Source organism: Niveibacterium sp. COAC-50, assembly GCF_013184235.1.
GTDB lineage: Bacteria > Pseudomonadota > Gammaproteobacteria > Burkholderiales > Rhodocyclaceae > Niveibacterium > Niveibacterium microcysteis.
The window spans coordinates 228,043-340,253 of sequence record NZ_JABCJM010000003.1 but is presented as its reverse complement, the minus strand read 5'-3'; the positions used below and the strand labels follow the sequence as shown (position 1 = coordinate 340,253).

Annotated in this window: 112 protein-coding genes, 2 tRNA genes and 1 pseudogene (2 of these 115 only partly in view); 44 read left to right on the top strand and 71 right to left on the bottom strand. The window is 61.8% G+C overall.

Features of this window, described 5'->3' with window-relative positions:
• Both fliG and fliF read right to left on the bottom strand, forming a co-directional pair.
• On the bottom strand, positions 1–28 hold the 5' portion of the coding sequence (fliG, locus tag HH302_RS14710; RefSeq protein WP_172202987.1) for a flagellar motor switch protein FliG. 971 nt of this gene lie to the left of the window's left edge; the window shows 28 of its 999 coding nt (coding positions 1–28); the start codon lies at positions 26–28; its stop codon lies off the left edge, out of view.
• Positions 15–1,739 carry a flagellar basal-body MS-ring/collar protein FliF gene (gene fliF / locus HH302_RS14705; RefSeq protein WP_172202986.1) on the bottom strand — a complete coding sequence of 575 codons (1,725 nt, stop codon included), beginning with the start codon at positions 1,737–1,739 and terminating at the stop codon, positions 15–17. Before fliF ends, fliG begins: the two co-directional genes overlap by 14 nt.
• Positions 1,740–1,919: 180 nt before the next feature.
• On the opposite strand from fliF, the gene HH302_RS14700 reads away from it, so the two are divergent.
• Genes HH302_RS14700 through fliE form a run of 3 tightly spaced genes read left to right on the top strand, consistent with a single transcriptional unit; the run spans position 1,920 to position 4,744 of the window.
• Positions 1,920–3,035 carry a PAS domain-containing sensor histidine kinase gene (locus tag HH302_RS14700; RefSeq protein WP_172202985.1) on the top strand — a complete coding sequence of 372 codons (1,116 nt, stop codon included), beginning with the start codon at positions 1,920–1,922 and terminating at the stop codon, positions 3,033–3,035.
• Positions 3,032–4,381, top strand: a complete 1,350-nt coding sequence (locus HH302_RS14695; protein ID WP_172202984.1) for a sigma-54 dependent transcriptional regulator — start codon at positions 3,032–3,034, stop codon at positions 4,379–4,381. The genes HH302_RS14700 and HH302_RS14695 overlap by 4 nt, the downstream gene beginning before the upstream one ends.
• A gap of 45 nt (positions 4,382–4,426) precedes the next feature.
• Positions 4,427–4,744: a flagellar hook-basal body complex protein FliE gene (fliE, locus tag HH302_RS14690; RefSeq protein ID WP_172202983.1), complete on the top strand. Its 318-nt coding sequence runs from the start codon at positions 4,427–4,429 to the stop codon at positions 4,742–4,744.
• 90 nt (positions 4,745–4,834) lie between these two features.
• On the opposite strand, the gene HH302_RS14685 is transcribed toward fliE, so the two are convergent.
• From HH302_RS14685 to zwf, 5 genes are all read right to left on the bottom strand, one after another.
• Positions 4,835–5,689, bottom strand: coding sequence for an SHOCT domain-containing protein (locus HH302_RS14685; RefSeq protein WP_172202982.1), 855 nt, complete (start codon positions 5,687–5,689; stop codon positions 4,835–4,837).
• 66 nt (positions 5,690–5,755) lie between these two features.
• Positions 5,756–7,405, bottom strand: a complete 1,650-nt coding sequence (gene pgi / locus HH302_RS14680; protein WP_172202981.1) for a glucose-6-phosphate isomerase — start codon at positions 7,403–7,405, stop codon at positions 5,756–5,758.
• A gap of 112 nt (positions 7,406–7,517) precedes the next feature.
• Positions 7,518–8,501 carry a glucokinase gene (locus tag HH302_RS14675; protein ID WP_172202980.1) on the bottom strand — a complete coding sequence of 328 codons (984 nt, stop codon included), beginning with the start codon at positions 8,499–8,501 and terminating at the stop codon, positions 7,518–7,520.
• Positions 8,482–9,183, bottom strand: coding sequence for a 6-phosphogluconolactonase (pgl, locus tag HH302_RS14670; RefSeq protein ID WP_172202979.1), 702 nt, complete (start codon positions 9,181–9,183; stop codon positions 8,482–8,484). The genes HH302_RS14675 and pgl overlap by 20 nt, the downstream gene beginning before the upstream one ends.
• The gene (zwf, locus tag HH302_RS14665) at positions 9,183–10,640 is read right to left on the bottom strand and encodes a glucose-6-phosphate dehydrogenase (RefSeq protein WP_172202978.1); all 1,458 of its coding nucleotides are present in this window, start codon (positions 10,638–10,640) and stop codon (positions 9,183–9,185) included. The genes pgl and zwf overlap by 1 nt, the downstream gene beginning before the upstream one ends.
• A 357-nt stretch (positions 10,641–10,997) precedes the next feature.
• Here zwf and edd point away from each other — a divergent pair, with 357 nt between their 5' ends.
• The 11 genes from edd (at position 10,998) to HH302_RS14610 (ending at position 25,283) form a co-directional block, all read left to right on the top strand.
• The gene (edd, locus tag HH302_RS14660) at positions 10,998–12,821 is read left to right on the top strand and encodes a phosphogluconate dehydratase (RefSeq protein ID WP_172202977.1); all 1,824 of its coding nucleotides are present in this window, start codon (positions 10,998–11,000) and stop codon (positions 12,819–12,821) included.
• Between the two features lie 7 nt (positions 12,822–12,828).
• Entirely contained in the window at positions 12,829–13,452 is a 624-nt protein-coding gene (gene eda / locus HH302_RS14655) for a bifunctional 4-hydroxy-2-oxoglutarate aldolase/2-dehydro-3-deoxy-phosphogluconate aldolase (RefSeq protein ID WP_172202976.1), read from the top strand.
• 142 nt (positions 13,453–13,594) lie between these two features.
• On the top strand, positions 13,595–14,902 hold the full coding sequence (locus HH302_RS14650; protein WP_172202975.1) for a carbohydrate porin: 1,308 nt from the start codon (positions 13,595–13,597) through the stop codon (positions 14,900–14,902).
• Positions 14,903–15,066: 164 nt separating this feature from the next.
• A complete protein-coding gene (locus tag HH302_RS14645) occupies positions 15,067–16,164 on the top strand; it encodes an ABC transporter ATP-binding protein (RefSeq protein WP_172202974.1) in 1,098 nt (365 codons plus the stop codon).
• Positions 16,165–16,296: 132 nt separating this feature from the next.
• A complete protein-coding gene (malE, locus tag HH302_RS14640; RefSeq protein ID WP_172202973.1) occupies positions 16,297–17,496 on the top strand; it encodes a maltose/maltodextrin ABC transporter substrate-binding protein MalE in 1,200 nt (399 codons plus the stop codon).
• 169 nt (positions 17,497–17,665) lie between these two features.
• The gene (malF, locus tag HH302_RS14635; RefSeq protein WP_206256164.1) at positions 17,666–19,195 is read left to right on the top strand and encodes a maltose ABC transporter permease MalF; all 1,530 of its coding nucleotides are present in this window, start codon (positions 17,666–17,668) and stop codon (positions 19,193–19,195) included.
• 76 nt (positions 19,196–19,271) lie between these two features.
• Positions 19,272–20,162, top strand: a complete 891-nt coding sequence (gene malG, locus HH302_RS14630) for a maltose ABC transporter permease MalG (RefSeq protein ID WP_172202972.1) — start codon at positions 19,272–19,274, stop codon at positions 20,160–20,162.
• Positions 20,163–20,296: 134 nt separating this feature from the next.
• Positions 20,297–20,752 carry a pullulanase-associated domain-containing protein gene (locus HH302_RS14625; protein ID WP_172202971.1) on the top strand — a complete coding sequence of 152 codons (456 nt, stop codon included), beginning with the start codon at positions 20,297–20,299 and terminating at the stop codon, positions 20,750–20,752.
• Positions 20,753–20,818: 66 nt separating this feature from the next.
• Positions 20,819–22,459 carry an alpha-amylase family glycosyl hydrolase gene (locus tag HH302_RS14620; protein WP_172202970.1) on the top strand — a complete coding sequence of 547 codons (1,641 nt, stop codon included), beginning with the start codon at positions 20,819–20,821 and terminating at the stop codon, positions 22,457–22,459.
• Positions 22,456–23,349, top strand: coding sequence for an aldo/keto reductase family oxidoreductase (locus HH302_RS14615; protein WP_172202969.1), 894 nt, complete (start codon positions 22,456–22,458; stop codon positions 23,347–23,349). Before HH302_RS14620 ends, HH302_RS14615 begins: the two co-directional genes overlap by 4 nt.
• Before the next feature lie 56 nt (positions 23,350–23,405).
• Positions 23,406–25,283, top strand: a complete 1,878-nt coding sequence (locus HH302_RS14610; protein WP_172202968.1) for a glucokinase — start codon at positions 23,406–23,408, stop codon at positions 25,281–25,283.
• Between the two features lie 43 nt (positions 25,284–25,326).
• Here HH302_RS14610 and panC read toward each other — a convergent pair whose 3' ends face one another.
• Genes panC through HH302_RS14595 form a run of 3 tightly spaced genes read right to left on the bottom strand, consistent with a single transcriptional unit; the run spans position 25,327 to position 28,005 of the window.
• Positions 25,327–26,151, bottom strand: a complete 825-nt coding sequence (gene panC, locus HH302_RS14605; RefSeq protein ID WP_172202967.1) for a pantoate--beta-alanine ligase — start codon at positions 26,149–26,151, stop codon at positions 25,327–25,329.
• A 58-nt stretch (positions 26,152–26,209) separates the two neighbouring features.
• Entirely contained in the window at positions 26,210–26,839 is a 630-nt protein-coding gene (locus HH302_RS14600; RefSeq protein WP_172202966.1) for a LysE family translocator, read from the bottom strand.
• Positions 26,836–28,005 (bottom strand): M20 aminoacylase family protein, encoded by a 1,170-nt coding sequence (locus HH302_RS14595; RefSeq protein WP_172202965.1) that lies wholly within the window; start codon positions 28,003–28,005, stop codon positions 26,836–26,838. Before HH302_RS14595 ends, HH302_RS14600 begins: the two co-directional genes overlap by 4 nt.
• A 308-nt stretch (positions 28,006–28,313) precedes the next feature.
• On the opposite strand from HH302_RS14595, the gene HH302_RS14590 reads away from it, so the two are divergent.
• The 6 genes from HH302_RS14590 (at position 28,314) to HH302_RS14565 (ending at position 35,969) form a co-directional block, all read left to right on the top strand.
• Complete coding sequence (locus HH302_RS14590) at positions 28,314–29,504, top strand: hypothetical protein (protein WP_172202964.1); 1,191 nt, start codon at positions 28,314–28,316, stop codon at positions 29,502–29,504.
• Between the two features lie 164 nt (positions 29,505–29,668).
• Positions 29,669–30,874, top strand: a complete 1,206-nt coding sequence (locus HH302_RS14585; RefSeq protein ID WP_172202963.1) for an acetyl-CoA C-acetyltransferase — start codon at positions 29,669–29,671, stop codon at positions 30,872–30,874.
• A 2-nt stretch (positions 30,875–30,876) separates the two neighbouring features.
• Positions 30,877–33,027, top strand: coding sequence for a 3-hydroxyacyl-CoA dehydrogenase NAD-binding domain-containing protein (locus HH302_RS14580; protein ID WP_172202962.1), 2,151 nt, complete (start codon positions 30,877–30,879; stop codon positions 33,025–33,027).
• Positions 33,008–33,640: a TetR/AcrR family transcriptional regulator gene (locus HH302_RS14575; RefSeq protein WP_172202961.1), complete on the top strand. Its 633-nt coding sequence runs from the start codon at positions 33,008–33,010 to the stop codon at positions 33,638–33,640. The genes HH302_RS14580 and HH302_RS14575 overlap by 20 nt, the downstream gene beginning before the upstream one ends.
• The gene (locus tag HH302_RS14570; protein WP_172202960.1) at positions 33,637–34,821 is read left to right on the top strand and encodes a CaiB/BaiF CoA-transferase family protein; all 1,185 of its coding nucleotides are present in this window, start codon (positions 33,637–33,639) and stop codon (positions 34,819–34,821) included. The genes HH302_RS14575 and HH302_RS14570 overlap by 4 nt, the downstream gene beginning before the upstream one ends.
• A complete protein-coding gene (locus HH302_RS14565) occupies positions 34,818–35,969 on the top strand; it encodes an acyl-CoA dehydrogenase family protein (RefSeq protein WP_172202959.1) in 1,152 nt (383 codons plus the stop codon). The genes HH302_RS14570 and HH302_RS14565 overlap by 4 nt, the downstream gene beginning before the upstream one ends.
• A gap of 28 nt (positions 35,970–35,997) precedes the next feature.
• On the opposite strand, the gene HH302_RS22625 is transcribed toward HH302_RS14565, so the two are convergent.
• Positions 35,998–36,123, bottom strand: a complete 126-nt coding sequence (locus tag HH302_RS22625) for a hypothetical protein (RefSeq protein ID WP_256378349.1) — start codon at positions 36,121–36,123, stop codon at positions 35,998–36,000.
• Between the two features lie 7 nt (positions 36,124–36,130).
• Entirely contained in the window at positions 36,131–36,421 is a 291-nt protein-coding gene (locus tag HH302_RS14560) for a DUF2917 domain-containing protein (protein WP_172202958.1), read from the bottom strand.
• Positions 36,422–36,531: 110 nt separating this feature from the next.
• Here HH302_RS14560 and gcvA point away from each other — a divergent pair, with 110 nt between their 5' ends.
• The 6 genes from gcvA to ftsB all read left to right on the top strand — a co-directional run bounded on the left by gcvA (position 36,532) and on the right by ftsB (position 42,211).
• Positions 36,532–37,413 (top strand): transcriptional regulator GcvA, encoded by an 882-nt coding sequence (gcvA, locus tag HH302_RS14555; protein ID WP_305847227.1) that lies wholly within the window; start codon positions 36,532–36,534, stop codon positions 37,411–37,413.
• A gap of 87 nt (positions 37,414–37,500) precedes the next feature.
• Positions 37,501–39,129, top strand: a complete 1,629-nt coding sequence (locus HH302_RS14550; protein ID WP_172202956.1) for a CTP synthase — start codon at positions 37,501–37,503, stop codon at positions 39,127–39,129.
• Positions 39,130–39,219: 90 nt separating this feature from the next.
• The gene (gene kdsA / locus HH302_RS14545) at positions 39,220–40,059 is read left to right on the top strand and encodes a 3-deoxy-8-phosphooctulonate synthase (protein ID WP_172202955.1); all 840 of its coding nucleotides are present in this window, start codon (positions 39,220–39,222) and stop codon (positions 40,057–40,059) included.
• Positions 40,056–40,349, top strand: coding sequence for a Dabb family protein (locus HH302_RS14540; protein WP_172202954.1), 294 nt, complete (start codon positions 40,056–40,058; stop codon positions 40,347–40,349). Before kdsA ends, HH302_RS14540 begins: the two co-directional genes overlap by 4 nt.
• Positions 40,350–40,527: 178 nt before the next feature.
• Positions 40,528–41,817 (top strand): phosphopyruvate hydratase, encoded by a 1,290-nt coding sequence (eno, locus tag HH302_RS14535; protein WP_172202953.1) that lies wholly within the window; start codon positions 40,528–40,530, stop codon positions 41,815–41,817.
• 118 nt (positions 41,818–41,935) lie between these two features.
• Positions 41,936–42,211: a cell division protein FtsB gene (gene ftsB, locus HH302_RS14530; protein ID WP_172202952.1), complete on the top strand. Its 276-nt coding sequence runs from the start codon at positions 41,936–41,938 to the stop codon at positions 42,209–42,211.
• Between the two features lie 30 nt (positions 42,212–42,241).
• Here the strand turns inward: ftsB and HH302_RS14525 are convergent, their stop codons facing one another.
• The 11 genes from HH302_RS14525 to HH302_RS14475 all read right to left on the bottom strand — a co-directional run bounded on the left by HH302_RS14525 (position 42,242) and on the right by HH302_RS14475 (position 51,230).
• Positions 42,242–42,799: a cob(I)yrinic acid a,c-diamide adenosyltransferase gene (locus HH302_RS14525; protein WP_172202951.1), complete on the bottom strand. Its 558-nt coding sequence runs from the start codon at positions 42,797–42,799 to the stop codon at positions 42,242–42,244.
• 110 nt (positions 42,800–42,909) lie between these two features.
• Positions 42,910–43,281: a glycine radical domain-containing protein gene (locus HH302_RS22620; RefSeq protein WP_256378348.1), complete on the bottom strand. Its 372-nt coding sequence runs from the start codon at positions 43,279–43,281 to the stop codon at positions 42,910–42,912.
• A 480-nt stretch (positions 43,282–43,761) separates the two neighbouring features.
• Positions 43,762–44,193 (bottom strand): DUF1841 family protein, encoded by a 432-nt coding sequence (locus tag HH302_RS14515; protein ID WP_172202950.1) that lies wholly within the window; start codon positions 44,191–44,193, stop codon positions 43,762–43,764.
• A gap of 45 nt (positions 44,194–44,238) precedes the next feature.
• On the bottom strand, positions 44,239–44,871 hold the full coding sequence (gene nth, locus HH302_RS14510; RefSeq protein WP_172203148.1) for an endonuclease III: 633 nt from the start codon (positions 44,869–44,871) through the stop codon (positions 44,239–44,241).
• Positions 44,872–44,886: 15 nt separating this feature from the next.
• Positions 44,887–45,567: an electron transport complex subunit RsxE gene (gene rsxE / locus HH302_RS14505; protein WP_172202949.1), complete on the bottom strand. Its 681-nt coding sequence runs from the start codon at positions 45,565–45,567 to the stop codon at positions 44,887–44,889.
• Positions 45,568–45,577: 10 nt separating this feature from the next.
• Positions 45,578–46,213, bottom strand: coding sequence for an RnfABCDGE type electron transport complex subunit G (locus HH302_RS14500; RefSeq protein WP_172202948.1), 636 nt, complete (start codon positions 46,211–46,213; stop codon positions 45,578–45,580).
• Between the two features lie 9 nt (positions 46,214–46,222).
• Positions 46,223–47,227 carry an RnfABCDGE type electron transport complex subunit D gene (locus tag HH302_RS14495; RefSeq protein WP_172202947.1) on the bottom strand — a complete coding sequence of 335 codons (1,005 nt, stop codon included), beginning with the start codon at positions 47,225–47,227 and terminating at the stop codon, positions 46,223–46,225.
• A gap of 15 nt (positions 47,228–47,242) precedes the next feature.
• Positions 47,243–48,943, bottom strand: coding sequence for an electron transport complex subunit RsxC (gene rsxC / locus HH302_RS14490; RefSeq protein WP_172202946.1), 1,701 nt, complete (start codon positions 48,941–48,943; stop codon positions 47,243–47,245).
• Complete coding sequence (rsxB, locus tag HH302_RS14485) at positions 48,943–49,494, bottom strand: electron transport complex subunit RsxB (protein ID WP_172202945.1); 552 nt, start codon at positions 49,492–49,494, stop codon at positions 48,943–48,945. The genes rsxC and rsxB overlap by 1 nt, the downstream gene beginning before the upstream one ends.
• Before the next feature lie 13 nt (positions 49,495–49,507).
• Complete coding sequence (rsxA, locus tag HH302_RS14480; RefSeq protein ID WP_172202944.1) at positions 49,508–50,092, bottom strand: electron transport complex subunit RsxA; 585 nt, start codon at positions 50,090–50,092, stop codon at positions 49,508–49,510.
• Between the two features lie 124 nt (positions 50,093–50,216).
• On the bottom strand, positions 50,217–51,230 hold the full coding sequence (locus tag HH302_RS14475; RefSeq protein WP_172202943.1) for a quinone-dependent dihydroorotate dehydrogenase: 1,014 nt from the start codon (positions 51,228–51,230) through the stop codon (positions 50,217–50,219).
• 173 nt (positions 51,231–51,403) lie between these two features.
• Here HH302_RS14475 and HH302_RS14470 point away from each other — a divergent pair, with 173 nt between their 5' ends.
• Positions 51,404–52,849, top strand: coding sequence for an N-acylglucosamine 2-epimerase (locus HH302_RS14470; protein WP_172202942.1), 1,446 nt, complete (start codon positions 51,404–51,406; stop codon positions 52,847–52,849).
• 40 nt (positions 52,850–52,889) lie between these two features.
• Here the strand turns inward: HH302_RS14470 and HH302_RS14465 are convergent, their stop codons facing one another.
• From HH302_RS14465 to HH302_RS14425, 9 genes are all read right to left on the bottom strand, one after another.
• Positions 52,890–53,789: a cation diffusion facilitator family transporter gene (locus HH302_RS14465; protein ID WP_172202941.1), complete on the bottom strand. Its 900-nt coding sequence runs from the start codon at positions 53,787–53,789 to the stop codon at positions 52,890–52,892.
• A gap of 5 nt (positions 53,790–53,794) precedes the next feature.
• Positions 53,795–54,565, bottom strand: coding sequence for a flagellar brake protein (locus HH302_RS14460; protein ID WP_172202940.1), 771 nt, complete (start codon positions 54,563–54,565; stop codon positions 53,795–53,797).
• Between the two features lie 67 nt (positions 54,566–54,632).
• Positions 54,633–54,929 (bottom strand): EscU/YscU/HrcU family type III secretion system export apparatus switch protein, encoded by a 297-nt coding sequence (locus HH302_RS14455; protein ID WP_172202939.1) that lies wholly within the window; start codon positions 54,927–54,929, stop codon positions 54,633–54,635.
• Positions 54,913–56,052, bottom strand: coding sequence for a flagellar hook-length control protein FliK (locus HH302_RS14450; RefSeq protein ID WP_172202938.1), 1,140 nt, complete (start codon positions 56,050–56,052; stop codon positions 54,913–54,915). The genes HH302_RS14455 and HH302_RS14450 overlap by 17 nt, the downstream gene beginning before the upstream one ends.
• A gap of 32 nt (positions 56,053–56,084) precedes the next feature.
• A complete protein-coding gene (locus HH302_RS14445; RefSeq protein WP_172202937.1) occupies positions 56,085–56,420 on the bottom strand; it encodes a flagellar protein FliT in 336 nt (111 codons plus the stop codon).
• Positions 56,421–56,431: 11 nt separating this feature from the next.
• Positions 56,432–56,824 carry a flagellar export chaperone FliS gene (fliS, locus tag HH302_RS14440; RefSeq protein ID WP_246479612.1) on the bottom strand — a complete coding sequence of 131 codons (393 nt, stop codon included), beginning with the start codon at positions 56,822–56,824 and terminating at the stop codon, positions 56,432–56,434.
• A gap of 44 nt (positions 56,825–56,868) precedes the next feature.
• Positions 56,869–58,272: a flagellar filament capping protein FliD gene (fliD, locus tag HH302_RS14435; protein WP_172202935.1), complete on the bottom strand. Its 1,404-nt coding sequence runs from the start codon at positions 58,270–58,272 to the stop codon at positions 56,869–56,871.
• Between the two features lie 42 nt (positions 58,273–58,314).
• Positions 58,315–58,770, bottom strand: a complete 456-nt coding sequence (locus HH302_RS14430; protein WP_172202934.1) for a flagellar protein FlaG — start codon at positions 58,768–58,770, stop codon at positions 58,315–58,317.
• A gap of 76 nt (positions 58,771–58,846) precedes the next feature.
• Positions 58,847–59,701 (bottom strand): flagellin, encoded by an 855-nt coding sequence (locus HH302_RS14425; RefSeq protein WP_172202933.1) that lies wholly within the window; start codon positions 59,699–59,701, stop codon positions 58,847–58,849.
• Between HH302_RS14425 and HH302_RS14420 the strand changes: the two genes are divergently transcribed.
• Genes HH302_RS14420 through pseG form a run of 6 tightly spaced genes read left to right on the top strand, consistent with a single transcriptional unit; the run spans position 59,700 to position 66,012 of the window.
• On the top strand, positions 59,700–59,993 hold the full coding sequence (locus HH302_RS14420) for a hypothetical protein (protein WP_172202932.1): 294 nt from the start codon (positions 59,700–59,702) through the stop codon (positions 59,991–59,993). The two genes, HH302_RS14425 and HH302_RS14420, sit on opposite strands and share 2 nt — an antisense overlap.
• Before the next feature lie 58 nt (positions 59,994–60,051).
• Positions 60,052–62,142: a 6-hydroxymethylpterin diphosphokinase MptE-like protein gene (locus HH302_RS14415; protein WP_172202931.1), complete on the top strand. Its 2,091-nt coding sequence runs from the start codon at positions 60,052–60,054 to the stop codon at positions 62,140–62,142.
• Between the two features lie 3 nt (positions 62,143–62,145).
• A complete protein-coding gene (pseB, locus tag HH302_RS14410; RefSeq protein WP_172202930.1) occupies positions 62,146–63,141 on the top strand; it encodes a UDP-N-acetylglucosamine 4,6-dehydratase (inverting) in 996 nt (331 codons plus the stop codon).
• Positions 63,138–64,286, top strand: coding sequence for a UDP-4-amino-4,6-dideoxy-N-acetyl-beta-L-altrosamine transaminase (pseC, locus tag HH302_RS14405; RefSeq protein WP_172202929.1), 1,149 nt, complete (start codon positions 63,138–63,140; stop codon positions 64,284–64,286). Before pseB ends, pseC begins: the two co-directional genes overlap by 4 nt.
• On the top strand, positions 64,283–64,978 hold the full coding sequence (gene pseF, locus HH302_RS14400) for a pseudaminic acid cytidylyltransferase (RefSeq protein ID WP_172202928.1): 696 nt from the start codon (positions 64,283–64,285) through the stop codon (positions 64,976–64,978). The genes pseC and pseF overlap by 4 nt, the downstream gene beginning before the upstream one ends.
• A complete protein-coding gene (gene pseG, locus HH302_RS14395) occupies positions 64,975–66,012 on the top strand; it encodes a UDP-2,4-diacetamido-2,4,6-trideoxy-beta-L-altropyranose hydrolase (RefSeq protein ID WP_172202927.1) in 1,038 nt (345 codons plus the stop codon). Before pseF ends, pseG begins: the two co-directional genes overlap by 4 nt.
• Here the strand turns inward: pseG and HH302_RS14390 are convergent.
• The 20 genes from HH302_RS14390 to HH302_RS14295 form a co-directional block, all read right to left on the bottom strand.
• A complete protein-coding gene (locus HH302_RS14390; protein WP_172202926.1) occupies positions 65,991–66,497 on the bottom strand; it encodes a GNAT family N-acetyltransferase in 507 nt (168 codons plus the stop codon). The two genes, pseG and HH302_RS14390, sit on opposite strands and share 22 nt — an antisense overlap.
• The gene (locus HH302_RS14385) at positions 66,494–67,705 is read right to left on the bottom strand and encodes an acyl-CoA reductase (RefSeq protein ID WP_172202925.1); all 1,212 of its coding nucleotides are present in this window, start codon (positions 67,703–67,705) and stop codon (positions 66,494–66,496) included. The genes HH302_RS14390 and HH302_RS14385 overlap by 4 nt, the downstream gene beginning before the upstream one ends.
• Positions 67,706–67,712: 7 nt before the next feature.
• Positions 67,713–68,786, bottom strand: a complete 1,074-nt coding sequence (locus HH302_RS14380) for an acyl-protein synthetase (RefSeq protein ID WP_172202924.1) — start codon at positions 68,784–68,786, stop codon at positions 67,713–67,715.
• The gene (locus HH302_RS14375) at positions 68,779–70,170 is read right to left on the bottom strand and encodes an AMP-binding protein (RefSeq protein ID WP_172202923.1); all 1,392 of its coding nucleotides are present in this window, start codon (positions 70,168–70,170) and stop codon (positions 68,779–68,781) included. Before HH302_RS14375 ends, HH302_RS14380 begins: the two co-directional genes overlap by 8 nt.
• Positions 70,167–70,928 carry an SDR family NAD(P)-dependent oxidoreductase gene (locus tag HH302_RS14370; protein ID WP_172202922.1) on the bottom strand — a complete coding sequence of 254 codons (762 nt, stop codon included), beginning with the start codon at positions 70,926–70,928 and terminating at the stop codon, positions 70,167–70,169. Before HH302_RS14370 ends, HH302_RS14375 begins: the two co-directional genes overlap by 4 nt.
• Positions 70,897–71,475 carry a D-glycero-beta-D-manno-heptose 1,7-bisphosphate 7-phosphatase gene (locus tag HH302_RS14365; protein WP_172202921.1) on the bottom strand — a complete coding sequence of 193 codons (579 nt, stop codon included), beginning with the start codon at positions 71,473–71,475 and terminating at the stop codon, positions 70,897–70,899. The genes HH302_RS14370 and HH302_RS14365 overlap by 32 nt, the downstream gene beginning before the upstream one ends.
• Positions 71,472–72,203 carry a nucleotidyltransferase family protein gene (locus HH302_RS14360; RefSeq protein WP_172202920.1) on the bottom strand — a complete coding sequence of 244 codons (732 nt, stop codon included), beginning with the start codon at positions 72,201–72,203 and terminating at the stop codon, positions 71,472–71,474. The genes HH302_RS14365 and HH302_RS14360 overlap by 4 nt, the downstream gene beginning before the upstream one ends.
• Positions 72,187–73,191, bottom strand: a complete 1,005-nt coding sequence (locus HH302_RS14355) for a kinase (RefSeq protein WP_172202919.1) — start codon at positions 73,189–73,191, stop codon at positions 72,187–72,189. Before HH302_RS14355 ends, HH302_RS14360 begins: the two co-directional genes overlap by 17 nt.
• Before the next feature lie 10 nt (positions 73,192–73,201).
• Positions 73,202–74,140 (bottom strand): transketolase family protein, encoded by a 939-nt coding sequence (locus tag HH302_RS14350; RefSeq protein WP_172202918.1) that lies wholly within the window; start codon positions 74,138–74,140, stop codon positions 73,202–73,204.
• Positions 74,137–74,991 (bottom strand): transketolase, encoded by an 855-nt coding sequence (locus HH302_RS14345; RefSeq protein WP_172202917.1) that lies wholly within the window; start codon positions 74,989–74,991, stop codon positions 74,137–74,139. The genes HH302_RS14350 and HH302_RS14345 overlap by 4 nt, the downstream gene beginning before the upstream one ends.
• Before the next feature lie 10 nt (positions 74,992–75,001).
• Positions 75,002–76,495: a B12-binding domain-containing radical SAM protein gene (locus HH302_RS14340; RefSeq protein WP_172202916.1), complete on the bottom strand. Its 1,494-nt coding sequence runs from the start codon at positions 76,493–76,495 to the stop codon at positions 75,002–75,004.
• Positions 76,488–77,063 (bottom strand): NUDIX hydrolase, encoded by a 576-nt coding sequence (locus tag HH302_RS14335; protein ID WP_172202915.1) that lies wholly within the window; start codon positions 77,061–77,063, stop codon positions 76,488–76,490. Before HH302_RS14335 ends, HH302_RS14340 begins: the two co-directional genes overlap by 8 nt.
• Complete coding sequence (locus HH302_RS14330; protein WP_172202914.1) at positions 77,056–77,988, bottom strand: NAD(P)-dependent oxidoreductase; 933 nt, start codon at positions 77,986–77,988, stop codon at positions 77,056–77,058. Before HH302_RS14330 ends, HH302_RS14335 begins: the two co-directional genes overlap by 8 nt.
• A gap of 22 nt (positions 77,989–78,010) precedes the next feature.
• Complete coding sequence (locus HH302_RS14325) at positions 78,011–79,180, bottom strand: DegT/DnrJ/EryC1/StrS aminotransferase family protein (protein ID WP_172202913.1); 1,170 nt, start codon at positions 79,178–79,180, stop codon at positions 78,011–78,013.
• Positions 79,181–79,203: 23 nt separating this feature from the next.
• Positions 79,204–80,187, bottom strand: a complete 984-nt coding sequence (locus HH302_RS14320; RefSeq protein WP_172203147.1) for a GDP-L-fucose synthase — start codon at positions 80,185–80,187, stop codon at positions 79,204–79,206.
• Positions 80,188–80,203: 16 nt separating this feature from the next.
• Positions 80,204–81,238, bottom strand: coding sequence for a glycosyltransferase (locus tag HH302_RS14315; protein ID WP_172202912.1), 1,035 nt, complete (start codon positions 81,236–81,238; stop codon positions 80,204–80,206).
• Positions 81,239–81,378: 140 nt separating this feature from the next.
• Complete coding sequence (locus tag HH302_RS14310) at positions 81,379–82,473, bottom strand: glycosyltransferase (RefSeq protein ID WP_172202911.1); 1,095 nt, start codon at positions 82,471–82,473, stop codon at positions 81,379–81,381.
• A complete protein-coding gene (locus HH302_RS14305) occupies positions 82,474–84,021 on the bottom strand; it encodes a glycosyltransferase family 2 protein (protein ID WP_172202910.1) in 1,548 nt (515 codons plus the stop codon). It lies immediately after the preceding gene.
• Positions 84,022–84,023: 2 nt separating this feature from the next.
• Positions 84,024–85,364, bottom strand: coding sequence for a glycosyltransferase (locus HH302_RS14300; protein ID WP_172202909.1), 1,341 nt, complete (start codon positions 85,362–85,364; stop codon positions 84,024–84,026).
• A gap of 4 nt (positions 85,365–85,368) precedes the next feature.
• Positions 85,369–85,608, bottom strand: a complete 240-nt coding sequence (locus tag HH302_RS14295) for an acyl carrier protein (RefSeq protein WP_172202908.1) — start codon at positions 85,606–85,608, stop codon at positions 85,369–85,371.
• A gap of 190 nt (positions 85,609–85,798) precedes the next feature.
• Between HH302_RS14295 and pseI the strand changes: the two genes are divergently transcribed.
• Positions 85,799–86,845, top strand: coding sequence for a pseudaminic acid synthase (gene pseI, locus HH302_RS14290; RefSeq protein WP_172202907.1), 1,047 nt, complete (start codon positions 85,799–85,801; stop codon positions 86,843–86,845).
• Between the two features lie 12 nt (positions 86,846–86,857).
• Here pseI and HH302_RS14285 read toward each other — a convergent pair whose 3' ends face one another.
• The 3 genes from HH302_RS14285 to HH302_RS14275 form a co-directional block, all read right to left on the bottom strand.
• On the bottom strand, positions 86,858–88,672 hold the full coding sequence (locus HH302_RS14285) for a diguanylate cyclase (RefSeq protein WP_172202906.1): 1,815 nt from the start codon (positions 88,670–88,672) through the stop codon (positions 86,858–86,860).
• A 74-nt stretch (positions 88,673–88,746) separates the two neighbouring features.
• A complete protein-coding gene (locus HH302_RS14280) occupies positions 88,747–89,388 on the bottom strand; it encodes a response regulator transcription factor (RefSeq protein ID WP_172202905.1) in 642 nt (213 codons plus the stop codon).
• Between the two features lie 8 nt (positions 89,389–89,396).
• A complete protein-coding gene (locus tag HH302_RS14275) occupies positions 89,397–90,893 on the bottom strand; it encodes a response regulator (RefSeq protein WP_172202904.1) in 1,497 nt (498 codons plus the stop codon).
• 110 nt (positions 90,894–91,003) lie between these two features.
• Here HH302_RS14275 and HH302_RS14270 point away from each other — a divergent pair.
• The 6 genes and pseudogenes from HH302_RS14270 to HH302_RS22325 all read left to right on the top strand — a co-directional run bounded on the left by HH302_RS14270 (position 91,004) and on the right by HH302_RS22325 (position 93,369).
• Positions 91,004–91,079: transfer RNA gene (locus HH302_RS14270), tRNA-Thr, on the top strand.
• Positions 91,080–91,143: 64 nt separating this feature from the next.
• Positions 91,144–91,220, top strand: a tRNA-Met gene (locus tag HH302_RS14265).
• 651 nt (positions 91,221–91,871) lie between these two features.
• Positions 91,872–92,096: pseudogene (locus HH302_RS14260) on the top strand (oxidoreductase); the annotation flags it as partial.
• A gap of 186 nt (positions 92,097–92,282) precedes the next feature.
• Positions 92,283–92,489: a hypothetical protein gene (locus HH302_RS22335; protein ID WP_216661923.1), complete on the top strand. Its 207-nt coding sequence runs from the start codon at positions 92,283–92,285 to the stop codon at positions 92,487–92,489.
• A gap of 2 nt (positions 92,490–92,491) precedes the next feature.
• Positions 92,492–93,031, top strand: a complete 540-nt coding sequence (locus HH302_RS22330) for a phage portal protein (RefSeq protein ID WP_216661922.1) — start codon at positions 92,492–92,494, stop codon at positions 93,029–93,031.
• Between the two features lie 74 nt (positions 93,032–93,105).
• Positions 93,106–93,369 (top strand): hypothetical protein, encoded by a 264-nt coding sequence (locus tag HH302_RS22325; RefSeq protein WP_216661921.1) that lies wholly within the window; start codon positions 93,106–93,108, stop codon positions 93,367–93,369.
• Between the two features lie 148 nt (positions 93,370–93,517).
• On the opposite strand, the gene HH302_RS14250 is transcribed toward HH302_RS22325, so the two are convergent.
• The 11 genes from HH302_RS14250 to trmA form a co-directional block, all read right to left on the bottom strand.
• A complete protein-coding gene (locus HH302_RS14250; protein WP_172202902.1) occupies positions 93,518–93,871 on the bottom strand; it encodes an energy transducer TonB in 354 nt (117 codons plus the stop codon).
• Between the two features lie 358 nt (positions 93,872–94,229).
• On the bottom strand, positions 94,230–94,754 hold the full coding sequence (locus HH302_RS14245) for an energy transducer TonB (RefSeq protein WP_172202901.1): 525 nt from the start codon (positions 94,752–94,754) through the stop codon (positions 94,230–94,232).
• Positions 94,735–95,100: an energy transducer TonB gene (locus HH302_RS14240; RefSeq protein WP_172202900.1), complete on the bottom strand. Its 366-nt coding sequence runs from the start codon at positions 95,098–95,100 to the stop codon at positions 94,735–94,737. Before HH302_RS14240 ends, HH302_RS14245 begins: the two co-directional genes overlap by 20 nt.
• Positions 95,101–95,164: 64 nt before the next feature.
• A complete protein-coding gene (locus HH302_RS14235; protein WP_172202899.1) occupies positions 95,165–95,713 on the bottom strand; it encodes a hypothetical protein in 549 nt (182 codons plus the stop codon).
• A gap of 456 nt (positions 95,714–96,169) precedes the next feature.
• Complete coding sequence (locus HH302_RS14230) at positions 96,170–96,673, bottom strand: hypothetical protein (RefSeq protein ID WP_172202898.1); 504 nt, start codon at positions 96,671–96,673, stop codon at positions 96,170–96,172.
• A gap of 125 nt (positions 96,674–96,798) precedes the next feature.
• Complete coding sequence (locus tag HH302_RS14225) at positions 96,799–97,476, bottom strand: hypothetical protein (protein ID WP_172202897.1); 678 nt, start codon at positions 97,474–97,476, stop codon at positions 96,799–96,801.
• 112 nt (positions 97,477–97,588) lie between these two features.
• Positions 97,589–98,050 (bottom strand): hypothetical protein, encoded by a 462-nt coding sequence (locus HH302_RS14220; RefSeq protein WP_172202896.1) that lies wholly within the window; start codon positions 98,048–98,050, stop codon positions 97,589–97,591.
• Between the two features lie 1,718 nt (positions 98,051–99,768).
• On the bottom strand, positions 99,769–100,767 hold the full coding sequence (draG, locus tag HH302_RS14215) for an ADP-ribosyl-[dinitrogen reductase] hydrolase (RefSeq protein ID WP_253946156.1): 999 nt from the start codon (positions 100,765–100,767) through the stop codon (positions 99,769–99,771).
• Between the two features lie 9 nt (positions 100,768–100,776).
• Entirely contained in the window at positions 100,777–101,022 is a 246-nt protein-coding gene (locus tag HH302_RS14210; RefSeq protein ID WP_172202895.1) for a ferredoxin, read from the bottom strand.
• A gap of 15 nt (positions 101,023–101,037) precedes the next feature.
• Positions 101,038–102,534, bottom strand: coding sequence for a nitrogenase cofactor biosynthesis protein NifB (gene nifB, locus HH302_RS14205; RefSeq protein ID WP_172202894.1), 1,497 nt, complete (start codon positions 102,532–102,534; stop codon positions 101,038–101,040).
• 153 nt (positions 102,535–102,687) lie between these two features.
• The gene (gene trmA / locus HH302_RS14200; protein ID WP_172202893.1) at positions 102,688–103,779 is read right to left on the bottom strand and encodes a tRNA (uridine(54)-C5)-methyltransferase TrmA; all 1,092 of its coding nucleotides are present in this window, start codon (positions 103,777–103,779) and stop codon (positions 102,688–102,690) included.
• 351 nt (positions 103,780–104,130) lie between these two features.
• Here trmA and HH302_RS14195 point away from each other — a divergent pair, with 351 nt between their 5' ends.
• The gene (locus HH302_RS14195) at positions 104,131–104,499 is read left to right on the top strand and encodes a VOC family protein (RefSeq protein WP_172202892.1); all 369 of its coding nucleotides are present in this window, start codon (positions 104,131–104,133) and stop codon (positions 104,497–104,499) included.
• Between the two features lie 276 nt (positions 104,500–104,775).
• Complete coding sequence (locus tag HH302_RS14190) at positions 104,776–105,591, top strand: helix-turn-helix domain-containing protein (RefSeq protein ID WP_172202891.1); 816 nt, start codon at positions 104,776–104,778, stop codon at positions 105,589–105,591.
• Here HH302_RS14190 and HH302_RS14185 read toward each other — a convergent pair.
• Together HH302_RS14185 and HH302_RS14180 are read right to left on the bottom strand one after the other, a co-directional pair.
• Positions 105,549–106,151, bottom strand: a complete 603-nt coding sequence (locus HH302_RS14185; RefSeq protein ID WP_172202890.1) for a hypothetical protein — start codon at positions 106,149–106,151, stop codon at positions 105,549–105,551. The two genes, HH302_RS14190 and HH302_RS14185, sit on opposite strands and share 43 nt — an antisense overlap.
• Before the next feature lie 10 nt (positions 106,152–106,161).
• The gene (locus HH302_RS14180; protein ID WP_172202889.1) at positions 106,162–107,241 is read right to left on the bottom strand and encodes a hypothetical protein; all 1,080 of its coding nucleotides are present in this window, start codon (positions 107,239–107,241) and stop codon (positions 106,162–106,164) included.
• 167 nt (positions 107,242–107,408) lie between these two features.
• On the opposite strand from HH302_RS14180, the gene HH302_RS14175 reads away from it, so the two are divergent.
• Positions 107,409–107,876, top strand: a complete 468-nt coding sequence (locus HH302_RS14175; protein WP_172202888.1) for a CoA-binding protein — start codon at positions 107,409–107,411, stop codon at positions 107,874–107,876.
• Between the two features lie 15 nt (positions 107,877–107,891).
• Here the strand turns inward: HH302_RS14175 and HH302_RS14170 are convergent, their stop codons facing one another.
• Complete coding sequence (locus HH302_RS14170; protein ID WP_172202887.1) at positions 107,892–108,836, bottom strand: helix-turn-helix domain-containing protein; 945 nt, start codon at positions 108,834–108,836, stop codon at positions 107,892–107,894.
• Positions 108,837–108,892: 56 nt separating this feature from the next.
• On the opposite strand from HH302_RS14170, the gene HH302_RS14165 reads away from it, so the two are divergent.
• Positions 108,893–109,933, top strand: coding sequence for an alpha/beta hydrolase family protein (locus tag HH302_RS14165; protein WP_172202886.1), 1,041 nt, complete (start codon positions 108,893–108,895; stop codon positions 109,931–109,933).
• A 10-nt stretch (positions 109,934–109,943) separates the two neighbouring features.
• On the opposite strand, the gene nifA is transcribed toward HH302_RS14165, so the two are convergent.
• Both nifA and nifL read right to left on the bottom strand, forming a co-directional pair.
• Entirely contained in the window at positions 109,944–111,464 is a 1,521-nt protein-coding gene (gene nifA, locus HH302_RS14160; RefSeq protein ID WP_172202885.1) for a nif-specific transcriptional activator NifA, read from the bottom strand.
• A 4-nt stretch (positions 111,465–111,468) separates the two neighbouring features.
• Positions 111,469–112,211 carry the end of a nitrogen fixation negative regulator NifL gene (nifL, locus tag HH302_RS14155; protein WP_172202884.1) on the bottom strand. The gene runs 841 nt beyond the window's last position, so the window shows 743 of its 1,584 coding nt (coding positions 842–1,584); its start codon lies off the right edge, out of view; the stop codon is at positions 111,469–111,471.

Sequence of the window (112,211 nt, the reverse complement as noted above, 5' to 3'; positions counted from 1 at the left end):
TGTTGATTCCCTCTTCAGCGTCGCTCATTTGGCTGGCTCCCCATCCATTCCTTCATCAGCGTTGCGATCACCTTCGGATTCTTCACCGCGATCTCGCGCACCTTCGCGATCTTGCGATCGAAGCTCATGCGCGCGATCTCTTCCATCCGCACTTCCGGCGGCAGCAACTGGTCGTCCGGCACTTCGCCTTGCTCGTTGAGCGTGACCACGTAGCCTTCCTCCTCTTCTTCGCCGCCTTCTTCGCCTGCTTCGGCGCCTTCGGCCACCACCGGCGGCGGTGCGACGGTACGGACCAACGGCCGCAGCACGCGCAGCCACAGGAAGGCTGCAACCAGGCCCAACAGGAGCCAGCGTGCCAGATCCAGCGCCATCGCGCGCAGTTCCGGATCCTTCCACCACGGCACTTCGTCGCCCTTGCGCAGCGATTCGGTGAAGGGCGCATTGGCCACGTTGACCGTGTCGCCGCGTGTTTCGTTGTAACCGACCGCTTCGCGCACGAGGTCGTTGACCTGCTTCATCTCGGCTTCAGACAGCGGCACGGTGCGAACGTTGCCTTTGGCGTCGCGCTCGCTGCGGTGGTTCACGACCACCGCCACCGAGAGGCGGCGAACCTGGCCCAGCGCGCGCTTGGTGTGCTGCACTGTCTTGTCGAGCTCGTAGTTTGTCGTCGAGTTCTTGCTCGACGAAAGCGGCTGCGCCTGGTTGGCGGCACCTGGGGTGCCCGGGGCGGCGGGCGTCGTGATCGGCGCAGTCGCCGGCACAGGCGGTTGGTTGCTCAGCGCGCCAGGCACGCCGGCCGGCGCCGGCTGCATCGTGGTGTTATCCGAGAGCTGCTGGCTGCGGATCGCCTGGTTGGGGCTCGGATTCGGCTTGTAGCTCTCTGCCGTCTGTTCCTGCTGATCGAAATCCACGTCCGCGGTGACTTGGGCGCGCAGGTTGGCCTGACCAACGATCGGTTCCAGGATGCTCTCGATGCGGCGCACGAAGCGATCTTCGAGTTCGCGCACATACTTGATCTGCGTGGCATCGAGCCCGCTTGGGTCGGCCTTGGTCGTCAGCAGGTTGCCGTTCTGATCGATGACGCTGACGGCCGAGGCGGTCAGTTGCGGCACCGATGCCGAGATCAGATTGACGATGCCAGCGATCTGGCCATTGTCCAGCGCGCGACCAGCATGCAGCGTGAGCACGACTGAGGCCGAGGGCTTCTGCTCATCGCGCAGGAAGGCGGTCTGTTTCGGAATCGCCAGATGCACACGCGCGTTCTGCACTGCATTGATCGAGCCGATGGTCCGGCCCAGTTCGCCTTCGAGGGCGCGCTGGTAGTTAACCTGTTCGAGGAATTGCGAAATGCCGATGCGGTTGCCTTCCATCAGCTCAAAGCCAACCGAACCGCCTTTCGGCAGGCCCTGGCTGGCCATGCGCAGGCGCAATTCTGCGGCTTGCTGCGCCGGCACCAGGATCGCCGAACCGTTGTCGGTGACCTTGAACGGCACGTTCTGCGCCTGCAGCGCCGTAATGATGGCGCCGCCGTCCTTCTCGGCCAGCCCGGAGAACAGCACCGCGTAGTTCGGTTGCTTGCTCCACAGCCAGACGCCGGTGAGCAGTGCGATCGAAACGGCAATCGCCGCGGCACCGGCAATTTTCTGGCGCGCGGTGAGGCGGTTGAAGTTGTCGCGGATCAGCTCAAGCGGCGATGTGGGCGGCGCGGGCTGGTCGGCAGTCAGTTCGGCTTCGGCCATGATCTTGACCTCTTGGGCGCAAAGGCCCTTTTCTGGATGGGTGCATTGTCTTGCCGCTGCCGCAAGTGCAAAGTCCGTTTAAGCGGCAGTTTTTGCCGCCTATTCGCCGCTTGTTGCCGGTCGCCTGCCATTAATCTGCGAGCAGGGCCGGAAAAAGGGTCCGAGACGCTCAACCAGATCATGCAAGAGACGATCCAGCCGCCGCTCGATGCCGCACAGCTCGCCGAGGCCTTCCGCCAGTTCTCGGAGGCCTCCGCACAGCTCACACAGGCCTATTCCGGGCTGGAACGCCAGGTTGAACGCCTGAACGAGCGCCTGACCGGGCTGCTCGCGGCGCTGCCCGCCGGCGTCGTGCTACTTGATGCGCAGGGGCGCATCGAGCAGGTGAACGCAGCCGGCAGAGCGATGCTAGACGACGGCCTGGTCGGGCAGGACTGGCAGGCTGTGTGCGACACCTTGCTCACCCCCACCGAAGCGCCAGCCGAGTTCGAACGTGGCGCGGCAGATTCGCTGCGCCGGCTCTCGCTGTCTCAAACGGCGGAAGACTCCGCCGGTGGCCGCATCGTTTTGCTGCATGATGTGACCGAGGCGTGGCTGATGCGCCGTAACGTCGCGCGGAACGAACGGTTGGCGGCAATGGGCGAGATGGTCGCCGGTCTGGCTCACCAGTTGCGCACCCCGTTGGCGGCGGCTTTGTTGTATGCCGGCAATCTCGCCGAACCGAGCCTCGCGCCGGCCGATCGTGCGCGCTGCGCTGAACGTACCCTGGACCGTTTGCGTCACCTGGAACGCCTGATTCGCGACATGCTCAGCTTCGCCCGTGGCGAGGCGCTCGGCACCGAAGACTTCGATGTGTGTGAACTGGTGGCCGAACTCGAACACACGATCGAGCCCGTCGCCGCACGTCGCGCGGTGCGTTTCACGAGCCGCTGTGCGTGCCCCGGCGTACGTTTCGCTGGGCATCGCAAGGACATCGCCGGGGCACTGACCAACCTGCTTGAAAACGCCTTGCAGGCAGTGGGTGAGGGCGGCCAGATCAGCCTTCTCGCCTCGAACGCCGATGGTCGCGTACGTTTTGTCGTCGAGGACAATGGCCGCGGTATCGATGCCGCACTCCAGGCACGACTGTTTGAACCCTTCTTCACCACCCGCGCCGATGGCACCGGCCTGGGCTTGGCGATCGCCCGTGGCGTGGCGCGCGCGCACGGTGGCGACATCACACTACGATCGAACCCGGGAGAGGGCAGCACCTTTGTGCTCGATCTACCTCTGCCGGTTCGGGAGGACGCGGCATGATTGAAACCCTGCACATCCTGGTGGTCGAGGATGACCCGGATATCCGCGACGCCGTCGCATTTACGCTGGAGACAGCGGGCCACGCGGTCACTGCCGTGGGTGACGGCCCGGCGGCGCTGGCTGCGCTGGATCGCGACGCGTTCAACCTCGTCGTCAGCGACCTGCGAATGCAACCGATGGACGGCTTGCAACTGCTCGATGCCATCCGTGCCGGACATCCGCAGCTACCGGTCATGCTGATGACCGCCTACGGCGACGTGGGTACTGCGGTCGCGGCGATGCGCGCGGGCGCCTGCGACTTCCTTCTCAAGCCCTTCGAGCCTGCGGTGCTGCTCGATCAAGTGCGCCGCTACGCTACCGCCACGCCGGACGAGTCCGAAATGGTGGCCGAAGACCCGCGTACGCGCGATGTGCTGGCGTTGGCTGCACGGGTGGCCGAGACGGATGCAACGGTGTTGCTCACCGGCGAGTCCGGTACCGGCAAGGAAGTCTTTGCGCGCTACATCCACCGTCACTCCCGCCGGGCCAACGGCCCATTCGTCGCGATCAACTGCGCCGCAATCCCGGAAACGCTGCTCGAAGCCACATTATTCGGTTACGAGAAGGGCGCGTTTACTGGCGCGCAGACCTCGCAGGCAGGCAAGTTCGAGCAGGCGGATGGCGGCACGCTGCTGCTCGACGAAATCTCTGAAATGCCCTTGCCGCTGCAGGCCAAATTGCTGCGCGTACTGCAGGAGCGCGAGGTTGAGCGCGTTGGCGGCAAGAAGCCGGTGTCGCTGGACATCCGCGTGCTGGCGACCAGCAACCGCGACATGCTGCGCGAAGTCCAGAGCGGCCGCTTCCGCGAAGATCTCTACTACCGCCTCAACGTCTTTCCGATCGCAATCCCGAGCTTGCGTGAGCGCCCGCGCGACGTGGCAGCGCTCGCAAACCATTTCCTGCATCGCCATGGCGAGCGGATCGGCAAGCTCGCGCGCCTGTCGCCGGAGGCGGCGGCAATTCTTGCCGCATGGCATTGGCCCGGCAACGTTCGGGAGTTGGAAAACACATTGCAGCGCGCCGCGATTCTCGCGCGAGGCGAGCTCGTTGAAGCGGCGGACATGCGCTTGTGCCTGCCGCAGGCGAGTGCCGCACCGCTCTCTGACGCGGTGGTGGCGATGACCGATTCGCTCCCCGCACTGGACGAAAAGCCCAGCAACATGCGGGATCTGGAGAAGCAGCACATCCTGGATACCTTGAAATCAGTCGGCGGCTCGCGCAAACTGGCCGTGGAGAAGCTCGGCATCTCCGAGCGAACCCTGCGCTACAAGCTTCAGCAATATCGGGCGGAGGGGGCGGACATCTGAATCTGGCATGTAGCTTGCTGGATCAGGTGACGGAAAGGAACAGCCATGGATACGCGCGGCATTGAACAGATGATTGGCCAGATGCGCGCCACTGCAGAAGCAGCGGCGGGCAAACCTGCGTCCGTCGAGGGCGGCGAAGGTGTCGATTTCTCGCAAGTGCTGCAGGGCGCGCTTCAGCAGGTCAGCCAAGCCCAGAACGATGCCAAGGCGATGTCCGAGCAGTTCTCTGCCGGAGATCCAAACGTCAATCTGCAGGACGTGATGGTCAACCTGCAGAAGGCCAACCTCTCGTTCCAGCAAATGGTCCAGGTCCGCAACCGCCTGGTCACGGCTTACCAGGACATCATGAACATGCAGGTGTGATGCAACTGATCCGCACCGCACAAACAAAAACGACGCCGATTGGCGTCGTTTTTGTTTTACGAAGGGCACCGGTCGGTGCCGTCCTCAGCCTTACAGATCCTTGATGATCTGGGCGCGCTTCGCCTGGAACTCCGCTTCCGTGATCAGCCCCTGATCGCGTAGGCGCTGCAGTGCCTTGAGCCGGCTTTCCTGCTTCGTGTAGAAAGTGTCTGTACTGGGTGCCACGGCCGCCGGGGCTGCTGCCGCGGTCGCCCCGGTCGCGGCCGGTGCTGTGTCCGGCTGAAGCGTAAGTGCGATCCAGTCGTTACGGACCAAGGTGGCCTGACCTTCTGTTACGCCCGTCAAGTTCACATTCTTGGCAGGGGTGCTGCGTGAGCCGAAGTCGAACTTCGGGTCTTGGCGGGAGCCACTTTGTTTGTCGGCCACAAAATCGGCGTGGTGCATGCCTAGCAGGATGTTCAGCTTCCCATCGGCAAAGAAGATTCGGCCGCAGTTGCCGACGACAGGCGCGACGAGTCCGGTCCACAAGTGCTGACCCGTGCTGACAAACACGAGCTCTTGATCGGGCGTTGCATTCTTCAGGCCGGCCACGATCGCTTGCGACAGCCGCTCCACTTCGCTTTCCGAGAACAGTGGCTTCACGTCCTTGAACGGTATGCCCTGAACCGAAGCGAGCGCTGCGGCGACCTGTTTGACGTTTAGCTGTACCGGGTGGGCGTTAGGTTTTGAGCCGTCTCCGCGGGTCGCAAGGCGAATGAAATCCCATTCGCCCCAAGTCATTTTCTTCTCAGGGCTCTTGGCCCACTCGTTGAGCCGCTTTTCATCGCTCGGGCCGAACAAAGACTGGTCAAACCAGCCAGCCTGAACTGTCGGGGTTACAAGAGTGGCGGTCATCGCCAGTGCAAGTGTCGCCAAGAAGCGCGACTTCATGCGCTTGTGTTGCATCGTGTGAAACTCCTCCAGTTCAGGCTTCAGGCAGCCCTTCGCACCATGCGAAGGGCTGCGCTGGGGTCAGCGGTCGAGCGACAGGCGCGAACGCGCGGTGCCGATCAGGCGCTGGGTCGAAGCGTCGTAGTCTAGCTCACCGCCGCCGCCCTTGAGCGCGCGCTCGATGCCGCTGGCGAGCTGTTTGCCGAGTTCCACACCCCACTGGTCGTAGGAGTTGATACCCCAAACGGCACCCTGAACAAACACCTTGTGCTCGTACAGCGCAATCAACGCGCCAAGATGCGCCGGGTCCAGCTTGTCCAGCAGCATCATGTTGCTCGGGCGGTTACCGTCGAAGGTGCGGTGCTTGACCAGCATGTCAGCGCGTTCGCCGGTGACGCCGGCCTTATCGAGCTCTGCACGCACTTCGTCCGGGGTCTTGCCACGCATCAGCGCTGCGGCTTGCGCAAAGCAGCTCGCGATCAACACCGCGTGATGCTTCGGGTCCATGTCGCTCTGCTCCAGCGCAAGGATGAAATCGAGCGGGATCAGGTGCGTGCCCTGGTGCAGCAGCTGGAAGTAGGCGTGTTGGCCGTTGATGCCCGGCTCGCCCCAGATGATGGGGCCGGTTGCGTAGTCAACCTTGTCGCCTTCGCTGCGCACGCCCTTGCCGTTCGACTCCATATCGAGCTGCTGCAGGTAGGCGGGCAGGCGATGCAGGTTCTGGTTGTACGGCGCGATCACGACAGAGGGCGAGCCGAGGAAGTTCGCGTACCAGACGCCGATCAGGCCGAGCAGCATCGGCAGATTCTTCTCGGCAGGCGCAGTGCGGAAATGCTCATCCATCGCATGGGCGCCACCCAGCAATGCCTTGAAATTGTCAGGACCGATCGACAGCACGATAGGCAGGCCGATTGCGGACCACAGCGAGTAACGGCCGCCGACCCAGTCCCAGAAACCGAACATGTTGTCGGTCGAGATCCCAAATTTGCTCACCGCAGCACCGTTGGTCGACACTGCGACGAAGTGCTTGGCGATATCCGCTTCGGACGCGCCCGACGCGAGGAACCAGTCGCGTGCCGTGTGTGCGTTGGTCAGCGTCTCGATCGTGGTAAACGTCTTGGACGCGATGATGAACAGCGTCGTGGCCGGATTCAGCTTGCGCAGCGTCTGGGCGATCTGCGCGCCATCGACGTTCGACACGAAGTGCATCTTGATGCTGTCGTGCGCATAGGGCTTCAGCGCTTCGCAGACCATCAGCGGGCCGAGGTCGGAACCGCCGATGCCGATGTTGACGACGTCGGTAATCGATTCTCCGGTGCGACCTTTCCACGCGCCGCTGCGGACGGTGTCAGCGAACGCAAACATCCGCTCGAGCACTTCGTTCACGCCCGGCATCACGTTCTCGCCATCGACCGTGATCGGGGTGTTGCTGCGATTGCGCAGCGCGACGTGAAGCACCGCGCGGTTTTCGGTGCTGTTGATTTTCTCGCCACGGAACATGGCATCGCGGCGGGCTTGCACGCCGGTTTCGTCGGCAAGCTGACGCAGCAGCGCCAGCGTTTCGTCGCTGACACGATTCTTAGAGTAGTCGAGCTGAATCCCGCATGCGTCGGCAACATAACGCTGGGCGCGTGCCGGATCTTCCGAGAACACTTCACGCAGATGCAGTTTCTTCCACTGTTCAGCGTGTTGCGCGAGCGCTTTCCACGCGCCGGTCGAAGAGGGATTCATGGACAACTCCTTATTGATTAGGGGGAGATTGCTGCTGGGCCGGTACTACGACCGCCCACAAAAATGATACGGCGCGTCGACCAGGGCCGACGCGCCGTCCTGGCTGAGCAGATCAGTGCTGAGCCAGCGCGCGCTCAAGCGCTACCGCGGCGCCGGTAAAGGCAGGGTAGGCGGAGTGGATGACAAATACGGGCACGGTTTCCAGATAAGGCCGGAATCGTCCTTTGTCTTCGAACCGGCTGCGGAACGGCGAACGGTCGAAGAAGTCACCCAGTCGCGGAATGATACCGCCACCGATGAACACGCCTCCCTTGGCACCCAGCGTCAGCGCAAGATTGCCCGCAATTGTGCCCAACATGCCGCAGAACATGTTGACCGAATCCAAAGCGAGTGCATTGGAGCCGTCCAGGGCGCCGTTGGTGATCGCAGGTGCGTCCAGCCCTGGCGAGGGGAGGCCGCGAACGGTAGCGAGCGATTCGTGCAGCGTGACCAAGCCCGGGCCAGAGATCAGGCGCTCGGCGGAAACGTGCGGGAAGGTCTCGCGCGCCTTGGCGATCACAGCGGTTTCCTCCGCATTTGTGCCCACCATCGTTACATGCCCGCCTTCACCCTCGAGCGGCAGGTAGCCTTCGGCGGATGGCACCAAACCGGATACGCCCAGGCCGGTACCCGGGCCCAGCACGGCAATTGCGCGGTTCTCTTCGCGCTTGCCGCCGCCAACCTGATGCAACTCGTTGTCGGGCAAGAAGGGCAGGGACAGCGCGAGCGCTGTGAAATCGTTGATGAAGACAAGTCGGGTGAATCCGAGTTGCTGGCGCACGGCGTCGATCGAGAATGCCCAAGTGTGGTTGGTCATCTTGATCCGATCGCCGTCGATCGGGTTTGCAATACCGATCGCACCTGAGGTCGGGCGGTCTCCGCCGACCTCTGCGAGATAGGCCTCGATTGCCTCCGCCGGGCCAGCGTAGTTCGCGCCGGGCAGGGTGCGAATGTCCTCAATCGGCCCGCCCTCAGAGCGGATCAGCGCAAAGCGAGCGTTTGTGCCACCAATGTCGCCGAGGAGGCGAGGATAGGTGCTAGCGGCACCAGAAGACATGACAGGGGACCCTTTCCTGGTTAAGTGCGAATCGAATTGGCAGCCGTTCCACGTCGTGGCCGGCGAGCGCGTCGCCGAGCAGTGACCATTTGGCGGCACCGGTAATGTGGACTGCAATGTTGTGGGCGCGGAGGAGACGCGGCGCTGTAAGCGTGATACGCCACCGCGGCGCCTTGCTGGTGTTTTCGGTTGCAAGACAGGCGTCACCGGAGGCATCGAATAAGCCTGCGGTGATCTGCGGTGAGCCGGGGAACAGCGACGCGGTGTGGCCGTCTTCGCCCATTCCGAGAATGACAACGTCGAACGGGCAGTCCAGTGCGGCTAACGCCCTGCTGGCGAGTCGCGCACCGACAGATGGGGTGTCCGCCTCGAACTTGAGCGGGATGAAGCGTGCCACGCTGGCCTTGTCGGCAAGGAGGTGCTTACGCACGAAAAGTTCGTTGCTGTCGGCATGGTCCGTCGCAACCCAGCGCTCGTCTGCAAGCGTGACGGTGACCTTGTTCCAGTCGAGATCAAGAGTCCGGAGTTGCTCAAAGAATCCGAGCGGGGTCTTGCCGCCGGACACAACCATGCTCGCGTGGCCGCGTTGGGAGATCCCATCACACAGGCGTGCGCCAACCCAGTGTGCGAGCGTGGCGTCAAGCGCACTTGCCGATTGATAGGCGTGGACTTGTAGCGCCATCAGATCTCCTCGTGCCAGGCATGGCCGTTACGTCCAAGCAAGGCGCTTGAAGCCGCCGGGCCCCATGTTCCAGCAGTGTAGGACTTGGGTTTTTCGCCGCTCTCGGCCCATGCGTTGATGATCGGCTCCACCCAACGCCAAGCGGCCTCCTGTTCGTCGCGTCGTACAAACAGGGTTAGGTTGCCCAGCATTGCATCCATAAGCAGGCGCTCATAGGCCTCAAGTTGACGCGTCTTGAACGTTTCCGAGAAGTCCATGTCCAGCGCGACCTCACCCAGCCGCATGGTGTTGCCGGGTTGTTTGGCCAGCAGATGCAGATGCACTGTCTCGTCGGGCTGCATCTGGATAACCAGGCGATTTACCGGTCGGCCGACGTAGCAGGTGTCGAAAATGCAGTGAGGGATCGGCTTGAAATTGATGACGATCTCTGCAAGCTTCTCCTGCATTCGCTTGCCGGTCCTGAGGTAGAAGGGCACGCCCGCCCAACGCCAAGATCCGATTTCAGCCTTGATTGCGACGAAGGTCTCCGTGCTGCTGTCTGCAGCGATACCCGACTCTTCGAGATAACCCTTCACCGGTTGACCGCCCACCGCTCCCGCGCGGTATTGCCCTCGCACGGTGTTGTTGGCCACCGCCGCGCCGGTAATGGGCTTCAGCGCACGGAGCACCTTGAGCTTTTCGTCACGTACTGCGTCCGGCTCAAGTGAGGCCGGTGGCTCCATGGCGGTGATGCAGAGCAACTGCAGCAGATGGTTCTGCACCATGTCACGCATTGCGCCGGTCTTCTCGTAGAACTCGCCACGCGATTCCACGCCCAGCTGCTCGGCCACTGTGATCTGCACGTCGCGCACCCACTGGCCGCGCCATAGCGGCTCCAGCAATACGTTTCCGAAGCGCAGCGCAAGCAGGTTCTGAACCGGTTCCTTGCCCAAGTAATGGTCAATGCGAAAGATCTGCTTCTCACCGAAGTACTGGCCCACCTCGTCGTTGATGGCCTTGTTGGAGGCCAGATCCGTTCCGAGTGGCTTTTCGAGGATGACGCGGCTTTCAGGCGTGATCAGGCCTGCATCGGCAAGGTTGCGACAGGTGGGGGTGAAAAGCTGGGGTGCGGTGGATAGATAGTAGACGCACGGCCGAGCCGACTTCCCGATCAGCTCGGCCAGTCCCTTGAACGAATCCGGTTGGGTGGCGTCGGCCGAACGATAGTCGATGCGCTCCGCAAATGTCTGCCAGGTTGCCTCATCGTAAGCGCTGCCGAGAAATGCGCTGGCCTGCGAATGCATGCGCTCACGGAATCCGTCGCGTGTTAACGCACTGCGAGCAACACCGATGATGCGGACGTCCGGCGACAGCACACCATCTTGATGGAGGTGATAGAGCGCGGGGACGAGTTTCCGCATCACCAGATCCCCGGTCGCGCCGAAGAGCACTACGTCAAGCGCTGGAATCTGAGACATGTGTTCGGTCCTTTTGCCTGAGCTCGTTCGCGCTGCGCGACGAAGAAGGCGTTGCAATGTTTGCGAAAGTATAAGAAGTAAAACTACAAGCTTTCAAGGAACTGCCTTGGTGCGCTGATCACTCGGATGGTGCGGCAGCGCTTAGTGGTCAAGAGGTGTTGCTTTGTAGCAACAAAAAAATGCCGAGGCAGGATTTTGAAAAGTCTTTATTAATCAATGGCTAGTGCGTTTTGTGGGGGTGCGGGGCTTGGGTTAGATCAACATCTTGTATCGGCGCATCAGTGGTTTCTTGTTTTTGGTTTGTAGCATTACTACAATCCGCCGCAAACGTAGTTCGAAACACTTGAACACAAGTACATGACACTCCATCCGAAAATCGTCGAGATCACCGAGCGGGTTCGCCAGCGTAGCGCTGCCACCCGTGCGGCTTATCTTGCGCGCGTTTCCGCGGCACCCGCGGCGACGAATCGGTCCGAGTTGTCATGTACGAACCTTGCGCATGCATTTGCCGCTTCGCCGGCTCAAGACAAGCTGGCGATCCGCGAGCTTCGCAGTCCGAACCTCGCAATCGTCACCGCCTACAACGACATGCTGTCGGCGCATCAGCCGCTGCGTGACTATCCGGAGTGGTTGAAAGAAGCTGCGCGCTCGGTCGGCGCTACGGCGCAAGTGGCGGGCGGTGTGCCTGCGATGTGTGACGGTGTCACGCAGGGGCAGCCGGGCATGGAGCTGTCACTGTTTTCGCGGGACGTCATCGCCATGGCGACTGCTGTCTCGCTGTCGCACAACATGTTTGATGCAGCGCTCTATCTGGGCGTCTGCGACAAGATTGTGCCCGGCCTGTTGATCGGAGCTTTGTCGTTCGGACACCTGCCGGCCGTGTTTGTGCCGGCTGGTCCGATGCCAAGTGGTATCACGAACGATGAAAAGGCCAAGGTTCGCCAGCTGCACGCCGCGGGGCAGATTGGCTCGGATGCGTTGCTTGAGGCTGAATCCAAGGCTTATCACTCAGCCGGTACCTGCACGTTCTACGGAACCGCCAACAGCAATCAGATGTTGATGGAGGTTCTCGGTCTTCATCTCCCGGGTGCCGCATTTGTGCCGCCGGGCACCGCGCTGCGCTATGCCTTGACCCAAGAGGCCGCACGTCAAGCCGTTGCAATCTCGCGGCAGGGCGGCGCCTACACGCCGGTCGGCCAAATGATCGATGAGTGTTCGATCATCAATGCGATCGTTGGCCTGCTTGCGACCGGCGGCTCGACCAATCACACCTTGCACCTCGTTGCGATTGCGCGTGCCGCGGGTGTGATCATTGACTGGGACGATTTCGATGCGCTGTCCGCGGTCGTGCCACTGCTTGCTCGTGTGTATCCGAACGGCGCTGCCGATGTGAACCAATTCCATCGCGCCGGTGGAATGGCCTTCCTTATTCGCGAATTGCTCGCTGCGGGCTTGCTGCACGACGACGTTCAGACGGTCATGGGCGTTGGTTTGTCCCGTTACGCTCAGAGTCCGGCGCTGTCCTCGGATGGGCGCTTGGTCTGGGTGGATGCTCCATCCGAGAGTGGCGACGCTGGGATTCTTCGGCCGGCATCAGAGCCGTTCAGCCACGACGGCGGGCTCAAGGTTCTGCAAGGCAACCTTGGGCGCTCAGTCATCAAGGTTTCGGCCGTCAAACCCCAGCATCGCGTGGTGGAAGCGCCTGCGCGCGTGTTTGAAAGTCAGAACGCGATGCTCGACGCAGCCAAGCGGGGCGAACTGGATTGTGACGTTGTTGTCGTTGTGCGCTTCCAAGGACCTCGCGCAAACGGTATGCCTGAGCTTCACAAGCTCACGCCGACGCTGGCGAACATACAGGACAAGGGCTTCAAAGTTGCACTGGTGACTGACGGCCGCATGTCGGGGGCGTCCGGGAAGATTCCCGCGGCAATCCACCTGACGCCGGAAGCATTGGCGGGCGGCGAAATTGCGAAGCTTCGTGATGGTGACGTGATTCGCCTGGATGCCGAAACTGGCCGGCTGGAAGCTGTTCTTGCTGAAGCCGACCTCCGTGCTCGCACGGCAGTGTCGCCAGATATTCGCGCGAACGAGTGGGGCATGGGGCGTGAGCTCTTCGGTGTCTTCCGCAACGCGGTAGGCGGAGCCGAGCTCGGCGGCAGCGTCTTCGAAACTTTTCACTGAGATACAGATGAACCTACAAGACGTTCTTCGCATTGGGCCCGTTATGCCGGTTATCGTGATCCGGAACCTGGATCACGCGGCACCGTTGGCTCGCGCGTTGGCACGCGGTGGCATTCGCGTATTTGAAGTAACACTTCGGACGGACGTTGCGCTGGATGCCGTGAAGGCGATGCGCGATGCAGTGCCTGACGCGATCGTAGGTGTGGGCACAGTGACGCGTCCCGCTGATCTCGAGTCGGCTGTGTCGGCAGGTGCGATGTTCGCTGTGAGCCCCGGTTTGACCCGTGAATTGGCGGAGGCCGCGGTTGGTCCCGCCTTGCCGCTCCTGCCGGGAGTGATGACGCCCGCCGAGTTGATGATCGCTCGCGACATGGGTTTTGACGCACTCAAATTCTTCCCCGCCCGTGAGGCCGGTGGAATCGGAATGTTGCGCGCTTTGGGCGGCCCTTTCCCCGATGTCGTTTTTTGCCCGACAGGCGGGATCACTTATGAGACGGCGTCTAGCTACTTAGAACTGCCGAACGTTGCTTGCGTTGGTGGGAGCTGGCTCGCGCCGATCGACATGATGGAGCGGGGCGACTGGGATGGAATTACGCGGTTGGCCGAACAGGCAGCCGCACTGCGCTCGTAGTCCTGAGGCTGCTGGCGCGGTATCGAGACGCCCGAAGAACACATTCGTGCGCTCAAATGGAGTGGTCTAGGTTTTTGCAGTGCAGTTTTTTCGTAACGGCAGATCTTTAGGTTTGCCATTTACAAACCACAGGAGAGGTGACATGAACTTCAAACTCAGCGCAATCGCTGCCGCCGTCGCGGCCGCTACGCTGTCTGCCGGCGCTGGCGCCGCTGCAGTTGACTTCCACGGCTATGCCCGCAGCGGCGTTGGCTCGTCGATCGACGGCGGTTCGATGGTGTGCTACTGGGGTCCGAGCGGCCTGGGCCACTTCCGTCTCGGTAACGAGTGCGACACGTACTTTGAACTCGCCTTCGACGCCAACCTGGCTGAAAAGGGTGAGACCAAGTTCAACCTGCACACCATGATCGCTGGCGGTACCCAACAGCTGCAAGACTGGGAACAGTCGGCCCCGTCGTGGCGCCAAATGTGGGCAGAAGCGACGAACGTCGGCTCCGGCCCGCTCGCGACCGCCAATATCTGGGCTGGTAAGCGCTACTACAAGCGTCAAGACATCCACATGACCGACTTCTTCTACAACCAAGTCACCGGTCCGGGTGCTGGTCTGGAAAACGTCGATGTGGGCTTCGGTAAGCTGTCGTACGCCTACTTCCGCTTTGGCCCGGGCTACGGCTCGCCGGCTCTGGATGGTCAAACCGTCAACTACACGAACGGCGGTGCAACCTCCACGACGACGCATGACCTGCGCCTTGAGGCTGTCCAGCTGGGTGGTTTCGGCTCGATGGACTTCATGCTCGAGTACGTTGCTCCGAACTCGCGTGAAGACAACACCGGCGCGACCGTCGAAACCCCGAGCGGCTACGCTCTGACTGCACAACACACCATTGGTGTTCTGGGCGGTTTCAACCGTGCTGTGATCCAGTACGCTAAGGACGGTGCGAACCTTGACGGTACCGCCAAGTGGTGGGCTCCGTCTGACCTGACCGCTACCGGCTACCGTTTCCTTGACCACCTGGTCTTCGATGCAGGCCAAGTCAACGGTTCCGCCACGTTCGGCTACCAGAAGTCCAAGCAGGAGTACCTGCCGTGGGGTATGGACGGCAAGAACACGACGGCTTGGAACCTTGGCGCTCGCGTCTGGTATCACTTCAATGACCTCTACTCGATCGGCGGCGAACTCGGCCACGATTCGAGCAAGCATGAAGGTCAAGAAGAGCAGTCGATGAACAAGCTGACGGTTGCTGGTCAGATCAGCGCTGGCAAGAGCTTCTGGGCACGTCCGGCCATCCGCGCTTACTACACGTACGCGAACTGGAACGACGCCATGAAGAACTCTGGCTATCGTGGTTGCACCGGCCGTGACTGTGGTGTTGGCGTCCAGAACGGCAAGACCACCGATCTGGTTAGCAACGGCGGCACGTACGGCGTGCAGTTCGAAGCTTGGTGGTAAGAATCGGACGGCAGCTCAGTTGAGCTGACTGTTTGAATCACTCCCCGGGCTTCGGTCCGGGGAGTCTTGAGATTTCATTTGGGATGCGCGTTGCGTCCATCGTTGTCGGCAGCATGTGTTGCCGTATGGGTCCGATTTGACCCACTGTAACCGGAGAGATTTAGATGGCTGGACTGGTACTCAAGGGCATCAAGAAGTCGTACGGAGATGTGCAGACGCTCCACGGCATCGATCTGGAGATCCAGGACGGCGAGTTCATTGTCTTTGTCGGTCCGTCCGGCTGTGGCAAGTCGACGCTTTTGCGGTCGATTGCTGGTCTTGAGGACATCAGCGCTGGCGAGCTTTATATCGGCTCAAAGCGCGTCAACGACGAGCCGCCCTCGAAGCGCGGCGTCGCGATGGTGTTCCAGAGCTATGCGCTCTATCCCCACATGTCTGTGGAAGAGAACATGGCGTTCGCACTGAAACTCGCGGGCGCCTCGAAGGATGACACCAAGGCGGCTGTCGATCGTGCTGCCAAGATTCTCCAGATTGAACATCTGCTCGAGCGCAAACCGAAGGCGCTCTCCGGTGGTCAGCGTCAGCGCGTGGCGATTGGCCGCGCGATCGTGCGCAAGCCGGATGTCTTCCTCTTTGACGAGCCGTTGTCGAACCTGGATGCCGCGTTGCGCGTGCAGATGCGTGTTGAGCTTTCGAAGCTCCACTCTGAGCTTAAGGCAACGATGATCTACGTCACCCACGATCAGGTTGAGGCGATGACGCTTGCGAACCGCATCGTGGTGCTGTCGGCAGGGCGCATTGAGCAGGTTGGCGCGCCGCTTGAGCTCTATCACCGCCCAGCAAATCTCTTCGTGGCAGGCTTTATCGGCTCCCCGAAGATGAACTTCGTTCATGGTCAGCTTGTGTCGGCTGACGAGAAAGTTGCTCAGATCAAGCTCAAGAGCGGCGCTGTGGTCAAGGCAGCCGTCGACGCTCGCCGCTTGAAGCCGGGTGCACCGGTGACTTTCGGTGTTCGTCCGGAACATGCCTCGATCGATGTCGAGCCCGGCGATAGCACGATGGCTGGAAAGATCCAGGTTGTCGAGCGACTTGGCGATACCACGTATTTCTATCTGGAAGTTGCTGGCTGTGATTCGCCGTTCATCGTGCGGGCGCCTGGTGACAAGCACGCGAAAGTGGGCGAGAACATCGTGGTGGGGCTGCCGCTGCAGCGCTGCTATGCATTTGACGAAAAAGGGCAGGCTTGCCCGGTGACCTGGTAACCAGGCGCCAATAGCCAAAAAAAATATAAAAGATTTATCCGGCATCCGTAGCGCGTTAAGAAGTGTCGGTCGCGTGCGTGTTCCGCACACGACATGGCGATCATGGGGTGGACCACTACAAGGAGATGAAGTATGCAAGTCGGTAATCAAGTGAAGCTGTTCGCCGCTTCGGCGGTGGTGGCACTGTCCGGCGTGATGAGCGCACCGGTTCAAGCTGCCGAGCAAGGCAAGCTTCTGATCTGGATCAACGGCGACAAGTGCTACAACGGTTGGGCGAAAGTCGGCCAAGAATTCACGAAGAAGACCGGTGTTCAGGTTTCCGTCGAGCACCCGGAAGATGCCCCGGGTAAGTTCCAGCAAGCCGCTGCCGCTGGCAAGGGTCCGGACATCTGGATCTGGGCGCACGACCGTATCGGCGAGTGGATCGCCGGTGGTCTGCTGCAGCCGCTTGCCCCGAGCAAGAAGGCCAAGGACGCCATTGATCAGCTGGGTTGGAATGCCTTCTCGCTGGGCAACAAGGTCTGGGGCTATCCGCTCGCTATCGAAGCAGTGCACCTGATCTATAACAAGGACCTCGTCCCGACCGCCCCGAAGACCTTCGAAGAAATCGCTGCAATCGACAAGAAGCTGTCGGCTGAAGGCAAGAAGGCCATCCTGTGGGACTACACCAACACGTACTTCACGTGGCCGGTGCTTGCTGCTAACGGTGGCTACGCATTCAAGCTGAAGAAGGACGGTACGTACGATCCGAACGACACCGGCGTGAATAACAAGGGTGCTGTTCAGGGCGCGACGCTGCTGGCGAAGATGATTACCGACGGCGTGATGCCGAAGGGTGCTTCGTACGCCGACATGGAAGCCGGTGTCAACCAAGGCAAGATCGCCATGATGATCAACGGCCCGTGGGCTTGGGACAACCTGAAGAAGTCGAAGATCAACTTTGGCACCGCCCCGATTCCGAAGGTTGGTGGCAAGGCTGGCGCACCGTTCGTCGGTGTGATCGGCGCGATGGTTAACAAGGCCAGCCCGAACAAGGAACTGGCTGTTGAATTCATCGAGAACTACATGCTGAGCCAGCAGGGCCTGAAGACCTGTAACGCTGACGTGCCGATGGGTGTGCCGGCCGACAAGGCGTTCTACAAGGAACTCGCTGCCGACGCCAACATCAAGGCTGTGATGGAATCGGCCAAGAACGGTGCTCCGATGCCGAACAACCCGGAAATGGGTCGTTTCTGGGCGTCGATGGCTTCCGCTCTGCAGAACATCACGCAGGGTCGTCAGACTCCGAAGGAAGGTCTCGACGCCGCTGCCAAGCGGATCGTGACGAAGTAATCTGCTTCACGGCGGGTCTGCGACCCGCCTTGTTTGCCCGCCAGCACTCGTCGAGCCTATTCGGCGAGTGTTTGGCGCGGTCTTTGGCTGTTTCAATCGGATCCAAGCGCCTTGGCTTTCGTGCCCGTTTGCCGGCGCGTGAGAGATCTGCACGTAAGGGATGTGAGTCGTGAACGACCGTCTGACAAAATGGATTGGCCCAGCGCTGCTTGCGCTGCTAGCGCTATCTGGTCTCTATCTCGTTTTCATGCTGTATGTGTCCGGACAGACGGTTGTCGCTGGTGTCGGCTTGTTTGTCGTCGCACTGATGGTGTACGTCTATACCGCCCCTGGCGCCTATTCGTATCGTTACCTCTTTCCGGGCGTAGCGGGCGCGTTGATATTCGTGGTGTTCCCGATGGTCTACACCATTGCGATCGGATTCACGAACTACAGCTCCAAGAACCTGCTCGAATTCGACCGCGCAACAAAGTACCTGCTGGACGAGACCTATCAGACGGAAGGTCAGACATTCGCCACCACAATTCATCGCGAAGGCAGCGAGTATCGGCTTAAGCTCGATAACGAAGACGTTGCCCTTTCGTTTGTTACCGGCCCGTTGGCACTGAAAAAAGCCGAGCGCGTTGTGGCGCAGGCGACGCCGACCGGGTCGTCCGAAGTTGCGTTGGGTGATCCGCTTGAGCTGCGCGACATCATTCCTCTGCGCAACATGCTCAAGGAAGTCATCGTCAAATTGCCCGATGGCGTTGAGCTGACGATGTCCGGTTTGCGTGAGTTCGCGCCGGTCAAGAAGCTCTATTCGAAGAATCCCGACGGCTCATTGACCAACGTTCAAACTGGCCAGATCGTTAAGCCGAATTTTAAGACCGGCTTCTATGAGACCGCACAGGGCGATCAGCTTGCACCGGGTTTCAAGGTTGGCATCGGTCTTGACAATTTCCGCCGTGTCTTGGGCGACGAGTCGATCCAGCAACCGTTCCTGCGTATCTTTGCCTGGAACGTGACCTTCTCGTTCATGTCGGTCCTGCTGACTGCAGCAGTTGGCATGTTCCTGGCGGTGCTGCTGAACTGGGAAGCGATCGCCGGGCGCAATATGTACCGCACCTTCCTATTCTTGCCGTATGCGGTGCCAGGCTTTATTTCGATCCTGGTCTTCAAGGGCTTGTTCAACAATAACTTTGGCGAAATCAACCTGATTCTCGACCAACTGATCGGTGTGAAGCCGCCATGGTTTTCCGACCCGACTTTGGCGAAGGTGATGATCCTGATCGTCAATACTTGGCTCGGTTATCCCTACATGATGGTGCTGTGCCAAGGCCTGATTAAGTCGATTCCAGCGGATCTTTACGAGGCCTCCGCGTTGGCGGGTGCCGGTCCGCTCACCAACTTCTTCAAGATTACGATGCCGCTGATTCTGAAGCCGTTGATGCCATTGTTGATCTCGTCTTTTGCGTTCAACTTCAACAACTTTGTGCTGATCAGCCTGCTGACCAACGGCCGCCCGGACTTCCTCGATACGAAGATTCCGGCAGGTGAGACGGACATCCTCGTTTCCTACACCTACCGTATCGCGTTCGGTGATTCGGGGCAGCAGTTTGGTCTGGCCGCGGCAATTTCGACCGTCATCTTCATCATGGTTGCGATCCTCTCGATCATCAACCTGCGTTTGACCAAGGTGAATCAACAGGAAGCCCGCTGATCTCGGCGAACCGCAGGTCAAGAGGGGAGTCGCGCGCTGTGCTGACTCCCTGCTAACGAGTTGAAAGGTTTTTGGTATGGCTATCGTTCTGGATAAATCGCATCGCTGGCGTGTCGTGGTGGCTCACTTGGGGCTGATTGCGTTCATTTCGCTGTGCATGTTTCCGTTCTTGATGATTCTGTCGATCTCGCTTCGGCCGGGTAACTTCGCAGTTGGCAGCTTGATCCCCGCCCAAATCAGCTTCGAACACTGGAAGCTCGCGCTTGGCATTTCGTATCAGGCGGAAGATGGTTCACTGATTACGCCGCCATTCCCGGTGCTGCTCTGGCTGTGGAACTCAATCAAGATTGCATTGATTTCCGCATTCATCGCGGTGTTGTTGTCGACGACTGCTGCATATGCCTTTGCTCGAATGAAATTCCGTGGCAAGAAGCACTGGATGACTGCACTTCTGCTCATGCAGATGTTCCCGACGGTGCTCGCGCTGATCGCAATCTTTTCGATCTTCGACTACCTCGGTAGCTATGTGAAATGGCTGGGTGTTGATAGCCACTGGGCTTTGATCCTTGCCTACGCTGGCGGTATTGCGCTGCACGTGTGGACCATCAAGGGCTACTACGACACCATTCCGGTGGAAATCGAGGAAGCTGCGGTCGTCGACGGTGCGACGCACTGGCAGGCGTTCAAGTACGTTCTGCTTCCGATGGCGAAGCCAATTCTGATGGTTGTATTCTTGCTGGCCTTCATTGGCGCAATCATCGAATACCCGGTTGCCTCCGTGCTTCTGCATCAAGAGGCCAACCTGACGCTTGCGGTGGGTTCGAAGCTGTTCTTGTATGAACAGAAGTATCTATGGGGCGATTTCGCGGCGGCCGCGATCTTGTCTGGTTTGCCCATCACCTTCGTGTTCCTGCTCAGTCAGCGCTGGATGGTCGGCGGTCTGACGGCTGGTGGCGTCAAGGGTTAAGGACTGTTTTGGTTTGATTCGATAAGAAGAGCGCCGACGTGACGGTGTAGCACCGTCGCGATTCGGCGCCTACGGATAGTCTCGCTGTGCGAAATGGATATCCCTGCTTAGTACTTTCCACCGGAGGACAACCCATGACTACAAAGCGTTTTTTTCTGAAGGCTGTTACTGCACTGGCTCTGGGCGTGGCAGCAATGCCGATTTTCGCGGCGGATGCTTCTGATCCGGCCGAAGGTCAGATCGCGATCAACTACTTCCGCCCGGATGGCAACTATGCCGGCTGGGGTCTGCATGCATGGATTGGCAACCCTGGTCAGCCGGGTACGCCGATTGATGGTGTGGACTGGTTTGGTCCGCTGAAGCCGAAGGGCAAGACGGACGATGCTGGCGTGTACTGGCACGTTCCGCTGTCGGCGTTTGGTAAGAGCGGCTTCGTGAACTACATCATTCACAAGGGCGATACCAAAGAGCAGGGCGGGAAAGATCAGCGCTTCGACGGCAACACCATCAAGCAAATCTGGGTGAATGCTGGCGACAAGGCGATCTACACGTCCAAGGAAGAAGCAATCAAGGCTCGCCAGGCAAAGTAATTTGCGTGTGTGACGATCCGCCGCCCTTTGAGGCGGCGGATTTTATTTGGTCCCCGCGAGGCCGTTATGCGCCAGATCTTTGCGATCTTTGTTGCTTTTGGATGTGTCCTGAGTAGTCAGTGTTTCGCGGCATCGGAGTTCGCGGACAATCCGATTGTCTATTTCCTCGTTACGGATCGCTTTAAGAACGGCAATCCGGATAACGACGGCAGCTACGGTCGCAAGAGAGACGGCCTGAACGAAATCGGCACCTTTCATGGCGGGGATCTCGCCGGCGTTACCGAACGGCTCAAGTCTGGCTGGTTTTCGGCGCTAGGCGTCAATGCAATATGGATAACCGCACCGTACGAACAGATTCACGGTTGGGTGGTTGGTGGGAACCAGGAGTTTAAGCATTACTCCTACCACGGCTATTACGCGACCGATTTCACCGTGTTGGATCGCAACATGGGTACCCCGGATGAATTGCGCGAAATGATCGATACCGCGCATGCACAGGGTATTCGGGTGGTGTTCGATGTTGTCATGAATCACCCGGGCTATCTCGATATCCAGAGCGCCCTCGATTTTCGTATCCCCGTTCTTTGGCGCGGCGCGGATAAGGCCGGCCTGCGTGATTACCACGAGTTTATCGACTACAACGCCGACAAGAAAAAGTGGGCTCAATGGTGGGGGGGGGCCTGGGTACGAGCCGGATTGCCGGGCTACGCGCCAGAGGGCAGCGACGATTACACGAAACAACTCGCCTATTTGCCGGACTTCCGCACTGAAAGCACGGAGAAGGTTGATCTTCCCCCGTTTCTTAAAGCGAAACGCGATACGCAGGCTAAGACGCTCCCGAACGCGACCGTCCGCGACTATTTGGTAACCTGGCTTAGCAATTGGGTCCGGGATTACGGTGTGGACGGATTCCGATGTGACACCGTCAAGCATGTAGAACCGGCTGCATGGAAGCGCCTCAAATCCGATGCGGTAAAGGCGCTGGCGGAGTGGAAGTCGAAGAACCCGACGAAGAAAATTGACGATCAGCCATTCTGGATGGTCGGCGAGTACTGGGGGCACGGCGTCGAAAAGAGCGCGCTGTACGCCAATGGTTTTGACGCCATGATCAATTTCGATTTTCAGGGTCGCGCGGCCAACCTTCGCGATCTCGACGGCGTCTATCGAGACTACGCTGCGAAGCTGGCAGGTGATCCGGGCTATAACGTGCTTTCGTATATTTCATCTCACGATACGAAGCTCTTTCCCCGCGGCCGCTTGATCGATGGCGGCACGGCGCTCTTGCTGGCGCCGGGCGGGGTGCAGATATTCTATGGTGACGAAACAGCCCGTCCGCCGGGTCCGTTCACCAATTCCGATCCGCAGCAGGCTACGCGTTCCGACATGAACTGGAATGCGATCAATGATTCCGTGCTCGCGCATTGGACGAAGCTAACTCAGTTCCGCGCTCGCCACCCTGCTGTGGCACGCGGTCGGCATGCAAAGCTTTCTTCCAGTCCCTACGTGTTTTCGCGAGTTGCCGCTGACGGCAGCGATCGTATCGTTGCGGCGATTGGTGTAAACGGTGATCAGGAGCTTTCCGTTGGCGATGTATTTGCCAATGGGGTTAGCTTGCGCGATGCCTATACGGGACGTGAAGTGACGGTGAGTGGGGGCAAGGTGAAAGTGTTGGGCGAGGGCGTGGTGCTGTTGGAGGCGAGGCCATGATTGCGTCCCGCCATGTCGGGAAGATCTCTCCGATCGTGCTTGGAACCTGGCGCTTCCAGGAATGGTCGATGACAGCGGCGGAAATGGCCGCTTTTGTCGAAGGCGCGGCTGAGGTCGGGGTGACGACAGTCGACACAGCGGATATCTACGGCGATTACCAAGGCGAAGCGGCACTTGGTGATGCACTCCGGCGTTCTGCCGGCCTGCGCGATCGCCTGCAACTGGTTACCAAGTGCGGAATCCGCCTGAAGTCGGCCCGCTGGCCGGATCTGCGCGTCAAGCATTACGACTGTTCGCGTGGCTACATTGCCGCGCAGGTTGAGAACTCGCTCAGATCGCTTTCGACCGATCGTATCGATCTCCTTCTCCTGCATCGCCCCGACCCGTTGCTGGATGCGGACGAGGTTGCCGAGGCGTTCTGCGCGCTGAAGCAATCGGGCAAGGTCAGGACCTTTGGTGTCTCGAATTATCATCCTCACCAAGTCGAGCTGCTGCAATCGAGGTTACCGTTCCCCTTGGTGGTAAACCAGATTGAATTCTCGCTGCTGCGTACCGACCCATTGGCGGATGGCACGCTCGATCAATGCCAGAAGATGCGGATTGTTCCAATGGCATGGTCACCACTGGCGGCGGGACGGCTTTTCTCGCAAGGCGATGAGCGCGGGCTCGCCGTGGGCGAGGTTCTGCAGCGGATCGGGCGGGAAACGGGTTTGACTCCGGAGCAGGTTGCGCTTGCGTGGTTGATGCGCCATCCCTCAGGTGTGGTGCCGGTTATCGGTACTGGCAAGCTTGAACGGGTTCGTTTGGCCATCGCCGCTGCCAACCACAGCCTTGATCGTCAGCATTGGTACGAGCTGCTTGAGGCTGCGATGGGTTGCGAGGTCGCATGATGGCTAGGGGGCCGCAGCGTGGTGTGACACCGGCTTCGGTTGCCGGATTTGTGCCCATGCTCTCGCACCCCAAACCGTACCTAGATGGCCCGCGCTTGCTCGCGGACGTCGGTGCGACGAATGCACGGTTCGCGCTGGAGATGGCGCCCGGCGTCTTTGCGTCGATTGAAGTGTTGCGGTGTGACGACTACGCCGGCCTGGTCGACGTGACCCGGGCCTATCTGCGCAAGGTTGGTGTGCTCCGTGTGAGTCACGCGGGCATTGCGATTGCCAATCCGATCGGCGGCGATCTGGTCCGAATGACCAATCGCGACTGGACTTTCTCTATCGATGAAGTGCGTCAGCGGCTCGACCTGACCACGTTGTTGGTCGTAAATGACTTCACCGCACTCGCGATGGCGCTGCGGCATCTGAATGCCGACCAGCGTATGCAGGTTGGCGGTGGTGAACCTCAGCCTAACTCAGTCATCGGGTTGCTTGGGCCGGGCACCGGCCTTGGCGTGTCAGCACTGATCCCCACCGAGGATCGGTGGGTAACGCTGGGCAGTGAAGGCGGCCACACAAGTTTTGCGCCTAACGACGAGCGCGAGATGGATGTGCTGCGCTATTGCTGGCGTGAGTACCCCCATGTGTCTGGCGAGCGTCTGATTTCCGGGCCCGGCATCGAATTGACCTATCGCGCCTTGTCCGAGCGAGACGGCGTGCCGCCCTTGCCGCGCAAGGCCAAGGATATCGTTGAGGCCGCGCTCACTGGCAGTGATCCAGTGTGCGTGGAAACGCTCGATTGCTTCTGCGGCATGCTTGGCACGGTTGCATCCAACTTGGCGGTGACCTTGGGTGCGCTGGGCGGTATCTACATCGGTGGTGGCATCGTCCCGCGGCTCGGGCCACGCTTCCTGCATTCACCGTTCCGCGCGCGCTTCGAGGCAAAAGGGCGTTTCTCGGATTACCTGTCGCAGGTGCCGACCTACGTGATCACTGCGCCGTATCCGGCGTTCCACGGCGTTTCGGCCATCCTGGCTGATCACCTGCGTGGCCGCGCAACTGGCGACAGTTCGTTGCTGGACAAGATTCGCTCGGCGGGCCCGACCTTGTCGAAGGCTGAGCAGCGGGTCTCGCAGCTGGTACTCGCGCGCCCCCGGACCGTGTTGAACGATCCGATCATCGAGATTGCCCGGCAGGCTGAGGTCAGCCAGCCAACCGTGATTCGCTTCTGCCGCTCACTTGGATTCCAGGGACTGTCCGATTTCAAGCTCAAGCTCGCTTCAGGTCTCACTGGCACCGTTCCGGTTCGTCACAGTCAGGTGAGGCATGGCGATTCGGCGCCCGACATCAGCGCCAAGGTGATGGAGAACACCGCATCGGCGATCTTGCGCTTGCGCGACACCATCAACGTCGCCGCGATTGAAGAGGCGACGACGCTTTTGCGCCGCGCCCGCCGGATCGAGTTCTACGCGATCGGGAATGCGGCGGTTGTGGCGCTCGATGCACAGTTCAAGTTCTTCCGGTTCCGCGTGCCCTGTGTGGCGTACTCCGATACTCACATGCAGATCCAGTCTGCCGAGTTGCTCGGGCCGGGCGATGTCGTCGTGGTGATTTCGACCTCAGGCCGGCCGGCGGATTTGCTGCGCTCGGTCGATGCCGCGATGGCAGCAGGTGCCGAGGTGATTGCGATCACCGCGAGCAAGAGCCCACTAGCGCGCAAGGCGACGGTCAGTATCGGGCTTGACCATGTGGAAGACGGTCAAACCTTCATTTCGATGATTGCGCGGATACTGCAGTTGGTGGTGATCGACGTGCTCGCGGTGGGTGTCGCGCTGCAACGCGGCGCCGAGAATCCGGAACGTGCGATCAACGAGATTGCACAACATGACGACGAGCGGCCCTTCGAGCCGGAATCGTCGCGCTCGCGGATCTCGCACGTCACCGGATAGTTTCTGGCGAACACCGGCCTTGCCGGTGCAGCGCCGGCGCCGGTCAGATTTCCAGGTTGTCGATCAAACGGGTGTTGCCGAGCCGGGCTGCGGCGAGCACGACGAGCGGAGCGCCGACCTCGGCGGCTTGCAGATCCGCTTGCCGACGAATCGCAATGTAGTCCGGGCGCCAGCCCGCTTCATTTAGATGCGTGACTGCGGCGGCCTCAAGGGCGGCGAAATCATGGCGGCCAGCGCGCACGGACTCGGCGATCGCGGCGAGTTGGCGGTGCAGGCGCGGCGCCTCGGCGCGCTCGTCGGCACTCAGGTAGCCGTTGCGGGAGGACAGGGCAAGCCCGTCCGCTGCCCGTACGGTGTCGCAACCAATGATCTCGATTGGCATGGCGAGTTCGCGCACCATGTTGCGGATCACCATGAGCTGCTGGTAGTCCTTCTTGCCAAACAGCGCAACGTCCGGCTGCACGATATTGAATAGTTTGCAGACGACAGTCGCGACACCCTGAAAGTGCCCAGGGCGGCAAGCGCCTTCAAGAATGGCGTCCTGTGCCTGAGCGGGCTGCACGAAGTACTGCTGCGGCTGCGGGTACAGCTCGCGTTCGTCTGGCGCGAACAAGTGATCGACGCCGGCGTCGCGCAGCTTGGCGCAGTCCGCTTCGAAGGTGCGCGGGTACTTGTCGAAGTCTTCATTCGGACCGAACTGCAGTCGATTGACGAAGATGCTGGAGACAACCACGCCAGCGTGGTGGCGCGCTCGCTGCATCAGGCTGATGTGGCCCTCATGCAGGTTCCCCATGGTCGGGGCAAAGGCAACGCGGTCGGCGTTGATGAGCGCCTTGCGCAGGCTGGCAATCGTGGTGTGAACGTGCATGAAACCAAATCCCGTAAAACGAGGGCGCGAGGATGCCTCAGACTGCCGCGACAGGCAATCAGCGAATCCCCACGGCGGTAAGGATCCCCAAGCCGACAAAGAGCCCGCCGGTAGCACGGTCGAGCCAGCGCGTAAGGCGTTCGCGACGACGTAGCCAGCCGCCAAGCGGCGCCGCAGCCAGCGCGATGCCGCCGAAGACTATGGCGGCGACCACTGCGAAGAGCGCACCGAGCACCGCCAGCTGCAGCGGGGCCGGCCAGCCGTCCGCGCGGATGAACTGGGGCAGGAATGAGAGGAAGAACAAAGCGACCTTGGGGTTGATCGCATTGGCGATCAAGCCGCGGCGGAAATACGGCAGGAAGCCAGCCTCAGCCGATGGTGTGTCGAGATTGGCGAGCTGGGCGCCGCGTGAGCGCAAGGCCTGAACGCCGATCCAGACAAGGTAGGCTGCTCCGGCAAGCTGGAGCGCGCGAAACGCGAGCGGTGAGGCCGCTATCAGCGCGGACACGCCAAGCACTGCCAGCAGCGTGTGATTGAAGCAGCCGGCTGCGCAGCCCAGTGCAAAGCCGAGTGCCTCGCTGCGCCCGCGCGATACCCCAAGCGCCAGCACCCCCAAATTGTCGGGGCCCGGCGCGACAGCGAGCAGCAACGCGGCGCCAATGAAGAGCAGGATCTGGTCGGGGCTCATGCGGGCGCCAAGGCAGTTTCGACCAGCCTCACCCAGTAACTCGCACCGATCGGCAGGGCTTCATCGTTGAAGTCGTAATTCGGGTTGTGCAAGGTGCAGCCACCTTCACCGGGTCCGTTGCCGATCCACACGTAACAACCCGGCCGCGCCTGGGCGAAGTAGGCGAAATCTTCCGCACCCATGCTTGGGCGCAGATTGGCCAGTACGCCGGTCGCGCCGGCCACCTTGGCTGCGGCTTGTGCGCACACGGCCGCGGCCGCAGCATCGTTGATCGTCGGTGGGTAGCCGCGCCGATAGGTGTATTCGGCGCGAACGCCGTGGGCCGCCGCGATACCGTCGGTCACGACACCGATGGCATGTTCCAGGCGGTCGCGTTCATGGTGCGACAGGGCGCGCACGGTGCCCATCAGGTAGGCGCGATCCGGGATCGCGTTGTAGGCCTCGCCCGCATGAAACTGGGTAACGGATAGCACCGCAGGTTCGAGCGGATCGCGCGTTCGCGTGATCAGCGATTGCAGTGATTGCACCAGCGCCGCGCCCGCAACAATCGGGTCCAAGCCCTGCTGAGGCATGGCGGCGTGTGCGCCGCGGCCGTGCAGATGGATTTCCCATTGATCTGAACTTGCCATCACCGGGCCAGGGAAGACGCCAAAGCTGCCGACTGGCAACCCTGGCCAGTTGTGCATGCCGAACACCATCTCGAACGGGAAGCGTTCAAGCAGGCCGTCCGCCAGCATCGCCGGCGCGCCACCTTCGCCTTCTTCGGCCGGTTGGAAGATCAGCACCACCGTGCCGTCGAAGTTGCGGTGCTTCGCCAAGTATTCGGCGGCGCCGAGCAGCATTGTGGTGTGACCATCATGCCCGCAGGCGTGCATGCGGCCGGCGTGCCTTGAACAATGCTCGAAAGTGTTGCGTTCGGTGATCGGGAGCGCATCCATGTCGGCGCGCAAGCCAATCGCCCGCGTGCTGCTCCCGGCACGGATGACGCCAACCACGCCGGTGCGGCCGATGCCGCGATGTGTCTCGATCCCAAGCGCTTCCAGGTGTCTCGCGACCACATCACCGGTCCGGTGTTCGTCGAAAGCAAGTTCCGGATAAGCGTGGATATCGCGTCGAATGCGCGACAGCTCGCCTTGCCGTGCGCGGATGTCATCGATGATGTTCATCTCTCCGCCTCTTGTGAATGCACTCTGCTGGGCCGACAAGTCTAGCAGGGACCCGCACATGACGCCGTCGACGGCCCGCGGTGCGCGGTCGTCCTGCTGTAAGGCTTGGTGGGATTGCGTGGGTAGTGGGCAATTCAATCAGAACGAGATAGCGGCGCCATGCGTTGCGTGACGTGTTTGGCGCATTGGATTTCCGCTTCTCGCGTCGCCCGAGGTCGCCGGGATATATTCCGATTTCATGGGCGGCACAGCCGCCGGATCAGAGTAAGAGGGGGGCACATATGCGGAACTGGGCATTGGCCGTTGCAATGGCTACTTGCTGCACTGGCGTGCAGGCGAAGGATCTGTTCGAACTCGACGCCTTGGTGCGCGAGAGTGGGCAACAGGGTAAGGCTGGCTTTTCCGCAATCGGCGATCTGCTCGATGCCGTTTCGGCAAGCGGGCTGCAAGGCGTTGTCAGTACCTATACCGAGACGTCTGCTGCCGTGGCGACGCTCTACATCCGGGGCTTGCCAGCACAGGTGGAGTACGCATCCGGATCGCCGACGCTGAACTTTCGCGTGCCTTCACTCGGCATCAACCTGACCTTCGCCGGCGGCACCCGCAGCGCGAGTGAAGACCAGTTCGAAACCTGGATGAAGGGCGAGGGCGCCGACCTTCTGACACGGATGTTGAAAGAGCTCGCCCATGTTTCGCCTGTCGACCCGGTCGCTGGCAACCCTGGCAGCCTGATGGGGCAAATGGGTGCAGCCGACTTCTCGACGGCGGCCGACTCGGTGTTCGTCGACGACACAACGGGCAGCTCCATGGCTGGCAACAACTATGCGCTGGTCGGACTGGAGTTCGGGCGTTATAGCGCCGGCGGATTCTCGCAGAACGTCACCAAGTTACCGCTCGGCTGGACCTGGAACCTGGGCAACGGCTACCACTTCAAGCTCGAGGCGCCGCTGACCTACACCACGGCGGAAGGCGCCAAGGGCGGCAGCGCTGCACTGGGTGGCGCGCTCCGGGTGCCGGTGCTCAAGGGCTGGGTGCTCACGCCAGCCTTGCGGGTTGGCGCGACCGGATCGTCCGACCTTGGCGCGGCGGCAGTGATGTACTCGGCGAGTCTGTCCAGCCGCTATGCCTTTGCGTTGGGCGACTGGCAGTTCGGCATCACCGACATGGTCGGTTTGTACCGGACGCAGAGCCTCAAGTACGGTGACTATGAAATCGACTATGACCTTTCGAACACGATGCTGCGCAACGGCATCGATGTGGGCAGCTCGTTGCCGTCAAGCCTGCTCGGGCGCCCGGCGGCGTGGCGTGCATGGATCATCGACACGCGCTACTCGGGCGACGCGCTCTACATCGAGAAGTACCAGGAGTTCGGGATCGCCGCGAGTACCCGTGTGAACTTCGCAGGTGTCACGATTGAACAATCGAGCCTGGGGATTACCTATACCCACGGTGACCACGACCTCAAGGGCTTCCGCCTGAATTTCGGCTACAAATTCTGATGGCGCTCCCGGCTCGGTTGGAGAGCCGGGAGCATGCTGTTGGCCAGGCGAGTCGCCGCGTTGCGGCGCGGCGAGCGTTCGCTTACCGAGCTCTGGAATAATTTGCCAAGCAACTGCTTGCTCAACTAACTTGCCCGAAGCAATTCGGGGGAGTTCAGGGGAGCATGAGCGAAGCATTCATTTTCGAGGCGATACGCACGCCGCGTGGCAAGGGGAAGGCCGACGGCAGCCTGCATGAGGTCAAGCCGATCGCTTTGACGGTTGGGCTGATGCAGGAGCTGGTGCGTCGGCACAGTTTCGACACCGCACGGGTGGACGATGTGGTGATGGGCTGTGTGACGCCTGTGCTGGACCAGGGTGCCTGCCTGCCCAAGATCGCTGCGCTGGCCGCAGGCTGGGACTGGAATGCGGCCGGTGTGCAGATCAACCGGTTCTGCGCTTCCGGGCTGGAGGCGGTGAATCTCGCGGCGCAGAAGGTGCGTTCGGGCTGGGAGGATCTGGTCGTGGCCGGTGGCGTCGAGTCGATGTCGCGCGTGCCGATGATGTCCGACGGCGGGGCCTGGGCGCTGGATGCCGAGACGAGTCTTGCGACCCACTTCGTGCCGCAGGGCGTGGGCGCCGACCTGATCGCCACGCTGGACGGCTACGACCGCGACACGGTCGATGCCCTCGCGCTGGCTTCGCAGCAGCGCGCTGCCGCTGCGCGCGCGGCAGGCCATTTCACTCGCTCGGTGGTGCCGGTGACGGACCGACTCGGACAGGTGATCCTCGCCGAGGACGAGTTCATCAAGCCGGCGACGACCCGCGAGGCGCTGGCCAAACTCAAGCCCTCGTTCGAGGCCATGGGCGGGCTGGGCTTCGATGAATTGGTCAAGCGCCGCTATCCGCAGGTGGAACGGGTGCGGCATGTGCATACCCCCGGCAATTCGTCCGGCATCGTCGATGGCGCCGCACTGGTGCTGATCGGCAACGAAGCGGCGGCGAAGGCGAACGGGCTGACGCCGCGCGCCCGCATCGTCGCCACCGCGTTGGCGGGCGACGATCCGATGATCATGCTCACCGCGCCAGCGTTGACGGCCCGCAAGGCGCTGGACCGCGCCGGACTGAGTGTTGAGGACATCGACCTCTTCGAGGTGAACGAGGCTTTTGCTGCAGTGGTGCTGCGCTTCATGCGCGCGATGGACGTGCCGCACGAGAAGGTGAACGTGAATGGCGGCGCGATTGCGTTGGGCCACCCGCTTGGCGCCACCGGCGCGATGTTGGTCGGCACGCTGCTCGACGAGCTGGAGCGCCGCAACCTGCGCCGTGGCCTGGTCACGCTGTGCGTGGGCGGCGGAATGGGTATCGCCACGATCATCGAACGGGTGTGAGCATGACGAATCTGCAGAGTTTCCGGATCGAGCGCGGCGAAGACGGTATCACCGTAGTCACCATCGACATGCCGGGGCAGGGCGCGAACACGATGAACGCCCGCTTCCAGGCGGACTTCATCGAACTCGTCGCACAGCTCGAAGCCGGGCGCGAGACGACCACCGGCATCATCCTGACCTCGGCGAAGAAGACCTTCTTTGCCGGCGGCGACCTTGAAGAGCTGATCGGCTACCGGCGCGACGACGCGCCGCGGGTGTTCGCAGCGGTTGAAGCGTTGAAGCACGCGATGCGCCGGCTCGAACGTCTCGGCCGGCCGGTGGTGGCGGCGATCAACGGTGCCGCGCTGGGCGGTGGCTGGGAGTTGGCGCTTTGCGCGCATCAGCGCATCTGCACGGACGACGCGCGGATCGAGCTGGGCCTGCCCGAAGTCACGCTGGGTTTGCTGCCCGGTGCCGGCGGCGTGGTGCGCATGGTGCGGCTGCTTGGCCTGCAGCGGGCAGCGCCCTACCTGCTGGAGGGGCAACGCTTCCGCCCGGCGGATGCGCTCGCGGCTGGGCTGGTGCAGCGTCTGGTGCCGGCCGGCGAGGATTTGGTCGCGGCGGCGCGCGCCCTGATCGCCGAGTCGCCCGTTGCGCAGCAGCCTTGGGACACGGAGGGCTTCCGCATCCCCGGCGGCGGGCCGGAGAACCCGAAGACCGCGCAGATGATTTCGGTGGCGCCTGCCGCACTGCGGGCGAAGACACGCGGCTGCTATCCGGCGCCCGAAGCGGTGCTGGCGGCGGCGGTGGATTCGACTCGGGTCGATGTCGATACCGCGTTGCGCATCGAAACCCGCTACTTCGTCGAGCTGGCGACCGGCCAGATCGCCAAGAACATGATCGGCACCCTGTGGTTCGGGCTGAATGAGATCAAGCGCGGCGCGCGCCGGCCGCAGGGCGTGCCCGCGTGGCAGGCGAAGAGAGTGGGCGTGCTCGGCGCGGGCATGATGGGCGCCGGCATCGCGTGGGCGGCGGCAAGTCGCGGCATAGCCACCGTGCTGCGCGATGTCACGCTCGATCGCGCCGAGAAGGGCAAGGACTACTCGCGCAAGTTGCTCGACAAACGCCTCGCGCGCGGCGCCACGACGCCGGAGAAACGCGACGCGACGCTGGCACGCATCACGCCTGCAGCCGACGTCGCTGCGCTGGACGGCTGCGACCTGATCATCGAGGCGGTGTTCGAGCAACGCGCCCTGAAGAACACCGTAACCCGCGAAGCCGAGCCGATGCTCGCGCCCGGCGGCGTGTTTGCATCGAACACCTCAACCCTGCCGATCACCGGGCTGGCCGAGGCCTCGGCCGACCCGGCGCGTTTCATCGGCCTGCATTTCTTCTCGCCCGTCGACAAGATGCAGCTGGTCGAGATCATCAAGGGCGCGCGCACCTCGCCCGAGACGCTCGCGAAGGCCTACGACTTCGTGCAGCAGATCGGCAAGACACCGATCGTGGTGAACGACTCGCGCGGCTTCTTCACCAGTCGCGTGTTCGGCACCTTCACCAACGAGGGCGCGGCACTGCTCGCCGATGGCGTGCCGGCGGCAGTGATCGAGAACCTTGCGCAGCAGGCGGGCATGCCGGTCGGGCCGCTGGCGGTGATGGACGAAGTGACGCTGTCGCTGATCCTCGCCGTCGCGGATCAGGCCGCACGCGATTGTGCCGAGGCGGGCTTGCCTTACACGCCACCCTCGGGGCTGGACGTGGTGCGGCGCTTGGCCGAAGCAGGCCGCAGCGGCCGCAGCGCGGGAGCGGGCTTCTACGACTACCCCGTCGATCAGCCCAAGGCGCTGTGGCCGGGGCTGGGCGACACATTCCCGGTGCGGCCCGAGGCGGTGCCGCTGGACGACGTGCGCGACCGCATCCTCTTCATCCAGGCGATCGAATCCGTGCGTTGCCTGGAGGAGGGCGTGCTCGAATCGATCACCGAGGCCAATGTCGGCTCGATCTTCGGTATCGGCTTCCCGGCCTGGACGGGCGGGGTGATCCAGTTCATCAACGCGACCGGCGTGGCAGCCTTCTGCACGCGCGCCGAACAGCTGGCAGCGCGCTACGGCGAACGCTTTGCGCCGCCGGCACTGCTACGCGAAAAGGCTGCCCGTGGCGACGCCTTCCGCTGAACCCGCTACGCCGCGCAAGCCGGGCCGCCCGAAGGCGCCACCGGGGCCGGACAACGGCCGCACCCGCATCGTGCGCTCGGCGGCGCGGCTGTTCCGCGAGAAGGGCTTCCGTGCGGCGACTGTGCGCGAGCTGGCCGAGGCCGCGGGCATGCAGTCCGGCAGCCTGTTCTACTTCTTCCGCAACAAGGAGGAGATCCTCGTCGCGGTGATGGAGGAGGGCATGGCCGATGTGCATGCTGCGGTGTCGGCGGCGCAGGCGAGCGGTGGCCCGGTCGCGGCCTTCCGGCAGATGGCGCAGCGGCATCTGGAGGGCATCCTCGACCGCGATGCCGATCACATGACGGTGATGCTCTACGAGACCCGCGCGCTGCCTTCGGCCGCCGAGCGCCATGTGCGGCAGCTGCGTCGCGATTACGAGGCGATGTGGGAGGCGCAGATCGACGCGCTGATCGCCGCTGGCTGCTGGCGTAGCACTGACTCGCCGCGCCTTTCGCGCATGGCCCTGATGGGCGCGATGAACTGGGCGGTGCAATGGTTCCGCCCCGACCGCGGCGACACCATCGACGCGCTGGTCGACACGCTGGCACAACTGTTCCTGAAGGAGTCCGAATGAACCCGAGTACCGGGCCGCTGGCCGGCGTGCGCGTCATCGAGATCGGCGGCATCGGCCCTGCGCCGTTCTGCGGCATGTTGCTGGCAGACATGGGGGCCGACGTGGCGCTGCTCGAACGCAGCGGTGGCACTTTGGCGCGCCAGCTCTTCGGCGGTGGGCGCGAGACGGTGGCCAACCGCGGCAAGCGCTCGCTGGGCATCGACCTGAAGGCGCCGGGCGCGGCCGAGGTGGTGCTCAGGTTGCTGGAGCAGGCCAATGTGCTGATCGAAGGCTTCCGCCCTGGCGTGATGGAGCGGCTCGGGCTGGGCCCGGACGTCTGCGCGGCTCGCAATCCGAGGTTGATCTACGCACGGATGACCGGCTGGGGCCAGACCGGCCCGCTGGCGCCGCGCGCCGGGCACGACCTGAACTACGCCGCGCTCTCCGGCGCGCTGGACGCCGGCCGCTGGCACGGCGGCGCGCCCTGGGCGCCGCCTTCGCTGCTGGGTGATATGGGCGGTGGCGGCATGATGCTCGCGTTCGGCATCGCCTGCGCGCTGCTCGAAGCGCGCCACAGCGGCCGCGGGCAGGTGATCGACGCCGCGATGACCGAAGGCGCCGCGCTGCTCGCACATGGTCTCTACAACGTCCATGCCAAGCGCGAGCGCTATCCGGGCATCGAGCACATCCTCGATTCCACCGCGCCGTTCTACGACGTCTATGCCTGCGCGGACGGCAAGTGGCTGTCGGTCGCGCCGCTGGAGCCGCAGTTCTACACGCTGATGCTGCAGGCCCTGGGCCTGGAGGACGACCCGGACTTCCCGGTGCTTGAGCAATACACCGCCGCGCACTGGCCGCGGATGCGCGAGCGGCTGGCCGCGATCTTCGCTGGCCAGCCGAGAGATCATTGGACCGCGATGTTTGCCGATTCGGACGCTTGTATCGCGCCGGTGCTCGACATGGACGAGGCGCCTGAGCACCCGCACTTGCAGGCGCGGGAGGCCTTCATCGAGGTGGCCGGCATCCGCCAGCCGGCGCCCGCGCCGCGCCTCTCGGCCACGCCCGCCTCGGTGCGAAGCGAGCCGCCATTGGCCGGCGAACACACTGTGGAACTGCTGCGCGCGTTCGGGTTCTCCGACGCCGATCTCGACGCGCTACTCGCCGCCCGCGTCATCGAACAACTCCCGGAGAACGCCGCATGATCCCGCTGCAAACCACGCGCTTGCCCTGGATGACCGAGGACATCGCGATGTTCCGCGACGCCGCGCGCCGCTTCATCGAGGGCGAGCTTGCGCCGCACTGCGAGCGCTGGCGTAAGCAGGGTTTTGTCGACCGCGAGGTCTGGCGCAAGGTCGGCGAGATGGGGATGCTGCTGCCGGAACTGGACGAGGAGTGGGGCGGCGCCGGCGGCAACCTCGCCCATCAGCTGGTGATGGTCGAAGAGTTGGGTCGCGCCGAAGTGCCGGTCAGTACCTCGGTGCACACGATCGCCGCGCACTACATCCTCGACTACGGCACCGACGAGCAGAAGCGACGCTGGCTGCCGAAGATGGCGAGCGGCGAACTGCTGGCCGGTATCGCGATGACCGAACCGGATGCCGGCAGCGACCTGCAGGGCATTCGCACGCGGGCGGTGCGCGATGGTGACGACTACGTGATCAACGGCGCCAAGACCTTCATCACCAATGGCGCCACCGCGCACCTGCTGGTGGTTGTCGTGCGCACCAGCGCCGAGAAGGGCGGCAAGGGGCTGTCGCTGATCGTCCTCGAAACTGAGGGGCTGGCGGGTTTCCGCGTCGGCCGCATCCTCGACAAGATCGGTCAGAAGGGTTCGGATACCGCCGAGCTGTTCTTCGACGATGTCCGCGTGCCGGCGGCCAACCTTCTGGGTGGCGCTGAGGGGCAGGCCTTTGCGCAGCTGATGAGCCAGCTGCCCTACGAACGGATGCTGCTCGCGGTGCTGGCGATTGCGGTGATCGAGCGCGCACTCGAATTGACGATCGACTACACCAAGGAACGCAAGGCCTTCGGCCAGACGGTGTTCGATTTCCAGAACACCCGCCACAAGCTCGCCGAATGCGCCACCACGGCGCATGTGATGCGCGTCTTCGTGAATGACTGCATCCAGCGCCTGCTCGACGGCCGGCTCGATGCCACCGCGGCTTACATGGCCAAGAGCTGGTGTTCCGAGCAGCAATGCAAGGTGCTGGATGAGTGCCTGCAGTTCTTCGGTGGCTACGGCTACATGAGCGAGTACCCGATCGCGCGGCTTTGGGCTGACGCCCGGGTACAGAAGATCTACGGCGGCACCAACGAGATCATGAAGGAGCTGATTGCGCGGGCGCTGTAACCGCCCGGCGTTGGACCGGGCGGTTGCTTCAGTCGGCGCGCGGGCGCGGCTGGTCAGCGCGGGGGAGGCGGTATTTCGTCGTACGGATGACCGCATCGGCCGCGGCCGCGACTACCACGACAAAAACCGGCGCGAGGAAAAGTTCGAAGGCCATGATGTCCTCAGCTTTCTGCCCATTGCAGGCTGGGCGGTTGGGGGAGAAGGTTTGCGACGGCGGGAGCCGGGCGTTGCATCGAGACACGGCTCGCTCCCATCGCTTCGATCACCAGCTTTCCGCGACCGGTAACCGGGAAGCTCATGCCGGCGTCGAGAATGTGGTCACCGGGCTGGTCGGGCGTTGTCAGCCACAGGCGGCCGGCCTCGCAGCGCAGCGCCAGTCCTGCGGCGTCGGTGAGTGAGAGCACGCTTCCTGATTCAAGCGACAACTGTGTCTGTGTTAGATTGACTTTCATGACTGGGGGCTCCTGAAACGTCGATTCGGTAGTTCGAAGTCTGCTGTTTCAGGAAAAACCGTGCTCCGATACTTTCTAACTCAGCCATGAGATCAGCTAACAGATCGGCCTTGCCGCCATTGCCACCGCTTGGCGCTTTGCGTGCTTTTGAGGCGGCTGCTCGCCTTGGCAGCCTGACGGCCGCGGCTGAAGAGCTGTCGGTGACGCACGGTGCCGTCAGTCAGCAGGTGAAGACGCTGGAAGAGTGGATTGGCGTCGCGCTGTTCGAACGTAAGGGCCGCGGCGTCGCGCTAACGGCGGCGGGCGCCGCCCTCGCCGAGACCGCCCACGATGCGTTGCTGAGCATCGCAGAGCGCACCGCCGCGCTGCGGCGCCGGACAAACCCGCGTCGCCTCACCGTTACGACCATGCCGTCCTTCGCTGCGCGGTGGCTGTCTCCACGCATCGGTCGCTTCCTTGAACGAGAGCTCAATATCGAGCTGAACATTCGCTCGTCGGAAGCCTTGGTGGATCTGCTGGCCGAAGGCGTTGATGTGGCGATCCGCTTCGGCGGCGGGCGCTACCCGGGGCTCTTGAGCGAGTTTCTGATGGCTGACGAGTTGCTCGTCGCTGTGAGTCCGGGCTTTCGCGGTGGCGACTTGCCCCGCGCGCCGGCCGATCTGCGCGATGTTCAGCTATTGCATGGCCACGGGGAGGATTGGCCCGACTGGTTTGCGGCGGAGGGGCTGAGTTTGTCGGCACGCCCGAAGATGCTGTCCTACAACGACTCCAGCCTCGCGCTGCAAGCTGCCGTTGAGGGCGCCGGCGTGGTGCTGACGCGGCGCAGCCTCGCAATCACCGATTTTGCCGCTGGTCGTTTGGTTCAGCTGTTCGACCGCGTGCGCCCCTTGCCATCGAGCTATTGGATCGTCACGACGCCGGCCTCGTCCGAACTGCCCTTGGTGCAGCGGTTTCGGGCCTGGCTGCTCGAAGAGGTGCGGCGGCCGCTCTGAGGCTTTCGCGGCGGGGCTTCAGACGTCCGGTTTGGAGGGGCGGGCCGGATGCGCTATCATCTCTTTTTACCAGCATCCCGTTTCGCCATGACCAAGTACGTCTTCGTCACCGGCGGCGTGGTGTCCTCGCTAGGCAAGGGCATTGCAGCTGCTTCGCTGGGGGCCATCCTCGAATCCCGCGGCCTCCGGGTTACCCACCTCAAGCTCGATCCCTACATCAACGTCGATCCAGGCACGATGAGCCCGTTCCAACACGGGGAAGTTTTCGTGACCGAGGATGGCGCTGAGACCGATCTCGACCTCGGGCATTACGAGCGCTTCACCAGCGCGAAGATGTCCAAGCGCAACAACTTCACGACCGGCCAGATCTACGACGCCGTGATCAAGAAGGAACGCCGCGGCGAGTATCTGGGCAAGACCGTTCAGGTCATCCCGCACATCACTGACGAGATCAAGCGCTACGTCAAGCGCGGCGCTGAAGGCGCCGACGTGGCGATCATCGAAGTCGGCGGTACCGTCGGTGACATCGAGTCGCTCCCCTTTCTCGAAGCCATCCGCCAGATGGGCATCGAAGAAGGCCGCAACAACACCTGCTTCATGCATCTGACGCTGCTGCCGTACATTGCGACGGCCGGTGAGCTGAAGACCAAGCCGACCCAGCATTCCGTCAAGGAGTTGCGCGAGATCGGCATCCAGCCGGACGTGCTGTTGTGCCGTTCTGACCGTGAAATCCCGGTCGACGAGCGCCGCAAGATCGCGCTGTTCTGCAACGTGATGCCGGAAGCGGTCATCGAAGTGCTGGACGCCGATTCGATCTACAAGATCCCGGCGATGCTGCACAACCAGATGCTCGACGAGATCGTCTGCCACAAGCTCGCCATCCTTGCGCGCGCTGCAGATCTGTCGCTGTGGGACAAGCTCGTGTTCGCACGTGACAACCCCGAGCATTCGGTCAACGTGGCCTTCGTCGGCAAGTACGTCGATCTGACCGAGTCCTACAAGTCGCTCACCGAGGCGCTGTCGCATGCCGGCATGCACACGCTGAGCAAGGTGAACATCCACTACATCGACTCCGAGCAGATCGAGAAGGATGGCACCGGCGTGCTGTCCGGCATGGATGCGATCCTCGTGCCGGGTGGCTTTGGCCGCCGCGGCACCGAGGGCAAGATCGCCGCGATCCGCTTTGCGCGCGAGAACAAGGTGCCCTATCTGGGGATCTGCCTCGGCATGCAGCTTGCCGTCGTTGAGTTCGCTCGCGACGTGGCCGGCATGGCGGGCGCCCACTCGACCGAGTTCGACAAGAACTCGCCGTATCCGGTGATCGGCCTGATCACCGAGTGGCAGGACCGCACCGGCAAGGTCGAAAAGCGCGACGAAAATTCCGACCTCGGCGGCACGATGCGGCTGGGCGGTCAGACCTGTCTGCTCGGCGAAGGCACGCTGGCACGCGAGATCTACGGCAAACCGGAAGTCGTCGAGCGTCACCGCCATCGCTACGAGGTCAACAACACCCTGTTGTCGAAGCTGGAAGAAGCGGGTCTCCGTGTATCCGGTCGCGCGCCTGGTACCGACCTGTGTGAGATGATCGAACTGCCGGATCACCCGTGGTTCGTGGGCGTGCAGTTCCATCCGGAATTCACTTCCAACCCGCGCCAGGGGCATCCGCTCTTCACCGCTTACGTACGCGCCGCCTTGGCGCAAGCGGCCAAGCGGTAAGCCGAAAATCACATGGCCGGCTTCAAGCCGGCCATTTTTTCGCCCACTGCCATGGCAGATGCATGCGCAGCGGGTAGCGAGGAAACAACGATGAATCTTTGCGGTTTTGAAGTCGGTCTCGACAAGCCCTTCTTCCTGATGGCCGGCCCGTGCGTGATCGAATCCCGCCAGATGGCGCTCGACACCGCGGCCGAGCTCAAGAGCATCACCGCCGATCTGGGCATTCCGTTCATCTACAAGTCGTCTTTCGACAAGGCCAACCGTAGCTCGGGCAATAGCTTCCGCGGCCTGGGCATGATGAAGGGTCTTGAGATCCTCGCCGAAGTGCGTGAAACGGTGAAGGTGCCAGTCGTCACCGATGTGCATACCGAGCAGGAAGCCCCGATCGTCGCGCAATACGTCGATGTGCTGCAGACGCCAGCTTTCCTGTGCCGTCAGACCGACTTCATCCGCGCCGTTGCGGCGACGGGTAAGCCGGTAAACATCAAGAAGGGCCAGTTCCTTGCCCCCGGCGACATGAAGAACGTCGTCGCAAAGGCCAAGGAAGCCGCCGGTGGCGCAGACACGATTCTCGTCTGCGAGCGCGGTGCCTCGTTCGGTTACAACAACCTGGTTTCCGATATGCGTTCGCTCGCGATCATGCGCGAAACGAACTGCCCGGTTGTGTTTGACGCAACGCACTCGGTCCAATTGCCGGGCGGGCAAGGCGACAAGAGCGGCGGCCAGCGGGAACATGTGCCGGTGCTGGCGCGTGCTGCTGTTGCAACCGGAATTTCGGGCCTGTTCATGGAAACCCATCCGGATCCGGCCAAGGCGCTGTCCGATGGCCCGAACGCCTGGCCGCTGCAGAAGATGCGTGCGCTACTGGCGACGCTCAAGGAAATCGATCAGCTGGTGAAGCGTCACGGCTTCATCGAAACGACACTGTGATCACGCACGTCGTCCTGCTGAAGCTCAGGCCGGGGGTAGCGGTCGATTCCACCGCTGCCCGCGAAGCCCATGCGGCCATGAGCGCGCTGCCGACCAAGGTGCCGCAGATCCGCACATGGCAGTGTGGGTTCAATACCACGCCGGACGTGTGCGGTTGGGACTACGTGCTGGTCTCCGGCTTCGACAGTCGTGAAGCGCTGGAAGCCTATTTTGTGCATCCAGAGCATCTGAAGGTGGTCGCGCTGTGGGAGCCGATTTCGGACCTGGCTTTCGGCGATCTCGAAAGCTGAAGTCTGCGCACGGTCAAAGCGCCGACATACTCGGCAGCTTAAAATTAAAAAGTTTCATCGGTCATGCGCGTCCGGGACACTCCCCCGTCAGCGGGCGCCGCACCGCCGGTTTTCCGGCGGGTGAGAGGGATGCCGCCCCCATAGGCGGCACAGTCTTGATAGAGAAAAGGGAAAAACCATGAGTGCTATCGTTGATGTAGTCGCCCGCGAGATCCTTGATTCGCGCGGCAACCCCACGGTTGAAGCGGATGTGCTGCTCGAATCTGGCGTGATGGGCCGCGCAGCGGTGCCGTCGGGCGCCTCCACCGGTTCGCGCGAAGCGATCGAACTGCGCGACGGCGACGCCGCTCGCTACCTGGGCAAGGGCGTCCAGAAGGCTGTCGACAACATCAACACCGAGATCTGCGAAGCGCTCGTGGGCCTCGACGCCGAAGAGCAGGCTTTCATCGACAAGACGATGATCGACCTCGACGGCACCGAGAACAAGTCGCGCCTGGGCGCGAACGCGCTGCTGGCCGTGTCGATGGCCGTTGCCCGTGCTGCTGCTGAAGAAGCCGGCCTGCCGCTGTATCGCTACTTCGGTGGTTCGGGCGGTATGAGCCTGCCGGTGCCGATGATGAACGTCATCAACGGCGGCGCCCACGCCAACAACAGCCTGGACTTCCAAGAGTGCATGATCCTGCCGATCGGCGCGCCGACCTTCAAGGAAGCGCTGCGCTACGGTGCTGAGGTGTTCCACAACCTCAAGAAGATCCTGGACAAGAAGGGCTACCCGACCTCGGTTGGCGACGAAGGTGGCTTCGCCCCGAACGTCTCTGGTGCTGTCGAAGCGCTGGAACTGATCGTTGAAGCGATCGAGAAGGCCGGCTACGTGGTTGGCAAGGACATCGTCCTGGGCCTGGACTGCGCCGCTTCCGAGTACTTCAAGAACGGCAAGTACGAGATGGAAGGCGAGAAGCTGTCGCTGACCCCGGCTCAGAACGTTGATTTCCTTGCTGGCCTGGTCGACAAGTTCCCGATCATCTCGATCGAAGACGGCATGGCCGAAGGCGACTGGGAAGGCTGGAAGCTGCTGACCGACCGCTTGGGCAAGAAGGTTCAGCTGGTGGGCGACGACCTGTTCGTCACCAACACCAAGATCCTGAAGGAAGGCATCGACAAGGGCATCTGCAACTCGATCCTGATCAAGGTGAACCAGATCGGTACCCTGACCGAGACCTTCGCTGCCGTCGAAATGGCCAAGCGCGCCGGCTACACCGCCGTGATCTCGCACCGTTCGGGCGAAACCGAAGATTCGACCATCGCTGACATCGCTGTCGGCCTGAACGCTGGCCAGATCAAGACCGGTTCGCTGTCGCGTTCGGATCGTATCGCCAAGTACAACCAGATCCTCCGCATCGAAGAAGATCTGGGCGATGTCGCGTTCTACCCGGGTCTGTCGGCGTTCTACAACCTGCGTAATCGCTGATCGACTGCCGGCGCAAGCCGGTTGCCGAATCACTGGAAAGGGCCGCTGAGCGGCCCTTTCTCTTTGATATTCCGATAGAATTCGCGCGTTTTCAGCTTCTAATGACGATCGGTTCCACATGAAGTGGCCAGCCCTGATTCTTGTCGCACTGCTCGGTGTGTTGCAGTACCCGTTGTGGTTCGGCAAAGGGGGGTGGACCCGCGTCAGAGAGCTTGACCAGCAGGTGCAGGCGCAACGCGAGAGCAATGCCAAGCTTGAGGCGCGCAATGCGGGCCTTGAGGCCGAGGTACGGGATCTGAAAACCGGCTACGAAGCGATCGAGGAGCGTGCCCGCTACGACCTCGGGCTTGTGAAGCCGAACGAGACCTACGTCCAGTTGCCGCAACAGAAATGACAAGGGCCGCATCGCGGCCCTTCTGTTTTGTCAGGCTTCGCCTGGTTTTGCGCGCTTCCAAAGCACGTCGCTGCCACCTGCGCAACGGTTCAGATGGCGCCCCAGCACGAAGAGTAAATCCGAGAGCCGGTTCAGATACTGACGCACCGGCGGGTGAATGCTCTCCTGGTGGGCAAGTGTGACGATTGCGCGCTCGGCACGTCGTGCAACGGTACGAGCGAGATGCGCCAACGAGGCAGCGCGGGAGCCGCCGGGCAGGATGAACTCCTTGAGTGGCGGAAGCGATGCGTTGTAGTGGGCGAGGGCGTCGTCCAGCCGCAGCACATGTGCTTCAGTGACCATCGTATAGCCGGGGATGCAAACTTCTCCGCCAAGGTCGAACAGGTCGTGCTGGACGTGATCCAGCAAGGTTCTGACGTCGTCCGGAAGTGTCTCGGCCAGCAGCACGCCAAGCAGCGAGTTCAGTTCGTCTACTTCGCCAAGCGCGTGAATGCGCGGGCAATCCTTGGCGACGCGACTGCCGTCTCCAAGGCCAGTAGTGCCATCGTCACCAGTGCGGGTGGCAATGCGCGAAAGGCGATGTCCCATCAAAATCCCCCAGTCAATCGAGCGCAATTATAGGCGCTCGCCGGCCCAAGGGGATTCTGATGAGTAGGCGGGCGTTCGGCGCAGGGCGCCCCGCCCGCGATCGTCCGCGCTTAGTGCGAGTGGAACGTACGGTTGATCACGTCGAGCTGCTGCTCGCGCGTGAGTTTGGTGAAGTTCACCGCATACCCGGACACGCGGATCGTCAGCTGCGGGTACTTTTCCGGATTCTCCATGGCGTCGATCAGCATGTCGCGGTTGAGCACGTTGATGTTGACGTGGAAGCCTTCGCAGCCGAAGTAGGCGTCCAGCATTCCGACGAGGTTTTGTACTTGTTCGGTCGAGGCCATGTCTGTCTCCAGAAAACGAGATTGATCAGTGCTGCCTTCATCCTTGTTAGCAGCAGGGCTATTGTGATGCGTGAAACGACGTTTCGCAATAAGAAATTGAATTCCATTGATTGAAATCAGAAATGGGGAACCCAAGGTGTCTAGCCTAGGCAATAGAGCACATAGATTCGTCCGACCGGAGCATGGCGGCTCTAAGGATCGGCGCGCAGGGCTGCGCTGATAGATCAAACCGGTGGGCAGGCTGGTTTCACAGATGCGGCGCGAGGCGCACGGGATGCCGGAGCCTGCGCGTTAAGCGTTCACTGCAGGCTGCGACGGGAGGGTATCGCGTTCGCGGATAGGGGGATTACTGCTGGTGGAGCGCCGTCGAACCGTAGGCGAGCCAGTGCGAGAGTGCATTCGACAGTGTATTGGTCTGCCGTTCTCGACCAATACGAAAGTTAGGTAAGCAAGCGCTGGCTCGTCCATGCCAATTTTCGAGGCACGCTTGCGCGTTCTCTATCAACTTTTGGGGGCCAATGTATTGGTCCCTCGTGGCAACGATGTGTCCGCGCGATACTCAGGCGCAGGCGCGGAAGGCTACTTCCAAAGCTTAGGAGCCGGAATGGGACCGTTCTAGGCCAGACGGGAGCGTCGCCAGACGGCCTCGACGTAAGCAACGGCGTCGGGCGCTGTACCACTGCGCTGCGCTTGCCAGATCGTTTCGCCGAGGCATTCGAGCACGTCGTGCAACGCTGCATGGCGGTCGCCCCGCACCGCGAGGCAGGCGTCGTAGGCGGCACGCAGCCCTGGCGGTTGATCGATCGACAGTTGCTCGTGAATCGCCAGGTGAAGCGACAGGTGCAGAAACGGGTTGATCTGCCCGTCCTCGGGCGAGAAGTCCTTTTCCGCGCTCTCTGGGTCGTCAAGCAGCGCGTGGTATTCCGGGTGCTGCTCGATCAGTTCGGCGGCGACCTGTTCCAGTGGCGCGAGCACGGTGCGCTGGCGATGCTTCTGCCAGGCGTCGATGAAGAAACGGCGCGCTTGGTCGCGTGATGGATTGAACACGGTGTTGGCTCTCTGAAAAGTGGGGGCGACGCGGTAAGGACTGATTCAGTCGGTCTTGTCCCGATACTCACATAGATCACGAACGATGCACTGGCCGCACAAGGGTTTGCGCGCGGTGCACACATAGCGGCCATGGAGAATCAGCCAGTGATGCGCATCCAGTAGAAAGTCCTTGGGTACCCGCCGGAGCAGGGCTTTCTCGACCTCCAGCACATCTTTGCCGGGTGCCAGGCCCATCCGGTTTGCGACACGGAAAATGTGCGTATCCACCGCCATGGTTGGCTGGCGGAACAAGGTGTTGAGCACCACGTTGGCGGTTTTCCGGCCGACGCCGGGTAGCGCCTCAAGCGCATCCCGGTCAGCCGGCACTTCGCCGGCATGTCGCTCGAGCAGGATGCGCGAGAGCATCGCGACGTTCTTCGCCTTGTTGCGGTAAAGGCCGATCGTCTTGATGTGCTCCGCGATGCCCGCTTCGCCAAGCGTTGCCATGGTGGCCGCATCGGGCGCAACCGGGAACAGGCGGCGCGTGGCGAGGTTGACGCCCTTGTCGGTGGATTGCGCCGAGAGGACGACGGCTACAAGTAACTGGAAGCCGTTGCCGTATTCGAGTTCGGTTGTCGGCGTCGGGTTGGCCGCTTGCCAGCGCTGAAACGCCTCGGCGACCGCGGCGCGCGGCATCAACTTGGGCATTGCTCAGGCGGAGGCGGGCTCTGCAGCCGGGCGGGCCTGGGCAGCGCGCTTGGCCGCGCGCGCGTCCAGCCAGCTCTTGCCTGCGATCAGACAGGCGAGCGAGATGAAGGCGCCCGGTGGCAGGATCGCAACGAGGAATCCGGGATAAGCCTCGGGCAGCACGCGCAGAGGTTGGGCCGACGGGATGATCATGTCGATGCCGTTGAACAGATGGCCCGTGCCGATCAGTTCACGCATGCCTCCCAGCAGTGCGAGCAACCAAACAAGGCCCGCGCCCATCGCAAAGCCATCAACCGCAGAGGACAACGGCCCGTTCTTGGCAGCAAACGCCTCGACGCGCGCAAGAACGATGCAGTTGGTGACGATCAGCGGTACGAAGATGCCGAGCACCAGATAGAGACTGTGGAGATAGGCGTTGAAAGCGAGGTCGAGCACCGTGACCAGCGCCGCGATGATCAGGATGAACACCGGGATGCGGATCTCGTAGGGGATCAGATTGCGCAGCGCCGCGACGACGGCTCCGGATATGGCCATCACGACCGCAGTAGCCAGCCCGAGGCTGATGCCGTTGATCAGATTGGTGGACACCGCGAGGATCGGGCACAGGCCGAGCAGTTGAACGAGGCCGGTGTTGCTCTTCCAGATACCGGCGTGGGCAATTTCGCGAAGATGCTGCAGGTTCATTGGGTTTGCCTCACTGGAACAGGGCGTCACGGTGCGCTGCCGCGTAGGCTGCGACGCGGCCGACCGCGCGGGTAACCGCACGTGCGCTGATTGTTGCGCCGGTGTTGTAATCGAAGGCGCCGCCGTCCTTCTTCACCGTCCATGCCGCGGGTGGCAAATCGCGTGCAGGACGCTCGAACTGGCTGATCCACGGATGCGCCTTGTTCTTGTCCTTGCGCGGATCGATGTAGTCGCCCAAGCCCGGTGTTTCGCGGTGCTGCGTGACGCGGGCGCCGAGTACCTGGCCGTCGGCGGCGACCGCCACGATCAGTTCGACGCGCCCAGCGTAGCCATCTGGCGCCACCGCTTCCATCACCAGGGCGGCCGGTTGGCCTGCGCGTCGTGCACGCCATACCTGGCCGCCTTGATCGAGGCCGAGCTCCGGCGTAGGCGGCAGGCTGATCACGTCGTCGAGCAGCGCATTGTCATACCCGCTGCGTGGCAGGATCTGGTCGATCAGTAACAGCTTTTCAGCTTTCGCACTGCGCGCGATCGGGTCGCGCGTAAGCAGGTAGCCACCTGCCATGAAGGCGGTGAAGACCAAGGTAAACACCAGCATCGCCAGAGCGGTGCGAAGGGATAGGCCGCCGGCCGTCGGTTCGTTCATGGCGTCGGATCAGTTCTTGGTTTTGTGGCCGAACACGGGTGGCTGGGTCTTCATGTCGATCAGCGGCACACACAGGTTCATCAGCAAGGTCGCGAACGCAACACCGTCGGGGAACGCTCCGAAGTGCCGGATGATCCATGTGATCAAGGCAGCACCCGCGGCGTAAATCAGCTTGCCGCGCGGCGTGGTGGCGCCTGAAACCGGATCGGTCAGGATAAAGAAGGCGCCAAGCATCGCGGCACCCGAGAACAGCGAGAAGACAGGGCCGGGATAGCTTTGTGGCGCTGCGATCGAGGCGATTGTCGCCAGTGCCGCGAGGCTGCCGAGGTACGCGACCGGGATGTGCCAGGTGATGATCCGACGTGCGAGCAGGTAGAGCCCGCCGATCAAGAAGGCGACGGCGATCCACTCCCAACCATGGCCAGCGAAAAGGCCAAATCCCTCGCCTTGCAGCAGTGCATTCACGCTGCTGCCTTCGGCGCGCAGGCCCGTGCGCAGTGCATCGAGCGGGGTGGCGGCGGTGATGGCGTCGACAGCCCGCGCGCCACCAAAGATCAGGTCCAGCTGCGCGGATGCGTCCAAGCGGCCGGCGCCGGGCCACTGTGACATCAGCGCGGGGAAGGCAACGATCATCACCGCATACGCAACCATCGCCGGGTTGAACGGGTTCTGCCCCAGGCCGCCGTAGAGGTGTTTGGCAACCACAATGGCGAATGCCGTGCCGGCGACGACCAGCCACCAGGGGCCGATGGAAGGGAAGGCCAACGCGATCAACCACGCGGTGACGACGGCCGAAAGGTCTGCCAGTGAGCGACCGATCGGGCGCCCGCGCAGCTTGAGGAAACCCGCCTCAAACGCAATTGCCGCCACGGTGGCGAGCGCGATCTGAACCAGGATCCCCACGCCGAAAAACCAGGCATAGACCGCGACCGCTGGGATCAGCGCAAGCAGCACTTCGGCCATCACGCGAGTAACGCTGGTGGGCTTGCGCAGGTAGGGTGAATTGAGAGACATCGTGGTCGTCAGCCTTCAGCGGGCGCTTTGTTCGGTGGGCTGCGCTGCAGCGTCGCCGTCCGCAGGCGCAAGGGCGGCGCGGCGCGCATCCGCTTCGGCGACCTGCGCCTGTTGATCGGGGGTCAGCGCTTCGGTGTTTTGCGGAGCGATGGCCTCGCGCTGTGCTTTGGCGCGCGCCATCGCGGCGGCGATCAGCGCTTTCTTGGAGTCTTCGGCGCTGTCCGAACCGGTGACCGGCGTGGCAGCCGCTGCCGTGTCGGTCGCTGGAGTGCTCACAGCGGCGCGACCGGCCGCCGTTTTGGCTGCGAGCTTTTCGGCCTTCTCGCGTTTTTCGCGCTCGATTCGTTCGTTGCGGAACTCGAAGCGGTCGCGCGCCACATCGGCCGCATCCTTCTGCCGTTCGCGCGCCCAGATCTCGCTCTTGGAGAACCGGTAATAATCGACCAGCGGGATGTGCGACGGGCAGACGTAGGCGCAGCAGCCGCACTCGATGCAGTCGAACAAGTGGTATTCCTGCGCCTTGCCGAAGTTCTTCGCACGCGAATGCCAGTACAGCTCGAACGGCTGCAGATCAGCCGGGCAGGCGCGCGCGCACTCGCCGCAGCGGATGCAGGCCATCTCGGGCGCCGGGGCCGGGAACAACTCGGGGCTGCCGACCAGGATGCAGTTGGTCGCCTTGACGACTGGCACATCGTAAGCCGGCATGCGGAAGCCCATCATCGGGCCGCCCATGATGAAACGGTCGGTACCGGGCTTGACGCCGGCCAGTGCGGCGACATGGTCCATCGGCGTGCCGAACAGCACTTCGTAGTTGCCGGGGCGTTCGACGTTGCCAGCGACGGTCACAATGCGCGAAACCAGCGGACGACCGCGATCGAAGACATCCGCAATCGCATACGCGGTACCGGTGTTGAAACACTGCACGCCGTAGTCGGTCGAGCGGCGGCCGTGGGGTACTTCGATACCGGTGAGCACGCGGATCAGTTGCTTGGCGCCGCCAGCCGGGTAGCGGGTCGGAATGGCAACGACTTCCATCGTGCCTGCGCCGCGCGCACTGACGGCCTGCTGCATGGCGGCAACGGCTTCCGGCTTGTTGTCCTCGATGCCGATCAATACGCGACGGGCCTGCAGCAGCTCCTGCATGATCTCGGCACCACGGACGATCTGGTCGGCGCGTTCGCGCATCAGCAGATCGTCGCAGGTGATGAAGGGCTCGCACTCGGCGCCATTGATAACCAGCGTGTCGGTGCCGCCCTTGGCGGGTTTCAGCTTCAGATGGCTGGGGAATACCGCGCCACCCAGGCCGACGACACCCGCGTCGCGCAATTCGTCGCGGACCTCGTCGGCGCCCATTGCGCGAAGCGATATCGGTTCGCAATCAATCCAGCGATCCTCTCCATCCGGCTCGATGACGACGCTCAGCGTGGAGAGACCGGAGGTGTGCGCCATGACGCGCGGTTCGACAGCCACGACGCGCCCGGACGTAGGGGCGTGGACCGCGCTGGAAACGTTACCGTCCGCAGCACCGATGCGCTGGCCTTTCAATACGACGTCGCCCGGTGCGACCAGCGGATGCGGTGTGCCGCCGACGTGCTGATGCAGAGGAACGATCAGTTGCGCCGGAAGCGGCACAGCCTTGATGGGCTCGCGCGTCGAGTCGGCCTTGTTTGTGGCCGGCTTGACGCCGCCGTTGAACTTGAAGAGTTTGCGCAGCATCAGGCGGCTGTCCTGATCGGAATCACGGGGTAGTGCCACTTCCAGGTATCGACGGTTTCACCAACCGGTTCCATCGTGATGCAATCGACTGGGCAGGGCGCCAGACAGAGTTCGCAACCGGTGCAGAGTGGGTCGATCACCGTGTGCATCTGCTTCGCGGCGCCGGCGATGGCGTCGACCGGGCAGGCCTGGATGCAGAGCGTGCAGCCGATGCAGGTGTTCTCATCGATCACAGCGACGGACTTGGGTTTCTCGACACCGTTCTCTGCATTGAGCGGCTTGAACTCGCGGCCCAGCAGGTCAGCGAGTTTGCGGATACCTTCCTCGCCGCCGGGTGGGCATTGGTTGATATCGGCTTCGCCGCCGGCAATCGCGGTAGCGTAAGGCTTGCAACCAGGGAAGCCGCACTGGCCGCATTGCGTTTGCGGCAGGATGGCGTCGATCTTGTCGACCAGCGGGTCACCCTCGACCCGGAATTTGACCGCGGCAAAACCCAGCGCCGCGCCAATGACGATGGCCAGACCGGCCATCACGAGAAGTGCGCTCAGCATCGTGGTGTCGGTTTCACTTGAAGCGGTCGAGGCTGGCGAAGCCCATGAAGGCAAGGCTCATCAACCCGGCGGTGATCAGCGCGATCGGCGTGCCGCGGAAATGCAGTGGCACATCAGCGCCGTCGATCCGTTCGCGTATTGCCGCGAACAGGATCAGGGCGAGCGAGAAGCCTGCGGCGCTACCAAACCCGAACAGCAGGGCTTCCATGAAGTTGTGCTTCAGTGCCACAGAAAGCAACGGAATGCCGAGCACCGCGCAGTTGGTGGTGATCAGGGGCAGATAGATGCCCAAGACCTGATGCAGCACCGGGCTGGTTTTCTGGATCACCAGTTCGGTCAGTTGCACGATTGCCGCGATCACGACGATGAAGGCCAGCGTGCGCAGATAGCCCAGATCGAACGGCGTCAGCAGCAAGTGGTCGATCAGGTAGCTTGATCCACAGCCCAGCGTAAGCACGAACGTGGTCGCCATGCCCATGCCCAGCGCAGTGTCGAGCTTCTTTGAAACCCCCATGAACGGGCACAGGCCGAGGATCCGGACAAACACGACGTTGTTGACCAGAACCGCGCCAAGCAGCAGGAAGATGTAGTGCGCCATGGGCTAGAAGGGGGTGGGTGTAACCGCGGGATTATCGCTGCAACGCAATGCGATCCTCAAGCCGCGGACCGAAACTGACGCGCGCTTGTCACGCGTCAACCGATCCGCAGCAATAACACCGGTGTCAGCGGGTGAACTCGCTCGTGGCGCGGATGGCCTCGGCAACCATGCCTGGGCCCTTGTAGATGAGCCCAGTGTAGATCTGTACGAGCTCGGCACCGGCCTGGAGCTTTTCGAGCGCGTCGGCTCCAGAGAACACGCCACCCACGGCAATGATTGGCAGTTCGCCTGCGAGCTGCCGGACCAGTTGTGCGACGACTTCAGTCGAGCGCTGACGAAGCGGAGCGCCGGACAAGCCACCCGTTTCCTGCGCGTGCGGCAGGCCGGCCACCGCATCGCGCGCCAGTGTCGTGTTGGTGGCAATGACTGCGTCGATGCGATGGCGGCGCAGTGCGTCGGCCATTTCGCCCAACTGTTCGCTCTCAACATCGGGCGCAATCTTCAGCGCGAGCGGCACGTAGCGGCCGTGCTCATCCGCCAGTCGAGCCTGGCGGGCTTTCAGCGCGGCGAGCAGGGCATCGAGTTCCGAAGCGCCCTGCAGCTGGCGCAGGTTCTTTGTGTTGGGCGACGAAATGTTGACGGTGACGTAACTGGCGTGCGGATACACCTTGTCGAGGCAGGCGAGGTAGTCGTCCGCGGCCTTTTCGATCGGGGTGTCGAAGTTCTTGCCGATATTGATGCCGATGATGCCCTTGAACTTGGCGGCGCGAACGTTCGCCACTAGGTTGTCGACGCCGGCATTGTTGAAACCCATGCGGTTGATGATGGCTTCAGCGCGCGGCAGGCGGAACAGACGCGGCTTGGGATTGCCGGGTTGCGGGCGCGGGGTGACGGTGCCGATTTCGACGTGGCCGAACCCGAAGTTGGCGAAGGCATCGATGGCCTCGCCATTCTTGTCGAGACCGGCAGCCAGGCCGATCCGGTTCGGGAAGCTGAGACCCATCACTTCGACCGGTTTGCCACGCGCATTGCACACCGACGGAACGAATCCGCCGAAGTGATGCAGGCTCCAGATCGTCAGATCGTGTGCGGTTTCGGGGTCGAGCAGGAAGAAGAAGGGGCGGGCAAGTGAGTACATGGCGTGAATTTTAGCGCGAGAGGCTAGCAATGTCCGGTAGCGAAATTGCGGTCGCTGTGGCGGCGAAGTCGCCGGACTCTGATCCTGATCTGACAATCCGCATGGGAAGCCGTTAGGCTTTGCAGCGTCATGGCGATGAATTCGGGCACCGCTCATCAAGAAAAGGAGACGACATGTCTAGTCGAGTTGTACGGATGTTGCTGGCGACGTGTTGCGCGCTTGCCGGCTTGCTGGCAAGTGGTGGGGCACTTGCAGGGCTGCCCACGGGCGAGCGCTGGCTGACACATGTGAAGCAGGATCTGCTGCCGTTCTGGTCCGGCGCGGCGGCGATGGGCAAGCCGATCGGCAACTTCCCAACCTTCCGCTGCAACGACGGCAGCGTGTTCGATCCGGAGGCGCCGTGCGAAGAGCTGAAATCGCCCCCCGCATGGATACGCCCCGAACTCGGGCGCAGCTACGTTCGCATGCAGGCACGCCAGACCTATGCCTACGGCGTTGCCTACCATCTGACGGGTGATGTCCGCTGGCTTGAACTGGCGCGCGCCGGCGCGCGGCGTACCGTCGCACTGCTGGATCCGCAGTCCGGCTCGCCGACATGGTTCGAGGCGGGTCGGGGCGGCCCGGAACCTGCCGCGCGTACCGCGCAGGATCAGTCCTACGCCGTGGTCGGCATTGCGATGCTCTACTACCTGACGCGTGATCCGGCATTGGAGCAGGCCTTGATCGCCCATCAGCGCTACGTCTTCAGCCGTTACTGGGATGCGGACTGGAGCATGTTGCGTTGGGTTCCCAAGGAAGGGCCGGCGGATGAAGCCGCCAAGCAAGAGCTGGTGGCGCAACTCGATCAACTCAACGCCTACATGCTGCTTGTAGTGCCCTACTTGCCGGCCGAGGCGCGAGCGGCATGGCACGAAGACATCCGGCGTGTGGCGAGGGCGCTGATCGACAAGTTCCATGATCCGGCGCGTGGCATCTTCTATGGCACGCTGGAACGCGGTGCGGAAAGCCGGCGCGACGGCGCTCGGCACAACGATTTCGGCCACACGATCAAGGCCTACTGGATGCTGATGCTGGCCGGCCGCGAACTCGGTGATGCCGAGCTTGAGCGTTTTGGCCACGATGGCGGCGCGAAGGTCCTCGATCGGGCCTGGGATGCCGAGAGTGGTGCCTGGGGATCAGCTTGGCACGGGCAAGAGGTGGATACGTCCAAGAGTTGGTGGATCTATGCGGAACTGGACCAGATGGCGAGCTTCCTCGCGCTGGAGCGGCCAGAGCTGGCATCGCGCCTGGAGTCGAGCTGGCGTTTCTGGCTGACCAAAATGACAGCCCCGAACGGCGGCGAGATCTACGGCTGGGTTGATCCGACCGGTGCGGCGCCAGCGAATAGCCTACGCATCCACCAGTGGAAGAATGGCTACCACTCGTTCGAGCATGCGCTGGTGAGCTATCTGACGGCGCAGGCACTGGCGGGTAAGCCGGCGACGCTGCATTTCGCATTGCAGCGTGAAGACAAGAACCTGCGCCCCTACCTCATGCAAGGCAAGGTGGTGTCGGTCAAGTCGCGGGATGGTCGGCAAGCGGTCGAGTTTGCGATTCCGGTTCAGAAGGCGAACCACTGAATCACTGATCGCTTTTTGGGAGCGCCTAGCGGGCGCCCCTTCAGTGTACGAAGGGCGCCCGCATTGGCTCTACGTGCGTGGTCACCTGGGCGCCAGGAATTGCGGCGCCGATCGCTGCTTCGACGTCGTCGGCAAGCTGGTGCGCGCGCTCGACGGTCCAGTCCGGTGGGACCAGCAGATCCAGGTGCAGGAAGCGATCCTTCCCAGCGCGACGCGTACGAAGGTTCTGCCAGCGCACGCCCAGCTTGACGAAGCCGTCGAGCACAGCGACAGCGCTGGCTTGTTCCTGCGAATCCATTGCCTCGTCCATCAGGCCGCCGATGGCGCCGCGCATCAGGTGGGCGCCTTCCTTGAGGATGTGCGCTGCCACCAACAAGGCGATGACTGGGTCAAGCCACAGCCAACCGGTAAGCGGTACGAGAACGACGCCGACCAGCACACCTACTGTCGTCCACACATCGGTCATCAGGTGTTTTGCGTCGGCCTCAAGCGCGATTGAGTGAAGCCGCCGGCCAGCGCGAAAGAGGGTCTGCGCCGTGGCAAAGTTGATCAGGGTGCTGAGTACCGATAGCGCGAGACCGATATCTAGGCTGCCCAGCGGCTCGGGATGGATCAGGCGCGGCGTGGCCGTAACGGCAATCGCAATGGCCGCGACGAAGATCAGCGTGCCCTCGAAGCCGCTCGAAAAATACTCTGCTTTGCTGTGACCCCACGGGTGTTTGTCGTCCGGTGGGCTGTTCGCAATCAGCAGCATCCACAGGGCGAAGCCCGCACCGGCCAGGTTCACCACCGATTCAAGCGCGTCCGAGAGCAGGCCGACCGAGCCGGTCACCCACCAGGCACCAGCCTTGAGGCTGATCGTGGCGAGCGCTGCGGCGATCGAAAGGTATGCGTAGTGATGTGCGCTGCGCCCGACAGCGGTGGTCGGGGTATCCGTCATTGGCCTTATTGCGCGACGCGCGAGGCGCGGTCGCGCTCCACCTTGAGGATGTAGCGGTGGATGATGTTCGCTGTTGCGGTCTGTAGTCCAACGAACTGGCAGCCTGCGCGCAGCACCTCGGTGCCGTTGCGTTGGGTAACCCGGAAGATGTTGCGGACCTTCAGCGTAATCAGGATCGGCGGGCTGTCGGGAATCTCCAGCCGGCAGTTGGGGATCTCCATGTCCGGATGCAACTGGGCGCCACTCGGCGGCGCGACAATCGCCAAGCCGCCGCCGGAGAGATCGAGCACGCGGGCTTCATAGACGCGATCACCCGTTGCCGTGGGCATCGGAATGAAGCAATTGATCGCGTGTGCGACCGGCGCGACGAGGCGGAAGTACTCGCGGCGTTGCAGCCGAAGGAGTTTGTCTGGGTACTGTGCTGAGAAGGCCGGTGCGTTGTTGTGCTGCACCCGCACCAGGCCTTCGAGGCGGAATTGCACCTTCACGCGATCGAGCTGTGTGATGCAGATGACGCTATCTGCGCGTTCAAGCGCCTCGTTGAGACCCGCGTCGGCAGCCACGTCGAGCACGAAGCTCTGGTCGTTTCCTCCTGCTTCCAGGACGGAAGTCAGCCCGAAGTTCGGTGAATCATCGGGATAGGCTGATATCAGCGCCCGTTTTGCAGCAAGCTGCTTGATCACGAAGCGGACTTCGCGCGGATCTCGCACGAGGTACTGGCTGTATTGACTGTCGGATTCAAGCAGCTCGAAACGCACGTTCGATGAGTTCGGCACAGGAGGTTTCAGTGGTGATGTTTTGCGGACAGACCCTGCGGAAAATATACCACGCAGCGGTGATGCTTCAGGGCTTACCGGACGGCGTGCCGCCTTGTTCGACGCGGTAGAGCCACGCAAGTAATTCGGCGACCGCAATGTATAGGCGAGGAGGGATTTGCGCGTCGAGATCCACGTCCATCAATAGCGATACCAGTTCCGGGGATTCGTGCACGAAAACCCCGGCTTCCTTTGCGCGCTCGATGATCTCGTGCGCGACCAGGCCGCGTCCCTTTGCGACGACTTTTGGTGCCGTATCGCCGGTCTCGTAGGCCAGTGCGACGGCCTGTGCGCGCGGCTGGGCGGTGTCAGCGGACGGTTTCATGTGCCACGGCGGCCCCGGTCAGCGGCACGCCCACCGCGTCGAGCGCGCTCCCAAGCTCATTGAGGGCGGCGTTGAGGCGGCCGACCGATGCTTCCGAATCTGCGGCGAAGTGGATCGCGACACCGGCCGACGTAAGGAACAGGCGTGCCTCGACACCGCCGAGGGAGGGTAGGGTGACGCGAAGCGAGCTTCGCCATTCGGCTGGTTCCTGATCGGCTCCCCGGCCATGCGCGTCGTCGGGCGGTTGTTCGATCCGCCACTCCATGGTCTGCCCCGGCCAGATCTGGCCTTGCCATGTCAGCTGTTGCGTGGTGAGGGCGTCCAGTTGATTCAACACGATCGGCGCCAGTTCGCGCGGCACCATCTGGGACACCAGCCCTTTTTCACTGGTCGATGCAGCGGTGCGGCCGGCGGCGTCGGCAACTTCTGCCCGCTCTGTCTGCGCATTGGTTTGTGCCACCGTCACGGGTCGTGATGGTGCTTGCGTAGATGCCTCGTTTGGCACCCGATTTTGCGCGGTCTGGGCACTAGCAGATTGCTCCGGCCCGGCCGGTAATGCGGTCTGGCCGAGACGGCCCTGCGGTTCAGCAAGAAGCTGGGCTGTGCTGAGTTTGCCTTCCACCCATTGCGCCTGGTGCGCTTCATAGAACATGCCGCTTTGCGCGACCGCGCGTTGCAGCAACGGTGCGAGTTGCGCGCCGTTCTGCGGTGGCCGCTGCAGGATCGGGTTGCCCTCGTTCAGTGCGGTCGGCGATTCGGCGCTTTCCTTGCCGGTGAGCAGCTGGCTGATCAGGCGCGCGGCGGGTGAGAGGTTCGCCTTGGATTGCTCCTGCGCTGCCGGCTCAAGCAACCGAGCAAATACAGCTTGCGGCGTACTGTGGGTGACGACCAGCTCCAGAACGTCGCCATTCTTGACTGATTGCGGCAACGAGAGCGTTAGCGATCTGCCGGCAACGAGAGCCTTGAAAGTGCCGTCTGGCAGTGGCTGAGCGATCTGTGCGGTGAAGCGCTGGCCCGGCGAAAGCTCAGGCGAGACGCTGCGAGTGGGCGTAACGCTTCCGACCTGCGGAAGCGGAAGGTCAAGCAGTGCTCTGAGGCGGGTGGCCAGGTCGGTGGGGATCATGCATCAATGTGCCTGGCTGCCGCCGCTGAGGTTCAGTCCGCTATGGCGCTGTAGGCGGCACGCATCGCCCGCCCGCGCGACGCGCCACCGAGAAGCGTACGCACGCCGTCGAGCCAAGGCTCTGTGTGGCGCCGCACTTCGCGGTCATCGGCGAGGATCTTCTTGATCAGCTCCGCCTTGCGCCGGCGTTCGGCGTCGGACAACGGCGCCGCCGGGCGCTCAAGCGGGTCTAGCGTCAGCAGATCGTTCCGCAGGCGGGTGATCTTGCCTTCCAGTTCGGTAACTCGATCCCAGTCGTTCTCGCGGGCAGCAACTGCCATGTCGGCCGAAAGGGTGCTCATCGTTTCGTACAGGGTCAGCGTCGTCATGCCAGCCTCCCTCAGGCCGCGTTGGCCTGGTCGCGAATCGCTTCCCAGGCGCCTTTGATTTCAAGCAGGAGCCCGGCAACTTCCTTGAGCGCGGGTTCGCTGCTGTGCAGGTTGGCGTAGAGCAGTCGCGAAACCATGTAGTCGTAGAGTGCCGCAAGGCGCTGTGCGAGTTCGCCGCCGGCATTCATGTCGAGACTTGCCTTCAGTCCGCTGTTGATGATCTCGATGGCCTTCGATATGGCCTGGCCCTTTCCGGCAACGTCGTTATGTGCGATCGAAACGGCCGCGCTGTTAACGTTGAGAATTGCGCCGTCGAAGAGCATGACGATCAGCAGGTGCGGATTCGAGGCCGCCACGTTCGACTCAAGTCCGACGCGGCTGTATGCATTGGCGGGTGATTGCATGGTGGGATACATCCTCGGTTCGTTCCGTTATGTGGCCGACGCGCTTATTTCAGGCGGGCGAGTTGTTGTTGTAGGTAGGCGCTCGTGACGTTCATCTGGCCAATTGTTGTGTCGAGCGTCGTGAACTGTTTGCGGTAGCGGTCCTCAATGGCCGTCACGCGGTCCTGCAAGGCGCTGATTCGGCCGTCGAGCGCGCTGATGCTCTTGTTGATCCCGTCTGTGCGCGAGGTGACCAATCCGCCGGTGTCGAGCAGGGCCTTTGCCGTGTTCGAGATGCGCGTCGCAACACCATCGGTACCGGAGACTCCGGTAAAGAGCTGTGAAATGTCTTTTGCGGGATCTGAAATCGCGGCGTTCAATTTGGTGCTGTCGACCGCGAGTGAGCCGTCGGCTTGCAACGAGATCCCGATGTCGCCAAGCCGGGAATAACCCCCCGGCGCCCCGGAAACGGTGTTGACGGTTGCCGTCCGCACCTGTTGCTGAATCGAGCGCACCGAATAGTCGCCGCTCAGTGCCCCCGCAGTCTTCGTGTCTGCGTTGTATGCGGTCAGATCGTGCAAGACCTTGTTGAGGTCGTTGTAGGCCTTGACGAAGGTGTTGATCTTTGAGGCGACCGAAGTCGGATCCTTGGCGATCGTGACGGTCACCGGTGTTCCGGTCGTCTGCTTGGCAAGGTTCAGCGTCACGCCATCAATCGCATCGGTGACAGAGTTGCCAGAGCGGGACATGGCGACGCCGTCGACGCTGAACTGCGCGTCCTGCGCTGCGACCGATTGCGTAACGTTGGCGTCCTTCGTGCCTGGGCCGCCAGTCCCCGCGTAGTCGGTGTAGTTCAGGCCAGATACGCCTGACATCCGGATCTGGTTGCCTGTACCGCCGTTCTGCGAGGTTACGACCAGCCGGTACGGGGTTCCTGTCGAGGTGCCATCATTGATGATGGTGGCTGTTACGCCGAGGCCTGCGGCATTGATTGCGTCTCGCGCCCCCGCGAGCGACTTTCCGGTCAGGTCGATGTCGACGGATTTGCTTTCTGCAAACCCGTCGGCGGCCGTTGCATCGGCCTTGCCGAGTTCAAGCTTGAGGGTGCCGGTGAAGCTTGTTCCTGAGGCAAAAGCAGCCATGACCTTCTGGGCCTGGCTCAGCTGGGTGACTTCAACCTTATACGAACCGGCGACGGCTCCAGTGGTGGCGCTGGCAGTTACGACCGAACTGTCGGTACTTGTTGCCGTGTAGGCGGCAAAGCTTGCCGACGACTTCAGTGCGTCCGAGGCTGTTTGCAGCGACGACACGGCACTCTTGATCTGTCCCATTGCCGACAGCTGGGACCGCAGCCCGCTCTGCTGGTTTTGCAGAATGGTGATCGGACGCTTCTCGACGTTCATCAAACCCGTAAGGAGGGTATTGAGGTCGAGACCTGATCCGATTCCGAGACTACTGAATGAAGCCATGCTACTCACCCTGTCCTGAGTGCCATGCCAGGGGCTTGGCGCTCAGGCCTTCTGTTTCAGGAACACGCCACTTGCTTTCTTCTCGCCGTCCATTCGGTCGAGGGCCTTCGCAATCGCAAGCACCTCTTCACTTGGAATCTGGCGGATCACTTCTTTCGTGGCCGTATCTACGATGCGGACGATCGTGCGGCCAGTGTCTTCATCGATCGAGAATTGCAAGTTACGTGCCATCGGGTCCACGGCCTTTTTCACTTCCTGCATGGCCCGCTCGACCGCCTCGCGATCTGGCTGCTTCTGTGCGGTCTGCGTTTGCGGCGACGCCACTGGCTCAGATGAGTTGTCCGCTTGCGTGATCTTGACGGACTCCGAAGGCAAGACACCGCCGGCAGGACTTGCCTGGGCGGTGGGCCTTGCATCTGCGCTATTCCGTATTGGCGAACCCGACGACGGCGGGAGCGCCCCTGGAGGCGAAGACCCTATAGATGGAATTGTCGTCATGTTGCCTTCTCCTACCCTGTCCGCCTTTGGGCGACCCGGTTAGGGCCGCCCAAGCCGGAGAGATTCGATTTCAGGGTTAGCGGAGCAGGCTCAGTGCCTGCTGCGGGATCGCATTTGCCTGGGCCAGGATTGCGGTGCCGGCCTGTTGCAGGATCTGCAGGCGGGTCAGGTTCGCAGTTTCAGCCGCAAAGTCGGCATCTGTGATGCGGCCGCGTGCAGCGGATTGGTTCTCGACTGCGATCGACAGGTTGCTGATGACAGCCTGGGTGCGGTTGATGGCGGCACCGAAATCTGCGCGGTTGGTTGTAACCGTGTTGATCGCCTTGTCGATGGCTGCGATCGCGCTGAGCGCCTGGGCTGCGCCGAGCGAGGCCTTAACGGCACCACCCACGTTGATGTTGCTGGAGCCAACCGACAGACCGCTACTGGCCATCAGGTTCTTGGTTGTCACCGAGATCTGGTTGTCAGAACTGGTGGCTGCGCCGACCTGGAAGCTGAAGCTCTGCGCCGACGAGTTCGTCAGTGCGAGGTTGTTGAACTTCGTGTTCTGCGCGATCCGGGTGATTTCTTTCTGCAGCGCGACGAATTCAACCGAGATGTTTGCACGGTCGCTGGAGGTGTAAGTGCCGTTGGCAGCCTGCACGGCCAGTTCGCGCATCCGTTGAAGGTTATCGCTGATCTTGGATGCGGTGCCGTCCGCCACCTGCACCATCGAGATCGCGTCGTTTGCGTTACGCATTGCGACGTTCTGGCCGCGGATCGTGGAGCTGATGCGTTCCGAAATCGCGAGACCAGCGGCGTCATCCGCCGAACTGTTGATGCGCAGGCCGGAAGAGAGGCGCTGCAGCGGGTTGGCCAGCTGGGTCTGGGTCGTGTTGAGGTTGCGTTGCGCGTTCAACGAATAAACGTTGGTGTTGATGGTCAGTGCCATGATGAAACTCCTTGTCGTTCCGTTTCCGTATGTATTTGGCAACCGGCTTTGCCGGTTGATTCAAGCGTCGTTGCGCTTGTATTTGTTAGCGACGTTTGCTTGGAAAACTTTAGGAATTTCTTCGGCTTACCAAGCTTTGTGCGCCGCATTAAGTGCTACTACGGCGTATATGCGCTTGGGTTTAGGGGCAGATAAACCTGAGGGTGTGATTTCGGCCGGAAGCTCAGGAATACAGGGGCTTTCCCGTTGTTATCCGGCGCCACAAGCTGCCGGTTCTGGCACACAATCGTAGGTGGTGGCGCCCTATTCGTCCGGGAATAGCGTGGCCAATCAGGAGCGATGGCAACAACATGACTGAAGCTGAAAACACCGCACAGACCGAATGGACGCCGCTACAGGAGGCTTACATCCGCAAGCTGTATGCGACCTATCAGGCGAATCTCTACTTCCTGCGGGAAAATTTCCCGGCCGTTTTCGACACTCTGATGGCCACGCAGTTGCCCGCGCCATTCGAGGTGAGCCCGGACGCAGGCATCACGATCTTTAGCGGCAAACATGCCGGTGGTGTGCGCGACTTCACCGACCTGGGCCGGGTACTGCTGCGCGAGTTCGAACTGGCCACTGACGGAACTCGCATCTGGGTGGAGGCCGGTTACCTCGAGAACCCGGCAGAGATCACCGATTACGCGACGAATCCGGACTTCTTCCGCCCGGTTGAACAGGTGTATCGCGGGGAGATCGTTCGCCGCTTCCAGGCGCGCTGCCCGTCGCCGGAACAAAGACACCGGCGGCCCGTGTTCGGCGACCACGTGCAACCGGTGGTGATCGTGTTCGGCAGCGGCTTCGGCTGGCACCTCGAACGTCTTGTCGATGAGTACGAGATCTTTCACTTGTTCATCGTCGACACTGATGTCGAACGCCTGAACATGTCGCTGTACTTTGTTGACTACATCGCTCTGCACCAACGTTTCGAGCGCAACGGTCGAAGTTTCTCGATTGCGTTGCATGATGACAACGAACTGCTGGCGGCGAGTGTGCTCGCGACAATCCAGAAGCACGCCGCGCCGTACATGGTCCAAGGGGCGGCGCTGTTCTTCCACGATTACGACTCCGAACGCGTTCACGACCTGTGGGAGCGCATCAGCGCCGACATGGGCAAGCTGTTCCGGGGCTGGGGCTTCTTTGACGATGAGATGCTCGGCCTGCGACACGCCGTGGAGAACGCGCTGGCACGCCGCCCGGTTTTTGTGGGCGGCGCGTCGGTGCCAGACGACGCGGTTGCCGTTGTAGTAGGCGCTGGCCCCTCGCTCGACACACTGCTGCCGGTGTTGCGGGCGTACCGCGATCGTGTTGTCGTGTTCTCTTGCGGTACCGCGATCTCGGCACTTGCCAATGCCGGCGTTGATCCGGACTTTCATGTGGAGATCGAGCGGACCGCCGCCACCTACCGAATTCTTGACACACCGCGGACCCGTGCGGTGCTCGCGCGCACCCCGTTGCTGACCTCCGCGATCATGTGTCCCGCAGTATTTGATCTGTCGCCGAACCCGGCCATGTTTCTCAAGGACATCGACTTCGGCTCGAACATGCTGGACTTCGACCGTCGTTTGCCGCGGGTACGTACCAATCCAACCTGTACAAATGGGGGACTGGATCTGGCGCTGCAAATGGGGTTCCGCAAGGTCTTCCTGTTCGGGGTCGATCTCGGCTTCCATCCGGACGGTGTACACCACTCACGCAACTCGATCTACTACAACGGCGAAGCGAAGGAGGGCTACCTTGCAGGGGTGGTCGCCGGCACGCACTGGATGCACAGCAATGGCAAGCCGGTACCCGGCAATTTCTGCGAGACCGTCTTGTCGACCGATCAACTGACGTACTCGCGGGACATCCTCCAGGTGTCTATCGCGGCGCACCCTGACGCGGTTGTTTACAACCCGAACGACGGTGCCCGGATCGCCTGGACTGAACGAATCCAGCCGGAAGAGATTCACATCGACGCAACGCCAGAATCTCGGCAGCTTTCAATTGCCGCAGTATCGCGAGCGTTCATGCGGGGTGTTCTCGACGACATGCCGGGCAATATCGCCAACCTGTTGGCCCAACTCGATGCGGTGATTGAAGACTTGTCGGAACTCTTCGCGCGGCCGATCACGCGTAAAGCAGATCTGTTCGTTCGGCTGGCCGACATGCATACCTACTTCTTCCTGCCTCGCCATCAAGAGAGTCAGGTATTTCCGCTCGTGCGGGGTTCGATGCAACACATGGGACGCTTTGCCAATGACTGTTTTTCGCTGATCAAAGACGAGGCGGCAGCGATTGAATACGGTCGGGAAGTCTTCGACCTCCTGCTCGACTTCCTCAAGGCGGGGCGCGAGAACATCCTGGCATTGCACACCCTCGCAAGTACGGGGAAACTCCCGGACAAACAGGAGGTGTGATTGATGTTCCAAGACAAGAGCATTCTGGTAACAGGTGGCACAGGGTCCTTTGGGCGGCGCTTCATTGCCACCGTGCTGGAGCGCTACAAGCCACGGCGCCTGATCGTCTTCTCGCGTGATGAACTCAAGCAGTACGAGATGGCGCAGCAGTTCACCGATCCGTGCATGCGCTACTTCCTGGGTGACGTGCGAGACGGTCAACGCTTGATCCAGGCGATGCGCGATGTCGACTACGTCGTGCACGCGGCGGCGCTCAAACAAGTGCCGGCAGCTGAGTACAACCCGATGGAGTGCATCAAGACCAATATCCATGGCGCGCAGAACGTGATTGAGGCTGCGCTGGCGAACGAAGTGGAGAAGGTCATTGCGTTGTCGACCGACAAGGCTGCGAACCCGATCAATCTGTACGGTGCGACTAAGCTTGCCTCCGACAAACTGTTCGTTGCCGGCAACAACCTCGCAGGGCGCCAGCGCACACGTTTTTCGGTCGTGCGCTACGGCAACGTCGTCGGTTCGCGCGGTTCGGTTGTTCCGCTTTTCAAGAAGCTGGTTGCGGACGGGGTGGCCGAGCTACCGATCACCGATCTGCGCATGACCCGTTTCTGGATCACGCTCCAGGAGGGCGTTGATCTGGTGCTTGAGAGCTTTGCCCGTCTGCATGGTGGCGAGGTCTTCGTGCCGAAGATTCCCTCCGCCCGGATCGGCGACCTAGCGGACGCCATCGCGCCAGGGCTCGCCCGCAAGATTATCGGTATCCGGCCCGGCGAGAAGCTCCACGAGGTGATGGTTCCGGTGGATGATGCTTTCCACACGCTGGAGTTTCCGAATCACTACGTGATCAAACCGAGCATCCAGTTCGTGACCGAGCCCGAATACGAGATCGATGCAACGGGCGATCGCGGTGTGCCGGTGGAAGATAGTTTTGAATACAGCTCTGGCACCAATCCGGAGTTCCTGACCGTCGACGCGATTCGCAGTCTCCTCGACCGCGCAACATGATCCCGTACGGCCGCCAGAGCATTTCGCACGAAGACCTGGCCGCAGTTGAGGCAGTCCTGCGATCTGACTGGCTAACGCAGGGGCCAGCGGTGCCGCGCTTTGAGGCGGCGGTTGCCGATTACGTCGGCGCTCGCCATGCAGTCGCCGTTAACAGTGCAACGTCCGCGCTGCACATCGCGTGCGCAGCGCTTGGCGTTGGTCCCGGTTCACGAGTCTGGACGGTGCCGAATACCTTTGTGGCGTCGGCCAACTGCGCGCGTTATTGCGGCGCCGAAGTCGGATTTGTCGATATCGATTCGCGCAGTTATTGCATCGACGCAGCTGATCTTGAACGGCGCTTGCAAGCCGCGCGCGCATCAGCGTCGCTACCGGATGTGCTCGTCAGTGTCGATTTCGCCGGGCAGCCCTGTGACTACGAAGCGATCGCAAAGTTGAAGGCGGAGTTTGGCTTCCGGGTCATCGAAGATGCTTCACACGCGATCGGGGCAACACTGGGCGACTTGCGCGTTGGTGCGCTACCGGTAGCCGATATCACGGTGTTCAGTTTTCACCCGGTGAAGATTGTGACCTCAGCCGAAGGAGGCATGTTGCTGACAGCCGATGCGCGCATTGCTGATTCGGCCCGGCGGCTTCGCAGCCACGGGATTGAGCGCGAACTGACTCGTTTGGAGAACAAGGACGAGGGCGGCTGGTACTACGAGCAACAGGAACTTGGCTGGAACTACAGGATCACCGATCTTCAGGCCGCGCTGGGCGCCAGCCAGGTCGCAAGAATTGACGCATTTCTTGCGCGGCGCCGCGCGTTGGCGCTGCGCTACGACAATGCGCTCGCGGCCTTGCCGCTTCAGCGGCCGTGGCAAAGGCCCAATGCACTGTCGGCGTATCACCTCTATCCGATACTGCTGCGCGATGCGGAGCAGCGCCGGCAGGTGTATGAGCGCCTTCGCGAAGCAGGAATCGGCGTGCAGGTGCATTACCTCCCGGTTCATCTGCAGCCTTACTACCGTGCTCAGGGCTTTGCGCCGGGCGACTTCCCGGTTGCCGAGTGGTACGCCGACCGCACCTTGTCGCTCCCGATCTATGCGGATCTCACCGATTCTGAGCAGGATCGTGTTATCGCCACGCTTACTGAGGTGCTCCGGTGAGGCTCTGCGTAATCCCCGCGCGCGGCGGCAGCAAGCGCATACCCCGCAAGAACATCCGATCCTTCGCCGGTCGTCCGATGATCGCGTGGTCAATCACGGCGGCGCTTGAGAGCAAGCTGTTCGACCGGGTCGTGGTGTCGACCGACGATGCGGGTATCGCCGCCGTGGCGCAGGAGTGGGGCGCCGAAGTGCCCTTTATTCGCCCGCCCGCCTTGTCGGACGACCATGTCGGCACGGCGCCTGTCGTGGTTCACGCGATTGACTGGCTGGCCGCGTCGGGCGAAGCGCCCACGACCGTCTGCTGCCTGTATGCCACCGCGCCCTTCGTTCGCGCGCAGGATCTTGTTGAGGCCGAATCGACGCTGCAGGAGAGTGGTGCGTGTTTTGTCTTTACTGCGACGACCTTTGACTTCCCGATCCTTCGTGCGATCACGTTGAACGCGGATGGTGAGTTGGGGCCGATGTTTCCCGAGCACATCGGGAAACGTTCGCAAGATCTTCCGGAAGCCTTTCACGACGCTGGCCAGTTCTACATCGGTGACGCACAGCACTGGCGCGACAACGTGCCGATGTTCGGTCCGCGTTCCCGCATGTTCCTGTTGCCGCGCCATCGGGTGCAGGACATCGACACTGAAGAGGATTGGCGCCGGGCTGAGTGGCTGTTCCGCGCGATGCGCGAAGCGGGCGAATGAGGGTCGTTTTCCGCGCCGATGCATCAGCTGTGATCGGCCATGGCCATGTCATGCGCTGTCTCGCGCTCGCAGAAGCGTTGAAAAAGCTGGGCGCGGAGTGCGTCTTTGTCAGCCGGCCGGGGGGAGAAGCAGCCGCCACGGCCATCGGCGCTGCGGGAGTTCCGCTACATTTGATCGACGCCGCAGAGAACGATCAGCGTGCCGACGTGGCGGCAACGTCTGCGGCACTGGGGTGCCGTCCGGATTGGCTGATCGTCGATCACTACCGGCTCGATGCCGCTTGGGAAACGGCGATCGCGGATGAGGTTGGTGCGGTGATGGTGATTGATGACCTCGCCGATCGACCACATCACTGCCAACTGCTACTCGACCAGAATTGGCACGACAGCCCGGTTGTGCGCTATGCCGGGCTTGTTCCGGCGCAATGCGAGACGCTTTTCGGCCCGGAATGGGCGCTGCTGCGGCCGGAGTTCTCTGCAGCACGTTCGCAGCTGCGCCCGCGCCGGTCGGAAGTCGTGCGGATTCTGGTTTGTTTTGGCGGCGCCGATGCACCGAACGCAACGGGACAAGTGCTGCAAGTGATGGGCGAGCTTGGGCGGCGTGTCGAACTCGACGTTGTCGTCGGCGCGGGCAACCCGCACCAGGCTGGACTTCTCGATCTGTGCGCCGGGCTGCCGCAGGCACATCTCACTGTGGGCGCGCGCGACATCGCGCAACGCATGCTGGCGGCCGATCTGTTCATCGGCGCCGGCGGCAGCATGACTTGGGAGCGCGCTTGCCTTGGGCTGCCGGGCATCACGATTGCGATTGCTGACAACCAGCTCGCGCTCAGTCGCCGGCTCGCCGAAGCAGGCGAGGGGGTTGATCTGGGCATGCTGTCGGGCGACGCGTTGGCCCGGTTGCCGGCCGTGCTCGAGTCGATGTTGGCCGATCCCGTGCAGGTGCAAGGCATGGGCGCTGCCTTGGCACGTCGTTGCGATGGTTTGGGGGCGAGCCGTGTGGCGCAGCGCCTCTATGGCTTGCGCGCGAGCTGAACCACCTCGAATACGGCCTCGCCGCGCCGGCGCTGGTAACGGCCGGTCTCGCGAAAACGGTGTCGCAAGTGCATCTGAAGTACGGCGGTGTTGAAGGTAAAGACTTCGCAACGGACTTCGCTTGCGCCGAGCTGTGTCTGGGCCCAGGCGAGGGAGGCGAGCTCCATGCCGTTCCAGGCGCGAAGCCGTTCCAGGCCATCCGAAAAGCCATCGGGATCGAGATAGAAACCCCAAAGCCAGGCCGTGTCGTCATCGGCGCAGCGCGAGAAGGTCACTACGCCGCAGGGGGTGCCACCATGCTCGATCACCAACAGATGGTAGTCGTCGCGAACCTTCAGGCTAGTCCACCAGCGGGCGTGCTCGGCTGCGCTGATCTCGTGATCCGTGAACATCACGCGGCGTACTTCCGGATGGTTGCGCCAACGCAGGATTGCTGCTGCGTCGGCGTCGATCGCCCTGCGCAGCACTGTGCCTTGGGCGCTCATGCGATCACCACGTGCCGTGAGAACGCCATCAGCAGATCGTGCCCGTCCCAGTAGTCGCTAAAGCGTAGTGCCTCGCCAATCGGCACGACGCGGTCCACCGCGCGGTCTGGCAAGGTCTGCGCCCACGCTGCGAGCGTCGCGCGGTCGAAACCGAAGTATGCGACGGTCTGATCCGGTGCAGCGAAGAGCTCACGGGTCTCCGCGAGGGTGTCGCGCGAGACTTCGCAGAACAGCCCGTAGCCGCAGTGCGCGCCCCGCATCTCCGGCGTGAAGGCCTGTACTGCGAGCCGCAGCGGCCAGTCGTCCAGGCGTCCAGTCAGTTTGATCTCTGCGGGTGCCGCCGCACGGTGTGCAGCGACGAGGCGATTTGCGAGCTCACTGGCGTCCGGCGTCTCTGCGCGGCGCGCCAGCTCTTCGCGCACGGCATGCCAGAAGCGGGTCTGAGCCTGCGCGATCGTCGCGGAGCCGCCGACCCAGATCACCGCGCGTGGTGAAGAGCAGGCTTGTTGGGCAAACCAGAATGCATCGTTGTGGAAGGCGCTGGCGACCCGTGCAAGCGTGTCGTCGTCTGCCGCCATGACCGCTTCGGCATTGATGAGTGCCCACGACTGACGATCGGGGAAGACAAGCTCCGTCGCCAGCGGTGGCAGGGCAATGCCTCGGAAGTGGGCGACCGTCTCGTTCCCGCCCCATACAACGCGCAGATCACAGTGTGCGGAGAGTGCCGCGCTCACAGTGTCGTCGCGTTCATAAGCCACTACCGCGTTGCAGGCGGCTACCTGCGGATGGGCGGCGAGTGTGTCGCCGAGCAGCTTGAGCAAGGTCGCACGGTGCGCGTTATCGCGACGAGAAATCCTGACGATGTTTCGGTTACCGCAGAGCAGGGAAAGGAACCAGCTGTAGACAAACACGGCGTCGACGTTTGCCGGCGCAACATGAAAAACGACGCCGCGCGGGCGCAGCACGCCGTTAGCGGCAAGCGCTTCATGTCTGCGCCGCAGCGTCTCGATGGCCGCAGGGCGGAACCAGTAGCCCAAGGCGACCAGTTCGGGGGCACTGCGCAGCGCATGGTCCTGCAGCAAGCGTGCGGAGAAATCGGCCAGGAATGCGAGCGTGCTTGCGTCGAAGGCGTGCAGCCTGTTTGCCGCGAGGCCGTCGAGCTGGGCGTGCGCATCGCCATCGCTGCGGGAGGGGAGAATCAGATCCATAGGCATCTCACGCCGGCCGTGTGTCGCTGCAGCCGCGAAGCTCCGCGCGTGGCAGACGGCCGTCCACCCGGAGCGTACGGCCCATCCTGCCGCACGGGCAGTCATCTTCACCGAGAACTGCACCGATATCTTCGGTCAGCAGGCTGTGGCCAGGGTAGCTCCGCGGCAGTTCGCTCAGGAGTTGGATCACCCCGGTCTCGCCCATCGGCATGGGGGAGAGCGTTATCGGGTCGCGCACAATGACTTCGGCGTAGTCCGGCGTATGCAAGCGGCCCGCCTCGCACTCGATGAAGATCGAGCCTACCTGTTCGGCCATTCCGTAGTAGTTGTGGACCTGTTGAATGCCGAGCGCATCGGCAACGGCATGTTTGAACTGTGTGTTGTCCACGCGCTGATCTACAAGCCGCTTCCAGCCGCCACCATGCAGTAGAACGCTTCCTGATGGGAAGGCGAGCCGCTCGCCCCGTGCGCGCAGTGCCTGGACCAGATCACGCCATACAACAAAGGTAAAGCCGAACACCAGCACGGGTTCGTCGCTGAAGCGCGCGAGAAACGCCTTCACCGCATCGAGATCGAGCGCCAGATCGGGCGCCAGCGCATAAGTGTGATGCCGCCCGAAATTGCCGAAACCCAGCACTGCCGCACCGCGCACAGACAGCGCTTCGCCGGAACGCAGCAGATCAATCCGGTCCACCACGAGCATTGGGCGGCGTGCGCGGCCCAGCACATCGCTGACGATGCGCGCGAGTGCTTTGGTCTGCGCGGCGGCCGTTTCGCGGTCTAGCAGCACGCGTGATGGCAGGCTCCCGCTCGTACCCGAGGATCGCAACTCGCGGATGATTTCTTCGTCAGGAACGCTGGCAAGTCGAAGGTGTTTGAAGAGGCCGACGGGAAGCCACGGCATGGCCTCGAGCGTGCTGGCCTCGCGCCAGTTGCCATGGAGCCCCTCGAGCATCCGAGCGTAGGGCGTGCAGTGGGTGTGGTGATGAAGGGTGAGCGCCTGAAGGCGGCCGAGCAGGCGCCCGCGCTTGTCCGATTGTCGGGTTGCAAATGGCCCCACCGGCTGTTCGTTGTCAGCCATGGCGCGCCGCCTTCAATCGCTCGCGCAGCGCTGGGTAATCGAGCTTGCCAGTGCTGGTACGCGGAAGCACGTCGAGGCTGCAGACACGCAGCCCACTCGGGTGCACGCCGAGCGTGTTGCGCAAAATCTCCAGCACCTCGCCTTCGCGTGCGGGTTGAGTCAGCACCACGCGCAGGGCGTCGTCTTCGTCCAGCGCAGCCGCTGCGCACCCCAACTGCGTTGCAATGAGGGCTTCCACCTCGTCCAGGTTCACGCGATTGCCAAATACTTTGGCGATACGCTTGATCCGCCCTGTCAGCCAATACACCCCGTCCTCGTCCTGCCGGGCGAGGTCGCCGGTGCGCAACACACCATGCAGCGTATCGCCCAGCGCGAGATCGTCGCGAGATTCGGCGTAGCCGAGCATTACGTTCGGGCCGCGATAGAGAAGCTCTCCGTCGTCGGCAATCGAAAGCGCGCCACCGGGAATCGCCTGGCCGATGGCGCCGATCTTCGATGCGAGCAAGTCGGGTGGGAGATAAGCAATCCGAGCGGTTGCCTCGGTTTGTCCGTACATCACGAAGAAGCGCCAGCCGTGGGCATCTGCAGCCTGCCTGAAGTGCTCGGTGAGCTCCGGCGACAAGCGGCCGCCGGCTTGTGTCAGCGTGCGCAGCGTTGGCAAGTCCATGCGTTCGATGCGCAGGCGCGCAAGCATCTGCCAGGTAAACGGCACCCCCGCCAGCGAAGTCACGCCTCCGTCACGGAAGAGGTTCCAGAACGGGCGGGTGGTTACGGCGTCATCAGTTAGCAACAGGGCTGCGCCAACGTGCAAATGGCTGTTTATGACCGAAAGGCCGTACGAGTAGTGCATGGGCAGCGTCGTGATCGGCCGCTCGGCGCTTCCAAGAGCAAGGTATTCAGCGATCGACGCGGCGTTCGCGGCGAGGTTTGCGTAACTCAGGCGCACCATCCGCGGGCTGCCGGTGGTGCCCGAGGTTGAGAGTAGCAGCGCCAGATCGACATGGATCGGGCGAGCGTCACTGTCGCAAAGCACCACGCGCTTGCCCTGCCAATTGCTGCCGGCACGTTCGTGCAGACGCTCTTCCGGGCCGAGCAGCCAGTCGGGGCGATAGCGCTCCAGCAATGCGTCGAGCGCTCCGTCGGCGATCGTTTCGGGCAGCAGTGCCAGGCAGTCGCCCGCGCGCAGCGCGCCGAGATAGGCGGCCACGCTTTGAACATCATTCCTGCACAGCAGGAAGCCGAGGCGCTTCTGCTTTCGCTCGCCTAGCACGGCGTTGAACTGGTCGCACGCGTATCGCAGGTCAGCGTAGGTAATCGCGTCTGGCGGGGCGCCGGCTATCAGGGCCGGCGCGTCAGGATCGCCGGCCAGAGACCAGAAGCTCATGCCTGCATGCCGCCGTCGACGCCGAGGATCTGGCCGGTGACGTAGACGGAAAGGTCCGAAGCAAGGAATAGGGCGGCGTCGGCCACTTCGTCGGCGCTTCCTGCTCGTCCCATACCGATGCTGGCCATGACGCGTGTGCGGATCGCCTCGTTGTAATGGGCGGTCATTGCGGTATCAATGAAACCTGGCGCGATTGCGTTCACACGGATGTGTTTCGGTGCGAGCTCCCGCGCGGCGGATTTGGTTGCCCCGATGACGGCAGCCTTGCTTGCTGCGTACAAGGTCTGATTCGCGCCGCCTGCTACGCCGATGATGCTCGTGAGGTTGATGATACTGCCGCTGCCATGGCGCGCCATCAATCGCGCCGCGTACTGCATGTGGTGGATTGTTGCGGCCACGTTAACCTGCAGGGTGTGTTCGATTGCCTCTGCGCTGATCATGCCCAGCGGTGCGTCCTGCATGATGCCGCCTGCGTTGACGAGAATATCCATGCGCTTGTACGTGTTCGCAAAGCCTTTCAGCGCCGCGTTGATCGCATCAGGATCATCGAGGTCATAGGCCAGTGTCGTCAGCGGGGAGAGCCCTTCGGCCCGCAGCGTCTCGATTTGCGCGGCAAGACGCTCGGCATTGCGCGATGCCAGCGCGACGCGTGCGCCCTGCATCATCAGCTTGCGCGCGATGGCGCCGCCGATGCCACCGGTGGCGCCGGTTACGAGTGCGATACGGTCACTCAGATTCAAGCTGGTGTCGGAATGCATGGGGCGACAGGTATTCGATGGCGTCGGAGAGGCGCTCGATCCGAGCACTGGCGTGTGGATCATCTGGCGCACGGTGCAGCGGATCGTACAGCAACCGGCATCCTACGCCTGCGCGTGATCCAGCCTCGGTATCACTTGGTTTGTCTCCGACCAGGACCGAGGCGGCGAGATCGATTTTTAGCTCGTCGCGTGCGCGGAACAACATGCCAGGGGCCGGTTTGCGGTCCGGGGATTCACGACGGTAGGCACCGAGGCCATGCTGCGGATGACAGGGACAGTGATACACGGCAGACAGCGGAGCGCCGGCTTCCGCGAACTGAGTGCGCATCCACTGCATCAACGTATTGAACTGTGCCTCGCTGAAGTAGCCGCGACCGATCCCAGCCTGATTGGTGACGATTACAACGCGGTAGGCACTGGCGTGCGCGGCCCGTGCAAGTTCGAAGATGCCGGGGATAAAGCGGATGTCTTCGGCCCGATGGACATAGCCCGGGTCTTCGTTGATCACGCCGTCGCGATCAAGGAACAGGGCGCCACCGTGACTCATGCGACGTGCGCGAAGAATTTGGCGCCGGCGGCATAGGTTTCCGGCGTCCCGATGTCGATGAAGGGCCGTGACTCACATCGCACGGCAATGCGTCCGTCCGTATAGGCGGGGAACACTTCCCGTTCTAGCGATACCGGCCGGCCAGCGGGTATTGCGGCGATGACTTCATGCTCTAGGAGGTAGATTCCGGCATTGATCCAGCCGCAGCCTCCGGCGTCTTGTTTTTCACGGAAAGCGCTGACGTATCGCCCATCCCGATCGAACTCAAGCGCGCCGTAGCGCGAAACGTCGGTGACCTGTACGGCGCCGAGCGTAATGGCGGCACGCGCGGCACGATGCGTCGCGAGCAGGGCTGCAAGATCTGCATCGACGAACGAGTCCCCGTTCATCACGAGTACCGACGTGCTCTCAAGCAACGGCAGTGCATGCCTTAGTGCGCCGCCGGTGCCAAGCGGTGTCGGTTCGACGGACGAGAGTATCTGGGGGCCACGCTCGCAGCGCCACTGGTCCAAGACCGGCGCAGCGGAGTCGGCGAGATGGCCTAGCGCGAAAACGATCCGCCGAACCCCAGCCCGCCGCAACTGTCGAAAGATCCGTGCGGCAAAGGGCTCGCTCCCTACGGTCGCAAACGCCTTCTGGCGGTCAGCAACGACGCTGCGCAGCCGCGTACCGAGACCACCGGCAAGGACAACCGCATCGATCCCTGAGAGCTCAAGCGAGTTCATCATCGAAGGGTGCGTAGTAGACAATTTGGCTGCCTTGCGTGTCGAAGCGGAAGGGCACGCAGAGCAAGTGCCCGAGCGCTTCGCGGATCGCCGCGTGGCGTTCGGGTTCGGCGATGAACAGCATGAAGCCGCCACCGCCCGCACCCAAGAGTTTGCCGCCCGCCGCCCCGGCCTTGATACCGGTTTCGTAGATTTGGTCGATGGTATTCGTGCTGATCAGGTGCGACAGCTGTTTCTTTACTTGCCACTGTTCATCCAGCAAGCAACCGAGCTCAGTAATCGGTTGATCCACGTTGACGAGAATCCGCACCGATTCATCGACGATCTCGCCCATGCGCGACAGCTCGCTCGCCTTCTTCGGCGTCGCCTTGACCTGCTCGGCGGCGATCTCGCTGGCCTGGCGCTGAAGGCCGGTGAAGAACAGCAGCATGTGCTTCTGCAGATCGGCGAGGCGGGACGCGGACAGGATCACCGGTTCGACAATTACCTCCTGCTGGCCACCGAAGTGGATCAGGTTGAGTCCGCCAAAGGCAGCTGCCGTCTGATCCTGAGAGCCAACCTGCTCGCCCAGCACGTTCTGCTCAATGTGAATGGCCTTGACCGCGAGTTCGCGCTTGGTCGGCATGCTGTGCGTGAGCGCATGTAGGCTGTGCAGCATGCCGACGGTGAAGCTGGAACTTGATCCGAGCCCGGACATCGCGGGCAGATCGCCGTGGTGCACGATGTCGATGCCGCGCTCGACGCCCATGTAGCGCAGGCATTCGCGGATTGCCGGGTGCTTGATGTCGTCGAGGCAATTCACCTCTTCGCGCTTGTAGTAGCGGATGCGGTACTTGTAGTCGAAGAAGGGCGGCAGATAGCGCAGCGTGATGAAGCTGTACTTGTTGATCGAGGTGCTGAGCACCTTGCCGCCGTGCTCGCGGTACCACACGGGGTAGTCAGTGCCGCCACCGAAGAAGGAAATGCGGAGCGGGGTCCGGCAGATGATCATGGCAGTCCCCTCAGGCGAGTGCAGCGTGATGTTGCAGGATGCGATCGAGCACCTGCGCGCGGCCGATGCCGGCAGCGTCGTGGATCTGGTCGCGCGAACCGATTTCGAAGATGTAGCGATCTCCGACGCCCATTGCTTCGAGCTTGCCGCCGGCCATGCGCCGCAGCGTGTTCTCGATGCTGCGATCGAGCACCGCCTCTTGAAGCAACAGCGTGCGCGGTACGTGCGCAAGCTCGGCTTCCAGCGCTGCGGTGTTGACGCAGTTGTAGGCGACGAGATCGATCAGCAGCGGATCGATGCCTTGCGCGCGGAGTTCGGGCAGCAGGCTCCATGCGACATGGCTCATGTAGCCGGTACTGACGATGGCCAGATCGCGACCGGCGTTCAACACCCGGAAGCCGCGCTCGATCAGGCTATCGTTGCCAGCGTCGCACACCGGCTCGTGCGGCTTGGCGTCGAAGCGCAGGTATTTGATGCCTGGCTTGGCGAGACAGTGCTTTGCAAACAGTGGCGCCTGGGTGTGGTCGCTGAGCGAATACACCGACAGGTTCGGCAGCGCCGACATCACCGCGAGGTCTTCGATGCAGTGATGTGTCGGGCCGGAAACGTCGTAGCTGAAGCCTGCGCCAACACCAACCAGCGTCACGTTCATCGGCCGCAGTTGCGACAGGATCGCGAGGCTCACCCTGATCTGCTCGAAGCATCGCATCGTGATGAACGGGGCGATGGCGTAGCCGATCACCCGGAAGCCCTCGAGCGCGAAGCCGGTCGCGAGGTTGATCAGGTTCTGTTCGGCGATGCCGACGTTGACGAAGCGGTCCGGGAACTCGGCGCGGATTGCGTCGATCGCTGGCGCACCGAAGTCGGCCGACAGCAGCACGACATCGGGCGAAGCCCGCATTTCTTCGAGCACCGTCGCGAGGAAGGTGTCGCGCATCGTGGTCTTCATGGCGCACCTCCGTCGCCGAGGATCGCGTCGATTTCCGCGCGACCGACGCCCATCACATGTGCAAGCGGTGCGTTCTCGAGCGATGCGACGCCCTTGCCCTTGAGCGTATTGGCAATCAGCACTTTCGGCTTGGGCGAATCGGAGGCGAGCAGCGCCTCGAAACCGGCGAGCAGCTGCGCGACGTCGTGGCCGTCGTCGACGGTATGTGTTTGCCAGCCGAAGGCGGCGAACTTTGCATCGAGCGGGTTCAGGTTCACGACGTTGTCGGTGTAGCCGAGCATCTGGCGGCCGTTGCAATCGACCATCGCGATCAGGTTCTTCAGCTGGTGGTGCGCGGCGAACATCACTGCTTCCCACACTGCGCCTTCATTGAGTTCGCCATCGCCAAGCAGCACAAAGGTCCGCTGTGGCTTGCCCTTGGTGCGCAGTGCCAGCGCGGTGCCGCAACCCACGCCGAGGCCGTGGCCGAGCGATCCGTTGATCGTCTCGTAGCCGGGGATGATCGGGTCCGGAATGCCGCCGAGGAAGCTACCCGGTTTGCACACGGTTTCGAGCGCAGCCATAGGGAAGTAGCCACAATCGGCGAGGATCGGGTACATGCAGATTGATCCGTGGCCCTTGCTGATGATGATTCGATCGCGCTCGGCGTGGAGCGGTTCGTCGGGCGTGATTCGGGCGATGCCGCTGTAGTAAAGCACTGTCAGCAACTCGACCGCCGACAGCGAGGATGCGACGCGAGTCTCCGGTGCGCGGCGGTGGATCGCCAGGGTTTGCTCACGCACCCAGCGTGCCTTGTCGGCGAGCAGATGCGCCCGCGTGGCGGGATCGTGGAATTCGGCTCGAGCGTTCATCTGCATCTCCTCAGGCCGTCACCGGCGCTTCTTCGAGCAGCTTGCGACGCAGCTTGATCGAAAGCACTTCGTCGAGGTGGTCGAGCACCGGCTGGCCGAACTTCTCCTGCACCATGTCGCGATAGCGCGACGAGCTGAAATAGGTGTTGAACGCATGGTCGCGGAAGGCGAGGATCTCGGCCGCACTCAGTGCCTTGTTGGCGAGCGGCATGGTGTCCCACGCGTGCTGCGAGTAGGCGCCCCAGTGAGGCGGCAGGGCGATGCCTTCGCGCTTGGCCATGGTGTAGAGCTGCGAGCCGGGGTAGGCCATCGCCGAGTAGAAGTTGGCAAATTCGCAGTTCAATTCCAGCGCCAGGTCCAGCGTTGCCTGCATCGATTCGTGCGTGTCGTCGGGCAGGCCGAAGATGTAGTTGCCCATCACGCGGATGCCGTGCGCCTGGATCTTGCGCACGATGTCGATGATCTCGTCGGAGCCGAAAGACTTCTCGGCGCCGTCGCGCACATGCTCGCTGCCGCTCTCGATGCCCAGGCACAGCCAGTTGAAGCCGGCGGCGCGCAGCTTGCCCAGCATGTCGTCCTTCACTGTGTCGACACGCGCATAGGCCCAGATGTTGAGGTCATAGCCGCGTTCGATCAGCAGGTCGCAGATCCCTTCGACGTGACGACGGTTGAGCACGAACATCTCGTCGACGAACTTGATGTTCTTCACCCCGTAGGTCTTCACCAGATGGTCGATTTCGGCGACTACCGTTTCGGGGCTCCACATGCGGTAGGCGTTCTTGCCGAAGGGTGCGTTGATGCAGCAGAAGTTGCACTTGAAGGGGCAACCGAGGCTGGTATGGATCGACGCGTAGGGCGTGCGCTGGTCGATGTGGTCGAAGCAGTGCCAGTTGTGTGCGCGGTAGCGCGACATGTCGAGCAGATCCCAGGCGATGCCGGGCATCTCTGTATCGAGGTCAGCCACCAAGGCTTCAGCCGATTGCGGCGCCATCACCAGCTTGCCTCGCTTCCACCAAAGCGAGGGGATGTCCGAGAAGTCGGTCATGCCCGCATCGAGCGCTTCGACCGTCTTCAGGATTGTGACCGGGCCTTCCAGACTGCAGACAAAGTCGACCTGCTCTTCACGCATCGTCAGGTCGGGCAGGGCGGCCGGGTGCGTGCCGGTCATCATCACCGGCACTGCCGACTGTGCCTTGATCAGCCGCGCGATCTTGCCGGCCGAGGGCATGTTCTGCGTCGAGGCGGAGGGCTGCAGGCCATACACGACGAGCACCACCAGCTTCGGCGTGTACTGCGCCAGCATGTTCGTGACCGCCTGCTCGGCCGATTCGCGGGTGGCCGGCACATCGTAGATCGCGACGCGCTTGCCTTTCTTGCGCAGGTAGGTCGCAAACAGGCCGGCGAATACCGGCGGTTCGATCGCGGCGATGGTCTCGCCCAAGCCCTGATAGGTGCCGCGATGATCGCCCGGATTGATCAGCAGGACGTCGATGGTGTCAGCCATGCTGGCCTCCCTTGTTCAGCGAGTAGCGCAGCCACGCGATGTTGGTGGCCGGGTCTTCAATCTCGCCACGGGCGAGCATTTCGCGTACCTCGGCTTCGGGCAGCCAGTCGAATCCGGTGTGGCCCATTTCCGGGCCGGCCGCGCCAAAGGCACCCGGCAGGTGCGCCACGAACAGCGCCACGCGCGCCTGCAGCAGCGCGGCCTCGGGCGTGAAGTAGCCGAGCGGCTCCAGGTGTGCGGCGTCGATGACGATGCCGGTTTCTTCCACCAGTTCGCGCTGCGCGGCGGCCAGTGCCGATTCGCCCTCGTCGATGAAGCCGCGCGGGATTTCGTAACCACTGCGACCGAGCGGGTGACGCCACACCTTCAACAGGCCCACCTTGCCAACCGCCAGCGGCAGCACGCAGACGCCGCCGAGCTGGCCGGCGCCGAGCGCCTTGGGCACCACGGCCAGGAAACTGCCAACCTCCTCCCCGTTGGAGCTGCGGATGTGATCGAAGCAGACGCGGTACACCGTGTTCTGCGCGATCTCCTTGCGAGCGAGGAGGGTGATCGGCGTGTCAGACATTGCCGTACTGCGTGTTCTTCAGCATCTGGTAACCCTTGATCAGCTCGCGGATGCCGTCGTCGAGCGTATAGGCGGTGCGGTAACCGGTGGCTTCGACCTTTTCGTTCGAGACGATGTAGTTGCGCTGATCCGGGTCTTTGCCGAGCGGTGCTTCGAGGAAGGTGAAGTCCGGCACCTGAAGGGCGATGCGCTGGCAGAGTTCCAGCTTGGAGATATTCGCGCTGGAAAGCCCCATGTTGTAGATCTGGCCGCGCATCGTTTCGAAATTGTCGAAGCCGTGGATGAAGGCACGCACCACATCGCGAACGTGAATGTAGTTGCGCTTGAAGTGGGCTTCGAACAGCACGATGAAACGATCGTTCACGGCGCGGTAGGTGAAGTCGTTCACCAGCAGGTCGATTCGCATGCGCGGCGACATGCCGAACACGGTGGCGAGGCGGAAGCTGATCGCATTCGGGTGTTGCAGCAGCATCTGCTCCACCTTCACCTTCTCGATCGCGTAGAGCGAGATCGGCTTCAGTGCAGAGTTCTCGTCGCAGTAGTTGTTCTCGTCGCCGGTGCCGTAGGCCGAGTTCGTCGTCGGCATCACGATGCGCTGCTCCTGGCTCACGTGCCGCAGCATCATCTCGATCGCATCGTGGTTGGTGCTCGAGGCGCCGACCGGGTCGCGCGCGCAGAGCGGGGCGCCGACATAGGCGGCGAGCGGGATGATCGCATCGGCCTTGGCGATCAGCGGCTTCATCACGTTCTCGATGCGCACATCACCACGCACCAGGTCGAACTTCGGGTGCGCGCAGACATGGCCGAGGCTGGCCTGCTTGTACATGAAATTGTCGACCACGGTGACTTCGTGGCCAGCCGCCAGCAGTTCGGGGACGAGGACGGAGCCGATGTAGCCGGCGCCGCCGGTGACCAGGATCTTCATGGTGTGTCTAAGCCTTTACGCGTTAGCGGGTTGCGGTGTCGAGCACACGCTGCAGTGTGTCGATACGATCGCGCAAATCGAAGGGATGGTTACCGACGAAAAAGCCCCGATCATGGGCGGTATTCGCGTTGACGATCTCGCCAACGCAGTCGTAGTCGTAGTACTTGATCGCGTCGTGGCGCAGGAAGTTGCCGCCGGTGATGATGCGGAAGCCGATGTCCGCGTCCTTCATCGAGCTCATCACATGGCGCCGGTCGAGGTCCATCGCAGGGTTCAGGATCAGCGTGAAGGAGAACCAGCTCGATTCGCCGTTCTCGCGCTGGATGATGAAGCGCGGGTCGTTCGCGAACAGCGCCTGGAAGTGGCGCGCGTTGGCGCGGCGCGCGGCGGTGAAGTCGTCCAGCTTGTTCAGTTGTTCGAGACCAACGGCGCCGGAAAGCTCCAGCGGGCGCACGTTGTAGCCCGGCACGATGAAGCGGTAGGCCTCGAAGAAGTCGTCGTCGCGCTTCTCGTACAAGGGGCTGCCGGGCGGCTGGTCGCGCGTCCAGCCGTGGTTGCGGATCGCACGGCACAGCGCGAACAACTCGTCGTCGTCGGTCAGGATCATCCCGCCTTCCATCGTCGAGATGTGGTGCGAGAAGAAGAAGCTGAAGGTGTTGATATCGCCGAAGGTGCCGGTGTAGCGGCCGTCCACCTTCGCGTCCATCGATTCGCAGTTGTCCTCGAACAGGTAGAGGCCATGCTTGTCGCAGAAGGCGCGCAAGGTGGGCAGCTCGGCTGGGTTGCCCAGAATGCTCACCGCCATCACGGCGCGGGTCCGCGGTGTCAGCGCGGCTTCGAGCTTGCTGACGTCGATGTTCAGCGTCTGCAGATCGACGTCCACGAAACGCAGCTTGAGGCCGTACTGCTGCAGCGGGTGGAAGGTGGTCGACCACGAGATCGCGGGTACGATGATTTCGTCGCCACGCTGCAGCGGTTTGTGTTGCTTGAACGAGAGCGCCGCCACGCCGACCAGATTGGCCGACGAGCCCGAGTTGACCATCACCGCATGGCGCTTGCCAAAGCGCGCGGCGAAAGCCTCCTCGAAGCGGCGCACGTTCTCGCCCATCGTGAACATGCCGCTGTCGATGACGCGGTGGAGCGCCGCGATTTCCTCGGCGCCCCAGGTGCTTGCTGCCAGTTCGTAATACATGTCGCGTTCCGTTTGTTCGGGGATCAGTCGTTTGCCGGGTAGCGGGCCCGATAGTCCGCCAGCGCAAGTCGCAGTCCCTCATCGAGCGAGACTTTCGCTTGCCAACCCAGCGCAGCCATCCGGGAATTGTCGAGCAGCTTGCGCGGCACGCCGTCCGGTTTCGCAGGGTCGGTACGAATCTCGCCCGTATAACCCACGATATCGGCAACTTTCTGCGCCAGCTTGAGGATGGAGACTTCCGTGCCGCCGCCGATGTTGATCACCGGGTAGCGGCTGGCGGCGAGCAGTGCGTCGAATTGAGCGTCCGGCAGATCGGCAAGAAGGTGAATCGCAGCGGCGCAGTCATCGACGTAGAGGAGTTCGCGCAAAGGCGTACCGGACCCCCAGATGGTTTCCACCGGCGTACGGTCTTTCGCGGCTTTCACGAAGCGCCGGATCATCGCTGCGGCGACATGCGAGTTCGCCGGGTCGTAGTTGTCGCCCGGGCCGTACAGGCTGGTCGGCATGACCGCGAGGTAGCGCGTGCCATACTGCTGATTGCAGGCGCGGCAGAGTTCTATTGCCGCCAGCTTGGCCATGGCGAAGGCCGAATTGGTGGGCTCTACTTCGCCCTGAAACAGACTGGCTTCGGCAATCGGTTGCGGGGCCGCTCGCGGGTAAGAGCAATTCGACCCCACGAAGATCAGACGTTCCACGCCGGCGCGCCGCGCCGACTCGATCACGTTGGTATAGATCGCGAGGTTGTCGGCAAGGAACTCGACCGGATAGGTGGAATTGGCATGAATGCCACCGACGCGGGCGGCAGCGACGATGACTCGTTGGGGACGTTTCACTTGAATGAACGAATCAACGAGTGCGGGATCCTGCAAATTCAATTCTTTGCGGGAGCTTATTAAAGTGGTCCACTCGTCTGATACGGTGCGGCTAATTGCTGCGCCAAGCAGCCCATGCCCGCCTGCAACATAAAGCCGTTTTTCCGGAGATGAATGCTGGTCACTATTAAACATCGCATTTACATCGGATTCAGTGCACGCCTGCCAGGATGGTTTCGACAAAATTATCGATAGAATACCGGCTTCGCCACTGTTCGTGAGCCCTTGCTGCCTTTGTCTCTCTGGTGGTGTCGTTGGCGAGATAAAATCTGATTTTTTCAACCAATTCTTCTATTGATTTCCAGTATTCAACATCTATGCCTTCAAGGTAATAGCGACTCTCAGGGTTGTCCTGTTCTAACAAGAAGGCGCCCGACGCTAACGTTTGTGCTACACGCCCCTTGACCTGTATTCGACTGCTTACTGTCTGCGTATTTACAACAATTTTGCTTTGGGCGAGATCTCTCGCGTAGTCAGCAAAGGGAAGGCATTTATCAGGGTTGAACACGCCGCCAGATCTAAATGTCCTAATCCCGGCATTCTGCAGTTCAGTCAATACTATCCCCCGAAAGCCTTCAATTGATCCAGATACGTTTACGTCATGGACTCGGTTGGAAGTCGGATGGAATATATTTGGGTTTGGTACTGTAGGCAAAAACGTAACGCGCTCTACGTTGGTGAAGTCGGAATAGATCCCTGTGTTTGCTCGAATGCGGTCGACACGAGATTTGCTGTCCAGCACCAATGTTAGGTCCGAAACGGAAATTGTGCATCTGTCGTGCGTCTGGCTGTCAATGCTGGATTCGTCGCTGTCCCATATTACAGAGCACAATTTGAATTTGTGTAATCCCCTAAGTTCTCTGAGGACAGTGCTCCGAATGGCTTCGCTAGGCCAGGTTGCAATATAGATAACTAGGTCTGGATTTGTCTCGACTATCTTTTGGCTAACAAGGCGAATTTGCGCCCGCTCCATACTTTTTCGCCGTTCCGAATGGCTCAAGCCAGCTTCTGCATGCATCGATTCTAACCATCTCCATTCCCGCTGGTAGTTGTGTATCGACGTTTCACCCAATAGTCTGGACTCGGTCATTGGCTGAATTATTTCAGTATAGCCAGGTTCTTCAAAATATAGGACGCGCTGTTCATGCGTCAGGAATAGGGTTCTCGGTTTAACTCTGGCGTTCATTGCGGTGATTGTCCTGCGCAAAGTCGACTGTGTTCGGCTGTTTTTGGCGTCATAACTCTGATCGTTGTCGGAGCATAACGTGCCGCAGTGCAGTCTGGATGGTCGCGGTATACATTGTTGATCATGAGATTCGAGCCGGGCTATGCATTGTCACGAAGTAGGGAGAAGTTGTGCATCGCGACTTCACTTGTGTGCCGGTTTGTGAGTGCATCCCTTCCGGCTATAGTCATGGAATGACGAAGTTCTGGATCCGACTTTAAAGTAACTAATATATTTAGAAGCTCGGTTTTGTCTCTGTATCCGATATATTCAACCTGATTGACGAATAGGGCTTCACATCTAGGTCTTTGTGGCGGGATCCAGTTAACGACCGGCGTGGATGCTGCCATCGCCTCCGCCACTCTCGCGGTGTGAGCCTTTACAATTGATGGGAGGCCGACGCTACAAAATCCCATTCGTATTCCCATGAGGTGCAGTTGAAATAGCTTCGCACGAATGGTGGCGATGACGGAGATGTGGTCGTTGTGAGTGGATGGTGGCGCATTTCCGCTATCCTTGAGCGCGTGATAGGCTGCGTGCGCCGCATCGTATTGCTCAGGTAGTGTCGTGTTGCGTTCGGGGATATGTGGTCTTGTTAAGATTTGCGCAAATTGTGGATCTTCAAGATATTCTTTTCGAGGTCCGTACTTGTTACCAATGAATACTGCATGTTCCTCAACGGGGGGCGGTAGTGATGTGATAAATCTCTTTGGCACTGAGACGGTATTCCATAGTGTCGGTATGGATAGATCATTGGAGATCGATGTTACGTCGGCTTCGTCAACGGCCAAGGCATGGGTGCAGTTTAAGAGTTGAGCGTATGTCTTGAGTTTGCGGTCCGAAAATTGTGGCACTATCGCAATTTCGTCGGCAGTCATTGAAAGTGACTCCATCAGGATCCCAATCCTTATCGGTATGGTCTCTCGCAGTAGCCCCCAAAACTCTGCATCGAAGTTCGTGTGAACGCACCAAATCCAAACTTGGTCGTATGAATTTTCTTTGAGAACTGCTCGGAGCCTGGCCGACAGTTCTTTGGGGTTGTCATCCTTCTTGCCGTGAGTGGCAAGAAAGACGGTGCAGTTGTGTCCTATTGCCGTTAGTCCATCGTGAAATGCCCATGCTCCAGTATATGACCATGCGCGAGCTTGAAGCCAGTTGTCAAACTCCAGCATTACCAACAGTATGTTCTTGGGCATTTACGAGACCTCGTGATCTTCTCGCCGAATGATTGTTGCCTGCATTGCCGCGATTTCAGGGAGTCGCGTCTCCTGCTCGTGCAAGGGGCGAAAGCCGGCATGATGCTGCGCTTGCGCGAGTAGGATCCTTGCGAAGCGTTTGTCGGTGTTTATGGTCGCACGCGCCCACGAGATGAGAGCGCCTGTGTGGCTTGGGTCAATCTCGAGGATTGATTGGGCGAATTCGATAACACTTTCCACGTCGTGCTCGTCTTCAGCTGAACGCAGGTTCGCATACAAATCTCGTGTGCCTCTGTTGGGTGCTGGCGTCGTGTCGAGTCCAAGGTGTATTCGAAGCTTCTTAATTGTGCGGCTGTCGAGCAGTTCATGGTGTGTGTCCAGATGCTTGCGGAGTGCGACTAACGCGCTATCGTCACGTTTAGTTTCGTAGGCATCCAATAGTGGTGCAGTGAAATGCGGAATTAGCGCTTGACAGCGGGCTAGCAACGCCGCGCGAGTCGATGAATTGGTGCAGCGTCGTGCTCGCTCAAACAGAAGTGGTGCAAAGTCTTCAATTCCGAATACTATCGTTTGCTCGTCAATATATTCGCCTGCGATGGCGCGGTCACGCAACGCTCTAGCGCCAGGAAAGTTATCGCAAAGATATTCCACGAATCCGATCTGGATTGCCTGCTCAGTAATCAATCTCATTGCTATGTCGAGTTCAATGCAAGCGCGGCCACCTCCTATATGCGTCAGTTGGTCGGCGGCAATACAAAGACTATCGAGAGCGTCTCGCTGCGCAGTCGTATTGATTGATTTTATAAGCCATGGTAATGAGAACGTCGCATCTGGATGGCGAGTTATTAGAATTCCCTTTGAGTACCCGGCGTTAATGTGATCGCGTATATAGTCGCTTGGTTCAAGGCGCTTGTGGTGGACTCCTGTTAGTTCTGGCCAACTAATGAGTTGGCCTCCCCGCGAGAAGAATCGATAGCCAAATTCAGTGTCTTCGCAGCCGTAGCGGGTAAACCCTTCGTCAAGCCGTATGCTCGACATTGCAGCGGTCTTAAAGCTCGTGAATCCTGTCATAAAGCTTGAGTGGGGTTTCCCTCCGGGGACGCAATGAAAGACGTTCCAGTTTCCTCGTGTTTCAAACCATTCCGTTAATGCCGATGCATAGGGTCCTCCGCGCCAAGTGACGCTGCCGATCATCATCGTTAGGATATCCGGGTGTTGGTTGTGGAACGCGATCACAGTCTCGACGAAGCCTTGCGCGGGAACAATGTCGTCATCGAGGTACATTCCGAGTGGGGTGCTAATCAAACTCGCTGCGGTGTTTCGAGCCGCCGATGGGCCTCGATTACGATCGTGAGTAATGAATTGCACGCCTTGGTTGGCCAAAGTACTTACCAACCTGTTTGTGGGAGCAGTGGGGCCGTCCCACACTACGATGACGTGAGCTTGTTCTTCGAGCGTCAGGCCAACAATTCGACAAAGTAGTTTTGTGTCTCTTCCTGTTGTCGGAATTGCAATTGTCAAGTCAGATCGCTTAAATGATGCGGTCATTTTCAGACTCCGAAAAGCTGGTCGAGTACCCGCGCTGTCCAGCGTCGAGAACACATTCGAGCATTCCAAGTGGTTTGTCCGCGGGTTATGACTTCCTTTCGGAGTTGGTCGTTTTCCAAATAGCTATCGATCAAAGAAAATAGGGTCTTTGAGTCATGGAAGTACTCGATCCCTTCGCCGGGTGCGAGCAGTAGCCGGGTTTCTGGATTGTCCTCTTCAAGCAATAACACCCCGCAACCCAGCGCTTCGCGCACCTTGCCCTTGCACTGTGTGCGGAACGGGTAGGTCTGGGTGTTCACGCAGATCTTAGTGCGGCGCATTGCCGCGGCGTAGTCGGCCACGGGTAGCGGCGCGCGGTCTTGCTCGTACACGCCGCCGAGGTGATGAAAGCGCTCGCCGTAGCGGGCCGCAAGCCGGTCGATCCACTCCCGGCGGCGCCCGACCGAACTGCCGAAGAGCGCGATGTCGTACGTCGGCGTCGCGTCAGGCTCGGGATGGAAGAGGGCGGGGTCGAATACCGTGGGGTGGAAGATCACCCGTTCGGTGTGGCGGTGGTGCTGGTAGGGCGGTTCGTGCGCCTTCATCCTCGCCAGCCGGGTGCCGTTGGAGTTCTCGATCACCAGATCAGCCCAGCCAAGGCTCGTGCGCTCGTAATCGAGATAGCTGCCGTGCGCTGCGGCTTCGTCGTAGTCCCACCACAGGGTGACAATTTTCATGCCGGGGCAAAGCGTGCGCGCGGTGTCGAAAACTTCCGGGGCGAGGTTCTCGTGCGGGTGAACCGGCGTGTGTACCAGCAGGTCCGGTTGGAAGCTACGCACCGACTCAAGAATCTCTTGCTCCCAAAGGCCGCGAAGCTCGCCGTCCGGGTTGCGCCCGTACAGCGTGTGCAGCGTGATCCGGTCGCCGTGCAGCGCGCGCAGATCCGATTCGATGCCTTCTTCGTAGGCGCGACTCGAGATCACGACGTGCCTTGCGTGCATGGGGATGTCGCGCGGGCTGATCACCGGTAGGCCCATGCGCTCGCCGCCTTGCAGGCTTTCGTCGCGGTCCGCAAGCGCCACGATCGGCAGGCGTCCAAGCTCCGCCATGAACTGCCTCGTGTGGGCACCCGCGCCGTAGATCACGCATGGGGCTCCGGCGGTTGTGCGTGAGATTTCATTGATGCGTCGCGCGATCAGAGCACGGTAATCGTCGGTGTCGCGCCCGAGCGTCACCAACCGGTGCTCGCCAATCAAGCCGGACGCCAGCATTGGCTTCATGACCTCCAGCACACCCGCCGAGTCCGCCAGCGACTTGGTGTCAAAGCGATGGATCACGAAGAGGGTGCGTGGCCTGGGCGTCATTCAGTCAGAGCGCGACGTTGTACTTGCGCACGATCTCTTGCGCTTTGGCGAAGCTGGACATGTCGATCACGTCGTCGGTGTCGAGCATGATGTCGAAGGCCGATTCGATCGCGGCCACGAGTGCCATGTGGGCCACCGAATCCCACTGCGGGATGCTGTTGAAGCGCAGGTCGTCCACCACCTGATCGGGCGGAATCGCCAGCGCGTCGCTGAAGGTCTGTCGGAGTTGGTCCAGATTGCTCATGCGCGTGTCCTGTGTGCGCCGCCAGCGTGTGCCGGGCGCAGCATTACGAAGTGGATGATGCCGCGACAGTGCGCAAGTGGTGGGCGGATAAGACGCGGGAAACCCCGTCATTTATTGCTAACCTTGCGTCGGTCGGGCGTGCAAGATGATCCTTGGAACGCCGCGTCATCGCAACGCCGGGAGCATTTTCATGATTCAGATCGGGCATATCCGGGTCGGGTTGGACTCGACTCCCTTCTTCATCGCCGAGATGAGCGGCAACCACGGCGGTTCGCTCGATCGTGCGCTGGCGATTGTCGATGCGATGGCGGACGCGGGTGCGCATGCGCTGAAGCTGCAGACCTATACCGCGGACACGATGACGCTGGACATCGCCGAACGCGAATTCCTGATTGCCGATGCGGAGAACCTGTGGAAGGGCCGCACGCTTTACGATCTGTACGACGAAGCGCACACGCCCTGGGCTTGGCACAAACCGCTGTTCGAACGGGCACGTTCGCGCGGCATGTTGGCATTCTCGACGCCCTTCGATGCGACGGCGGTCGATTTTCTCGAAACGCTCGATGTGCCCTGCTACAAGGTGGCCTCGTTCGAGAACGTCGACCTGCCGCTGATTCGCAAGGTCGCCGCTACCGGTAAGCCGATCATCATGTCCACCGGCATGGCGACGCTGCGCGAGATCGGGGAGGCGGTTGAGGCGGCCCGCGATGCGGGTTGTCGCGATCTGGTGCTCCTCAAATGCACCAGCAGTTACCCGGCGCCGCCGGAAGAGAGCCACTTGCGCACGCTGCCGCACATGCGGGAGGCATTTGGCTGCGAGGTCGGGCTGTCGGACCACACGCTCGGGATTGGTGCGGCCATTGCCGCGGTGGCCATGGGCGCGACCGTGATCGAGAAGCATGTGACCCTGTCGCGTGCGGAAGGTGGCGTGGATAGTGCGTTTTCGCTTGAACCCGCCGAGGTGCGTCAGTTGATGGCCGAATGCGAGCGGGCGAGGGCTTCGCTCGGCGCGGTGCACTACGGCCCGGGCGAACGGGAGGCCGATTCGGTGAAGTTCCGCCGAAGCCTCTATGTTGTAAAGGACGTCGCGGCCGGCGAACGCCTGACTGCAGAGTCGGTCAGGGCGATTCGACCGGGTTTGGGCTTGCTGCCGGGCCACCTGCCTCAGGTCTTGGGGCGTCGTGCCGCAAGGAATATTCCTCGCGGCACGCCCGTCAGCTGGGATCTGCTTGATTGAGGGCACGCACGCTTAGCGCGCCGCTTCCACCCGGTTCTTGCCTGCCCGCTTAGCGCGGTACATCGCTTCGTCCGCGCGATCGATTGAGCGTTTTGCGGGCTCGTTCGGGTCCAGGCGGCTGACGCCGGCACTGAACGTAATCAGTCGTTTGCTGTTGTCATGCAGGAAGAAGCGCTTCGTCAGCTCTCGCTGCAAGCGTTGCACCACGCCAACTGCGGCATCGAGTCCCGTGTCCGGCAGTACCAGGATGAATTCCTCGCCTCCGTAGCGCGCTACAGAGTCCTGCGGGCGGATCGTGTCGCCGATGACCCGCGCGAGATGAACCAGGGCCTCGTCGCCCGCCGTGTGGCCGAGCGAATCGTTGAGTTGCTTGAAGTTGTCGACGTCGATCAGCGCGATGCAAAGTGCTTTGCCGCTGCGTTCTGCCCGGCCAATCTCGCGTTCCAGCGTGTCGTCGAGCCCCTTGCGGTTTAGCGCACCAGTGAGCGGGTCGTGTCGCACGAGGTCGCTTGCGTTGTCGAGTTCCTGGCGCAGGCGCTCAACTTCCGCGTTGGCGCTGTCTACCTGCTGCTTTAGCGCACTCAACTCTCCGCGCGAATTCTCGGCGCGGATCTGCATGTTGCGGGTCTCGCTGATGATCTCCTCGACGACCGATGCCAGTTCGCCAATCGTCTGAGCCTGCGCGACCTGCGCCGCACAATGCTCCATGCGGTCACGGTAGCCGCCGGTGGATACATAGATGTCGGACAGATGGTCCACAAAGCCCGAGAGCATCGCCTTGAGCCGTTCCTGCGCGTCGGTCAGGCTTTTCTTCAGCACACCTTGCTTGAGAATCACATCACGCAGGCGCTTGCCCATCTCGTCAATCGCGTCGCGATCGAGCGGGCCGTTGGTGACCTGCAGCACCCCTTCGACCTGGCCGTGTACCCAGGCATCGTCGGCGACCAGATCCCCGATGTTCTCGATAATGAGTTGCAGCAGCCGAAGCAGCGCCTGGCGGATGCCAGCCTGATCCCTCACGACCCATTCAACCTTGTAGGCAAAGGCGCGCAGCCGCTTCGTAAAGCCCTCGGCGTCGAAGTCCTTACTCGGCTGGCGTAGCTCTGTCGCAAGTTGGCCGGCCATCGAGCTGAGCTCGGGGGTTTCGATCAGTAGACCGCCGATTGCCTCTTCCAGCACTTGTGCGATCAAGCGGCGCACATCGAGGCTGTCGGCAAGACTCGCCGACTGCGCGATCGACGTGGCGCTGGCCGCGGCCGGTGCCTGGGCTGCGCCGGCGGCAGCGGTTGCATCGTCGACAGAGGTGGCCAGATCGGCCGGCGTGTCGACGAGTGTGATCGTGTCGGCGGTGCTGTCTGTCGCCCAACCGCGAACCAGACCCTGCAATCGGTTGAACAACTGTTGTGCGTCCGCTTGGCTTGAGCCCAGCACGTGTTCAAGCGCTTCGGCCTTGCGTTTGGGGGTCAGGTTGGCGTGCCGGCGTTCGAGTTGGGTCAGCAGATCGCGGATCAAGCTTGCCCAGGGCGGCGTTTCCTCGGTGATTTCCTGGAAGAGCTGCAGCATGCGGCTGTGAAAGCTTTCCCAGTTGCCTTCGCTCACCGCGCCTTCGAACCGACGGGCAAGCCTGAGTTGCTCAGGCCGCTCGCGTGGCAGTTCCGCGGCAAAGCTCTTGAACTCCCGCGCAGGAAACTCCTCGTCTGGTGTGGTGCCCGCGATCTGGTGATAGATCGAGCGGAAATTGTCGGGAGTCGGTGGGACGCGGCTCACCGCGAGGCGCTTGAGCACCTCGCGAGCGATGTCAGAAGGGCTTTGGGTGGGCTGGTTCATTGGTCACCCGGCGTGTCGAAGGGCATGCAGTGCCTACGGCATCTGCGCGCGCATCTTGAGTAATGCCGCGTCGCCTATTCGACCAAGCCGTGTTTGAGCCCATAGTGCGTCAGCTCAGCGTTGTTCTTGAGCTTCATTTTCTCGAGCAGCCGGGCGCGGTAAACGCTAACCGTCTTTACGCTGAGGTTGAGCTCCTCGCCAATCTGCGTCAGCGTCTTGCCGGACGCAATCATGCACAGGGTCTGGTACTCGCGATCCGAGAGGCGCTCGTGCGGTGCCCGGTCATCCTCGGTGATCGCGGTGGCCAGCTGTTCCGCTACCTCGGCGCTGACGTATTTCTTGCCCGAGGCGACCTGCCTGATCGCAAGGACGAGCTGCTCCGGTGCACTCTGTTTCGACAGGTAGCCCGATGCACCCGCCTTGAGCGCCCGCACCGCGTATTGCTCTTCCGGGTGCATCGACAACATCAGCACCGGTAGCTTCGGGAACTCCTTCTTGACCAGTTTCAGTGTGTCGATCCCGTTGCGGTCCGGCATGTTCACGTCCATCAGAACCACATCCCATGCCCCGTCCCGCAGCAACTGGAGCGCGCGAACGCCGTTTTCGGCCTCTCCGGCGACAACCATGTCTGCGGTGTCCGAAAGAATCGCACGCAGCCCCTGGCGCACGATGGCGTGGTCGTCCGCAATCAGTACTCGAATCGTTGGTGCGTTCATGCTCAACCTCAGGCGCTTTCCTGGAACGAATGGTTACCTGACTGCGCAACCGGCGCGCGCAATATCATCTGTGTGCCGTGCGGTGACACCGCGCGGATGTCCACGCTGCCGCCAAGGCTCGCCACACGCTCGCGCATGCCGCGAAGGCCAAACGAGCGGGGCTTCGAAAAATCGGCGCTGCGAATGCCGACGCCATCGTCCGTAACCTGCAGCAGCACTTCGTCGCCTTCCTGCATCAGCCTCACGGTAACCTCTTTCGCTTGGGCATGCTTGGCGACGTTGGTGAGGGTCTCTTGGAAGACGCGGAATATCGCGATGCTCGCGTCTTCTGCACATTCAATGTCGTGGTCCGCGCACAACACATTGCAGCGCAGGCCCGTGCGTTGCGAAAAATCCTCTGCGTGGCTCTCGATGGCGGCCGCGAGGCCGAACTCTTTCAGGATGCCGGGGCGCAGCTCGCGGGCAACGCGGCCCGCCGTGGTGATTGCTTCGTCAACCAGACCCGCGATGCGTTTGGCGCGCGCGCCGTGGGCCGGGTCGCTTTCCAGTCGGCTCGCGAGCAGTGACAGCTCAATCTTGATCCCGACGAGCAGGCCACCCAGCACGTCGTGAATATCGCGCGCAATTCGCTCCCGCTCTTCTTCCTTGACGCTCTGCAGGTGGTTGGAAAGCTCCGCCAGCTGCGCTCGTGACGCAGACAAATCTGCCTGGGATTGTTTGCTGTGCGTGATGTTCCACATCACGCCGTCCCACCGAGTCGTCTGGGCGTCAAGCCGAGTCGGCGTTGCGCGCAGGTTGATCCACTTGATGTCGCGCCCCGGTACCCGGATGCGTCCTTCCCAGTTCAGCGTTGCGAGGCGCTGCGAACATTCACTCAACGCCTCATCCAGGCCAGGGCGGTCTTCAGCCAGCACCATCCCCAACAACTGGGAGCCATCGCCGATCAGCGCGTCCAGCGGCACTTCGAAGAGGAACAGGGCGCCTTCGCTCAGATACTCGATTGAAATCTGGCCATCGTCGCCGCGCGTCATCTGAAATGCGGCGCCAGGAATATTTGCCGCCAGCGCGCCAAGGCGCGCCTCGTGATCGCGGGCGGCTTCGATCGCAGCGAGGCGCTCGCTGCGCATCCGCGCTTCGCGCAACTCGCGCTCAACGGCCGGAATCAACCGGTCCAGGCGATCCTTGCTCAAATAGTCCTGTGCCCCGGCGCGCATGGCTGACGACGCGGTCTCGTCATCGATCGTCCCCGAAATGATGAAAAACGGAACGTCGATCTTGCGAGCCTGCACTCGTTCGAGCGCAGCGATACCTGAGAACCCTGGCAGCTTGTAATCCGAAAGGATCAGATCCCATGTGCCGTGGCTCAATGCGGCATCGAGCGCCTGCGGCGTTTCAACCCGTTCCGAGAACACTTCAAAGCCTGCGCGGCGTAAGCGCGCCAGCAGAAGGATCGCGTCGTCTTCGTTGTCTTCCACCAGCAGAACACGGAGTACTTGACGCGTCATCGCTTTGCTTTCTTGAGGCTGCCATGAAGGTAATGGTGTGCAGCCGAAAAAAGATAGCACGACACTCGTAGCATTAGCAGCGCGAATCGGTATAATCCGCCACCTCCGGCGCCGGCATAGCTCAGTTGGTAGAGCAGCGGTTTTGTAAACCGAAGGTCGTGGGTTCAAGTCCTACTGTCGGCACCAAAAAAATTATCGAATTCGTGGGTTGACATTAAAAACGCGTTAATCCATAATTCTTCTTCTCCGACGCGGGGTGGAGCAGTCTGGCAGCTCGTCGGGCTCATAACCCGAAGGTCACAGGTTCAAATCCTGTCCCCGCAACCAGTTGTAAAGACAGGCCGACAGCGAAAGCTGATCGGCCTGTTTCGCTTTCTAGTCACGTATGTTTGTCTCGCTCCACCATATCGATGGGGCCGATCAGCCGTCGAAGGATCTCGCGGGCGCGGACGACGGCTGTGCTCAGCGTGTCTTGCAGCTCCGCCAGGAGCTTGCGGTAGCGCTGGATGCCATCGATGAGCGAACTGGCGCCGTTTCTTCACCTTTGCTGCCAGCTAGTTGTGTAGCGGTGCGGGTGGTTCCAGCCGCGACGGAGGTACTGGCGACAGCCTAATCGTCACGATCGCGGCGCCCGGGCGTCCAATTTCTTCGCCAATTTAAGCAATTCGAACTCGGGTGGCGCGTTCCAAAGTAGCAGCGTCGCGGCGACGTGGGTCGAGTTACTTATGCGCAGCCCGACGCAATTCCTCGATCGCGCCGGGCTCAAAGAGTGCTCGCGCACCAATCCGGGCGTGGTGGAGTCGACGCTCACATCTAGTGGGTGTCGCCAAGTACTCGACCGCTCCGTGTTCTTTTGGGGCTGGCGGTCAAAGACGGGCGCCGTGCGAGGATGGTCAGCTGTGGTACTTGGCGACGGCGTTCGATCGATCACGGGCGGCTTTGACCGCGTGGGCATAGACCCTCAAACACACCGGCGACAGTGCTAGGCTGGTTGTGATCGCGCCGCCGCTGACATCCGGCGGCAAATTCTGCGTGCTCGACGGTGTGCCGTTCAACCGCATGGACTATGAGGAGCAGGCAGTTCGGCTCAAGAAGGTCTGCGACAGCTACCGCGTGACCTGCATCGGCATCGGGCAGGGCGTGTATCGGCTCGTACGCCAGTTCTTCCCGGGCGCCCAGCCATCCAGCAAAGCGTTGAAGTAACGGTGCGGCTGGCGCTCAAGGCGATGGACGTGGTCTGTAACGGACGGCTGGAGCTAAATGCCGGCGCGACCGACCTGGCGCGGCCTTCATGGCGATCAAGAAGACCGCTACGGCGATCGGCCGGCAGGTGACCTCTGAGGCCGGCTGTCCGAACAGACGAGCCACGCGGACCACGCGTGGGCATGCATGAACGCGCTGGGCAATAAGCCGCGGGTAGGCCGACTCGACCAGCAGCGGTTTTGTGGAGTTCTGCTGATCAAGAAGAAAAAACGCCACCTCCAATCCGCGCGAATGACGAGCGCGCCAACCACGGCACCAACGCGGCGGGCCGAGGCCTTCGGCTTCGGTGACCCGATACCGGTGCTCGATCGCCGTGCGCTGCTGATTGCCTGAACATGGGGCGCTGGTACGAACCGCCGATCTCTTGGGATGGGCTGGCGCGCCCGTTCCGTGCTACCGCCCACCACAGCTCGCCGATCTACGTGAAGCGCAACATCCTGGTGAGCACCTTCATCCCGAACCCGCTGCCGTCGCGTTCAGCCTTGGCTCGCTGGGTCCTCGAGTTTCTGATCTTCGGCAATGCTTACCTAGAGCGACGCATGAACCGGCTGAACAAGCCGCTCTCGCTCGAACCCACACTGGCCAAGTTCGTGCGGCGAGGCGTCGAGTTGGATACGTACTGGTTTGTGCCCGGCGACGGACTGGAGCACCAGTTTGAGAAGGGGAGCGTGTTCCACCTGATCGAGCCCGATATCAATCAGGAGGTGTATGGGCCACCCGAGTATTTGTCGGCGCTGAACTCAGCCTGGCTGAACGAGTCCCCGACGCTCTACCCGCGCAAGTACTACCTCAATGGCAGCCACGCCGGCGCGGTCTTCTACATGACGGACACGCGCAGCAACAGTCGGACATCGATGCGTTTCGGGAGGCCCTGAAGAGCAGCAAAGGCCTTGGCAACTTCCGCAACCTCTTCGTGTATGCCCCGAACCGAAAGAAGGATGGGATTCAGGTGATCCCCGTCAGCGAGATCGCGGCCAAGGATCAATTCTGGAACATCAAGAGCGTGACCCGCGACGACCAACTGGCCGCCCATTGTGTGCCACCGCAGCTAATGGTCATCATCCCGCACAACACCGGTGGCTTTGGCGACGCGGGCAAGGCTGCGGAAGTGTTCGCGCAGAAGGAGGTGGTGCCGTTGCAGGAACGGATGAAAGAGGTGAACGAGTCGCTGGGGGAGGAGGTGATTCGGTTTGAGGCGTATAGGCTGAATTAGGCTGCTGTCAGCCCTCGTACCTGCGCATGCTCGAGGTCATTAACCGTGGGGTAATGCTGAGTGTGGCGGCGCAACTTCCGGGGCCATGCACACTGGAGAGAAACCTAATTCGAACGTCCGCGGCAAGATTGGAACGGGTGGTCGTGCATTAATACGGCAAGAGCTTGACTCGGAAGGGCCATTGCATCGTGCATGGCTCGCCTCCGCATTTCGCGGGTTTGTATTTTGCTTTGACCAGAACGTAGGCCACCGCTTTTGCGTTGTCGACGTCGGCGTATTCAACCAAGTCGACGTTCGTCGCGGCGCCCGTTGCGTCCACCGTAACGTAGATCGAAACCTCGTCGTTAATGTGTCCATTGCCTGCTAACCGGGCGAGCGACTCAAGAATGTCTCGTAGCCCGTGTTCGGGAAACGGTGGCTCGTCGGATTCCGGCATGTCCTGGTACATGGACCGGAACACTGCTTTCTCGTTCTCGGTAAATCGCGAATAGGGGCGATCCATTGGATAACACCCGCCGTATGCGATGGTGTCGGGCTTCGACCAGCCGATGGCTGGACCCTTCAGTTCGTATCTTGGTACATCCGGCGCGCTTGGGCCTTCTGCGCCCGCAGCATTCGAGCACAAGAACAGAATGGCGAGGGCGAGGTTGAGTAACGTAGGGCGCATTTGCTGGTCGGGCGTTTGAGTGTGCGTGTCGGGTGCGTCGTTTGTTCCTAGACGCGGTGTTCGATGCGTTGGAAGGTTCTTGGGTTCTTGGAGTGTTTGCCGACAGCTTCACACCGTCGCGTTGTCTATCACGTGATCCTTACTGACAACTTCCGCCACGCGCGCCAAGCAAGAGGCGGCGACGGTTCCGCTGCTACTGCCACCTCGTTGGCTCAAGTTTGTACTCGTGCTCAATTTGGCAGGAGCGGCCGTTTGAGTCTTCCGAGTAGGTCATGCGCAACGTGGTATCAAGCGCCGTTGCGTCAAACAACTGGGGAGGGCTTGAGTCAATTACTCGGGCACGGACAACCTTCCCCGCTTCGACGTCATATTCCACCTGCACCCATCCTTCTTGATACTTCTGAAACGCGGCAACCGGAAATGCGGGTGCGGAGCCTGGCAATAAAGCGAACTTCGTCAGGCCAGTACACAGGTTTGGATCCGGCTTCACGAGTTTTGGTGCGGCCCGCGGCGCTGGCGCAGGCATGCCCGGATTGCCAGTCGGAGTCGTGCAGCCGACAACTGCCACCGACATGAGTGCGAATGAAAATGAACGAACCATGGTAGTCCTGATATTGAACAAACGAAACCGGCGCGTTCGCGGCGGCGAGATCAAACGATGATTATTGGTCTGGGTGTTGGCGTTGAAAATAAGATTGTCAGTCGAGTTTCCATTCAAAGTCGATGGATGCCTCCTGCTCGATCAGCTTGCCGTCCTTCTCAATTGGTTTAAAGCACGCGTTGGTTATAGCTGCAACCGATGCGCCGTCAAGCCTTGGGTAACCGCTCGATCTGACGACCATGATTCGGGTTGGGCGTCCCTCAGTGGTGAGGAGGAACTGAAGAGTGGTTTTCCCTTGTTCGTTTCGATTTGCTGACTCGATCGGGTACCTTGGCTTCTCGCAATTGCACGGAGGCGTTGCCGCGACTTCGCCGCATTTGGACGATGGCGCAGTTGGAGACTCGGCGTAAACCGGACCCGAAATCGATGCGGACAGCGCGAGAAAACAGAGATAGTTACGCATTTCGCGCTCGTTGTGTTGCGGTTGGCGTCGCACGGAGTTTATGAGGCGGACGGCGGTGCAGTAATCACGGTGCGTTATCGTCAATGCTTCGATTGCAGTCGATGTCTGGAGAGCCTTCAAAATCGAATTCGCCTCGCCCGCCTGAAACGAGAAGGAATGCTCGTTCTGGAGAAAACCCCAGATCAAGACGCTCCTCCTCTGAACCTCCGGCGGATAAGGTTATACGCCCGTCAGCGGTCCAATTCATAGAGAACGGCACCGCGCTTTCAGTAGTCACGTCAGGATAGTCTTTGACACGGGCACGACGGTTGCCATGAAAAAGCTCATGGCGGACATGGAGTGTATCCATCTCGCTGGACGTTGACGTTGTTAGGCGGAAGACGTTCTCAACTTTAGTTGGGCCGAGAATAAGAATAGCCAAGGCGCTCGCCCATTCACGCGTCCCTGCGACGCGACTAAGTGTCATCCGGCCAGAGAGTGATCCACTCTTACCCAGTTGGACCAACTCGCAATCGTGGTAGTGGCCACCCGGTGCCTCAATATCAAGGGTGGCGGCAGATGTGCTCGTGCTCATTGCCGCTATGAGAGCCGCAATTGCGCCTGCTTTATTCATTACATTCACCGCAGTGGAGGGCACCCAACTGCGTAGCAGTCTGGCGCCCAAATTGAGGTATTTACTTGGCGTTCCCAGGTTCCTCGGCTAGTGGCTTCGCAACAAACCGCGAAACCGGGCCACTAAATCCAAAAAGCATGCATCCCATGATGAGGCCGGGGATACCCGAAACCCACAGGTTGGCGCTGCTAGTGAAGGCGCTTTCGGCTGTACATTGCTGCAGACATGCACCAGCGACCACCAACACCGCAGTGAAGATGTAGGTAAAGCTATAAGCGCATAAAGTGAGAGCGACAGCACGGACGAGCAGGTGAGCGAGGGATTTCATAGATTTGAGCAATTGCATTGAATAAATCGTCTAGCGTTGAAAGTAGCCAGCACCGGGGCGCAGCGTAGGGAACGAAACCGTAGAGCAGTTTGGTGTCAAGATGACTTCACTGTTAGGCGCCGTACAAATCACTCGGTCTCCGAGACGACCTTAGCTGTTGCCGGTGAGTTTGTTGTTAAGTCCTGAATCCACACAGACGCCCCATTCAGCGTTATTTCTCCCATGACGGCGTACTGATCACCCTCTTGGGGCGTGAAGTCCACTTCGCCGAAAGCTGATGGCAGGGCTCGACCGGACAATCCCCTGAAAATGGCATGTATTGGGGCGCCCGTCTCCTCTCTAGCGATGAGCTTGACCTTCATCGGTCGGACCGGAAGTTGTCTGGTGGCGTTTGTCGCAACAAGAGTATAGCCCTTCCCGTAGCTCGCACTCCGACTTTCAATAATGGCGTTGTTGATATTCGTTCCGTCGACGGAGTGAATTACGAAGAAGAGAGCACGCGCCTTTCCTTGTTCAATTACGGTGTCCTTGGTCGGCACGGTTGGGCCGTTATATCCGGGCCAAACGGGATCCCCGCGGGTGGCACACGCCGCGAGCGATACCACGAAGAGACAAATGAGGATAGCTTTCATGAGTACCATTGCCTTTCGGCCTAACGTAAAAGTCACCGACATCGGAGCGCCGGCGAAGGGAACCCCTGCTGCGAAGCAGTTTGGGTGTCCGGTTGACTGCCCACTAGAGGGCGCGGCACCGTCATTCATTGCGTGGTGCAAGCCTGAAGTTTGGGGAGTAACTCCGGGTACCAACGTTGCTCTTGCATTGAGGTACTGGGATTGAGTTGTACGAGCGCGAACCATTGATCAAACTCGTCATGCGGAACTGTGTGCACAGCAGCGACGGTGCAATCACAGATTTTCATTGCTTGATCGAAATCGAGTTGCCTGGCGTTGAAATTTGCCTTCACGCAATCATTCAATAGGCTCTTGTTACGAGCGACATGTGAGTCGGGATTGGTCGCGTGATACGCAGTACGCATTAGCTCTAGCTCCTTTTTCGATGCGCCAGGTACGATACGGTGCGCCGGCGTATCTTCGCGTACAACAGCTGCGCAGCGTTCCATTGGAGGTGCGGTACTGGGCACCTTCACCAACCCTTGTAGGCCATTTTCGTCCGCTTCTTTGCCGAGTGTGATGCGTGCGCTCTCAAGCACCTCGAATCTCGCGGTGTCCCAAAAGAAAACAAAGAAGCGCGGGTCAAAGCCTAGGGCGCGATAGTTTGTTGAACATGCCGTGAAGAGCGCGTGTGCCATCTCCCTTCCAGCTTGAACGTGCAGTGCGGCACTTAATTGCTCTGGGTCGCCCGATACACCGGCCGAAATGGTTCGCGTGAATAGCACCAAAGCAACCGCGCAAATTCGAATGGAACACAGTTTCATGGATAAATGCACGACATTAGATGCGGGCCTCTAACGTTGGAGGTCATGGGCGCCGGAGCGCCGCGGAGGGAACCAAACTGCGCGGCAGTTTGGCGTCCCGTTGACGGCCTAGTTAGGACTCGCGGTTCTGTTTTGCACCGACGAGCGCCCCGAGTAGCAATGCGACGACCACGAAGGTGATACTCGGAACCCCGGAATTGGCGCTAAGGTCAGCCAACCCAAGCCCAGCACCCAGCACGGCCACGCTGGCTGCGAGAGAGAACCCGAGTTCCATTTCCGAACGCCTAGACATTCGCGCGCAGACGTAGCCGCCGAGAAAGCCAGAAACGATAGAGCCTCCGGTGAACCAGAATCCAAGCACCCAAGATAGGCTAGCTAACTCTTTCTCAGCGTCGGACACGCTGAGTGAGTTTGCTATGGAAAGCATGAAGATTGTTCCACCGAGGAAGCAACTTGCATAAACGGCTGCAGTAACTAGCAACCCAGAAGCAAAGGAGAGAATAATCGATCTGCGTTTGCCGGGCTCTGCCTCCGAAACAGCGGCCTCCGGCGGCGAAAAAGGATTTGACTTCATTGCGAGTTCTGGCTTTGGACGTAACGGGCGCCAGAGCGCAGCGAAGGGAGCCAAACCGCGCAGTGGTTTGGCATCCCGTTGACGGACTTGTTAGGCATCGCCGCCCTTCATTCGGATGAATGGGCCTACGCATTTATCGAAACGGGGTTCCAAGCACAGGAGAAACTGGTTGCCATCTCGGTGAAAGACTATGTAAGTGGTTGCGATATCGCCGACCGGAGTATATGAGCCGAAGCAATCAGGCTTGCCGTTGTTCTTGACGATCTTGTCTGTAAACCGATAGAAGCCCGCGGCGTCTGGATACGGTGAAATGAAATACACAGACTCATTGCGTTCCTCACCGGAAGCCGCTGAGCGCGTCCCGTCTGAACGTACGTCGTATTCCTCGAAACAATTGAGATGACGTATGTCAAACCTCCATTTGCCCACAAGAGGATGTGTGGACAAAGCCGGATTAGAGGCGGGCGCTTCTGCGCAAACACCGGAAGTGGCGGCGAGCGCGGCTAGTATTACTGCGGCGACTAACTTAATTGGTTGGCTAAATTGCACGGCTTCTCCCGCATGCCTAACGTTAAGTAGACCTCAAAGTTAGATTCTATTTGTCTATTCGTGAAGTCGAGATTCGTTGCCAAACCACGCCGGCGATCAGGTTGCGACCAATCACGGCAGTCAGGGTGATCAACATCCTGGACCCACCTCGGCGTGCCGGTTGCTCGAACGAATGACTCGAAAAGCACGGGCCTTGATGGATTCTAGCGCCGCACCGGCCGCTACGGCCAAGGCAGGTTTACCACTTCCGTGCGCCTTTTCTCGAAATCGATGGGGTACTCGGTACTCACCGCTGAGTTTTCAGTTGTCACCCTGAGGCCTTGGCGATGGCTGGATGCGACTCAAGTATGCGCTGCCTTTGCACGCGCGATTTGGCGGGTTAAGGGCTGTTCTAACAGCCGATGCTTTGCTGCGTGCGCTCGTGACCCCGTCACGCCCGCCCGCTTTGTGGATCGAGAATCTTGCAGCTGGCGGTTTGCAGCCTCTGCGTTCCCTTGTTCGCCATTTCTGAGGGAAGCGTCGGAAAAAGGTAACCAAGGTAACGGGCGCCCAAAACCAGCCGTAAGTGTCTGATCCGTAAAGCTGTCGATTGTTACCGTTGGAAGGTGACTTCAGGTAACCAAAAAGTTAACACCGGCTAAGGTATTGATTTTTATAGGGCCGAAAACGGACGCGGTGACAATCGAAGAAGGTATCCAAGTTGCCTTAAGGTTACCCAATAGTTACCTTCCTGCATTTGTCGTAAGGCGTTGCGGCGCAAGACCTTGAATGGCGGCTTCCGGCGGGTGTTACCGAAGTTACCTTTTTCCGACGCTAGTCAAAATTCCCGTCCTTGTACGGGCGCCGCGCCCCTGTGGTCGTTCGCACGGTGCTTTTTCACAAGGTGCGGCAACAAAAAGGCCGCCCCGCGGGCGGCCTGGATGGTGCGTCGAGAATGCAGACGCGTTCAGCGAACCGTGATCGAGTTCCGGGTTGCGAAGCGTGTCCCCGCAACCAATCAAATTAGGGCTTGGCGAATGCGCCAAGCCCTTTTTGTTTTTGCGCTGTGCCAGATTTGTTTCGCCGATCAGCGTCTACGTTTAGCTGAAGCCGCGCGTGGATCGCAGCATCGTGTGCCCCGTGTGGCTGGGCGCCTACCGGGCTATTGGCTGCGGAATTTCTGAGCAGAGCTATGGCCACTGATGAGGCGGGCAAGTCTGGCGATGAGTCACAGCCCAGTTCCGCTGCAGTTGTTCGGTAAGACAATCAGCGTACCTTATGCAGTGCGTCGCAACATCGGGGCGCAGCGCCGATAGCCAGTGGAGTGGCAGGGCGGATTCGCCGTACATGGCGCCGAGTATCGCGCCGGTGATTGCGCCGGTTGTGTCGGCGTCGCCGCCGCGGTTGACCACGTCGATCAGTGCCGATTCGAAGCTGTCGGTGATGTCGATCGACTGGAGAACGACGCGCATGGTGTCGACGATGTAGCCGGTGGGGTTGCTTTGCGGTTTTGCTCGGAAGTGGAAGCTCGGGTACGCCTTTACCAGGGCGTGGGCGAGTGCGATGACGCCGCGTATGCCGTGCCCGAGTATCCCTGCCTGGACCATGCCGACTACGAACAGCGTTGCGGCATCGGTCAGCGGGTTGTGGTGCGTGACACGCGCTTGCGAAAGAGCGATTCGGCGGATCGTTTCGGGTGGCGCGCCAAGCAGAGCGATCGCTATCGGTGCGCAGCGCATCGTGGCGCCGTTGCCCGCATCGTCGGACGGGGGGACACAGGCTTCGCCGGTTCTTCGAAACCGCATCACACCGCGACGCACCGTGTTGCCGATGTCGACCGGCTTGCTGCGCATCCAGGCATCAAAGGCGCGCGCGAAGTCGGCAGGCCCAGGATCGGGCGAGGCGAGAAGCGTCTTGGCGACGGCGAATGCCATCGTGGTGTCGTCCGTCACCTGACCGGGCGGTAGCCGCAGCCAGCCACCACCGCGGATCTGCGCGTGGCAGCCGTACAGGGCGCGAATCTCGCGCGGGGTCATGAATTCCACCGTTGCACCCAGCGCATCGCCAAGTGCGAGGCCGAGCATCGCCCCGCGCGCGTGCTGTCGAATGCGTTGCGCTGACGCGCCGGCTGGCCACACGCATTGCATCGGTGGCATGTCGAGCGGTGAGGGAATTCCGTCGCCAGACATGCTCGCGGCCTAACCGAAGCGCGCGGGCGGTGAAAGCGATCCGGGCGGGTTCAGCGGATCGCCGAGCTCATTCACGATGACGCCTTCGACGGGGCAGATCGCCGCACATTGCGGTGTGGCGTGCGCATCAACGCACTCAGTGCAACGCAGCGGGTCGATCAGGAAGTGCGGTTGCGCTTCGATGATCGCTTGATGCGGGCAGAGTGTGACGCAGGCCCAGCAGTTGACGCAGCCAGCGAAGATCTCAAGTGCCATTGCGGCGAGCTCCGGCTATGCGCGGCGTTGATGCGCGGGCGCGTTGGCGAGTTGGCCGCTTTCGAGCATCGCTTGCCAGACTGCTCTTGCGGCGGACGCCACGTCCTCCATCGCGTGCGATCCGTCGGGGCGGATGCCCGCAGCCTCCAGTTTTACCCAAGGCTCGATACCGATACGCGAGCAGAGCATGACCTCGCAGTCAGCGAGCGAGGCCAGGGTTCGGGCGAGGGTGTTGTCCGCCTCGCCGCAGTCCGCCTCACCACCGCAGTACTGGGCGGCGGCACGCGTGCCAAGGGTGTGCACGCTATCGGCCGTGACCTCGAGAATGCGGAAAGACTTCGCATGGCCGAAGTGCGTGTCGATGATCGCGCCGGTGCTGCTGGCGACGGCCATCCGCACCGGGCGACCGGGCGATACAGTGGCGCGGTGTAGTGCAATGACTTGGGCGCTCGCAGCATGGCGCGCAGCGCGCTTTTCGGCCAGTTCGGCGTTGATGGCCGCCCGCAGTGCGATTCGCCGACCCATGGCGGCGTGCTCGTCGATCTGCATTGCCTCGATCTTTTCCAGCGTGAACTCTGCGCCACGGTCTTCGCCCAGCATGCCGACGGCGTCGGCACGGCATTGCTGGCAGTGGCGCATCATATTCATGTCGCCGGCACAGTCGTCCTGCAAGGCCTTCAGCTCCTGCGGGGTCGGGCCGCGCTGGCCGGTGAGACCGAAGTGTGTGCCGTGCGCCGGGTCGGAAATCAGCGGCATCACGTTGTGCAGAAACGCGCCTTTGGCGCGCACCACGCGAGAGACTTCCTTGAGATGTTGATCGTTGATGCCCGGAATCATCACCGAGTTCACCTTAACGAGGATGCCGCGTTCGACAAGCATCTCGAGCCCTTTCTGTTGCTGCGAGATGAGAATTTCCGAGGCTTCCCTGCCGGTGACGCGCCGGTGGTTCCAGAAGATCCATGGGTAGATCTGCGCGCCGATGTCTGGGTCGATGCAGTTGATCGTGATCGTGACGTGATCAACGTGATACGCCGCAATCTGGTCGACGTACCGCGGCAGCATCAGGCCGTTGGTGGAGAGGCATAGCTTCAGATCCGGCGCGCGTTCTGACAGTTCGGCGAATGTGGCGAAGGTGCGCTCGGGGTTGGCCAGCGCGTCGCCCGGGCCGGCAATTCCCAGCACACTCATCTGCGGGATGGCGGCGGCGACCGCGAGCGTCTTCTTCACTGCCTGTGCGGCAGTCAGAACCTCCGAGACGACGCCTGGGCGGGACTCATTGCTGCAGTCGTACTTCCGGTTGCAGTAGTTGCATTGGATGTTGCAGGCGGGGGCCACCGCCACATGCATGCGCGCGAAGTACTTGTGCGCCTCTTCGGAGTAGCAGGGGTGGTCCTGCACGCGTTGCGCAGTGCTGGCATCCAGTTCGTCGATTTGTTGCGTGCTGGAGCCACAGCGGCCGCTGGCGCAACCGCTGATCGGTGCGGTCGGGTTCGAAGTTGAAGGCGTCGGCATGGGGCGCTCCCGAGGATGTCTGTCCCCGGTTCAGCAATTGCCATGCCGATGCGCGCCTGTACCGCGGCGCCTAGCCTTTGGTGGGGCGGGCGCCCCGTTCTGTCGTTTAGCCTACACAGTGCTATGTACGAAACAGCACAGGCGCGGCAGGCGTCAAGCCTTGCGGCTGAGCAGCAGCCCGCACTCGAGATGATGGGTGTAGGGGAACTGGTCAAACACCGCCGCGGCATCGATGCGATGTGTTGCTTGGAGGGCCTCTACGTTGTCGCGCAGGGTTTGCGGGTTGCACGAGATATAGAGGATGCGGTCGAAGCCGGCCGCCATCTTCAACGTGGTGTCATCGAGCCCGCTGCGCGGCGGATCGACGAACAGCGTACTGAAGCGGTAGCTGTCGAGATCAATGTCCTTCAGTCGCCGGAAAGGACGTACACGCGCCAGCGCATCGCTCATTTCATCGCTGGAGAGGCGCGCAAAGGCCACGTTCGTTACGCCGTTGGCTTCCAGGTTGTAGGCCGCCGCACGCACCGAGGACTTGCTCACTTCGGTTGCCAGCACCCGCTCGAAGTGGGGCGCCAGCGCGACCGTGAAATTGCCGTTGCCGCAATACAGTTCCAGCAGATCGCCACCCAGGCCTTTGGCTTGCTGACACGCCCAGCCGAGCATTTGGCGGTTCATACCGCCATTCGGTTGGCTAAAGCTGCCCTCGATCTGCTGGTAGCGCAGCGGGCGGCCGTCTACTTCAAATGCCTCCAACACCCAGTCGCGTTCCAGCACGATCTTCTGCTTGTGGCTGCGTCCGATCAGCATGACCTGCATCTTGGCTGCGAGTTCGCGCGCGGCGGATTCCCAGGCTTCGTCAAGCTTGCGGTGGTAGATCAGCGTGATCAGCATTTCGCCGCTGAGCGTCGAAAGGAAGTTCACCTGGAAGAGCTTGCGCTTGAGCTCCGGCGAGGCGATCACCGCGTCGCGCAAAACTGGCATGGCCTCGCAGATGGCCGCCGACGCGGTCGGGAAGTCTTGCAGCAGCACAGGCTGCTTCGGGTTGTCCGCTTCCCACATCGCGTAGTCCACCCGCTCGCCGTGGTGCCACATGCGGAACTCGGCCCTCATGCGGTAGTGCAGCGGAGCCGATTCAAACACCGCGGGCTCGGGAAGGCCGAAGGCGGCGAAATCGTGTTTGAACTGCTCGACCTTGGGGGCAAGCTGGGTGGCGTAGTGATCGGGGCTGAGGTGGGTCTGAGACATGGCGATGCTTGAAACCGGGGTGGAACGAAGGGCGCAACGATACCGTGTTAAGGCCCACGGCGGGTAAGCCGTTGCTTGTGCGCCCTCGAGGCACGGCTCCTCGTGTGCAGAGCGCTCCATGTAGATCGAAGCCAAGATGCGTCCGCCCGCGCTGGGGATACACGTTGGGAAGTGGCGCCTGTTGTTTTGTGTTGCTTGATTGGCTGTCTCGGGCGTTCGCGATGCGGCGGGCGCATGCAACGAGGGGGCGGTGTGCTGCAATTTGCTTCAGCTTGAAATGCGCCCATCCGTGGACGATTCTTGGAGTCTGCCGGGCGCTGGCTCGGCCACCACGCGGATCAAGGAGGCGCCATGCAAAGAAACCCTGTTGGCTGGTTCGAGATCTATGTGCAGGACATGCCGCGAGCAAAGGGTTTCTACGAAGGCGTGGTCGGCGTCAGACTGCAAGCGCTTGACAGCCCCGGCATGGAGATGTGGGTCTTTCCGATGACAGACGGCCCCGGTGCCTCCGGCGCGCTCGTCAGAATGGAAGGCTGCGTGTCGGCTGGTAACAGCACCTTGGTGTATTTCACCTGTGCGGACTGCGCGGTGGAGGCCGGCCGAGCCGTGGCGCTTGGCGGCAAGGTTTTCAAGGAGAAGTTCTCGATCGGGCAGTACGGCTTCATCGCCCTGGTTTGCGATCCGGACGGCAACATGATCGGACTGCATTCGATGGCCTGAGTGCAACGCCGCGGCGAGCCTGCAGCCTTGACGGAGTACGTCATTCGCGGCTTCCGCGCGTGAATTCCAATCACGAAGGGCGATTTGGCGAGGGTACGCACCCTTCGATTAGCGCCATACAGCCGTCGTGCTGGGCTGGATTGATCAATCTGACCTGCCGCATCGGCGGCTGAGGCGGTTTGCCCGTTCGCACTTCGGGCGACGCAGATCAGTACGCCCGCAGCGCGCTGGCGCAAAATCGGCATGCCGGCTGCCCTAAGACCCGCGCTGAATGCGATGCAACTGATTGACATCCCGATACCGCCGGAGTTTTCCACCTGGCTCGAACGTGTGAGTTGGGTCGAGATTGCGCCTGATGAGCAGATGCCGGTTTTCGCTGGGGCGCGGGTGAATCTGCTATTCGTGGTCGACGGTGAGGTGCGGGTCGACGGGATCGGCGATGCGTGTATGGTGGCTGCGCCGGTGTGCTGGGGGCCAATGCGAAGTGCCGGCGTGGTGCGTTGCGGGAGCGAGGCAGCGCGGGGCTGGCTGGTGAAGCTGGCCGGCGGCGCGGCACCGGCCGTGCTGGGCATCTCTGCCGAGGCGCTCGCTGCCCGCATTCAGCCCTTGAGCGGGCTATGGCCGCACCTGAGCGCAGAGGCGCTGGGCAAGCAGGCGGATCGCGGGCTGGCGACAGTGCTCGCCTGGATCGCAGCCGCGATCGGACGCTGGGAAGACCGCCTGCTCTGGTCGCCAGGCCAATGCCTGCGTGTGATGGGCCTGATCGACTCGACGCCGGTCGCGCAACTGGCGAGCCAACTGGGTATCAGTAAAGCCACGCTCGAGCGGCGGACCTGGGCCGCGTTTGGGCTGCCGCCCAAGGGGCTGGCACGTGTGCAGCGCCTCTATCGCAGCCTGGCGATGATCGACGCTGCGAACGACGCCGACCTTGCCGCGCAGGCGGGCTTCTTCGATCAGTCACATTTCATTGCCGACTTCCGCCAGCTGACCGGCACCACCCCGGCACAGTTCCGGCGCCTTGCCGTCGATCGCCCGCAGCTGCTGAGTCTCTACAACGCGGCGGATTTGACTGGCGGCATCCACGGTGGCTGATTCACGCAGACCTCGCCCCAGGCGATCAACGCGTTTTTCACTTTGACCCAGCGAGAGAGGCTGCCCGTCAGGCCAAGGCCGCCGGTCAGACGCTCCCGCCACAGCGCGATGCGCTCGCCGGCGCTATCAACCAGTTCGGCTTCCACCGTGGCGCCGCCGCTATCGAGCGGATAGAAAACCAGCAAGGCCGAGGCAATGTTCAGAGCGGGGCTGACAGGCGTCAGTTCGCTGATCGTGACATTCAGGGTTGGCGCGCCGTCGCGCGGTGGCTTGAGCGATGCACGAAGCGACGCAGCGAGCGCGTTGCCGATTTCGTCGACCTCGGCCGCGTCGTCCGGCGCGACGCTGCCCGTGATTCGCACCGCGCCCAGGCGAGGCGCTTCGAGCGTGGCGGGCGGGGCGGATTGGCGTACCAGGACTTCCACGCTGGCGGTCTTTTGTACCACCGTCCACGCTTGCGTTGGGTTTGCTTCGCCCGGACGCTCGTGAAGCACGGCGCAGGCCGACAGGGTACTGATCGAAAGGCCCATTGCGAGGGCGACGAGGGCTTGGTGTTTCATGATGAGTTCCTCAGAGCAATGCAGAAATCCGCTGCGCAGCAAGGCGCGGGCTGGGGGTGTCAGGCGGGTAGGGGCGTGTGCCGACGCGCACCAGCAGTTGAATGTGTTTGAGCCCTAACGCGGCTTCGATTGAGCGGCGCTGTGGCAAGACTTCGAGCGCCTGTGACATCGGGTGCAGCGCGATCGCTGCGGGTACCGCGCGCAGCCAAAGGCGCATCAGCTCGGCGCCTGAGTGGCGCCAGTCCGCAGGGGTGTCATGTTCCGTCGTGAAGACGAGCCAACCGGCGCCTTCCTGCACTTGGCGGGCCGCCAGTTCCAGCGAGCGGGCGCGAAATGCCGGCGTGAGCACGTCATCACGCGAGTAGGTCGCAGCCACCCAACGCTGCGCAAGCCATGGCAACTCCATGGTGGCGGGGGTCACGCCGGTCGGGTTCTCGGCGATCTCGCCTTCCCGCCAGCGAATCCAGCGCGCCAGCTCGTGCCAGACGGCGTCTTCCTTGCACTGCGCAGCGGTCGCTTCCAGCGTGGCGTCTGCGATCGCCCGTGCCGCCGGGGTGCCGTGGGCGAAGAAGCGCGCGGAGGGTGCGGCGGCGAGGCAAGCGGCGAGCGCTGCCTCACAACTGGCCAGCGGCGCCAGTGCCTTGCGCAAGGTGCGGCGCCGGCGAAGCGCCGGCAGCCAGGTGGTGTCGACCGAACGCGGGTTGAAGCGCAGTGGCAGGGCACCCGCGGCACCCGCGCACTCATCTTGCTCGAGCCGCAGGCCACGCGCGGCGGCAGCGACTTCAAGCCCGACGAGGAATGCGCCAAGGCTTTGCGAGCATTCGCGCCCATCCGGATCGACGACCGGCAGATCGCGGCCGGGCGCCCGGCTCAGGCGCCAGTGCTCACGGTCGTGCAATCCGATCTGCCAGGGTTGCGAATTGTGGCTGCTGGGTGCGCGTGCGGCGTCCTTGATGATTGCATACGCTTGATCCACCCAGCCGCCCGGTGCGGCTGGCATGCCGACGGGGAGGCCATAGGAGCTGCTGGCCGGGATGGCCCTGAGCGCGCCGATCGACAGGCTGGCGCCGAGAAAGTCGCGTCGATTCATCGCGTGCTTCGTTGCTGTGGTGTTGATGGAATTGGGCCACCGGGGGGCAGGGCTGCTATAGGAAAAAAACGTCACGCGTTGGCCCACGCGACGCTGAGCCAGCGCAAAAAGGCAGACGGGTCGCGCCTGGATACTCAAGGTCAGCCTGTTGGAGCGGAGGAATTGTGATGAGCCGAATACCCGCTGAGATCGCCACGTTTCTCGCGAGCCACCATGTCGCAGTGGCGGGCGTCTCGCGCAGCGGGAGCGGGCCCGGTGCGCTGATCGCAAAACGGCTGCGAGACAGTGGCCATGCCGTGTGGCTGGTCAATCCGGCGGCGAACGCGATTGGCGGTGTGCCTTGCTATCCCAGCCTATCCAGCGTGCCGGGCGAGGTGGGCAGCGTGATGGTCGTGACCGCGCCGGCAGATTCGGTGAAGGTGGTTGAGGAAGCGATTGCGCGCGGCGTGCGTGCGGTGTGGCTGCATCGGTCGTTCGGTAAAGGCAGTGTCAGCCCCGCAGCGGTCGAACGCTGCCGCGCGGCAGGCGTAACCGTGGTTGAAGGTGGCTGCCCGATGATGTATCTGCCCCCGGTGGACATCGCCCACCGCGTGTTCCGGTTCTGCCTGGAATTGCAGGGCCGTGTGCCGCGCTGAGCTGCGCTAGCGCGATCACGCCGTGCGGCTATCCGCTGGTGGTCCCGCCTGGGGTGGTGGTGCCGCGGGGATGTAGAGCAAGGCCTCGGTGAAGTCCGCAGCGCAACGGCGAAGATCGATCGATTCGAGGTGAAAGGTGGTGTCGAGCCGCCATGCCGATTGCGGCAGCCATTGCAGGAAGATGAAGTCGAGCAGTTGCGTCAGGCGCGCAAGATCCAATGCCTCGGGCGGGTGCCAGCCTGCGTAGCGGAATACCGCGAAGCGTCGCGCCGGGATGCGGTGGCGCTCAAGGCCTGCCGGTATCGGTGCGTCGGGCCGCACTTCGAGCGCGGGCACGTAGGTCGCAAGGCCGGTCAACGGGTTTACCGGTTTGACGAGGCCGATGTACACGTCCGGGGCAACGCTGCCCCGGATACGCGGTGCGTCGCGTTCCATGAAAGCGCGCCCGGCGCTGTTTGCCAGTCCATCCTGCAGGTCTTCGCTCAGCGCAAGATGGATAGCACGGCCTATCAACATCCGTTGCGGGCAGACGACAAAGCTCGGGTCGGCAAGCAAGCCGCCCCCTGGCGTTTCGCGAACAACCAGTGGGCCTGCGATCTGAATCGCCTTCGGGTTTCGCCGCAAACGGGCCGGGGTTTCGCCAAAGCGGCGCGTAAATGCCCTTGCGTAGCTCTGTTCAAAGCCGAAGCCGTAGCGCAGCGCCAGATCGAGCACCGAGCCCTTCCCGTTGAGCAGATCGACCAGGCTTTCGTCGAGCTTGCGGTTGCGCACGTAGCTCATCAGCGGTACGCCGGCCAACGCGCCAAAGAGCCGGTGAAAGTGAAAGGGTGAATAGGCCGCCACCGCCGCCAGGTCGGTGAGCGACAAGGGCGCAGTGAGCTGCGCTTCGATATGGCCCAGTACGCGCCGGATTGCGTCGAGCGCGTCGCGGGTGATCGGGGTATCGCAAGAAAGGTTCATTTTCGATCCTTGCCGGCCTGCACGATCCATTTCATGACTGACTCACGGAACACATCATGAAACCAAGGCTCCCTATCCTAACGCTCGCCGGGCTGTGCGCACTTGGCCTGAGCCTATTTCAGGCCGAGGCACAGGCTGCCGGCGCGCCGACCACGACAACGGCAAATGCCAGTGCGACGGCCGCGGCACCCAACCGGCTGATGCTCGACGAGATGCGATCGCCGGCCGTGAATGACGGCGCCTTGAAGGATGGCCCGACGCGCTACTTCTCGGTGTATCTGCCACCCACCTATTTCGAGGAGGCTGAGCGGCGCTTCCCGGTGGTCTACTACCTGCACGGCTTCGGTGGCGGAATGGGCTTTCTGGCCTACTTCAAGGACGTGCTGGATGCAGAGATGCGCAAACCCGGCACCACCCCGTTCATTGTGATTGAGGCCGACGGTACCAACAGCCTGCGCGGGAGCTTCTACGTGAACTCGGCTGCAAGCGGCCGCTGGGAAGACCACATCGTGCAAGAGCTGGTGGGGTGGGCGGACTCGCACCTGCGCACGATTGCGGCGCCTGCCGGACGTGGTATTGCCGGGGCGTCGATGGGCGGTTTCGGCGCCATCCACCTTGGTTTGCGCCACCCCGATGTGTATCAGTCGGTTCTGGCGTTTGCGCCAGGTCTGGTCGCGCCGGGCCAGATCAAGGCCGCCTGGGAGAGCTGGAACACCGAGATCAAGCGTGCCTATGGCGCCGCCTTCTCGCCCAACCCAGCGCTTCCGCGTCCGTATGCCGAGATCCCGGTGTTTGACGGCTCACCGGAAGATGAGCGCATCGTTGCAAACTGGGAGCACGGCTTCGGCGCCCCGCAGGAAAAGATCGACGCCTACCTTGCGCAAGCAGCGCGGCTGAAGTCGATCCAGATCGTGGTTGGGAAAGACGACGAGTATGGTTGGATCGTCAGCGGCAGCAAGGCGTTTTCACAAGCGCTGGCGGCGCGCGGCATCGCGCACGAGTTCGTACTGATCGATGCAACGCACGCGATGCCCACAAGCTTTCCGGCCCGCTTCCTGGTGCCGCACTTCTCGAAGGCATTTTCGGCGCGCGAATGACCGGCGGTGCTCAGAACTGCTTCACCTCGATCCCCAATGTTTGCACGCGGTAAGCGATCTGGCGCGGTGTCATGTTGAGCAGGCGCGCTGCCTTGGCCTGCACCCAGCCGGCTTGCTCCAGCGCGGCGATCACGCGATCGCGTTCATCCAGCGTCGGGTCGTCCAGGTCGATCCGGTTGGCGGCGGCCACGGCGGCCATCTCGCGCTGGCGGTCGATACGGATCAGGTCGGCATCGATGTGGCCGCTTTCCGACATGACCGCGGCGCGCTCTAGGCAGTTCTCCAGCTCACGGACGTTTCCGGGCCAGTTGTATTGCATCAGGCGCGTGATGGCCGCTTCGCTTAGGTCGAGCGGCCGGCCCTGTGCAGTCGCGACACGCCCGATCAGATGGCGGGCGATCTCGGGCACGTCTTCGAGCCGCTCGCGCAGCGGCGGCACGGTAATCGGCATCACGTTGAGCCGGAAGTAAAGGTCTTCGCGGAACTTGCCATCGTCCACCGCGTCTTCCAGATCGCGGTGCGTCGCCGCGATGACACGCACGTCGACCTTCATCGTGCGGCCACCGCCAACGCGCTCCAGCTCGCCCTCCTGCAGCACGCGCAGCAGCTTGGCCTGGAAGGCGGGCGAGATCTCGCCGATTTCATCGAGGAAGATCGTGCCGCCGTCGGCCATTTCAAAGCGTCCCTTGCGTGCCGCCACGGCACCGGTGAAGGCGCCTTTCTCGTGGCCGAAGAGTTCCGATTCGAGCAGGTTTTCCGGCAGCGATGCGCAGTTCAGTCGCACATAGGGGCCGCGGCCGCGGGGCGAGTTGTAGTGGATGGCGTTCGCGATCAGCTCCTTACCGGTGCCGGTTTCGCCGCGGATCAACACGGTGGTGTTCCACTTCGACACCATGCGGATCTGCTCGAAGATGCGGCGCATCGCTGCCGAGTGGCCGACCATGTTGTCGAAGCCGTGCTGGCCGCGCACCGCACGCCGCAAGGTGTCACGCTCTTCGGCGATCGTTTCCTTCTCATGCGCCACGTCGAGCGAGAGCTTCACGCTCTGGCCGATCAGGTTGGCGACCATCTCGACGAAGCGTGCGCGTACCGCGAGCTGCCCATCGTCAAGGCGGTTCGGCTGCACCGCGAGCGCGCCGTGCAAGGTGCCACCAACGTGGATCGGTGCCGCGATGAAGGGCAGGCGACGTTCGTAGATGCCAAGCCGGTTGAGGAAGCGCGGATTGCTCGCGATGGAGGGCAGGGCGACTGTCTTGCCTTCTTCGAGGATCAGCCCGAGCACGCCCTCGCCAGCCTGGTAGCGGACCGGCTCGAAGTCCTCTGCTTCGACACCTTGCAAGGCGTTGACAACCAGTTCTCCGCTATCGGAATCCAGCACGCTGATCATGCCGCGCGTCAGGCCGGCGGATTCTTCGAGGACCCGCAGCACCTCCTGCGGTGCCTGCTTGACGTCGAGGGTGCGCGAGAGGATTACGCTGACGCGGTAGAGGGTTTCGAGTTGAATTCGGTGGAGTGCGCCTTCGGTGTCCATGGCCTTACCCGATCTCGCGACTGTTGAGCGGCGTCATCGATGCCGACGCGTGGCGGAGCAGGGGCAACACCAGCAGCGCGGTGCAGCCACCGCCTGCCGCATTACCCAACTCGATGCTGCCCCCGTGATCCACCGCCACCTGCTGAGCGGCGGCCAGCCCTGTGCCGAGGTGATTGCCCTGCTGCTTCTTTGTGCTGAAGAAGGGCTCGAAGGCCTTCAGGCGCAGTTCGTCCGGAAGGCCAGGGCCGCTGTCCTCGACGCGCACTTCCAGGCTGCTGTGCAGCGTACGGGTGCTGATGTTGAGCTCGCGCTGCCGCCAACCCTTGATGTTCATCGCCTCGATCGCGTTGTCGACCAGCGCCTTGAGCAGCGCCCTCAGACGCGTCGGCGAGCCCTGGATGGCCGGCAGCACAAGCTGAGGCTGCCAGCTCACGGATACGCCGGCAGTGAGCAGCCGAACGGCAGAGAGATCCAGCACATCGCGCACCACTTCATTGAGGTTGACCGCTGTGCTGGCCTCTTGCGCGCGCGCCGGAATCGCGCTGCGCAGGGTCTCAAGCGCGGTCTGGCCCGCCTTGAGCGCATCTGCCAGTGCCGCCTGGGCCGGGTCGCAGCCGCGTCGGCCCATCATGTTGACGACCGAGCCGAGAATGTTGAGCGGCCCCTCCATCTGGTACACCGCGGCGGACAGACTCTCACGCAGCGCTTGCTGGCGGCTTTCCTCGGCCATCACAGCCTGCAAGGCAG

Excerpts from the sequence above, each read along its gene's own strand:
- fliF (WP_172202986.1), bottom strand. The coding sequence starts at position 1,739 with ATGGCCGAAGCCGAACTGACTGCCGACCAGCCCGCGCCGCCCACATCG.
- HH302_RS14700 (WP_172202985.1), top strand. The coding sequence starts at position 1,920 with ATGCAAGAGACGATCCAGCCGCCGCTCGATGCCGCACAGCTCGCCGAG.
- HH302_RS14695 (WP_172202984.1), top strand. The coding sequence starts at position 3,032 with ATGATTGAAACCCTGCACATCCTGGTGGTCGAGGATGACCCGGATATC.
- fliE (WP_172202983.1), top strand. The coding sequence starts at position 4,427 with ATGGATACGCGCGGCATTGAACAGATGATTGGCCAGATGCGCGCCACT.
- HH302_RS14685 (WP_172202982.1), bottom strand. The coding sequence starts at position 5,689 with ATGCAACACAAGCGCATGAAGTCGCGCTTCTTGGCGACACTTGCACTG.
- pgi (WP_172202981.1), bottom strand. The coding sequence starts at position 7,405 with ATGAATCCCTCTTCGACCGGCGCGTGGAAAGCGCTCGCGCAACACGCT.
- HH302_RS14675 (WP_172202980.1), bottom strand. The coding sequence starts at position 8,501 with ATGTCTTCTGGTGCCGCTAGCACCTATCCTCGCCTCCTCGGCGACATT.
- pgl (WP_172202979.1), bottom strand. The coding sequence starts at position 9,183 with ATGGCGCTACAAGTCCACGCCTATCAATCGGCAAGTGCGCTTGACGCC.
- zwf (WP_172202978.1), bottom strand. The coding sequence starts at position 10,640 with ATGTCTCAGATTCCAGCGCTTGACGTAGTGCTCTTCGGCGCGACCGGG.
- edd (WP_172202977.1), top strand. The coding sequence starts at position 10,998 with ATGACACTCCATCCGAAAATCGTCGAGATCACCGAGCGGGTTCGCCAG.
- eda (WP_172202976.1), top strand. The coding sequence starts at position 12,829 with ATGAACCTACAAGACGTTCTTCGCATTGGGCCCGTTATGCCGGTTATC.
- HH302_RS14650 (WP_172202975.1), top strand. The coding sequence starts at position 13,595 with ATGAACTTCAAACTCAGCGCAATCGCTGCCGCCGTCGCGGCCGCTACG.
- HH302_RS14645 (WP_172202974.1), top strand. The coding sequence starts at position 15,067 with ATGGCTGGACTGGTACTCAAGGGCATCAAGAAGTCGTACGGAGATGTG.
- malE (WP_172202973.1), top strand. The coding sequence starts at position 16,297 with ATGCAAGTCGGTAATCAAGTGAAGCTGTTCGCCGCTTCGGCGGTGGTG.
- malG (WP_172202972.1), top strand. The coding sequence starts at position 19,272 with ATGGCTATCGTTCTGGATAAATCGCATCGCTGGCGTGTCGTGGTGGCT.
- HH302_RS14625 (WP_172202971.1), top strand. The coding sequence starts at position 20,297 with ATGACTACAAAGCGTTTTTTTCTGAAGGCTGTTACTGCACTGGCTCTG.
- HH302_RS14620 (WP_172202970.1), top strand. The coding sequence starts at position 20,819 with ATGCGCCAGATCTTTGCGATCTTTGTTGCTTTTGGATGTGTCCTGAGT.
- HH302_RS14615 (WP_172202969.1), top strand. The coding sequence starts at position 22,456 with ATGATTGCGTCCCGCCATGTCGGGAAGATCTCTCCGATCGTGCTTGGA.
- HH302_RS14610 (WP_172202968.1), top strand. The coding sequence starts at position 23,406 with ATGCTCTCGCACCCCAAACCGTACCTAGATGGCCCGCGCTTGCTCGCG.
- panC (WP_172202967.1), bottom strand. The coding sequence starts at position 26,151 with ATGCACGTTCACACCACGATTGCCAGCCTGCGCAAGGCGCTCATCAAC.
- HH302_RS14600 (WP_172202966.1), bottom strand. The coding sequence starts at position 26,839 with ATGAGCCCCGACCAGATCCTGCTCTTCATTGGCGCCGCGTTGCTGCTC.
- HH302_RS14595 (WP_172202965.1), bottom strand. The coding sequence starts at position 28,005 with ATGAACATCATCGATGACATCCGCGCACGGCAAGGCGAGCTGTCGCGC.
- HH302_RS14590 (WP_172202964.1), top strand. The coding sequence starts at position 28,314 with ATGGCTACTTGCTGCACTGGCGTGCAGGCGAAGGATCTGTTCGAACTC.
- HH302_RS14585 (WP_172202963.1), top strand. The coding sequence starts at position 29,669 with ATGAGCGAAGCATTCATTTTCGAGGCGATACGCACGCCGCGTGGCAAG.
- HH302_RS14580 (WP_172202962.1), top strand. The coding sequence starts at position 30,877 with ATGACGAATCTGCAGAGTTTCCGGATCGAGCGCGGCGAAGACGGTATC.
- HH302_RS14570 (WP_172202960.1), top strand. The coding sequence starts at position 33,637 with ATGAACCCGAGTACCGGGCCGCTGGCCGGCGTGCGCGTCATCGAGATC.
- HH302_RS14565 (WP_172202959.1), top strand. The coding sequence starts at position 34,818 with ATGATCCCGCTGCAAACCACGCGCTTGCCCTGGATGACCGAGGACATC.
- HH302_RS22625 (WP_256378349.1), bottom strand. The coding sequence starts at position 36,123 with ATGGCCTTCGAACTTTTCCTCGCGCCGGTTTTTGTCGTGGTAGTCGCG.
- HH302_RS14560 (WP_172202958.1), bottom strand. The coding sequence starts at position 36,421 with ATGAAAGTCAATCTAACACAGACACAGTTGTCGCTTGAATCAGGAAGC.
- HH302_RS14550 (WP_172202956.1), top strand. The coding sequence starts at position 37,501 with ATGACCAAGTACGTCTTCGTCACCGGCGGCGTGGTGTCCTCGCTAGGC.
- kdsA (WP_172202955.1), top strand. The coding sequence starts at position 39,220 with ATGAATCTTTGCGGTTTTGAAGTCGGTCTCGACAAGCCCTTCTTCCTG.
- eno (WP_172202953.1), top strand. The coding sequence starts at position 40,528 with ATGAGTGCTATCGTTGATGTAGTCGCCCGCGAGATCCTTGATTCGCGC.
- ftsB (WP_172202952.1), top strand. The coding sequence starts at position 41,936 with ATGAAGTGGCCAGCCCTGATTCTTGTCGCACTGCTCGGTGTGTTGCAG.
- HH302_RS14525 (WP_172202951.1), bottom strand. The coding sequence starts at position 42,799 with ATGGGACATCGCCTTTCGCGCATTGCCACCCGCACTGGTGACGATGGC.
- nth (WP_172203148.1), bottom strand. The coding sequence starts at position 44,871 with ATGCCGCGCGCCGCGGTCGCCGAGGCGTTTCAGCGCTGGCAAGCGGCC.
- rsxE (WP_172202949.1), bottom strand. The coding sequence starts at position 45,567 with ATGAACCTGCAGCATCTTCGCGAAATTGCCCACGCCGGTATCTGGAAG.
- HH302_RS14500 (WP_172202948.1), bottom strand. The coding sequence starts at position 46,213 with ATGAACGAACCGACGGCCGGCGGCCTATCCCTTCGCACCGCTCTGGCG.
- HH302_RS14495 (WP_172202947.1), bottom strand. The coding sequence starts at position 47,227 with ATGTCTCTCAATTCACCCTACCTGCGCAAGCCCACCAGCGTTACTCGC.
- rsxC (WP_172202946.1), bottom strand. The coding sequence starts at position 48,943 with ATGCTGCGCAAACTCTTCAAGTTCAACGGCGGCGTCAAGCCGGCCACA.
- rsxB (WP_172202945.1), bottom strand. The coding sequence starts at position 49,494 with ATGCTGAGCGCACTTCTCGTGATGGCCGGTCTGGCCATCGTCATTGGC.
- rsxA (WP_172202944.1), bottom strand. The coding sequence starts at position 50,092 with ATGGCGCACTACATCTTCCTGCTGCTTGGCGCGGTTCTGGTCAACAAC.
- HH302_RS14475 (WP_172202943.1), bottom strand. The coding sequence starts at position 51,230 with ATGTACTCACTTGCCCGCCCCTTCTTCTTCCTGCTCGACCCCGAAACC.
- HH302_RS14470 (WP_172202942.1), top strand. The coding sequence starts at position 51,404 with ATGTCTAGTCGAGTTGTACGGATGTTGCTGGCGACGTGTTGCGCGCTT.
- HH302_RS14465 (WP_172202941.1), bottom strand. The coding sequence starts at position 53,789 with ATGACGGATACCCCGACCACCGCTGTCGGGCGCAGCGCACATCACTAC.
- HH302_RS14455 (WP_172202939.1), bottom strand. The coding sequence starts at position 54,929 with ATGAAACCGTCCGCTGACACCGCCCAGCCGCGCGCACAGGCCGTCGCA.
- HH302_RS14450 (WP_172202938.1), bottom strand. The coding sequence starts at position 56,052 with ATGATCCCCACCGACCTGGCCACCCGCCTCAGAGCACTGCTTGACCTT.
- HH302_RS14445 (WP_172202937.1), bottom strand. The coding sequence starts at position 56,420 with ATGACGACGCTGACCCTGTACGAAACGATGAGCACCCTTTCGGCCGAC.
- fliS (WP_246479612.1), bottom strand. The coding sequence starts at position 56,824 with ATGCAATCACCCGCCAATGCATACAGCCGCGTCGGACTTGAGTCGAAC.
- fliD (WP_172202935.1), bottom strand. The coding sequence starts at position 58,272 with ATGGCTTCATTCAGTAGTCTCGGAATCGGATCAGGTCTCGACCTCAAT.
- HH302_RS14430 (WP_172202934.1), bottom strand. The coding sequence starts at position 58,770 with ATGACGACAATTCCATCTATAGGGTCTTCGCCTCCAGGGGCGCTCCCG.
- HH302_RS14420 (WP_172202932.1), top strand. The coding sequence starts at position 59,700 with ATGATGAAACTCCTTGTCGTTCCGTTTCCGTATGTATTTGGCAACCGG.
- HH302_RS14425 (WP_172202933.1), bottom strand. The coding sequence starts at position 59,701 with ATGGCACTGACCATCAACACCAACGTTTATTCGTTGAACGCGCAACGC.
- HH302_RS14415 (WP_172202931.1), top strand. The coding sequence starts at position 60,052 with ATGACTGAAGCTGAAAACACCGCACAGACCGAATGGACGCCGCTACAG.
- pseB (WP_172202930.1), top strand. The coding sequence starts at position 62,146 with ATGTTCCAAGACAAGAGCATTCTGGTAACAGGTGGCACAGGGTCCTTT.
- pseC (WP_172202929.1), top strand. The coding sequence starts at position 63,138 with ATGATCCCGTACGGCCGCCAGAGCATTTCGCACGAAGACCTGGCCGCA.
- pseG (WP_172202927.1), top strand. The coding sequence starts at position 64,975 with ATGAGGGTCGTTTTCCGCGCCGATGCATCAGCTGTGATCGGCCATGGC.
- HH302_RS14390 (WP_172202926.1), bottom strand. The coding sequence starts at position 66,497 with ATGAGCGCCCAAGGCACAGTGCTGCGCAGGGCGATCGACGCCGACGCA.
- HH302_RS14385 (WP_172202925.1), bottom strand. The coding sequence starts at position 67,705 with ATGGATCTGATTCTCCCCTCCCGCAGCGATGGCGATGCGCACGCCCAG.
- HH302_RS14380 (WP_172202924.1), bottom strand. The coding sequence starts at position 68,786 with ATGGCTGACAACGAACAGCCGGTGGGGCCATTTGCAACCCGACAATCG.
- HH302_RS14375 (WP_172202923.1), bottom strand. The coding sequence starts at position 70,170 with ATGAGCTTCTGGTCTCTGGCCGGCGATCCTGACGCGCCGGCCCTGATA.
- HH302_RS14370 (WP_172202922.1), bottom strand. The coding sequence starts at position 70,928 with ATGCATTCCGACACCAGCTTGAATCTGAGTGACCGTATCGCACTCGTA.
- HH302_RS14365 (WP_172202921.1), bottom strand. The coding sequence starts at position 71,475 with ATGAGTCACGGTGGCGCCCTGTTCCTTGATCGCGACGGCGTGATCAAC.
- HH302_RS14360 (WP_172202920.1), bottom strand. The coding sequence starts at position 72,203 with ATGATGAACTCGCTTGAGCTCTCAGGGATCGATGCGGTTGTCCTTGCC.
- HH302_RS14355 (WP_172202919.1), bottom strand. The coding sequence starts at position 73,191 with ATGATCATCTGCCGGACCCCGCTCCGCATTTCCTTCTTCGGTGGCGGC.
- HH302_RS14350 (WP_172202918.1), bottom strand. The coding sequence starts at position 74,140 with ATGAAGACCACGATGCGCGACACCTTCCTCGCGACGGTGCTCGAAGAA.
- HH302_RS14345 (WP_172202917.1), bottom strand. The coding sequence starts at position 74,991 with ATGAACGCTCGAGCCGAATTCCACGATCCCGCCACGCGGGCGCATCTG.
- HH302_RS14340 (WP_172202916.1), bottom strand. The coding sequence starts at position 76,495 with ATGGCTGACACCATCGACGTCCTGCTGATCAATCCGGGCGATCATCGC.
- HH302_RS14335 (WP_172202915.1), bottom strand. The coding sequence starts at position 77,063 with ATGTCTGACACGCCGATCACCCTCCTCGCTCGCAAGGAGATCGCGCAG.
- HH302_RS14330 (WP_172202914.1), bottom strand. The coding sequence starts at position 77,988 with ATGAAGATCCTGGTCACCGGCGGCGCCGGCTACATCGGCTCCGTCCTC.
- HH302_RS14325 (WP_172202913.1), bottom strand. The coding sequence starts at position 79,180 with ATGTATTACGAACTGGCAGCAAGCACCTGGGGCGCCGAGGAAATCGCG.
- HH302_RS14320 (WP_172203147.1), bottom strand. The coding sequence starts at position 80,187 with ATGTTTAATAGTGACCAGCATTCATCTCCGGAAAAACGGCTTTATGTT.
- HH302_RS14315 (WP_172202912.1), bottom strand. The coding sequence starts at position 81,238 with ATGAACGCCAGAGTTAAACCGAGAACCCTATTCCTGACGCATGAACAG.
- HH302_RS14310 (WP_172202911.1), bottom strand. The coding sequence starts at position 82,473 with ATGCCCAAGAACATACTGTTGGTAATGCTGGAGTTTGACAACTGGCTT.
- HH302_RS14305 (WP_172202910.1), bottom strand. The coding sequence starts at position 84,021 with ATGACCGCATCATTTAAGCGATCTGACTTGACAATTGCAATTCCGACA.
- HH302_RS14300 (WP_172202909.1), bottom strand. The coding sequence starts at position 85,364 with ATGACGCCCAGGCCACGCACCCTCTTCGTGATCCATCGCTTTGACACC.
- HH302_RS14295 (WP_172202908.1), bottom strand. The coding sequence starts at position 85,608 with ATGAGCAATCTGGACCAACTCCGACAGACCTTCAGCGACGCGCTGGCG.
- pseI (WP_172202907.1), top strand. The coding sequence starts at position 85,799 with ATGATTCAGATCGGGCATATCCGGGTCGGGTTGGACTCGACTCCCTTC.
- HH302_RS14285 (WP_172202906.1), bottom strand. The coding sequence starts at position 88,672 with ATGAACCAGCCCACCCAAAGCCCTTCTGACATCGCTCGCGAGGTGCTC.
- HH302_RS14280 (WP_172202905.1), bottom strand. The coding sequence starts at position 89,388 with ATGAACGCACCAACGATTCGAGTACTGATTGCGGACGACCACGCCATC.
- HH302_RS14275 (WP_172202904.1), bottom strand. The coding sequence starts at position 90,893 with ATGACGCGTCAAGTACTCCGTGTTCTGCTGGTGGAAGACAACGAAGAC.
- HH302_RS22335 (WP_216661923.1), top strand. The coding sequence starts at position 92,283 with ATGAACGCGCTGGGCAATAAGCCGCGGGTAGGCCGACTCGACCAGCAG.
- HH302_RS22330 (WP_216661922.1), top strand. The coding sequence starts at position 92,492 with ATGGGGCGCTGGTACGAACCGCCGATCTCTTGGGATGGGCTGGCGCGC.
- HH302_RS14250 (WP_172202902.1), bottom strand. The coding sequence starts at position 93,871 with ATGGATCGCCCCTATTCGCGATTTACCGAGAACGAGAAAGCAGTGTTC.
- HH302_RS14240 (WP_172202900.1), bottom strand. The coding sequence starts at position 95,100 with ATGCGTAACTATCTCTGTTTTCTCGCGCTGTCCGCATCGATTTCGGGT.
- HH302_RS14235 (WP_172202899.1), bottom strand. The coding sequence starts at position 95,713 with ATGAATAAAGCAGGCGCAATTGCGGCTCTCATAGCGGCAATGAGCACG.
- HH302_RS14230 (WP_172202898.1), bottom strand. The coding sequence starts at position 96,673 with ATGAAAGCTATCCTCATTTGTCTCTTCGTGGTATCGCTCGCGGCGTGT.
- HH302_RS14225 (WP_172202897.1), bottom strand. The coding sequence starts at position 97,476 with ATGAAACTGTGTTCCATTCGAATTTGCGCGGTTGCTTTGGTGCTATTC.
- HH302_RS14220 (WP_172202896.1), bottom strand. The coding sequence starts at position 98,050 with ATGAAGTCAAATCCTTTTTCGCCGCCGGAGGCCGCTGTTTCGGAGGCA.
- draG (WP_253946156.1), bottom strand. The coding sequence starts at position 100,767 with ATGTCTGGCGACGGAATTCCCTCACCGCTCGACATGCCACCGATGCAA.
- HH302_RS14210 (WP_172202895.1), bottom strand. The coding sequence starts at position 101,022 with ATGGCACTTGAGATCTTCGCTGGCTGCGTCAACTGCTGGGCCTGCGTC.
- nifB (WP_172202894.1), bottom strand. The coding sequence starts at position 102,534 with ATGCCGACGCCTTCAACTTCGAACCCGACCGCACCGATCAGCGGTTGC.
- trmA (WP_172202893.1), bottom strand. The coding sequence starts at position 103,779 with ATGTCTCAGACCCACCTCAGCCCCGATCACTACGCCACCCAGCTTGCC.
- HH302_RS14195 (WP_172202892.1), top strand. The coding sequence starts at position 104,131 with ATGCAAAGAAACCCTGTTGGCTGGTTCGAGATCTATGTGCAGGACATG.
- HH302_RS14190 (WP_172202891.1), top strand. The coding sequence starts at position 104,776 with ATGCAACTGATTGACATCCCGATACCGCCGGAGTTTTCCACCTGGCTC.
- HH302_RS14185 (WP_172202890.1), bottom strand. The coding sequence starts at position 106,151 with ATGAAACACCAAGCCCTCGTCGCCCTCGCAATGGGCCTTTCGATCAGT.
- HH302_RS14180 (WP_172202889.1), bottom strand. The coding sequence starts at position 107,241 with ATGAATCGACGCGACTTTCTCGGCGCCAGCCTGTCGATCGGCGCGCTC.
- HH302_RS14175 (WP_172202888.1), top strand. The coding sequence starts at position 107,409 with ATGAGCCGAATACCCGCTGAGATCGCCACGTTTCTCGCGAGCCACCAT.
- HH302_RS14170 (WP_172202887.1), bottom strand. The coding sequence starts at position 108,836 with ATGAACCTTTCTTGCGATACCCCGATCACCCGCGACGCGCTCGACGCA.
- HH302_RS14165 (WP_172202886.1), top strand. The coding sequence starts at position 108,893 with ATGAAACCAAGGCTCCCTATCCTAACGCTCGCCGGGCTGTGCGCACTT.
- nifA (WP_172202885.1), bottom strand. The coding sequence starts at position 111,464 with ATGGACACCGAAGGCGCACTCCACCGAATTCAACTCGAAACCCTCTAC.